The 115,343-nt window shown below is 50.2% G+C and carries 91 protein-coding genes, 1 other RNA gene and 1 pseudogene (2 of these 93 cut by a window edge); 57 read left to right on the forward strand and 36 right to left on the reverse strand.

Going from position 1 to position 115,343, the window contains the following annotated elements:
* The 7 genes and pseudogenes from VN23_RS15885 to VN23_RS15910 form a co-directional block, all read right to left on the reverse strand.
* Positions 1-9, reverse strand: partial view of a hypothetical protein gene (locus VN23_RS15885; protein WP_046351506.1) — the 5' end (the start) only. 282 nt of this gene lie to the left of the window's left edge; only the first 9 of its 291 coding nucleotides appear in the window; its start codon is at positions 7-9; the stop codon falls past the left edge of the window.
* 23 nt (positions 10-32) lie between these two features.
* Positions 33-2,360, reverse strand: coding sequence for an RHS repeat domain-containing protein (locus VN23_RS15890; protein ID WP_046351505.1), 2,328 nt, complete (start codon positions 2,358-2,360; stop codon positions 33-35).
* Positions 2,361-2,378: 18 nt separating this feature from the next.
* Positions 2,379-3,938 (reverse strand): RHS repeat protein, encoded by a 1,560-nt coding sequence (locus VN23_RS15895; RefSeq protein ID WP_197432935.1) that lies wholly within the window; start codon positions 3,936-3,938, stop codon positions 2,379-2,381.
* Between the two features lie 3 nt (positions 3,939-3,941).
* Positions 3,942-4,637: pseudogene (locus tag VN23_RS22485) on the reverse strand (DUF6531 domain-containing protein); the annotation flags it as partial.
* 530 nt (positions 4,638-5,167) lie between these two features.
* A complete protein-coding gene (fba, locus tag VN23_RS15900; protein ID WP_046351503.1) occupies positions 5,168-6,211 on the reverse strand; it encodes a class II fructose-bisphosphate aldolase in 1,044 nt (347 codons plus the stop codon).
* Positions 6,212-6,577: 366 nt separating this feature from the next.
* Positions 6,578-7,093: a cupin domain-containing protein gene (locus VN23_RS15905; protein WP_046351502.1), complete on the reverse strand. Its 516-nt coding sequence runs from the start codon at positions 7,091-7,093 to the stop codon at positions 6,578-6,580.
* 209 nt (positions 7,094-7,302) lie between these two features.
* Entirely contained in the window at positions 7,303-8,475 is a 1,173-nt protein-coding gene (locus VN23_RS15910) for a phosphoglycerate kinase (protein ID WP_046351501.1), read from the reverse strand.
* 124 nt (positions 8,476-8,599) lie between these two features.
* Between VN23_RS15910 and VN23_RS15915 the strand changes: the two genes are divergently transcribed.
* Complete coding sequence (locus VN23_RS15915; RefSeq protein WP_046351500.1) at positions 8,600-9,814, forward strand: MFS transporter; 1,215 nt, start codon at positions 8,600-8,602, stop codon at positions 9,812-9,814.
* A gap of 53 nt (positions 9,815-9,867) precedes the next feature.
* On the opposite strand, the gene VN23_RS15920 is transcribed toward VN23_RS15915, so the two are convergent.
* Positions 9,868-10,401 carry a YfaZ family outer membrane protein gene (locus VN23_RS15920; RefSeq protein ID WP_046351499.1) on the reverse strand — a complete coding sequence of 178 codons (534 nt, stop codon included), beginning with the start codon at positions 10,399-10,401 and terminating at the stop codon, positions 9,868-9,870.
* Between the two features lie 615 nt (positions 10,402-11,016).
* Between VN23_RS15920 and VN23_RS15925 the strand changes: the two genes are divergently transcribed.
* Complete coding sequence (locus tag VN23_RS15925) at positions 11,017-22,350, forward strand: beta strand repeat-containing protein (RefSeq protein WP_062654921.1); 11,334 nt, start codon at positions 11,017-11,019, stop codon at positions 22,348-22,350.
* An 85-nt stretch (positions 22,351-22,435) separates the two neighbouring features.
* On the opposite strand, the gene VN23_RS15930 is transcribed toward VN23_RS15925, so the two are convergent.
* The 6 genes from VN23_RS15930 to cysK all read right to left on the reverse strand — a co-directional run bounded on the left by VN23_RS15930 (position 22,436) and on the right by cysK (position 29,136).
* Positions 22,436-23,536 (reverse strand): alkene reductase, encoded by a 1,101-nt coding sequence (locus tag VN23_RS15930; RefSeq protein WP_046352575.1) that lies wholly within the window; start codon positions 23,534-23,536, stop codon positions 22,436-22,438.
* Between the two features lie 198 nt (positions 23,537-23,734).
* Positions 23,735-24,757 carry an NADP-dependent oxidoreductase gene (locus VN23_RS15935; protein WP_046352574.1) on the reverse strand — a complete coding sequence of 341 codons (1,023 nt, stop codon included), beginning with the start codon at positions 24,755-24,757 and terminating at the stop codon, positions 23,735-23,737.
* A gap of 84 nt (positions 24,758-24,841) precedes the next feature.
* Entirely contained in the window at positions 24,842-25,753 is a 912-nt protein-coding gene (locus VN23_RS15940; protein ID WP_046352573.1) for a glutathione S-transferase, read from the reverse strand.
* A gap of 1 nt (position 25,754) precedes the next feature.
* Positions 25,755-26,912, reverse strand: coding sequence for an iron-containing alcohol dehydrogenase (locus tag VN23_RS15945; protein ID WP_046352572.1), 1,158 nt, complete (start codon positions 26,910-26,912; stop codon positions 25,755-25,757).
* A 230-nt stretch (positions 26,913-27,142) separates the two neighbouring features.
* Positions 27,143-27,739: a TetR/AcrR family transcriptional regulator gene (locus tag VN23_RS15950; protein ID WP_046352571.1), complete on the reverse strand. Its 597-nt coding sequence runs from the start codon at positions 27,737-27,739 to the stop codon at positions 27,143-27,145.
* Between the two features lie 464 nt (positions 27,740-28,203).
* Positions 28,204-29,136: a cysteine synthase A gene (gene cysK / locus VN23_RS15955; RefSeq protein ID WP_046352570.1), complete on the reverse strand. Its 933-nt coding sequence runs from the start codon at positions 29,134-29,136 to the stop codon at positions 28,204-28,206.
* 94 nt (positions 29,137-29,230) lie between these two features.
* On the opposite strand from cysK, the gene VN23_RS15960 reads away from it, so the two are divergent.
* On the forward strand, positions 29,231-30,454 hold the full coding sequence (locus VN23_RS15960) for a multifunctional CCA addition/repair protein (protein ID WP_046352569.1): 1,224 nt from the start codon (positions 29,231-29,233) through the stop codon (positions 30,452-30,454).
* A 203-nt stretch (positions 30,455-30,657) separates the two neighbouring features.
* Here the strand turns inward: VN23_RS15960 and amt are convergent, their stop codons facing one another.
* Both amt and glnK read right to left on the reverse strand, forming a co-directional pair.
* Positions 30,658-32,064: an ammonium transporter gene (gene amt / locus VN23_RS15965; protein WP_046352568.1), complete on the reverse strand. Its 1,407-nt coding sequence runs from the start codon at positions 32,062-32,064 to the stop codon at positions 30,658-30,660.
* Positions 32,065-32,088: 24 nt separating this feature from the next.
* Positions 32,089-32,427 carry a P-II family nitrogen regulator gene (gene glnK, locus VN23_RS15970; RefSeq protein ID WP_046352567.1) on the reverse strand — a complete coding sequence of 113 codons (339 nt, stop codon included), beginning with the start codon at positions 32,425-32,427 and terminating at the stop codon, positions 32,089-32,091.
* A 328-nt stretch (positions 32,428-32,755) separates the two neighbouring features.
* Here glnK and VN23_RS15975 point away from each other — a divergent pair, with 328 nt between their 5' ends.
* From VN23_RS15975 to VN23_RS15990, 4 genes are all read left to right on the forward strand, one after another.
* Positions 32,756-33,016 (forward strand): accessory factor UbiK family protein, encoded by a 261-nt coding sequence (locus VN23_RS15975; RefSeq protein WP_046352566.1) that lies wholly within the window; start codon positions 32,756-32,758, stop codon positions 33,014-33,016.
* Entirely contained in the window at positions 33,013-33,585 is a 573-nt protein-coding gene (rimJ, locus tag VN23_RS15980; RefSeq protein ID WP_046352565.1) for a ribosomal protein S5-alanine N-acetyltransferase, read from the forward strand. Before VN23_RS15975 ends, rimJ begins: the two co-directional genes overlap by 4 nt.
* A 123-nt stretch (positions 33,586-33,708) precedes the next feature.
* A complete protein-coding gene (aqpZ, locus tag VN23_RS15985) occupies positions 33,709-34,410 on the forward strand; it encodes an aquaporin Z (protein WP_046352564.1) in 702 nt (233 codons plus the stop codon).
* Positions 34,411-34,532: 122 nt separating this feature from the next.
* Positions 34,533-34,988: a VOC family protein gene (locus tag VN23_RS15990; protein WP_046352563.1), complete on the forward strand. Its 456-nt coding sequence runs from the start codon at positions 34,533-34,535 to the stop codon at positions 34,986-34,988.
* A 63-nt stretch (positions 34,989-35,051) separates the two neighbouring features.
* Here VN23_RS15990 and rnpB read toward each other — a convergent pair.
* The 4 genes from rnpB to VN23_RS16010 form a co-directional block, all read right to left on the reverse strand.
* Positions 35,052-35,486, reverse strand: an RNA gene (rnpB, locus tag VN23_RS15995) — RNase P RNA component class A.
* 14 nt (positions 35,487-35,500) lie between these two features.
* Complete coding sequence (locus VN23_RS16000) at positions 35,501-35,992, reverse strand: hypothetical protein (RefSeq protein ID WP_046352562.1); 492 nt, start codon at positions 35,990-35,992, stop codon at positions 35,501-35,503.
* A complete protein-coding gene (pyrC, locus tag VN23_RS16005) occupies positions 35,989-37,023 on the reverse strand; it encodes a dihydroorotase (protein WP_046352561.1) in 1,035 nt (344 codons plus the stop codon). The genes VN23_RS16000 and pyrC overlap by 4 nt, the downstream gene beginning before the upstream one ends.
* A 252-nt stretch (positions 37,024-37,275) precedes the next feature.
* Positions 37,276-37,515 carry a sulfurtransferase TusA family protein gene (locus tag VN23_RS16010; RefSeq protein ID WP_046352560.1) on the reverse strand — a complete coding sequence of 80 codons (240 nt, stop codon included), beginning with the start codon at positions 37,513-37,515 and terminating at the stop codon, positions 37,276-37,278.
* A 209-nt stretch (positions 37,516-37,724) separates the two neighbouring features.
* Between VN23_RS16010 and VN23_RS16015 the strand changes: the two genes are divergently transcribed.
* The 5 genes from VN23_RS16015 to VN23_RS16035 all read left to right on the forward strand — a co-directional run bounded on the left by VN23_RS16015 (position 37,725) and on the right by VN23_RS16035 (position 41,663).
* On the forward strand, positions 37,725-37,997 hold the full coding sequence (locus VN23_RS16015; protein WP_046352559.1) for a PepSY domain-containing protein: 273 nt from the start codon (positions 37,725-37,727) through the stop codon (positions 37,995-37,997).
* A gap of 40 nt (positions 37,998-38,037) precedes the next feature.
* A complete protein-coding gene (locus tag VN23_RS16020) occupies positions 38,038-38,697 on the forward strand; it encodes a response regulator (protein ID WP_046352558.1) in 660 nt (219 codons plus the stop codon).
* On the forward strand, positions 38,694-40,016 hold the full coding sequence (locus VN23_RS16025; RefSeq protein ID WP_052746663.1) for an ATP-binding protein: 1,323 nt from the start codon (positions 38,694-38,696) through the stop codon (positions 40,014-40,016). The genes VN23_RS16020 and VN23_RS16025 overlap by 4 nt, the downstream gene beginning before the upstream one ends.
* A gap of 90 nt (positions 40,017-40,106) precedes the next feature.
* Positions 40,107-41,084, forward strand: coding sequence for a cation diffusion facilitator family transporter (locus VN23_RS16030; protein WP_046352557.1), 978 nt, complete (start codon positions 40,107-40,109; stop codon positions 41,082-41,084).
* 24 nt (positions 41,085-41,108) lie between these two features.
* Positions 41,109-41,663, forward strand: a complete 555-nt coding sequence (locus VN23_RS16035; protein ID WP_052746662.1) for a CNP1-like family protein — start codon at positions 41,109-41,111, stop codon at positions 41,661-41,663.
* A gap of 47 nt (positions 41,664-41,710) precedes the next feature.
* Here VN23_RS16035 and proB read toward each other — a convergent pair whose 3' ends face one another.
* On the reverse strand, positions 41,711-42,838 hold the full coding sequence (proB, locus tag VN23_RS16040) for a glutamate 5-kinase (protein ID WP_046352556.1): 1,128 nt from the start codon (positions 42,836-42,838) through the stop codon (positions 41,711-41,713).
* 107 nt (positions 42,839-42,945) lie between these two features.
* Here proB and VN23_RS16045 point away from each other — a divergent pair, with 107 nt between their 5' ends.
* Positions 42,946-43,533: a sulfite oxidase heme-binding subunit YedZ gene (locus VN23_RS16045; RefSeq protein ID WP_046352555.1), complete on the forward strand. Its 588-nt coding sequence runs from the start codon at positions 42,946-42,948 to the stop codon at positions 43,531-43,533.
* Between the two features lie 108 nt (positions 43,534-43,641).
* Here VN23_RS16045 and VN23_RS16050 read toward each other — a convergent pair whose 3' ends face one another.
* Positions 43,642-44,865 carry an HD-GYP domain-containing protein gene (locus tag VN23_RS16050; RefSeq protein WP_046352554.1) on the reverse strand — a complete coding sequence of 408 codons (1,224 nt, stop codon included), beginning with the start codon at positions 44,863-44,865 and terminating at the stop codon, positions 43,642-43,644.
* A 57-nt stretch (positions 44,866-44,922) separates the two neighbouring features.
* Between VN23_RS16050 and VN23_RS21580 the strand changes: the two genes are divergently transcribed.
* Entirely contained in the window at positions 44,923-45,261 is a 339-nt protein-coding gene (locus VN23_RS21580; RefSeq protein WP_082752806.1) for a 2Fe-2S iron-sulfur cluster-binding protein, read from the forward strand.
* 153 nt (positions 45,262-45,414) lie between these two features.
* On the opposite strand, the gene VN23_RS16055 is transcribed toward VN23_RS21580, so the two are convergent.
* Positions 45,415-46,173 (reverse strand): IclR family transcriptional regulator, encoded by a 759-nt coding sequence (locus VN23_RS16055; RefSeq protein ID WP_046352553.1) that lies wholly within the window; start codon positions 46,171-46,173, stop codon positions 45,415-45,417.
* A gap of 110 nt (positions 46,174-46,283) precedes the next feature.
* On the opposite strand from VN23_RS16055, the gene hmgA reads away from it, so the two are divergent.
* The 15 genes from hmgA (at position 46,284) to VN23_RS16130 (ending at position 65,465) form a co-directional block, all read left to right on the forward strand.
* On the forward strand, positions 46,284-47,570 hold the full coding sequence (gene hmgA, locus VN23_RS16060; RefSeq protein WP_046352552.1) for a homogentisate 1,2-dioxygenase: 1,287 nt from the start codon (positions 46,284-46,286) through the stop codon (positions 47,568-47,570).
* Positions 47,571-47,925: 355 nt separating this feature from the next.
* Positions 47,926-49,230 carry a fumarylacetoacetase gene (gene fahA, locus VN23_RS16065; protein WP_046352551.1) on the forward strand — a complete coding sequence of 435 codons (1,305 nt, stop codon included), beginning with the start codon at positions 47,926-47,928 and terminating at the stop codon, positions 49,228-49,230.
* A gap of 83 nt (positions 49,231-49,313) precedes the next feature.
* Positions 49,314-49,943 carry a maleylacetoacetate isomerase gene (maiA, locus tag VN23_RS16070; RefSeq protein WP_046352550.1) on the forward strand — a complete coding sequence of 210 codons (630 nt, stop codon included), beginning with the start codon at positions 49,314-49,316 and terminating at the stop codon, positions 49,941-49,943.
* A gap of 173 nt (positions 49,944-50,116) precedes the next feature.
* Complete coding sequence (locus VN23_RS16075) at positions 50,117-52,075, forward strand: acetoacetate--CoA ligase (protein WP_046352549.1); 1,959 nt, start codon at positions 50,117-50,119, stop codon at positions 52,073-52,075.
* Positions 52,076-52,333: 258 nt separating this feature from the next.
* Positions 52,334-53,962, forward strand: coding sequence for a methyl-accepting chemotaxis protein (locus VN23_RS16080; RefSeq protein ID WP_046352548.1), 1,629 nt, complete (start codon positions 52,334-52,336; stop codon positions 53,960-53,962).
* 154 nt (positions 53,963-54,116) lie between these two features.
* Positions 54,117-54,626 (forward strand): DUF1993 domain-containing protein, encoded by a 510-nt coding sequence (locus VN23_RS16085; protein WP_046352547.1) that lies wholly within the window; start codon positions 54,117-54,119, stop codon positions 54,624-54,626.
* 523 nt (positions 54,627-55,149) lie between these two features.
* A complete protein-coding gene (locus VN23_RS16090) occupies positions 55,150-56,004 on the forward strand; it encodes an EAL domain-containing protein (protein ID WP_052746661.1) in 855 nt (284 codons plus the stop codon).
* A gap of 94 nt (positions 56,005-56,098) precedes the next feature.
* A complete protein-coding gene (locus VN23_RS16095; RefSeq protein ID WP_046352546.1) occupies positions 56,099-57,091 on the forward strand; it encodes a sulfate ABC transporter substrate-binding protein in 993 nt (330 codons plus the stop codon).
* 215 nt (positions 57,092-57,306) lie between these two features.
* Positions 57,307-58,125: an EAL domain-containing protein gene (locus tag VN23_RS16100; protein WP_052746660.1), complete on the forward strand. Its 819-nt coding sequence runs from the start codon at positions 57,307-57,309 to the stop codon at positions 58,123-58,125.
* Positions 58,126-58,210: 85 nt separating this feature from the next.
* Positions 58,211-59,212: a sulfate ABC transporter substrate-binding protein gene (locus tag VN23_RS16105; protein ID WP_082752807.1), complete on the forward strand. Its 1,002-nt coding sequence runs from the start codon at positions 58,211-58,213 to the stop codon at positions 59,210-59,212.
* 158 nt (positions 59,213-59,370) lie between these two features.
* On the forward strand, positions 59,371-60,204 hold the full coding sequence (gene cysT / locus VN23_RS16110) for a sulfate ABC transporter permease subunit CysT (protein ID WP_046352545.1): 834 nt from the start codon (positions 59,371-59,373) through the stop codon (positions 60,202-60,204).
* 76 nt (positions 60,205-60,280) lie between these two features.
* Positions 60,281-61,150 carry a sulfate ABC transporter permease subunit CysW gene (cysW, locus tag VN23_RS16115; protein WP_046352544.1) on the forward strand — a complete coding sequence of 290 codons (870 nt, stop codon included), beginning with the start codon at positions 60,281-60,283 and terminating at the stop codon, positions 61,148-61,150.
* Between the two features lie 130 nt (positions 61,151-61,280).
* Positions 61,281-62,330 carry a sulfate/molybdate ABC transporter ATP-binding protein gene (locus tag VN23_RS16120; RefSeq protein WP_046352543.1) on the forward strand — a complete coding sequence of 350 codons (1,050 nt, stop codon included), beginning with the start codon at positions 61,281-61,283 and terminating at the stop codon, positions 62,328-62,330.
* 112 nt (positions 62,331-62,442) lie between these two features.
* The gene (locus VN23_RS16125) at positions 62,443-63,438 is read left to right on the forward strand and encodes an HDOD domain-containing protein (RefSeq protein WP_052746659.1); all 996 of its coding nucleotides are present in this window, start codon (positions 62,443-62,445) and stop codon (positions 63,436-63,438) included.
* Positions 63,435-65,465, forward strand: a complete 2,031-nt coding sequence (locus tag VN23_RS16130; RefSeq protein ID WP_052746658.1) for a putative bifunctional diguanylate cyclase/phosphodiesterase — start codon at positions 63,435-63,437, stop codon at positions 65,463-65,465. The genes VN23_RS16125 and VN23_RS16130 overlap by 4 nt, the downstream gene beginning before the upstream one ends.
* 150 nt (positions 65,466-65,615) lie before the next feature.
* Here the strand turns inward: VN23_RS16130 and rsmD are convergent, their stop codons facing one another.
* A complete protein-coding gene (gene rsmD, locus VN23_RS16135) occupies positions 65,616-66,170 on the reverse strand; it encodes a 16S rRNA (guanine(966)-N(2))-methyltransferase RsmD (protein ID WP_046352542.1) in 555 nt (184 codons plus the stop codon).
* Between the two features lie 131 nt (positions 66,171-66,301).
* Here rsmD and ftsY point away from each other — a divergent pair, with 131 nt between their 5' ends.
* From ftsY to rpoH, 5 genes are all read left to right on the forward strand, one after another.
* Positions 66,302-67,531, forward strand: a complete 1,230-nt coding sequence (gene ftsY / locus VN23_RS16140) for a signal recognition particle-docking protein FtsY (protein WP_062654923.1) — start codon at positions 66,302-66,304, stop codon at positions 67,529-67,531.
* Between the two features lie 219 nt (positions 67,532-67,750).
* Entirely contained in the window at positions 67,751-68,254 is a 504-nt protein-coding gene (locus VN23_RS16145) for a GNAT family N-acetyltransferase (RefSeq protein WP_046352540.1), read from the forward strand.
* A gap of 237 nt (positions 68,255-68,491) precedes the next feature.
* The gene (gene ftsE / locus VN23_RS16150) at positions 68,492-69,145 is read left to right on the forward strand and encodes a cell division ATP-binding protein FtsE (protein WP_046352539.1); all 654 of its coding nucleotides are present in this window, start codon (positions 68,492-68,494) and stop codon (positions 69,143-69,145) included.
* Between the two features lie 6 nt (positions 69,146-69,151).
* A complete protein-coding gene (gene ftsX, locus VN23_RS16155; RefSeq protein WP_046352538.1) occupies positions 69,152-70,054 on the forward strand; it encodes a permease-like cell division protein FtsX in 903 nt (300 codons plus the stop codon).
* A gap of 212 nt (positions 70,055-70,266) precedes the next feature.
* On the forward strand, positions 70,267-71,118 hold the full coding sequence (gene rpoH, locus VN23_RS16160; protein WP_046352537.1) for an RNA polymerase sigma factor RpoH: 852 nt from the start codon (positions 70,267-70,269) through the stop codon (positions 71,116-71,118).
* Positions 71,119-71,325: 207 nt separating this feature from the next.
* Here rpoH and msrP read toward each other — a convergent pair whose 3' ends face one another.
* Entirely contained in the window at positions 71,326-72,249 is a 924-nt protein-coding gene (gene msrP, locus VN23_RS16165) for a protein-methionine-sulfoxide reductase catalytic subunit MsrP (RefSeq protein ID WP_046352536.1), read from the reverse strand.
* A 166-nt stretch (positions 72,250-72,415) separates the two neighbouring features.
* Positions 72,416-72,580 carry a protein MIGRI gene (locus VN23_RS22490; RefSeq protein WP_442905405.1) on the reverse strand — a complete coding sequence of 55 codons (165 nt, stop codon included), beginning with the start codon at positions 72,578-72,580 and terminating at the stop codon, positions 72,416-72,418.
* A 269-nt stretch (positions 72,581-72,849) separates the two neighbouring features.
* On the opposite strand from VN23_RS22490, the gene mraZ reads away from it, so the two are divergent.
* The 17 genes from mraZ to VN23_RS16250 all read left to right on the forward strand — a co-directional run bounded on the left by mraZ (position 72,850) and on the right by VN23_RS16250 (position 91,568).
* Positions 72,850-73,287 carry a division/cell wall cluster transcriptional repressor MraZ gene (mraZ, locus tag VN23_RS16170; protein ID WP_046352535.1) on the forward strand — a complete coding sequence of 146 codons (438 nt, stop codon included), beginning with the start codon at positions 72,850-72,852 and terminating at the stop codon, positions 73,285-73,287.
* 79 nt (positions 73,288-73,366) lie between these two features.
* Complete coding sequence (gene rsmH, locus VN23_RS16175) at positions 73,367-74,299, forward strand: 16S rRNA (cytosine(1402)-N(4))-methyltransferase RsmH (protein WP_046352534.1); 933 nt, start codon at positions 73,367-73,369, stop codon at positions 74,297-74,299.
* Positions 74,296-74,589, forward strand: coding sequence for a cell division protein FtsL (gene ftsL, locus VN23_RS16180; RefSeq protein WP_046352533.1), 294 nt, complete (start codon positions 74,296-74,298; stop codon positions 74,587-74,589). The genes rsmH and ftsL overlap by 4 nt, the downstream gene beginning before the upstream one ends.
* Complete coding sequence (locus VN23_RS16185; protein ID WP_046352532.1) at positions 74,586-76,457, forward strand: peptidoglycan D,D-transpeptidase FtsI family protein; 1,872 nt, start codon at positions 74,586-74,588, stop codon at positions 76,455-76,457. The genes ftsL and VN23_RS16185 overlap by 4 nt, the downstream gene beginning before the upstream one ends.
* A 124-nt stretch (positions 76,458-76,581) precedes the next feature.
* Entirely contained in the window at positions 76,582-78,063 is a 1,482-nt protein-coding gene (locus tag VN23_RS16190; protein ID WP_046352531.1) for a UDP-N-acetylmuramoyl-L-alanyl-D-glutamate--2,6-diaminopimelate ligase, read from the forward strand.
* The gene (locus tag VN23_RS16195; protein ID WP_046352530.1) at positions 78,063-79,427 is read left to right on the forward strand and encodes a UDP-N-acetylmuramoyl-tripeptide--D-alanyl-D-alanine ligase; all 1,365 of its coding nucleotides are present in this window, start codon (positions 78,063-78,065) and stop codon (positions 79,425-79,427) included. Before VN23_RS16190 ends, VN23_RS16195 begins: the two co-directional genes overlap by 1 nt.
* Positions 79,428-80,516 carry a phospho-N-acetylmuramoyl-pentapeptide-transferase gene (gene mraY, locus VN23_RS16200; protein ID WP_046352529.1) on the forward strand — a complete coding sequence of 363 codons (1,089 nt, stop codon included), beginning with the start codon at positions 79,428-79,430 and terminating at the stop codon, positions 80,514-80,516.
* Positions 80,517-80,705: 189 nt separating this feature from the next.
* Positions 80,706-82,091, forward strand: coding sequence for a UDP-N-acetylmuramoyl-L-alanine--D-glutamate ligase (murD, locus tag VN23_RS16205; RefSeq protein ID WP_046352528.1), 1,386 nt, complete (start codon positions 80,706-80,708; stop codon positions 82,089-82,091).
* A gap of 1 nt (position 82,092) precedes the next feature.
* Positions 82,093-83,280, forward strand: coding sequence for a putative lipid II flippase FtsW (gene ftsW, locus VN23_RS16210; RefSeq protein ID WP_231743279.1), 1,188 nt, complete (start codon positions 82,093-82,095; stop codon positions 83,278-83,280).
* Positions 83,277-84,344 carry an undecaprenyldiphospho-muramoylpentapeptide beta-N-acetylglucosaminyltransferase gene (gene murG / locus VN23_RS16215; protein WP_197432937.1) on the forward strand — a complete coding sequence of 356 codons (1,068 nt, stop codon included), beginning with the start codon at positions 83,277-83,279 and terminating at the stop codon, positions 84,342-84,344. Before ftsW ends, murG begins: the two co-directional genes overlap by 4 nt.
* 78 nt (positions 84,345-84,422) lie before the next feature.
* Positions 84,423-85,811 (forward strand): UDP-N-acetylmuramate--L-alanine ligase, encoded by a 1,389-nt coding sequence (murC, locus tag VN23_RS16220; RefSeq protein WP_046352527.1) that lies wholly within the window; start codon positions 84,423-84,425, stop codon positions 85,809-85,811.
* Positions 85,812-85,978: 167 nt separating this feature from the next.
* Positions 85,979-86,887 (forward strand): D-alanine--D-alanine ligase, encoded by a 909-nt coding sequence (locus tag VN23_RS16225; RefSeq protein ID WP_046352526.1) that lies wholly within the window; start codon positions 85,979-85,981, stop codon positions 86,885-86,887.
* A gap of 64 nt (positions 86,888-86,951) precedes the next feature.
* The gene (locus VN23_RS16230) at positions 86,952-87,719 is read left to right on the forward strand and encodes a cell division protein FtsQ/DivIB (protein ID WP_046352525.1); all 768 of its coding nucleotides are present in this window, start codon (positions 86,952-86,954) and stop codon (positions 87,717-87,719) included.
* A gap of 121 nt (positions 87,720-87,840) precedes the next feature.
* Positions 87,841-89,073 (forward strand): cell division protein FtsA, encoded by a 1,233-nt coding sequence (ftsA, locus tag VN23_RS16235; protein WP_046352524.1) that lies wholly within the window; start codon positions 87,841-87,843, stop codon positions 89,071-89,073.
* A gap of 46 nt (positions 89,074-89,119) precedes the next feature.
* A complete protein-coding gene (ftsZ, locus tag VN23_RS16240; RefSeq protein ID WP_046352523.1) occupies positions 89,120-90,295 on the forward strand; it encodes a cell division protein FtsZ in 1,176 nt (391 codons plus the stop codon).
* Positions 90,296-90,468: 173 nt separating this feature from the next.
* Positions 90,469-91,383, forward strand: a complete 915-nt coding sequence (gene lpxC / locus VN23_RS16245; protein ID WP_046352522.1) for a UDP-3-O-acyl-N-acetylglucosamine deacetylase — start codon at positions 90,469-90,471, stop codon at positions 91,381-91,383.
* The gene (locus tag VN23_RS16250) at positions 91,383-91,568 is read left to right on the forward strand and encodes a hypothetical protein (protein WP_046352521.1); all 186 of its coding nucleotides are present in this window, start codon (positions 91,383-91,385) and stop codon (positions 91,566-91,568) included. Before lpxC ends, VN23_RS16250 begins: the two co-directional genes overlap by 1 nt.
* A gap of 204 nt (positions 91,569-91,772) precedes the next feature.
* Here VN23_RS16250 and VN23_RS16255 read toward each other — a convergent pair whose 3' ends face one another.
* Positions 91,773-92,273: a MarR family winged helix-turn-helix transcriptional regulator gene (locus VN23_RS16255; RefSeq protein WP_046352520.1), complete on the reverse strand. Its 501-nt coding sequence runs from the start codon at positions 92,271-92,273 to the stop codon at positions 91,773-91,775.
* Between the two features lie 206 nt (positions 92,274-92,479).
* Between VN23_RS16255 and VN23_RS16260 the strand changes: the two genes are divergently transcribed.
* Both VN23_RS16260 and VN23_RS16265 read left to right on the forward strand, forming a co-directional pair.
* Positions 92,480-93,382, forward strand: a complete 903-nt coding sequence (locus VN23_RS16260; RefSeq protein ID WP_046352519.1) for an EamA family transporter — start codon at positions 92,480-92,482, stop codon at positions 93,380-93,382.
* Positions 93,379-93,990: a nitroreductase family protein gene (locus tag VN23_RS16265; RefSeq protein ID WP_046352518.1), complete on the forward strand. Its 612-nt coding sequence runs from the start codon at positions 93,379-93,381 to the stop codon at positions 93,988-93,990. Before VN23_RS16260 ends, VN23_RS16265 begins: the two co-directional genes overlap by 4 nt.
* Before the next feature lie 32 nt (positions 93,991-94,022).
* On the opposite strand, the gene VN23_RS16270 is transcribed toward VN23_RS16265, so the two are convergent.
* On the reverse strand, positions 94,023-94,787 hold the full coding sequence (locus tag VN23_RS16270) for an AraC family transcriptional regulator (protein ID WP_046352517.1): 765 nt from the start codon (positions 94,785-94,787) through the stop codon (positions 94,023-94,025).
* A gap of 98 nt (positions 94,788-94,885) precedes the next feature.
* On the opposite strand from VN23_RS16270, the gene VN23_RS16275 reads away from it, so the two are divergent.
* The gene (locus VN23_RS16275) at positions 94,886-96,016 is read left to right on the forward strand and encodes a multidrug effflux MFS transporter (RefSeq protein ID WP_046352516.1); all 1,131 of its coding nucleotides are present in this window, start codon (positions 94,886-94,888) and stop codon (positions 96,014-96,016) included.
* Between the two features lie 39 nt (positions 96,017-96,055).
* Here VN23_RS16275 and VN23_RS16280 read toward each other — a convergent pair whose 3' ends face one another.
* The 3 genes from VN23_RS16280 to VN23_RS16290 all read right to left on the reverse strand — a co-directional run bounded on the left by VN23_RS16280 (position 96,056) and on the right by VN23_RS16290 (position 99,879).
* A complete protein-coding gene (locus tag VN23_RS16280; RefSeq protein ID WP_046352515.1) occupies positions 96,056-97,219 on the reverse strand; it encodes an ABC transporter permease in 1,164 nt (387 codons plus the stop codon).
* 357 nt (positions 97,220-97,576) lie between these two features.
* Positions 97,577-98,335, reverse strand: coding sequence for an ABC transporter ATP-binding protein (locus VN23_RS16285; protein WP_046352514.1), 759 nt, complete (start codon positions 98,333-98,335; stop codon positions 97,577-97,579).
* A 158-nt stretch (positions 98,336-98,493) separates the two neighbouring features.
* Positions 98,494-99,879, reverse strand: a complete 1,386-nt coding sequence (locus tag VN23_RS16290) for an alpha/beta hydrolase (RefSeq protein WP_046352513.1) — start codon at positions 99,877-99,879, stop codon at positions 98,494-98,496.
* A gap of 628 nt (positions 99,880-100,507) precedes the next feature.
* On the opposite strand from VN23_RS16290, the gene VN23_RS16295 reads away from it, so the two are divergent.
* A complete protein-coding gene (locus tag VN23_RS16295; protein ID WP_046352639.1) occupies positions 100,508-100,711 on the forward strand; it encodes a CsbD family protein in 204 nt (67 codons plus the stop codon).
* Positions 100,712-101,500: 789 nt separating this feature from the next.
* Entirely contained in the window at positions 101,501-110,323 is an 8,823-nt protein-coding gene (locus tag VN23_RS16300) for a GH36-type glycosyl hydrolase domain-containing protein (protein ID WP_082752808.1), read from the forward strand.
* 592 nt (positions 110,324-110,915) lie between these two features.
* On the opposite strand, the gene VN23_RS16305 is transcribed toward VN23_RS16300, so the two are convergent.
* Entirely contained in the window at positions 110,916-111,497 is a 582-nt protein-coding gene (locus tag VN23_RS16305; RefSeq protein WP_046352512.1) for a hypothetical protein, read from the reverse strand.
* 67 nt (positions 111,498-111,564) lie between these two features.
* A complete protein-coding gene (locus tag VN23_RS21875; RefSeq protein WP_156455214.1) occupies positions 111,565-111,705 on the reverse strand; it encodes a hypothetical protein in 141 nt (46 codons plus the stop codon).
* 407 nt (positions 111,706-112,112) lie between these two features.
* Here VN23_RS21875 and VN23_RS16310 point away from each other — a divergent pair, with 407 nt between their 5' ends.
* Positions 112,113-112,688, forward strand: coding sequence for a chemotaxis protein CheB (locus tag VN23_RS16310; RefSeq protein WP_231743280.1), 576 nt, complete (start codon positions 112,113-112,115; stop codon positions 112,686-112,688).
* Between the two features lie 329 nt (positions 112,689-113,017).
* On the opposite strand, the gene VN23_RS16315 is transcribed toward VN23_RS16310, so the two are convergent.
* The 3 genes from VN23_RS16315 to VN23_RS22195 form a co-directional block, all read right to left on the reverse strand.
* Entirely contained in the window at positions 113,018-114,322 is a 1,305-nt protein-coding gene (locus VN23_RS16315) for a hemolysin family protein (protein WP_046352510.1), read from the reverse strand.
* A 129-nt stretch (positions 114,323-114,451) separates the two neighbouring features.
* The gene (locus VN23_RS16320; protein WP_231743282.1) at positions 114,452-115,162 is read right to left on the reverse strand and encodes a patatin-like phospholipase family protein; all 711 of its coding nucleotides are present in this window, start codon (positions 115,160-115,162) and stop codon (positions 114,452-114,454) included.
* Between the two features lie 29 nt (positions 115,163-115,191).
* Positions 115,192-115,343: the 3' portion of a patatin-like phospholipase family protein gene (locus VN23_RS22195; protein WP_231743285.1), read on the reverse strand. The gene runs 94 nt beyond the window's last position; the window shows 152 of its 246 coding nt (coding positions 95-246); its start codon lies beyond the right edge, outside the window; the stop codon is at positions 115,192-115,194.

Raw genomic sequence — 115,343 nt, forward strand, 5'->3', positions numbered from 1 at the left:
TTTTCTCATGAGTAGCTCCAAATATTTTCAATTCAATTTTTGTAAGTAAAAAGTCGTTCCACACCCATCGTGTTTCGAGCGTGGAAGTGTGCACAATTATGATGGGCGGGTCCTGGCTGATCAGGATGAGCAAACGGATGCTCCACCACTGATGCCCCATCAGGAGTGCCATGACCATAAGGTGGAGCATTATTTTTTCGCATAAAATCCCCAAAAGGCCGCCCCCCCTTACTCATGCCCGCCGGAAAATTAAAGTTACTCCAAGGAATGGGATTAGCATCATCACCGGAAGATGAAATTCCTGCCCAGCTATATGCCGCAGCCATTGCTTCAGCTCGCGACATAGTTGCGTTGCAATTATCGTCATCATTCTTTTTGCAAAGATCAGCAATATTTTTAGCAAAATCTTTAAGTACTTTCTGCCCCGGTGGAGACATAAGGATCAACGAACCAACCCCAGCAGCACATCCCCATGGCCCTCCCAAACACCAAGTTAATGTAGCAGCTTCACCTGTCGGGTCCGTAGAACTCAGTGGATTCCCGCCCACATACCCATAAGTATTAATCCCCCCCGCTAAACCAATCGGGTCAGATTCAATATACCTGCCTGTTGCCGGGTCGTAATCCCGGAAGTAGTTGTAGTGTTTGCCGGTTTCTTTATCAAGATACTGGCCAGGAAAGCGCAGGTTGTAGCTGAACTTTTTACCGGTTTTACTTGGGTCTTCATCAGCCAGGCTATTGCCAAATGGCTCGCCATCCCAGCGCCAGAGGATTTGCTTGCTGGCGGGATCAGTAATTTGGCGAGGCGTGCCCAGGTGGTCGGCCCAGATATAGCTGATGTTAGCACTTGCTCCCGTTGTACTGACTACGGCTACCGGCGTATCACCCAGCCAAATTGTTTCCTGCACAGGCTTGCCATCTGCCTGATATTCACCTAGTAAATGGCCCTGAGTATCATAAACAAACAAGGTAGTGCCGGTTGCTGATGCTTTTTGTACTCTTTGCCCCAGCGCGTTGTAACTATAGCTGACAGCTACCGTGCCTTTGCTGGATTTAACTAAGCGGCCAGCGTTGTTGTACGTCAGCACCCAGCCATTATCGTTAGCGCGATTCCCTGCCGCATCGTAAGTGTAAGTGGCTTGATTTGCACCGCTGGATGACAGCAGGCGGTTGCTATTGTCAGCGTGCTTATAATTTGTACTCGCCGCTCCAACGGTTTGGTCGCTGCGGTTGCCATTGAAATCGTAAAAATAGTTAAACGAGCTGTTATTACTGACGGCCAGATTTAGCCGGTCGAGCAGATCGTAACTATATTCCTGGCTGCGTTGCGGGGCGTTAATGTCGTCGATGCGGCGTAAATTACTGACGGCGTCAAAGGTATAAACGCGGTTGCCATCGGCAAGGCTTTGCCCAGCAAGCAGGCCTGTATTGGCTGCAACCCTTGCCCAAATCTGACCATTACTCCAGCGCCAGCTTTGTGCACCAATGTGCCCGGACCAAGCTAGCTGATCCAGCAAGGGCTTGCCGTTAATTTGCACACCACTGATTTGCCCCGCTGCATTACGCAAGTAGCTGATGATGATGCCACTAGGGTAGTTGATGGTTTCTACTTGACCGAGGAGGTTAGAGGTATAGCCAATTTTTGCAAGCGTCTTGCCAATTTGGTGCTGCGCTTGAGCAAGATTGCCCTGTGCATCATAACGGTAGCTGGTGCTGCCACTTGGATTAGTGATGCTGGCGACTTTCCCCACCAAGCTTGTGTCATAAGTAAAAGCATTGATGCCATCACCAAAATCAACACTCCGCACACGACCCAGATCGTCGTAGGTATAGGTGGCGGTCTTTTTTCTGGCGTCGGTATAGGTTTGAATCTGCCCGCTGGCCGTGCGGGTATAGCTGCTGGTGCCTGTATCCGGGCTGACTAATTTAATCAGATCATCAAAGCCGTTGTAGCTGTAGCTGGTTTTGAAGCCCTCGGGGTCAGTAACCTGCACCAGGTTATCGCGGGCATCATAAGACATCAGTGTGGCTTTGCCAGCTGCATCGGTGCTTTTGCTTAAGCGGTTTAAAGCATCATATTCATAGCGGGTAACCCGGCCCAGCGGATCGGTGCTGGTTTGGCGATTGCCATTGGCATCATAGCTGTAGCTATAGACCTGGCCTTTTGCATCCCATTCTTTTTCCAGACGGCCTAAAGCATCGTAACGCTTAAAACGGCTGACCACCGTGGCGTGAGTGGGTAAGGCACTGACTGATGATGCCGCAGCAGAAGGGGCAATAGGCGCTGCAAAAGCAGCCTGGCTCAAAAGAAGAATACTGCCCAGCAACACTTTGCCAGGCAGAGCTGTAGATATAAACATAGGTAACTCTCTGAAAGGTTATTTGGCAGGTTTTACTGACTGGGCTTGTTGCACTTGCAACAGGCCATTAGCGAGCGTGCTGTCAGGATCGTAACGATCGACTTGCTCCTGTAAACCTGCCTTATTCAGGGTGTAAACCTCACGATGGCCTTGGTTATCGGTGATTTCGCTCAGGCGATGCGCTGTGTCATAGAGATAATTAATCACTAAGCCATCAGGCAGCGTGGCCTGCTTTAATAAGCCCGTTGGCCAATACTCAAAACGGCTCAGTGCTGCGCCGGCTTGCCTGCTTATTAAGCGATTGCGGGCATCGTAAGTGAGCGTTGATTTAATTCCATCTGGCGAAAGGATTTCTAATGGATTGCCATTAGCGTCATAGCGGGTGAACTGAGTAATTTGCTGAGCAGCATTAGTCTGCGCCGCTAAATTACCTTGGGCATCGTATTGATAGCTGCTGGTTTTACCATCTGGATCAGTGCTGGTTTTAACTTGCCCAAAATCGGCATAAGTCCAGCTCCAGCGGCGGGTTTTCCCGTCGGCGGTGATGGTTTTATTCAGCAGATTGGCGTTAGCGTCGTACACAAAGCTAGTCACACGGCCAGGCTCGGTCACTTTAAGCGGCAAGCGCCAAGTAGCATGCCATTCGGTGCTGATGGTACGGGCAAGCGGCGTGCCAGCGGCTTCGGTGCGGCTGGTTTCTAAATTACGGGCCAAATCGTAAACGTAGGTGGTTTTGTTGCCATTAAAGTCTGTACGGCTGGTCACATTGCCGTTGGCGTCATAGAGCAGATTATTACTTGCAGCACTGCAGCCTGCGCCGCCTGGTTGATCCTTGCCATGCAAACGCCATGTTCCCGCGACCAATTTGAACTGATAGCGCCTTACTGATCCCAATGGATCCGTTTCTTCTGTCCAGCGCGTACCGCTGGCAGGATCACCGCCAAAATTAAGCGTAAATTTATCCACGCCACCAGCATGCTCGGACGAAATCGCCTGACCTTGCTCGTTGTAAGTCCATGAAGCAAAGCGCTGACCACTTTCATCAATCAGCCCAGTGAGTAAAGTTGGATTACGGCTGTCTTCGTAGAGGTACTGGCGGCTGGTATTGTCGACATAAGTTACGTTGCTTAACAGGCCTTTGTTATAGCTATAGCTGACAATTAAAGCGCCATTAAGGCTGATATGTTTTAAATAAACAGAGTCCGCATAATCAAAGGTGAGCTGTTGTCCGTAATTATTTTTTACTTGTGTAAGTTGTTTCTGAGCGTTATAGATAAATGCATCAATCATTCCATTGGCGTAAACAATAGAAAGTAATTGACCTAATTTATCGTAATTCTCAATTGCAGTTCCATTTTTAACCGTAAAGCCATTATCTGAAACAGTAAGCTGATAAGGGTTACTTTCCGAAGGGTTTTTAGGCTGGCCATTGAGATCAAAAACAAAACCTAAGCCATTTTCACGCTCAAGCAAATAATGGCTGATATTATCCGCCGAGGATTGCATTTCTTTATACATTAACCAATCAGGGTCTACATCTGAATAAGGCGGTGGAGCAAACGTTGTTTTTTCTCTCATGATCCGGCGCATAAAATTATGGCGCCAGCCTGTTCCCAGCCCTTGCTCTGTACTGCCATTGCCATTATATGTACGTGTGAAAGTAAGCCCATTGCCCCAAATAAAATCTGGCTCTGATTGGAATTTATTCCCCGTCGCTGTATTGATGGGGTTACCCGTACTTGGGCAACTCGGGCCTTGCTCAGGCCTTTTGCACTCCCCCTCCAGGCAAGGAATAAGTGGCTTGCAAGTACTATCACTGGCCAGATACTGATTCAGAGCACACTTTGGACGGCAACGCTGTGAAGCAGGGCCTAAAAATGAATGAACAGAATCTGAACACGTGTGCGCAGATGAAATACAAACACCAGATGTATTAATCTTGGCTTCTTTATCAGGAGACCCTTCAAAATTACATCGCATATAATCAGAATAGAGTGGTGAAATTCCACCACCTGTTAGATGTCCATAACAAATAAAAATAGCAACCTGATTCCAAGCATGGCTGCTATAGTAAAGGGAGCTTGAGGTAGTAGTGCCGGGGGGATAGATTTTATTCGTTTCGCATGCAGCTACCCTATCTGAAAAAGTAGAGGTAGTATCCCCCCCAGAAGGACGATATTCACTCGACGATAATCTAGAGCCAAAATCAGCCAATGCATTAGAACTCAAAAAGATAAAAAATATAAATATCTTACACAAATAAAAAATATAATTCATTTAATGCTCGCTACATAATTTAATTAATAAAAGATACAAATAAACTATAGCATGATATATAAATAAAAAATAAAAATATCAATTGAAAAAACAATAAAAACAACATCAAACATTCTATATTAAATACAATACCTTATACGGATTGAGCCGCCATACCCATATAGCATTAAAAACATATTATTGATTATGCAAACATCCGCCCCATACCCATTCAAAAAACAAAGCCTACTCATGGGTTTGATTATGGCGATCAACAGAATTCAGATACAAAAACGGCTGACCTTAGACGACTTCTTACTGCAATGCGGCATAGAAACATAATGAAAATCAACTTTACTGCAAGGCTGATGACCAAATAGCTGCTGCATTTGTCATGCATGAACAGACACTGAACTGCCCCGTGGCAAAGCCTGTAAACATCAAACCAGCCTCACTGCGGGCAGTGAGGCGGCATCAAAGCCAAAATAAAAAGGGTGAATACGATTTCTCGTATTCACCCTTTTTTATTAATGCCTAATTTTTAATACTACTTAAGCCTTGTTATACCGCTGCGCCATTTTCTCTAGCGATACCGGCTTCATTTTCTCTGCCATCCCTGCTGCGCCAAAGGCGTCGTAGCGGGCTTCGCATATTTCGCGCATGGCGATGATGGCGGGTTTTAGGTAGGCGCGGGGGTCGAAGTCTGCGGGGTGCATGGCCAGATGGCGGCGGATGGCGGCGGTCATGGCTAGGCGTAAATCGGTGTCGATATTAATTTTGCGCACGCCGTATTGGATGGCGCGGCGGATTTCTTCTACGGGAACTCCCCATGTAGGTTTCAACTCACCGCCGTATTTGCGCATTTCTTCGAGTAATTCTTGCGGCACGCTGGATGAGCCGTGCATCACCAGATGCACATCGGGGATGGCGGCGTTAATGGCGCGCACGCGATCAATTGCCAATACTTCGCCACATGGTGGCTTGGTGAATTTATACGCACCGTGGCTGGTGCCGATGGCGATGGCCAGAGCATCTACGCCAGTGGCTTTCACAAAAGCCAACGCTTCTTGCGGATCAGTCAGCATTTCGGCGTGGCTTAATACGCGGTTTGCGCCTACGCCGTCTTCTTCTTCTCCCATGCCGGTTTCTAAGCTACCCAAACAGCCCAGCTCGCCTTCTACCGATACGCCACAAGAGTGCGCCATGCGTACCACTTCGGCCGTCACCGCAGCATTGTAGGCGTAGTCTGATGGTGTCTTGCCGTCTTGCAATAAGGAGCCATCCATCATCACGCTAGTAAAGCCCATCTTGATTGCAGTTAAGCAAACAGCAGGGCTAACACCATGATCCTGGTGCATCACGATAGGCAGATGCGGGTAGCTGGCTACTGCGCCTTCGATCAGCGTTTTTAAAAACTGCTCGCCTGCGTATTTACGCGCACCGGCACTGGCCTGCAGGATCACTGGGCTGGATGTGGCATCGGCGGCTTGCAAAATAGCCTGAACTTGTTCGAGGTTATTCACGTTGAATGCGGGTACGCCATAGCCGTGTTCGGCGGCGTGATCGAGAACTTGGCGAAGGGATACGAGTGACATGGCTAAGATCCAGAATATTGTTGCTGCGATGCAACACATATTAGTATTCAACGCTGCCCTATCCAATCGGGAGTAACGCCATTCGGGAAAACGCTAAAACCACTTTGCTGCAGTTTCAATCGTGATTTAACAACTATTCAGCTAAAAAAATATAAATATTGAGCCACAAAAGCTACTCAATACCGAATGCATAAAAGGCAATCCCGAAGCAATGATACTTTGCAAATATCTCTTTTCAAAAATGCAGAGAGGGCAGGTTTTGATGCCCACCCTGCAATTTTCTTTAATAAAATATGCAGGAAAACAATGCAATCCATCCGGATCAACAAAGTCTTAAAAGTGCTTGCTTCAGCAGGCGGCAGTGGCTTAAAAAGGCCCGTTTGATTCGCGTAGCTGATCTGGCAAGCCATCGTGATTGCCCAACTCATGCTTAGGAGCGTCGTGCCAGTGAAAATCGCCGATGGCGATGTTTTTCTTTGCGTCTAGCGGGTAATCCACTTTATTGTCGGCACGATTTGTGTCGCCCACTACCAGCAAGCGCACATCACTATCGGTGTTATTGATAAACACATGGGCAATGCCGGTGCCTGGTATGAAGCCCACTGCGTCTCCTGCCTCTAAGCGATGCAACACGCCATCCAGCCAGCAATCAGGATTGCCTTCGATGACGTAAACAAACTCTTCTTCGGTTTTTTCAGAATGCGGCCAAGAGGTGCGACGTCCGGGTGTCAATAGCTCGTGATGGATGCCAAGGCGCGTCAAGCCAAACGTGCGGCCAAAGGGCGAGCCTATGGATAGTTTTTCTAGGCTATTGGGATAACAGGCATTATCTTCCGCTTGGATTTCTTGCCAATGTTTGATAAAGGGTGGCCGAGTAGTCATTGCTTGTCCTCTCTGATATTGCATAAAAAAACGCCCGCAGGATGGCTGGCGTTGATCTTACTGATAGAGCACAAGCGCCGTCTATTAAAAGACGTACACAATCTCAAGTCTTTTAATAAAGCAGTTATGTAGGGTGGGTGCAACCCGCGAGCAATACTGAAAAATACGCGGGTTGCACCCGCCCTACACGAAACAAACCCCGCCTAAGCTTAAGCGCCGCGCTGTTCCAGAATCTCTACAGCGGGCAATACTTTACCTTCGAGGAATTCAAGAAATGCGCCGCCGCCGGTTGAGATATAGCTAACATCATTCGCAATATCGTACTTAGCCACAGCGGCCAGTGTGTCGCCACCACCAGCAATCGAGAATGCAGGCGATGCTGCAATCGCGCGGGCTAGCACTTCGGTGCCTTTGCCAAACTGATCAAATTCAAACACGCCAACCGGGCCATTCCAAACGATGGTGCCAGCGGTTTTTAATACTTCAGCCAGCCTTGCTGCGGTATCCGGGCCGATATCAAAAATCATATCGTCGGCGGCCACATCGGCAATCGCTTTAATCACAGCAGGCTCGGTTGGGGAGAATTGCTTACCAATCACTACATCTGTTGGCAAAGGCACATCGCCGCCACGGGCGCGGATTTTAGCGATTACGCGCTTGGCGTTGTCGACCAGATCGGCTTCGGCTAAAGACTTACCAATTTCATGGCCTTCGGCCAGCAAGAAGGTATTGGCAATCCCGCCACCTACGATCAGGTAATCCACTTTATCTGCTAAAGATTCAAGAATGGTCAGCTTGGTCGATACCTTAGAGCCAGCCACAATCGCGACCAGCGGTGAAGCTGGTGCTTTCAGCGCTTTGCCCAAAGCATCCAGCTCGCCCGCCATCAACAGGCCCGCTGCCGCGATAGGGGCAAATTTAGCCACCGCATGGGTAGACGCTTCGGCACGGTGCGCCGTACCAAAAGCATCATTTACAAATACATCGCAAAGCGCAGCGTAGGCTTGGCCCAACTCGTCAGCGTTTTTCTTTTCGCCCTTATTGCAGCGCACATTTTGCAGCAGCACCAGCTCGCCCGCTTTGACTACAAAACCGTTGAAATCATTCACAACGCTTACATGGCGATCCATCAACTCACCCAGACGCTTCGCCACAGGGGCAAGATCGTCTGCAGGCTGGAACTCGCCTTCAGTTGGGCGGCCCAAATGGCTCATGACAATCACGCCAGCGCCCGCTTGCAGCGCAGCCTCAATCGTAGGAATCGACGCGCGAATACGGGTGTCATCACCAATCACGCCGTCTTTCAATGGCACATTCAGGTCTGCACGGATCAGTACTTTTTTGCCCGCTAATTCAAGCTCGGTCATCTTGCGAAAAGCCATGGTGGATTCCTTTGGAAAGGTGAGAGATCAGAACTCAGTACAAATACGCAAGCAGAGCATAACGCCCCAGCCCCACCTGCGCTTAAGATGTTTGACGCATTTTAACATACTGATTCTGAGATCTATGAAGCCAGCACCTGCACTATTGCGCAATCGCAATTTCCTTTTACTTTGGCTCGCCAGCCTGATTAGCAACTTTGCACTCGCCATCGCCATGCTGGCCGAAACGTGGCTGGTGATCAAAACCCTAGGAGCAAAAGAGCAATTGGGGCTGGTGATGATCGCCGGATCTGTGCCACGCATTATGTTGATGGCGATAGGCGGCGTGCTGGCCGACCGAATGAAACGCAGCCATATTATTCTGGCCTCGGTGGGCTTGCGGGTGCTGTTGCTGCTTGTGCTGGTGGGGATTGTTGCCAACGATCAACTCAGCATTGGCGTGATGGTGGGCTTTGCGCTGATTTATGGCGCGCTGGATGCTTTTTTCTGGCCTGCACGCGATGCGCTCGTCCCCAATATTGTGGCAGATAGCGATTTAACCCGCGCCAACTCCATCATGCTAACAACTAATCAAGTAGGTCTGGTTTTTGGCCCCGTGCTGGGTGGCACCATGCTGGCTTTATTTAGCTATGAAACGGTATTTTCACTCACCGCCATGATGCTAGCCGCCGGGCTGCTAGCTATGGCGCTGATCCGCGAACCTGAATTATTGGCAAATCGCAAGCGATTCAGCATGCTCAGCGAGCTAAAAGAAGGCATGCAGTACATGATTCAAACGCCCGTGCTGCGGGCCTTGATGCTGGTTTATGCTGCGGCTAATTTACTCTTTATGGGCCCCTTAGGATTAGGCGTGCCGCTGGTCGTGACCGATCTATTGCAAGGCAGCGCCAGTACACTTTCCTTTATGCAAAGCGCTTTTGCTGCTGGCATGGTGCTCGGCGGGCTGCTGCTTACCCTCTACCCGCCTACCCAAAAACGCCTGCTGATGATTACCGTGGTGATTGCTATCGAAGGCCTGCTGCTAGCCTCCTTAGCACTCGCCACTTGGCTGCCCGTAGCCTTAGGGGTGCAAGTCTTAATCGGGCTGGGCGTTGCCGCCAATAATGTACCAATGATGTCGCTTATCCAGCATTACGCCGATAGACAAAAATTAGGGCGGATTATGAGCCTGAATTCAATGGTCTCCATGGGCCTCACCCCGCTCTCCTACGCTCTAGTGACCGCCTTATTTTCTATGCATATCAGCATTCAGTGGGTGCTATCGGCCTTTGGCCTGCTACTGGCGCTGCTGATGATGGGGATGACCATGAAGATGCGGGTGATTAGAGAAGTTGATTAGCTAGCAGCCATAAAAAAACGCAGCCACCGCTGCGTTTTGTTTGTAAAACACGATTAGAAATTAAGCTGTGCGCCTACATACAGGCCATCGGCCATGCTTACCGAGCGGTTGCCGTCTTCGCCCTTCACATGGCTATATTGGTAACCTGCATCCAGCGATACCATTTTGGTCATATCCCAGCGAACACCTGCACGCATTTCTTTGTAATTTTCAACGCCACCGGATGCAAACCCAGATGGTGCCAAATAACCTTGGCCATAAATAGTAAACGCGCCAACAGGAATATCTACACCACCGCCTACAGCCGCGGCGTAATGATTATCCTGATGTTTTAAATCCATATAAACCAGCTTAGCGCCCGCTTTTAGCTTGGCAATACCCAGCGGCGCTTGCACGCCAAGGCCCAAAGAGCCCACATTACCCCGGCCATCATTCGTCAGCCAATCTGCACTGGTGGTCATCAAAAGCAGGCTGCCTTCATAGGATGCGCCAAAAAAACCATCGCCCACTCTGGCGGTTAAATCACCCGCCTGTGCGGCCATAGGTAAAGACAAAGCCAAAATTGCGCCTAGTAGTGTTTTTTTCATGCCAGCTCCAGCAGCGTTAAAACAAGGATATCCGTCAAATAGTAAGCTGTTGAAATAGCAATTGGGTAGGCTATTAATTCCGTTTTAATGATGCTTTTGTACAAGGCCTGTCAACCCCCTTGCCGCGCCCTAAATCAAACGCCCCTGATCGCAGATTTAAACGATTACATTGTCATTACGCATTTAAATAAACACCCCTGCGGGATTGATGACGATCCCCCATATTAAAAATCCATTTGCTCATCAAATAAAAAATCAATTTTAATCTATATTAAAAACCATTTCTAATTCTTACAAAAAGCACCGGTAGCTATCCTTCAAGTTTTCTAATTCATAACCGATAAATACACAGACAGCGGGCCTTTATGCCTTCCTGCCTTGGATAAGCATCCTGTCGGACTCAAGCCTTATTTATAAGAAACAGCAGTAGAATAGACTAAGCCTTTGCACTGCAGCTCACTGCCATATATAAATTGTAAGTTTTATTGCAAGAAATCCTTGACCGCGTTTAATCAATTTAATCATCCGCTTTTTAAGCATTAAATATATTTATTCTGAAAGCAATCCAGTAAGTATTTAAGTACGCCACTTTAAAACTCGCAATTGGATAGCAAGATGAGCATCTTTACCGGCATGTCTACCAGTCAAATCCTTGCTTTGACGACGGCACAAATCGCCAGTATTGATACCGCCAGCCTTGCATCTCTCTCTACCCTTCAATTAGCCACGCTAAGCACTCGTCAAATTGCAGCATTCAACACTCGGCAAATCAGCCAGTTAAGCAGCAGCCACATCATCGCCCTTAGCTCTAGTCAAGCCGCGGCGCTCAGCACCTCGCAAATTGCCGCACTCTCTAGCGCTCAGATTGCCGTATTGGAAAGCAGTGATTTTGCTGCGCTTAATACGGCGGCCATTGCCAACTTAAATACCCAGCAAATCAGCGGCCTGAGTAGCAGCCATATTGCGGCGCTTTCATCTGTTCAAATTGAAGCATTCAGCGTTGCACAGGTCAGCTCATTATCGAGCACCCAGCTGGCCGGGCTTGAAACAGCCGATATTGCCGCACTCAAAACCAGCGCCGTTGCTGCCTTATCCACCAGCCAGATCAGCACACTCAGCAGCAGCCAGATTGCAGCGCTTAGCTCAAACCAAGCCGCAGCGATCACCTCAACACAAATCACCGCCCTATCAAGCACCCAAATTGCAGCCTTTGAAAGTGCCGATTTTTCGGTGCTTAAAACCAGCGCCATCGCCGCTTTATCCAGCGATCAAATCAATGCCTTAAGCACTCTGCAAATTAATGTGCTGAGCACCAACCAAGCCACAGCACTCAGCTCCACCCAAATTACGGCCTTCTCAAGCACCCAGCTGCTCGCAATGGAAACAGCAGACTTTGCGGTGCTTAAAACCTCTGCTATTGCTGCCCTGTCTAGCCAGCAGCTTAATGCGCTCACGACTCTGCAAATTGCCAGCATGAGTAGCAATCAAATTAGCGCCTTAAGCACGGGCAATATGGCTAATGGCTTAAATAGCAATCAAATCAGCGCGCTGACCACACAACAAGCTGCGGCTTTAAGTGCGGCACAGCTAGCAGCGCTGACAACGACTAACTTTTCAGCACTGGAAAGCGCGGATATCGCCGTACTTAAAACCAGCGCCATTGCAGCCTTAAGCAGCAGCCAGATCAATATACTCAGCAGCAGCCAGACCATTGCGCTTACATCCAACCAAGCGGCAGCACTCACATCACTGCAAGCAGCGGCACTCTCGACCACCAGCATTGCCGCGCTAGAAACGATTGATTTAGCCGCGCTAAAAACCAGTGCCATTGCCGCATTAAATACCGCTCAAGCCAGCGTACTCGGCAGCAGCCAGATTGCTGCGCTAAGCACCAGCCAGATCACCGCCATCAGCACAGATAACTTTAGCGCCGGGCTAAACAGCGTTCAGATTGCCGCCCTCACTACCCAGCAAGCTGCCGTGCTTAGCTCATCGCAAGTAGCGGCACTATCGACCAGTAATATTGCTGCACTGGAAACCGCTGATTTAGCAGTGATCAGAACCGCAGCCATTGCAGCCATCAGTAGCCAGCAGCTCAATGCGCTGAGCACCCAGCAGGTGGCGAGCTTAAATACCAGCCAGATCACGGCGATTAGCACCGCAAATATCGCAAGCGGCTTAAGCAGCAATCAGGTTGTAGCACTCACTACCCAACAAGCTGCGGCACTTAGCTCATCGCAAGTAGCAGCACTATCGACCAGTAATATTGCTGCGCTGGAAACCGCTGATTTAGCCGTGATTAGAACCGCAGCCATTGCGGCCATCAGTAGCCAGCAGCTCAATGCACTGAGCACCCAGCAGGTGGCGAGCTTAAGCACCAGCCAGATCACTGCGATTAGCACCGCAAATATCGCAAGCGGCTTAAACAGCAATCAGGTTGTAGCACTCACTACCCAACAAGCTGCGGCACTTAGCTCATCGCAAGTGGCTGCATTATCGACCAGCAATATTGCTGCGCTAGAAACTGCCGATTTAGCCGTGATCAGAACCGCAGCCATTGCCGCCATCAGTAGCCAGCAGCTCAATGCATTAAGCACCCAGCAAGTAGCAAGCTTAAGCACCAGCCAGATCACAGCGATTAGCACCGCTAATATCGCAAGCGGCCTGAACAGTAATCAAGTTGTAGCACTCACCACCCTACAAGCGGCAGTGCTTAGCTCATCACAAGTAGCTGCGCTATCAACCAGTAGTATTGCTGCGCTAGAAACCGTTGATTTAGCCGTGATCAGAACTGCAGCGATTGCCGTTTTATCCAGCCAGCAAATGAATGCTTTAACAACCAATCAAGTTGATGCGCTCACCAGCAATCAGGCCATTGCGCTGACCACAAGCCAAGTTGCCACCTTATCGACTTTAAATCTGACGGCGCTGGAAACCGCCAACCTCACCGTGCTCAGAACAAATACCATCGGGGCCTTATCCAGTAATCAAATAAACGCGCTAAGCTCCGATCAAACGGCCAGCTTAACGAGCAGCCAGATCAGTGCGTTAAACACGACGCAAATTGCCAGCGGCCTAAGCAGTAGCCAGATTGTATCGCTCTCATCAAGCCAAATTGCCGCACTAAGCTCCACCCAGGCGGCGGCGCTTTCAACGACCAATCTAGCAGCGATGGAGACCCGAGATTTAATCGCGCTAAAAACCAGCGCCATTGCGGCCTTAAATACGGCGCAAATTTATGCGCTTAGCACCGATCAAATAGCCAACTTAAGCAGCAATCAGATACTGGCAATCAATACAGCGGCAATGAGCAGCCTTAGTAGCAATCAAATCGTTGCCCTTACCAGCCAACAAGCCGCCGCACTTAGCACAGCCCAAGTGCTAGCCCTTACAACAACAAATCTGGCCGCAATGGAAACGCGTGATTTAGTGGCACTCAAAACCAGCGCTATTGCGGCTTTAAATACGGCGCAAGCCAATGCACTCAGCACCGATCAAATCGCCAGCTTAAGCACAAATCAAATACAGGCCTTCAGCACGGCGACAATGGCCAAGCTAAATAGCAATCAAATTGTGGCACTCACTAGCCATCAGGCCGCCACACTCAGTTCAGCCCAAGTAGCCGCCCTTACAACGACCAATCTGGCGGCGATGGAAACACGCGATTTAGTGGCACTCAAAACCAGCGCCATCGCGGCTTTAAGCACTTTGCAAATTAGCGCACTGACCACGGATCAGATCGCCAACTTAACAACCAATCAAATTGCATCCTTAAGCACCACAGATATTGCCTACGGCCTAAGCACCAGCCAAATTGCCGCGTTTACCTCTAACCAAGCCGCAGCGCTCAGTAGTAGCCAAGTTGCCGTGTTATCAAGCAGCAATCTGGCAGCCATGGAAACCGTTGATTTTGCGGCGCTTAAAACCAGCGCCATTGCCGCGCTCTCCAGCACTCAAATCAATGCGCTAAGCAGCAATCAGGCGATGGCACTGACTTCTGCTCAGGCTGCGGTGTTGTCTTCCAAACAAATCGCCGCGCTGTCTACCCTTCATATTGCTGCACTAGAAAGCAGCGATTTAATCGCATTACAAACCAGTGCAATTGCGGTGCTCAATAGCGCCCAAGTGGCCGCAATGAGCAGCAGCCAAATCGCCAGTCTGAGCACGGCGCAAATTGCGGTATTAAATACCGCAGCCCTAGGCAGTGGGCTAAATAGCGATCAAGTTGTTGCCTTAAACACCAGCCAAGCCGCCACCTTAAGCAGCGCCCAAGTAGCAGCCCTTACAACGACCAATCTGGCGGCAATGGAAACGCGCGATTTAGTAGCGCTCAAAACCAGCGCCATCGCTGCGCTTTCCAGCAATCAGCTCAAAACGCTGACTACCGATCAGATTGCCAACTTAACAAGCAGCCAGATCGCTGCGATCACCACCGCCAATGGCCTGACGAGCAATCAGATTGTGGCGCTCAACACCAGCCAAGCCGCTACTTTAAGCAGCGCCCAAGTAGCAGCTTTATCCACCGCCAATCTAGCGGCGATGGAGACCCGCGATTTAACACTGCTCAAAACCAGCGCCATTGCGGCTTTGAATACTGCGCAAGTGAATGCTTTAACGACTGATCAAATTGCCAATCTGACCAGCAATCAAATTGTGGCTTTAAGCACGGCCAACCTTGCCTCTGGCCTGAACAGCAGCCAGATTGTGGCGCTCACATCCAGCCAGGCTGCTGCGCTAACAACTGCCCAAGTGGCGGCGCTTTCAACGACTAATCTTGCCGCAATGGAAACCGCTGATTTTGCGGCGCTCAAAACATCGGCCATTGCCGCTCTTTCTACACATCAAATTCAAGCGCTGACCTCAGATCAAGCCCTTGCCCTGAGCACCGCTCAAGCAGCAGCGCTCTCTTCAAAACAAGTGGCCGCCTTATCTACCGCCAGCATTGCGGCGCTAGAAACCAGCGATCTGATTGCCCTAAAAACCAGCGCTATTGCGGCTTTAACATCGGCCCAAGTGGCGGCCCTCAGCACCGGCCAAATCGCCAGCTTGTTGACCAGCCAGATCGTTGCGCTCAATACAGCGGATATCGCCAATGGGCTAAATAGCAGCCAAATTGTGGCGCTCAGCACCAGCCAGGCAGCGGCGCTCAGCTCCGCCCAAGTCGCGGCTTTATCGACCGCTAATCTGGCAGCGATGGAAACGCGTGATTTAGCTCTGCTGAAAACCAGCGCCATTGCGGCTTTAAATACTGCGCAAGTGAATGCTTTAACGACTGATCAAATTGCCAATCTGACCAGCAATCAAATTGTGGCTTTAAGCACGGCCAACCTTACCTCTGGCCTGAACAGCAGCCAGATTGTGGCGCTCACATCCAGCCAGGCCGCTGCGCTAACAACAGCCCAAATGGCGGCACTTTCAACGACTAATCTTGCCGCAATGGAAACCGCTGATTTTGCGGCGCTCAAAACATCGGCCATTGCCGCTCTTTCTACGCATCAAATTCAAGCGCTGACCTCAGATCAAGCCCTTGCCCTGAGCACCGCTCAAGCAGCAGCGCTCTCTTCAAAACAAGTGGCCGCCTTGTCTACCGCCAGCATTGCCGCGCTGGAAACCGTCGATCTGGCTGTCTTAAAAACCAGTGTCATTGCAGCACTGAGCAGCGCCCAAGTAGCCGTACTAAGCGCTAGCCAGATTGCCAGCCTAAGCAGCAATCAAATTGCTGCTGTAAGCACCGCCAATATAGCGAGCGCTCTTAATAGCAATCAGATTGTGGCGCTCACAACAAGCCAAGCTGCGGGGCTTAGCTCCGCCCAGATTGCCGCGCTATCGACCAGTAATCTGGCCGCGATGGAAACCCGTGATTTAGCCCTGCTTAAAGTAGGCAGCATTGCGGCGCTATCGAGCAATCAGGTGAATGCGCTTACGAGCGAGCAATTTGCCAGCTTGAGCACCAGCCAGATTGCGGCGCTGAACACCACGGCCATTGCTGGCGGCTTAAGAACCGATCAAATTGTGGCGATGAGCAGCAGCCAAGCCGCAGCTTTAAGCGCCACCCAAATGGCGGCTCTTTCCACCAGTAATCTGGCCGCGATGGAGACCAGCGATTTTGCAGCGCTAAGCGCAGCTGCCATTGCCAGCTTATCTAGCACTCAAGCAGGAGCGCTGAGCACCGATCAAATCATTGCGCTGACCACCACTCAAGCCGCAGCGCTGAATACTCGCCAAGCTGCGGCGCTCTCTAGCGCCCAGCTGGCAGCGCTTGAAACCAGCGATTTAGCAGTTATTCAGGCGGCATCGATTGCCGTTTTATCCAGCACCCAGATCAGCGGGCTGAGCAGTACACAGCAAAGCAGCTTAAGCACCAGCCAGATTGCCGCGCTGAACACCACGGCAATCGCCAGCCTCAGCACAGAAAAAGTAGCTGCCTTAACGTCAACGCAAGCCAGCGCACTCAATACCGCGCAAATTGCGGCACTATCGACAACGCAAATTGCGGCAATTGAAACGAGCGACTTTACCGTGCTGAGCAATGCGGCCATTGCTGCGCTTTTAACAACGCAAATCAGCGTGCTCAATACAGCCCAAATTGTTGCACTTAACTCCAGCCAAGCCAGCGTACTGACTACGTGGCAAGTTTCAGTATTATCAAGCACGCAACTTCAGGCGATGGAAACCAGCGACCTAGCCGTGCTAACCAGCACTGGCATCGCCGTTTTATCCAGCAGCCAAGCAACTGCACTGAGCACAGATCAACTGACCAACCTGAGCAGCAAGCAAATTGTGGCTTTAAATACCAGCGCATTAACAGGGCTAAGCACAGCACAAATTGCGGCGCTCAACTCTAATCAAAGCGCCGTTCTGAGTAGCAGCCAAATTGCCGTGCTATCGACCAGCCAAATCGCCGCCTTTGAAACCAGTGATTTGGCCGAGCTAAAAACCAGCGTGATTGCAGCGCTCAGCAGCAGCCAGCTGCAAGCGCTTAGCACAGAGCAAATCAGTAGCCTGACCACTAAGCAAATTGCCGCCTTTAATACTGCCGAAATGGCGAATTTAACCAGCACTCAGCTTGCGGCCTTAAACACTAAGCAAGCAGCAGTTTTAAGCAGCACACAAGCGGCCGCACTTTCTACCTTACAAATTATCGCTCTAGAAACCAGCGATGTGGCGGCGCTCAGCACCACGGTGATCGCCGCCTTATCCAGCAATCAGCTCACCGCGCTCACTACCGAGCAAATAGGCGCTTTACACACTGCAGAAATCGCCAGCTTAAGCAGCAGCCAAATTGTGGCGCTTACTTCAAACCAAGCCGCAGTATTAAGCTCTACCCAAGCAGCCGCATTATCCAGCCTGCAAATGGCTGCGCTTGAAACCACCGATTTGGCCGTGCTCAGCAGCACATCCATCGCGGTGCTTGCCAGTGCCCAAATCAACGCCCTCAACACCCAGCAATTTGCTAGCCTTGTCACCAGCCAGATCGCCAGCTTAAATACACAGGCCCTAGCTAGCTTGGGCAGCGATAAAGTGATTGCCCTGACCACCAGCCAAGCCGCAGCACTCACGGGCGTGCAAGCCGCAGCACTCACGACCAGCAATATCGCCGCGCTGGAAACCACAGATTTAGCCGTACTCAGCAGCAGCGCCATTGCCGCATTATCGACCAGCCAAATCACGGCACTCACAACCAAACAAATCGCGGCGCTAAGCACCGACTCCATCACCAATGGCTTAACCATTAATCAAGTTATGGCGCTCACATCCAGCCAAGTTGCTGCGTTTTCCATTGCCCAAATTGCCGCACTGTCTGAAAACACCATAGGCGGGCTTGAAACGTCTTACCTCACCTTAATCAGCACCAGCGCCATTGCGGCATTATCGAGCACGCAAGTCGGCTCGCTGACGGCGGCACAAATTGCCAAACTCAGCACCACGCAAATTGCCGTGCTAAACACCAATGCCGTCGCCAATTTAAGCGCCGATCAAGTGATTGCGCTCACGACCAATCAGGCATCCGCACTGACTACCAACCAAGTTGCCGTGCTTTCAAGCACCGCGATTGCTGCCATGGAAACCAGCGATTTAGCCACTTTTAAAACCACGGCCATCGCGGTGCTCAATAGCAATCAGATCAGCGCGCTGACTGTGGAGCAAATTACCAGCCTAAGCACCAAACAAATTGCCGTACTCAGCAGCAGTGGCATCGCGCGCTTAAGCGCCGATCAGGTGATTGCCCTCACCTCTAGCCAAGCCGCAGCACTGAGCACTAGCCAGATAGCAGCGCTGAGCACCACCGGCATCGAGGCAATGGAAGTTGACGATTTTGCGGCGCTTAAAACCAATGCCATAGCCGCGCTCACAACAAATCAAATCAGCGCACTGACCGCGGATCAAACCATTACCCTGACCACACAACAAGCCGCCGCGCTCAGCAGTAGCCAAGTTGCAGCGCTCAGCGCCAGTAATGTTGCGGCACTGGAAAGCCGCGATCTGATCGTACTCAAAACCACCGCCATCGCCGTATTAAATACCGCCCAAGTTGCAGCACTGAGCGGCGAGCAAATTGCCAGCCTGACGACCAATCAGGTCTTTGCCTTGAGCACAACAGCCATTGCCAACGGCTTAACAGCCGATCAAATGGTGGCGTTAACTTCGAAGCAGCTTGCAGCCCTCAGCACCGCTCAAATTACCGCGCTCACCACCACAAATATTGCAGCGATAGAGGCCGTTGATTTTGCTGCGCTGAAAACCAACGCAATTGCCGCCTTATCCAGCAGCCAGATCAATGCACTTAATGCAGATCAAACCGCTGCCCTCACCACACAACAAGCAGTAACGCTAAGCTCTAGTCAGCTGGCGGCGCTCACGGCCAGCAATATGGCGGCAATGGAAACCAGCGATCTGGCCGCTCTGAATACCACCGCCGTAGCCGTATTGAATACCGCCCAGGTAGCCGCTTTAAGCGGCGAGCAAATCGCCAGCCTGAGCACGCATCAAATTGTGGCTTTAAGCACGGCGGTCATTGCCAGCGGCTTAAGTGCAGATCAAATTGTTGCGCTCACATCCAAACAAACCGCTGCGCTGACCACAGCGCAAATCACGGCACTCACCACTGCTAGCATTGCAGCCATGGAAGCCACTGATTTTGCTGCGCTTAAAACCAATGCAATTGCCGCCTTATCCAGCAGCCAGATCAATGCTCTTAATGCAGATCAAACCGCTGCCCTCACCACACAACAAGCAGTAACGCTAAGCTCTAGCCAGCTAGCGGCACTCACAGCCAGCAATATGGCGGTGATGGAAACCAGCGATCTGGCCGCTCTGAATACCACCGCCGTGGCTATCTTAAATACCGCCCAAGTAGCCGCCTTAAGCGGCGAGCAAATTGCCAGCCTGAGCAGCAATCAAATTGCGGTATTAAGCACCTCGGCCATTGCCAGCGGGCTGAATGCCGATCAAGTTATTGCGCTGACCACCAAGCAAACCGCAGCGCTGACCACCGCCCAGGTGGCCGCGCTTTCCAACAGTAATATTGCGGCACTGGAAGGAGTGGATTTAGCAGCCATTAAAACCAGCGCAATTGCCATTTTATCCAGCGAGCAAGTGGCCGCCCTCAGCCCCGAGCAAATCGCCAGCCTGAACACCAAGCAAATTGCGGCTCTCAATACCACGGCGATGGCTAATTTAAGCGCCGATCAAGTCATCGCGCTCACTTCAAGCCAAGCCGCTGCGCTGACCACAAGCCAAGCCGTAGTACTCAGCACTAATAGCATTGCCGCACTGGAAGCCGCCGATTTTGCTGCACTCAAAAGCACCGTGATTGCCGCTCTTTCTAGCGATCAAATCGGCGCACTTACTGCCGAGCAAACCACGGCACTCACCACATCGCAGGCCGCCAGCCTGAGCAGCAACCAGATTAGCGGGCTATCGGCCAGCAATATATCATCGCTTGAAACCAGTGATTTACTAGCGCTTAAAACCAATACCGTTGCGGCATTAAACACGGCACAGGTGGCCGCATTAAGCGTTGAGCATATTGCCAGCATGAGCAGCAGCCAGATTGCTGCACTTAATACTGCTGCCATTGCCAACGGCTTTAGCGCAGAGCAAATCGTGGCGCTAACGACCAAACAAGCGGCAGCGCTCACCACGGCTCAGGTGTCCGTGCTATCCACCAGCCATATTGCTGCGCTAGAAACCGCAGATTTAGCCGCCATCAAAACAGCGGGCATTGCGGTCTTGTCTTCTGCGCAAGTAGCAGCACTGACAGAAGATCAAGCTGCCGCGCTAAGCTCCAGCCAGATTGCTGCGCTCGCTCCCAATAGCCTTGCGGCCATGAGCGTGGCAGATATTGCAGTATTAAAAACCAGCGGCATCGCGGCATTAAGCTCCGCCCAGGTCACGGCAATGAGCAGCTCGCAAATTGCCAGTCTGAGCACCAATCAGATTGTGGCTTTAAGCGTCGCAAGCATGGCAACAGGCTTTACCACCGAGCAAATTATTGCGCTGACCTCGATTCAAGCGGTGTCGCTCAGTGCCAACCAGCTAGCGGCTCTTTCTACCCAGCAAATTGCTGCGTTTGAGACCAGTGATCTTTCGGTGATCAATACAGCAGCGATTGCGGTTTTATCCAGCAATCAACTCAACGCCCTGAGTACCAGTCAAGTGGCCAGCTTAAATACCAATCAAGTTGTGGCGCTGAATTCGGCCAGCCTTGCCACGGGCTTTACTACCTCGCAAATTATTGCCCTGACGGCAGTTCAATCGGTGGTGATCACATCCAGCCAGCTGGCCGCGCTATCCACCAGTCATATCGCTGCGCTAGAAACCACTGATTTTGCCGTGCTTAACACCAGCGCCATCGCGGCCTTGTCGGAAAGCCAAGTCGTTGCCATCACCACCTCGCAAGCCGCCGTGCTGACCAATAGCCAGCTGCAAGCCTTCTCAGTGGGCAATTTAGCTGCGCTAGAAACCAGCGATCTGGCCGTGATCAGAAGCAGCGCCATTGCATCGTTAAGTACGTTACAGATTACAAGCCTGAGCACCAACCAGCTACAAGCCTTAACGACCACACAAAAAATGGGGCTGACCGGCGCTCAGCAGGCCGCCTTTAGCTCCGAACAAAATAGCGCCTTAGGTGCCCTTAGCCCAATCATTCTGGATCTTAATGACAATGGCATCAGCACAAGCAGCCTAGAGAGCGGGACTCAATTTGATTTACTCGCCAACGGCAGCAAAATCAAAACCGGCTGGGTAGGCCAAGGCGATGGCTTGCTGGTCATGGACAGAAGCCATGATGGCGTGATTAACGATGGGAAAGAATTATTCGGCACTTCCACCCTGCTAAGCGACGGAAGCAAAGCCGCCAATGGCTATGCTGCCTTGGCCGAGCTGGATAGTAATCACGATGGTGTGATTGATAGTTACGATAGCGACTTTGAAGAGCTGCGTGTCTGGCTGGATGCCAATCAGGACGGCATTAGCGACGCCAGCGAGTTAAAACGCTTGATCTCACTGGATATCAGCAAACTTAATCTGGATGTGCGCCAGGCGGCCGAAAAAGACAACGGCAATTTCATTGGGCTTAAATCGACATTTGAAACCACCGACGGCCAAATCCATACTGCCGCCGATGTTTGGTTTACCACCGAAAAACCCGCTGCAGCCACCGATCTGCGTACACAAGTGGTCAATATGGTGCAAACCATTGCAGCCTTTAACGAAGCCAGCACAAACGCATGGCAAGCCCCGGAAAAACTGCCTGTTTCCATCAGCAGCGATGCGATGCTCGCCTCACCAACGCTCAGCAAAGCCAGCCATATGGCGTCCCTGCTGAAAAACTTCGACGCCAACGGCCGCCTCATCGGCGGCACAGAAGCCCTCGTCTCAAGCGATCAAACTCTAAGGCTCAATGGCCTAGCCAATACACAGGCAGCAGGGATATTGGCATCGTAGGGTGGGCACTCCCTTGTGCCCACGCGTACCGTAAATGTGACAATCCACCGCGTGGGCAAGATAAATCGCCTTGCCCACCCTACCGTTACCCCAACACTGGGTAATCGGTATAACCCACTTCATCACCACCATAGAATGTCGCCTGATCTGGCGTATTCAATGCGCTGCCTTGCTGATAGCGCACCACCAAATCTGGGTTGGCAATAAACGGACGTCCAAAGGCGATTGCGTCTGCGGTGCCAGTGGCTAAGCGTGCTTCTGCTGTTTGTGCATCGTAGCCACCACAAGTGATAATCACACCCCGGTATTGCTGGCGTAAATCAGCGCGGAAGGTTTCGCTTAAAGGCTGACCGCCGGCCCAATCTGGCTCGGCGATATGTAAGTAAGCGACGCCAGCGCGGTTAAATTCCTCAGCCAGATACATTGTCATCGCTTCTGATTCGTCATCCACAATATCGTGAGCTACAAAGTTAGGCGATAAGCGTACCCCTACTTTATCTGCACCGACTTTTGCGACCACAGCATTAATCACTTCCAGCAAAAGACGAGCGCGGTTTTCCATATTGCCGCCGTATTGATCGGTGCGCTTATTGCTGCCCGTAGCTAAGAATTGCTGTAGCAAATAGCCATTGGCCGAGTGGATTTCTACAAAATCAAACCCTGCCCGCATCGCACGCTCTGCCGCGGCTACATAATCGGCCACAATGCCCGGCAGCTCTGCGGTTTCTAGAGCGCGCGGCGCATCGCAAGGCGCTCGGGTCGGTGTGCCATCTGGCAGAATCACAAAGCTGGTTGATTTCACCGCCTGAATAGCCGAAGGGGCCACGGGCGCTGCGCCGTTTTCCTGCAAATGGCGATTAGAAATCCGGCCCACATGCCAAAGCTGCATAGACATCTTGCCGCCCTTGGCGTGCACAGCATCCACTACCTGCTTCCAGCCCGCTTCTTGGGCATCGGTATACATGCCAGGGGTGAGCGAATAGCCCTGGCCCTGACGGGAAATTTGTGTGGCTTCGGTAATAATTAAACCGGCGCTGGCACGTTGTGCGTAATAGATGGCATTCATTTCAGTCGGCACATCGCCCGGCTGGCTAGCACGTGATCGAGTCAGCGGCGCCATAATCATGCGATTAGCGAGCGTGGTTTTGCCAATGATGATGGGGGTAAATAATTTATCTGCAGACATAAGATTTCCTTTATTGAATTGACTTTATAGTGCCTTCGGCACGTTAATTTTGGTGCGGGATCCCCGCGGGGACTCACTTTCTTGAACGGCCAAGAAAGTAAGCAAAGAAGGCCGCCCCGACCAGCACGAAGGCCCCTCATCTGCGGACAATCGAGCGGCGATAAAATTACAGTGAAAAATCCGGAGCAAAAATCAAACTTACTCAGCGACCTTCACCACTAACTTCCCTGCGTTCTTTCCTTCCAACAGGCCAATAAAAGCTTGTGGAGCGTTTTCCAAACCTTGTACTACGTCTTCGCGGTACTTGATTTTGCCCTCAGCAATCCACTGGCTCATGGCGGCGAAGAATTCACCGTAGCGATGGCCGAAATCGTCCCAGATAATAAAGCCTTGCATGCGAATGCGTTTTCTCAGCAGCGTACCCATCAGCATGGATAAGCGATCAGGGCCATCGGGCAGGCTGGTGGCGTTGTATTGCGAGATCAGGCCGCAAAGCGGTACACGCGCTGCAGGATTGAGCAGAGGCAGAACCGCATCAAATACCGCGCCGCCTACATTTTCGTAGTACACATCGATGCCTTTAGCGCAGGCCGCAGCCAGCTGCTCAGCAAAATCGCTGGCGCGGTGATCGATACAGGCATCAAAGCCCAGCTCTTTCACGGCGTAAGCGCATTTATCCGCACCACCGGCAATCCCAACCACGCGGCAGCCTTTGATTTTGGCAATTTGCCCGACAATGGCACCTACCGCGCCAGTGGCAGCAGCCACCACCACGGTTTCACCCGCCTTAGGCTGACCAATTTCCAGCAGGCCCATATAAGCGGTAAAGCCCGGCATGCCCAATACACCGAGTGCGTGTGATGGAGACGCCAAAGCGCCCAGCTTTTGCAGGCCAGTGCCATCCGAGATGCTGTAATCCTGCCAGCCACCAAAGTTCACAACTAAATCGCCCACGGCATAATCACCATTTTGCGATGCTTCAACGCGGCTAACCGTACCGCCGACCATTACAGCACCCACTTCAACCGGTGCGGCATAAGAAGGTGCATCGCTCATCCGGCCACGCATATAGGGATCGAGCGATAGATACAAGGCGCTCAGTAAGACTTCCCCACTGCCAATTGCAGGGAGCGCGTGCTCTTCTAAGCGAAAATCAGCAGGCGTAGGTGCGCCATGCGGACGGCGGGCTAAAACGATGCTGCGATTCAGTGTTGATGTCATGAGTAAGCTCCAGAGTGTTTGATCCTCAAACCTGAGGAAAACGATAGGAAACAAGGAAAAACCTTTTGCTTCCTATGAAATTAATTAAACAGCGCGAATTTCGTAATCCATACGTGGGAAATGAACGTGCAGCAGGCCACAAGCGGTGCTTTGACGAGCAATCACTATTTTTTGCTCATCCAAGTAAACCAGCTCGCCCGCGATGCGTTCCTGAGGGTAGCCTTCTGGCTGAATAGCCACTTTCTGACCTGCTTTAAATAGAAAATCTTGCATTTCACCAAGAGCGACAGGCTGGGCATGCTTTGCCACAGCAAACGCATCGCTCGCCGTGATGCTGCTCATTTCGCCATGGCCAAATGCCGCTATTCTGGCCATCCACGGCAATATAACCTTGGTGTTTGGGGCCAGCGCCTCTAAGGCATGTGCGCCCTGCAAAAACCACAGGGTGTGAAACACCGCAAAATCACCCGCGCAGGGATTGATGCCGCCCAGAAAATGAGCACCGCTTAAAGCTTGATCGAGCTGATCAATCAAGGCGCGTAGCTGAATAGTTAATTGCGCCTGATCGGCCAGCAATTGCGATTTTTGTAAAGGCAATTGGGGGTGCATGGCAATACGATCATCGAGCAAGGCTTGTGGAATATGCTCCACACGGCTTGCCATCAAATAACGTGCAGCACGCCAAAAGATATCCACATCAAATAAGCGGCCCAGCAAATTGGCTTGCGCCGCCTGTGGCCCTGAGGCTAAAGCAGGCAGAAGGGAGCGCTGTTCCAGCTCCGCAATAATCAACGCCGAATCACAATAAATATCTGCGCCAATTTGCAATACAGGCGCACGCCGGTATCCACCGGTGAGCTCCATTAAATCGGGTTTAGGCAGTACCGGCGGCATCAGGAGGGATTGCCACGCCAGCTGTTTAAACCCCAGATAGCATCGCACTTTTTCTGAATAGGGCGAGGCTAGGTAATGATGCAAAATCAGCGCAGTATTCATATCAGTAGCTGCCTTCTAAAACGAGCTTGCTAGTCGCTAAATCGACATCGCCGTTTTCACCCAAGGCCACCATGCCGTGAGCTTTTAGCTGCTCGAGCACGGCATTAATGGCGCTGACTTCCAGACCATAATCACGCATGCGGGTTTTAACACCCATGGCTTCAAAGAAATCGCGGGTTTTGGCAATCGCGGCATCAATACGCGCGTCATCTGAGCCTTCTTTAATGCCCCATACACGATCGGCGTATTGCAGCAGTTTTTCACGCTTGGCGGCGCGGCGTACATTCAGCATGGATGGCAAGATAATCGCCAGTGTTTGCGCATGATCGATATTGTATAAAGCAGTCAGCTCATGCCCAACCATATGCGTCGCCCAATCTTGCGGCACACCGGCACCGATCAAGCCATTGAGCGCCATCGTGGCGGCCCACATTAAATTAGAGCGCACGGTGTAATCATGCGGAGTTGCCAGTGCTTGCGGGCCAACTTCGATCAGGGTTTGCAATAGGCTTTCGGCAAAGCGGTCTTGCACCGGCGCATTGGCTGGATAAGTTAAATATTGCTCGACCACATGCACAAAGGCATCCACCGCGCCGTTGCCAATTTGCCGCGCTGGCAAGCTATAGGTTTTAGTAGGATCAAGGATGGCAAACTGAGGAAATACATGGCGATTCATAAAGGGCAGCTTGGTCTTGGTTTCGCTGCGAGTAATCACCGAGCCATTATTCATTTCCGAGCCGGTAGCGGGCAGAGTCAGCACCGCGCCCATCGGCAAGGCAGCTTTAATATGCTGGCCGTGTGAGGTCAAAATATCCCAAGGCTCGCCTTCATACAGGGCCGCAGCGGCGGCAAACTTAGTGCCATCAATCACCGAACCACCGCCCACAGCCAGCAGGAAATCAATTTTCTCTGCTTTAATCTGCGCCACGGCTTTCATCATGGTTTCATAAGTTGGATTAGCTTCAATGCCAGAGAACTCAGCAACGCTATGGTTTTTTAAAGCTTCCATCACTTCGGTGTAAGTGCCATTTTTTTTAATACTGCCACCGCCATAAAGTACGAGGACACGGGCTTTTTCAGGTACGAGAGTGGCCAACTTAGCAATCTGGCCTTCGCCAAAAACGATTTGAACGGGGTTGTAAAATTCGAATTGCTGCATGGGAAATCCTTTGAAGTTAACGATAAATAGACCAGTCGTCTAGAATGCATATCAAAAAAATCGGCAACGCTGCCGAAGTGTTTATTACAAATATTGTACTCAGGAAAAGCTGAGCCCTAATTCGCTTTGGGCGGTACAAGCCGCCGTTTTTTTAAGCCTTGGCAAAGTTATTCTCCGCCTTGGCCATTAATAACAATAAACCTGCGCGTAAGCACAAAGGCGTGCCCACCCTACAAATCTTTCACACCCAAAAGGTAACAAGTGGTTTGCATGGCGGTATCTAGCGCACTGCTATCCTGACGTATTTTGGTCAGCAGGCTGGCCCCCAACCACATCTGATACAGCATCAAGGCCACGGACTGTGCATCCATATCTGGCGACAAAGCCCCATCACAGCGTGGTTCATCCAGCCACTTAGCTAGACGATCGATTACATCATTAGTTCCCTGCTTAAAAACTTGCCGCATGGGTTCAGATAAATCAGCCACTTCTGCGGAAAGCTTGACCACCATGCACTGATTCGCTTGGCTACATGCGCCTTGGGACATCAGCCAAGTACGCCAGTAGTGCATCAGCCGCTCGCTACCGCAATCGTATTGCGTCTCTAAAGATTGCATAAGCAGCTGATAATTAACAAAATAACGCTCTAAAAGTGCACAACCAAAGTGCTCTTTTGAAGGGAAGTAATGATAAAACGAACCTTTAGGCACTTCTGCTGCCGTTAAAATCTCGGCCAGCCCCACGGCGGAAAAACCCTTACCCCTGAGGATGGATTCGCCCACTGCCAATAAATGTTCGCGTGTATCTTCGTGTTTTTTCTTTGCCATGGACGCAGTCTCTCACAAGAATAGACCGGTCGTATAGTTTTAATTTACCGAGATCATGATTATGCAACGGAAACCCAAGTCTTGAACCACGGAGGGCACAGAGAACACAGAGTTTCACGGAGGAAACCATTTTTTAAAGCCATTTGCTGTGCATTTTTGAGCATTTTAAAACACAGGAACCTAGATTTATATCACGGCTCGAGGCACGGGGCTTAAATCTCCCCTTGAAGCCGCAACACAAGGAACAAGCGGGTCGGGGGAGCGCTTGGGAGCGAGGAACGCCGCCGACTCGATTGCCCGCAGCTGAGGGGCCTTCGTGCTGGTCGGGGCGGCCTCTTTGCGTACTATGATTTCTTGCCGTTCAGAAATTAAATACTTCGCGGGGATGCCGCACCTAAATCAAAGTGCCGAAGGCACTAAAAATAGCCTTTTTGAATTTACTTAACCCGAACGCCCACTCAACATTAATCCAACAAACCTTCAAACAAAGGCGTCGATAAATAACGCTCGCCAAAGGAAGGAATAATCACTGCAATCAGTTTACCTGCGTTTTCAGGCCGTTTGCCCAGCTCGATGGCGGCCCAGGTTGCGGCTCCTGCGGAAATCCCTGCCAGAATGCCTTCTTGCGTGGCAAGGGCACGCGCCGTTGCAAAAGCGTCTTCATTTTTTACCCGAATCACTTCATCGTAGCTTTTAGTATTGAGTACATCGGGAACAAAACCTGCGCCAATCCCTTGAATAGGGTGCGCTCCTTTCTGCCCGCCACTCAGCACAGGGCTAGCATCGGGCTCAACCGCTACTGCTTTAAATGAGGGTTTGCGCGCTTTTAATACTTCCGAGACCCCCGTGATTGTTCCGCCTGTACCCACACCTGCCACCAGAATATCGATCTGGCCATCGGTATCATTCCATAGCTCTTCAGCGGTTGTGCGGCGGTGAATTTCCGGGTTGGCTGGGTTTTCAAACTGCTGTGGCAAAAAGTAATTGCTGTGCTCAATCACCAAGGCTTTTGCTGTAGCAATCGCACCGCCCATTCCTTCTGCGGCAGGCGTCAGAACCAAAGTAGCGCCATAGCCGCGTAATAATGCACGGCGCTCTTTAGACATACTTTCTGGCATAGTGAGCACTAGTTTATAGCCCCGCGCCGCGCAAACCATCGCCAAGCCAATACCGGTATTACCGGAAGTTGGCTCCACAATCACCGTGTCCGGCCCGATCAGGCCAGCGGCCTCAGCAGCATCGATCATCGCCACAGCAATGCGATCTTTCACCGAGTGTGAAGGATTAAAGAACTCCAGCTTTGCTACAATCGTTGCCCCGCTTGCTTGTGCAACACGATTTAACTTCACTAAAGGCGTATTGCCGATCAGATCGGTAATACTATTGGCGATTTTCATACAGCATCCTTGTCGTCTGTTCAATAAAATATAGTTGATTGTAGCGGCAATATAATTAACAGATAAAGTGACTAAAAAATCTAAGGAAAGATCAATGAAGGTTTATCGCGTTGGCGGTGCTGTAAGGGATAAATTGCTAGGCCTGCCGGTAAGAGATATCGATTGGGTGGTGGTTGGCAGCACGGCAGAGGCGATGCAAGCATTAGGCTACACGCCTGTTGGCAAAGACTTTCCGGTATTTTTACATCCCAAGACGCACCAGGAATATGCCCTTGCCCGCACCGAACGCAAATCCGGCCACGGTTACAAAGGCTTTACCGTGTTCGCAAGCGAAGAGGTTAGCTTAGAAGAAGACTTGCTCCGCCGCGACCTTACCATCAATGCAATCGCCGAAGACGACGCCGGCCAGATCACAGATCCATTTAATGGCCAGGCCGATCTACGTGCCAAACTATTACGTCATGTGTCCCCCGCTTTTAGCGAAGACCCCGTGCGTATTTTGCGCCTCGCCCGCTTTGCTGCCCGCTTTGGGTTTGATGTGGCGCCAGAAACGCTCGCCCTGATGCAGGAAATGGTAAATAGCGGTGAAGTCGATCATCTGGTGGCAGAAAGAGTGTGGCAGGAATTGGCCAAGGGGCTGATGGAAGACACGCCATCCCTGATGTTTGAAATGCTCCGCCGCTGCGGAGCGCTGGCCCGCATTGCGCCAGAAATCGACGCACTGTGGGGCGTGCCGCAGCGTGCCGACTATCATCCGGAAATCGATACCGGCGTGCATGTGATGATGGTGCTGGACTACACCGCCAGCCAAAACTGGCCGCTTGTCACTCGCTTTGCTGCGCTTTGCCATGATTTGGGCAAGGCCATCACCCCTACTGATATTTTGCCAAGGCATATCGGCCATGAAGCACGCGGTGTGGCCCTCGTTGAGGCTTTATGTGAAAGATTGCGCGTGCCCAGCGATTGCAGAGATTTGGCTCGCATGGTGTGCCGTGAGCACACGCATGTCCACACCGCAGAACAACTCCGCCCCGCCACCGTGCTGGAGGTTTTTCAGCGCTGTGATGCATTCAGAAAGCCCGAGCGCTTTAAGCAAATGCTCGACGCCTGCCTCGCCGACGCGCGCGGGCGCACAACTTTTGAAAACTGCGAATACCCGCAAGCTGCCTATTTATTACAACTGCTGGCCGCAGCCAATACCGTAAACAGCGGCGAGATTGCCCAAAGCTGTGAAGATAAAACGCAAATCCCAGAGAGGATCAGACAAGCCAGAATTGCTGCGATTCGTGACACGAGCGCTGGCAAACCCAAACTTTAAAACACAAATGAGAAAGTCTGCTCATCCCAAAAAGAAAAGCCCGCCAGTTGCCTGGCGGGCTCCACAATACGCTACACATCCATCAGACAAGCAGTAAACCGATACCTTTTAGAGAGAGAATTGGAGGACACCTGTCTAATTTGCTTGCAGCGAACTGCTCATGCTCTAAGGCCACGGAGGCCTTAGAGTTTTATCTATATTAGTTATATATTATATGCCTTTTCACCGTGGCTCGTCACATCCAAGCCTTCGCGCTCTTCTTCTTCCGGTACACGCAGGCCAATCAACAGATCAACCAGCTTAAAGGCAATAATTGAAACCACAGCCGACCATAGCAAAGTTGTACCTACGCCGATAGCTTGAATTTTTACTTGTGCAAGAATCGAATAATCTGCGGCCACTTTATTGCCCACATAATCCCAGATGCCTGTGCCGCCCAAATCTGGTGAAGCAAAAATACCGGTTAAGATCGCCCCCAGAATACCGCCCACGCCATGCACACCAAACACATCCAGCGCATCATCCGCGCCTAGTAAGCGCTTCAGACCATGCACGCCCCACAGGCAAATCATCCCAGCCAGCAAACCAATCACCAAAGCGCCGCCTACACCCACAAAGCCGCAAGCAGGCGTAATGGCTACCAAGCCTGCTACCGCTCCAGATGCCGCGCCTAGCAATGAAGGCTTGCCTTTAAGCATCCACTCTGCCAGCAGCCAAGACATGGTTGCTGCTGCAGTCGCCAGCCAGGTATTAATAAATGCCAGCGCCGCAATGCCATTGGCTTCAAGCGCAGATCCGGCATTAAAACCAAACCAGCCAAACCACAATAACGATGCGCCAATCATGGTCATAGGCAAGCTATGTGGCGTCATGGCTTCACGACCAAAACCAATCCGCTTGCCCACCATAAACGCGCCCACCAAACCCGCTACCGCCGCGTTGATATGCACCACCGTACCGCCTGCAAAATCAAGTGCGCCTTTTTGGAATAAGAAACCGGCAGTGGCAGTGGCGGCATCAGCAGCAGCCTGTGTGAGGTAAGCATCCGGGCCTGTCCAGTACCAAACCATATGTGCCATCGGCAGGTAGGAGAAAGTAAACCAAAGCACGCAGAAAGCCATCACCGCAGCAAACTTAACCCGCTCGGCAAATGCCCCCACAATCAAGCCGCAGGTGATCGCCGCAAATGCACCTTGAAAGACGACATAAATCAGCTCAGAGATGCCCACGCCTTTGGTAAAGGTTGCAGCAATTGAATCCGGAGTCACACCTTGAAGCATCACTTTACTAAAAGAGCCAAAGAAAGCATTGCCTTCAGTAAACGCCAGCGAATAACCGTACACCACCCACAGCACTGAAATCATCGCAAATACAGAAAACACCTGCATTAGCACCGACAGCATGTTTTTAGAGCGAACCAAGCCACCGTAAAACAGAGCAAGGCCGGGGATAGACATCAAAATCACCAAGGCGGTGGAGATAAACATCCACGCGTTATCCCCCTTATTAATGGTATCCACGATGGCGACGGGGGCGGACGCGGCCACTTCAACCGCAAACCCCTGTGCCGCTAATCCGCCGAGGGCGAGTGCTGCAAACAATTTGTTCATCGTCTCTCTCCTGCGATTTTTTAATTAGATGGCATCTTGACCAGTTTCACCGGTACGGATCCGCACCACATGTTGCAGATCAAATACAAAAATTTTGCCATCGCCAATTTTGCCGGTATTGGCCGCTTTTTCGATGACTTCCAGTGTTTGTTCCAACTGATCATCCCCAATGGCGACTTCTACTTTTACCTTAGGCAGAAAATCCACCACATATTCAGCACCACGATAAAGCTCGGTATGCCCTTTTTGACGACCAAAGCCCTTCACTTCAGTCACGGTTAAGCCCTGAACGCCAATTTCCGACAAAGCTTCGCGAACTTCATCGAGCTTGAACGGCTTAATAATCGCAGACACGAATTTCATGGGGTGCTCCTTTTAAAAGGTGGGGTACGATCAGAGATCAGCACAAAGCATGCCAAGCAAGAAAAAGCTCTGTTTTCATGGGCTTAAAAATCATGTGGGCAGGTGATGCACCAACAATAGACGTTCCATGGTGCACTGCAACTTAAATTTGCACCAGAGTGGTGCAATCTAAAAATGGCAAGCTTCTGCTAAACTTAAATGCCAAACCAACACCGTTGCGGTGCCGGCACAAAAAGCACAACATTGAGAGCTGTTGCTTTAGCCCTGAAACGCGATAAAAACAAACCACCCCACAAACAGTGCCGCAACAATACAAAGGATATTCAAGATGCTTAAAGATAAATTTTTTGATGAAATCGCCAGCAAAATCACCGAAGCGATTGCAGCCAGCCCAGCCAAAGATATGGAAAAAAACGCCCGCGCCATGATGGCATCGGCTTTTACCAAAATGGATTTAGTCACCCGCGAAGAATTCGAAATCCAGCAAGAAGTGCTCGCCCGCACCCGTGAAAAACTGCATGAGCTGGAAGCCCGCATCAACGAATTAGAAACCAAACTTCACGCTAACAACCCGCAAGACGCACTATGATTTTTGGCCGAAAAACGCCAGAAGCATTACACATCAACACAGAGCGCTTAAAGCTTGTGCTGGCCGAGCCTGCACAAGCCGTGGTTTGGGCAAAATTCCAGCAAGAAAACCGCCACCACCTTGCTCCTTGGGACCCACAAAGGGATGAAGACTTTTTCACTCCTTTTGCATGGCAGCTCAGGCTAGAAAATGCTCGGCTACAATATCAGCAAGGCACAGCCATTCACTGGGCTTTGCTCGATCAGCACAGTACTGAAATGCTGGGGCAATGTAGTTTCAGTAATATCGTGCAAGGGCCATTTATGGCTTGTCATCTTGGGTATTCTTTAGCAGCAGCGGCAGAAGGCCGGGGGCTGATGAAAGAGGCACTTGATGCAACGATTCATCATCTGTTCAGCACCCGGGATTTACACCGGATTATGGCAAACCATCTGCCGCAGAATCTACGCAGTGCCAGACTCTTACAAAGCCTAGGGTTTGAAAAAGAAGGTTATGCTCGTTCTTACTTAAAAATTGCAGGGCAATGGCAAGATCATGTTTTAAATTCGCTGATTAATCCGGCACATTAAGGAGAGGAGCGGCTTGCAGCTGCGAAGCAACCAGAGTGACCTTACACACTGTACCAAGCCATATTGCAGCCTGTACCATGCGCCACTTTTAAAGATGAAAGTTTATCGAAAGGAAGCATAATAATGAATAAATATGCAGCAGAGTTTATAGGCACATTTTGGTTAGTGCTCGGTGGTTGCGGCAGTGCCGTATTAGCAGCCGCCTTCCCCGCCCTGGGGATTGGCTTTGTAGGTGTTTCTTTAGCTTTTGGTCTTACCGTACTAACCATGGCCTACGCGATAGGCCATATTTCTGGCTGCCACCTTAACCCCGCCGTTTCTATCGGCCTCTGGGCGGCCAAGCGCTTCCCCGCCAATCAACTTATCCCTTATATCGTTGCCCAAGTTTTAGGCGGGATTGTGGCAGCAACCGTGCTGTATTTTATTGTGACCGGCAAAGCAGACTTTACGACCCTAGGTGGCTTTGCTTCAAATGGCTACGGTGACTACTCACCGGGCAAGTTTTCAATGGCTGCCGCGCTGATCACGGAAGTGGTGATGACCATGATGTTTCTGATCATCATCTTGGGCGCTACAGACAAACGTGCTCCACAGGGCTTTGCACCGATCGCCATTGGTCTGGGACTCACACTGATTCACCTGATCAGTATTCCTGTGACCAACACCTCGGTCAATCCGGCACGTAGTACCGCAGTTGCGCTATTTGCGGGTGACTTTGCTATCGGCCAACTCTGGCTATTTTGGCTGGCCCCAATTGCCGGAGCCATCTTAGGTGCCGTGATTTACCGCTTTATTGGTAGTGAAGATCACAGTCTGCTTAATTAAAGCGGGTCGTGCAGCCTGTCGGATTTAAGCGATGTCCGCTAGAAAATGTCCGGCAGGCTAATAAAGGCGCGGCTTAATCCCGAGCGCGCTATGTTGAGTTACTTTTGAACAAGGATGCAGCAATGAAAGCTATACCAGACGGCTATCACACAGCAACGCCTTACTTAATAGTCAACGATGCAGTTAGCGCCATTGCGTTTTATAAAAGCGCCTTTAATGCCATAGAAGTGATGCGCTTAGCCGACCCAAGCGGCAAAATCGCTCACGCCGAAGTTAAAATTGGCGATTCATCCATTATGCTGGCCGACGAGCATCCAGAAATGGGCTATATAAGCGCAGCCACTTTGGGTAATTCACCAGTGAGCATCATGCTGTATATAGCAAATGTAGACGCTGCTTTTGAGCAAGCCATTAAACACGGTGCTGTTGAGCTACGCGCAGTCAGCGATCAGTTTTATGGCGATAGAATGGGCACATTAAAAGACCCGTTTGGCCATATCTGGAGCCTTGCTACACATATTGAAGATGTTTCCCCAGAAGAAATCGACAAGCGCTTTGCAGCGTTTTTTACTCAGTAAAACGAATCCCATAAGCGCAAAAAAGCCGATCTATACGTAGATCGGCTTTTTTACTTATTGGGGTTGCGGAGCCGGCCGATAAGCCGGGTTTTGTAGCCTTGAGTTACCCCAAGGTGACAGTCATTCCTCTAGGCCCAGCATTGCTACTGGGCTCGTGCAACCTACCCGTAGACTCGGCGGGCCACCTCAACGTCTACTGCTTGGTCTTGCTCCGGATGGGGTTTACCCTGCCGTCCGTGTTACCACGTCCGCGGTGCGCTCTTACCGACAAACCTTGCGGCCTGCATCCCTGACGGGAACACCTTTTCACCCTTACCTGATCCCAATCCGGCCTTGTATCAATAAAGGCTTTTAACTTGGGCCATCGGCGGTTCAGCTCTCTGTTGCACTTTCCGTCGCCTTGCAACGCCCGGTCGTTAACCGGCATCCTGCCCTATGGAGCCCGGACTTTCCTCCCCCATACCCTAAAAGTATGGCAGCGACTGTCTAGCCTGCTCCGCAGCGGCGGATTATCACACCTCTGGGGCTGCTTGTGCAAATGGCAAACCGCTTATTTGTGATAAATCACCGGCCATTTGCTGTGCTTTAGCGATTCCCCGTTGGCTGGCAGGGAAATATGCGAACACAAAGCGACGAGTGGTTTCGCCATCTTCGCGATTAATCAGGCTAAGCCACACGCTATCCTTGCCAAAAACATTAGGCTCTTGCGTGAGCTCTACCCGCTCAAAACCACTCACGGGCTCGCTTTTCCTCCATACCGGCACAAGCCCCAGCAACATGGTACGACGCTCCAGAATAGTGCCGTCGGTATATTGCTCGCCCGGCAGCGCCCAGAACATCAAGCCCAAGACAACCATGGAATACCAGAACACGCCAAAGAAATGATTTTCAAAGTGCACCGAATCGATCAAGGGCTGGCCCCACCAAGCGACGGCAATCATCGCCACGCCAAACATCCACCAGCCGGGTTTTGACACGGCACGGCTAACTAAAATCGTTTTCAAACCAGCTTCCAATGGATTTCTTCCCCGGCGCGTAAAGGCACAACATTGTGCTCACCAAATGGATAGCTGGCTGGCACTTGCCAGCTTTCTTTAAGCAAAGTGACTGTATCCGTGTTTTCTGGCAGGCCATAAAAAGCCGGGCCATTTTTAGAGGCAAAGGCTTCGAGTAAATCAAGCGCTCCGACCGACTCAAACGCTTCGGCATATAAAGCCAGCGCAGCATGGGCAGAATAAATACCCGCGCAGCCACAGGCCGCCTCCTTGGTGTGCTTAGCGTGAGGTGCACTATCCGTGCCTAGGAAGAATTTTTTGCTACCAGATGTCACCGCCGCCAGAAGCGCACGACGATGCTCTTCACGCTTCAGTACCGGCAGGCAATAATGATGCGGACGAATTCCGCCAGTAAACAAGGCATTTCGATTCATCAATAAATGCTGTGGTGTAACCGTAGCTGCAATATTTGGCCCAGCCTTTAAGACATATTCAGCCGCCTGCCTGGTGGTGATATGTTCAAACACAATTTTTAATTTAGGCAGCCGCTGCTGCAATACCATCAGCACGCTATCGATAAACGCCGCTTCACGATCAAACACGTCCACCTGCGGATCGGTCACTTCACCGTGCACCAAAAATGGCAGGCCCAGCTCGGCCATTTTTTCTAAGGCAGGCATGACTTTATCGAAGTTAGTCACGCCGGAATCCGAATTAGTCGTCGCTCCAGCAGGATAAAGCTTCACTGCTTTTACAAAACCACTTTGCTTAGCTTTCACCACTTCTTCAGGGATTAAGTGATCGGTTAAATACAGCACCATCATCGGATCAAACTGCACGCCTGCAGGCAGGGCTTCCAAAATCCGCTGGCGATAGGCAAATGCCGCATCTACGGTGGTCACTGGCGGCTTCAGATTAGGCATAACAATTGCCCGTGCGAACTCCTTAGCGGTATGCGGCAAGACGGCAGCCATTAAATCGCCATCGCGTAAATGCAGATGCCAGTCGTCGGGGCGGATAATGGTGATTGATTTGCTCATATTTTGATTCTCAGTATTTGTGAATGAGTAACTGATGTTTCGCAGAAAAAAACCTTAAACCACAGAGTAAAACGAGGACACAGAGTGCCACAGAGAAAATCATCTAACCGTTGTTTTTCTCGGTGAAACTCTGTGCTCTCTGCCTTCTCTGCGGTTTAAGGTTTAGCACTCTCTCCTCTTCATCAAAGGTTTTTAGTTCGCGATTTCCAAAAGCTACGCAACATCAGCAGGTAAACATATTTGGCCTGACTCTTAGCGTTTACGAATCAAAAACAAAAATTTATCGTCTTGCGGCCAGGTCTCGATAAGCTCGTGCCCTGTTTGGCGGCAAAAGGCGGTGAAATCGGTTGGCGTCGCCGGATCGGTACAGATCACATGCAGCACTTCACCACTTTGCATCGTGGCAAGCGCCTTTTTAGTGCGCAGGATAGGCAGCGGGCAATTGAGGCCACTTAAATCGGCGGCTTGCTGGTGCTCTGGGCGGCTGGACATGGATGTCTCCGAGCGAAAAAGATCTATTGTAGCAAGCTCGTCAAGCCCTGCCGTTATTGCATGACTAAGAACAAGGCAACTTCAACCTTTAAAATCATACTTAAATGAAAAAATCACCATCAGGGCTCAATTTAAGACGCGCTTAAGTTTCACTTCATAGTGCTGTGGTGAAATGGCATCACTTATTCATCTTCCTCAAGGAAAACACTATGAAAATCGCTACTTTACTTGCCATCACCACGCTTGCTGCTTCTTCTTTCAGTATGGCTGATAACTACTACTGCGCCACCCACCCAAAATCGGAATGGCTAGCTGGCAGCGTGGCTCATACCAAAATTGTAGCGATGGGCTACAAGGTGAAAGAGTTTAAAGAATCTGGCAATTGTTACAAAATTGAAGGCTGGAATAAGGAAGGCCAAAAAGTAGACGTTTATTTCGATCCAAAAACCTTAGACTTAGTAAAATCTAAATTAGACGATTAATCCTCTGGCTCAAGCCAGCGGAAGGCCATCAAGGATAAATATGCGCTTACTACTGGTTGAAGACGATGCCCTCTTAGGCGATGGCATTGCCGAGGGTTTAAGCGATGCTGGCTTTGTGGTCGATTGGCTAAAAGACGGCGAATCGGCCAGGCTAGCCTTGATGACGGAGCATAGCTTTGATGGTGTAGTGCTGGATATTGGCCTGCCGCGTATGGATGGCTTGCAGCTTTTGGCGTGGATACGCCGCGAGCGCGGCCATTTGCCAGTACTCTTACTCACGGCCAGAGACAGTATTGAAGATCGCATCAAGGGGCTGGATGCGGGGGCAGATGATTATCTGATCAAGCCCTTTGCCTTAGGTGAGCTTTGCGCAAGGGTACGGGCTTTAGTACGCCGTGGTCTGGGCAAACATGATGGCGAGCTATGCTGGCAGGATCTGGTGCTCGATCCGGCACATCAATCGGTGCAACAAGCAGGCCAGATACTCAATCTCACGGCGATGGAATACCGACTATTGCATCTTTTAATGGCGAATCATCCGCATTATTTATCACGCCCCCAGTTTGAAGAAAAGCTCTATGGCTGGCAGCAGGATATTGAAAGCAACACCCTCGATGTACATCTCTCGCATTTACGCAAAAAGCTAAATAAAGTAGTCATACGCAATGCTCGGAATCTGGGCTGGCGATTAGAAACATGAAAAATTGGCTGAAAAGCGCCTCGCTTGCCACACGGCTTACCCTACTGGTGCTGCTACTCACCTCACTCACCTGGGCCGCATTCAGCGCCGTTTTGCTCTATGAAACCCACGATGAAGTCAACGAGCTGCTGGATAAACAGCTTTATGTTTATACCGAGCTGCTTTGGCAAAGCCTGGACGACAGCGACGATTTAAAAATCTTAATCAGTGGCAAACCCGATCACTTACCCCGTGTAGTTTTTAGCCTCTACAGCAGTGAAGGCAAGCTTTTGCTCTCCAGCAGTGAGTATGTTTTGCCGTTTCAAACCGAATACGAGAAAAAAACCCGCACCATCACAATGGATGATCACCGCTGGGAAATCGCCGTTCGCCAAAATGATGAGCGACAACTTATCGTGGGCGAGCCACACCAAAAGCGCGAGCAGTTGATTGATGAAATCATTGAATATCTAGGGATCACCGCCATGATTGCCTTGGCCATTCTATTGCCGCTGCTGCTCTTGGCTATTCGGCAAGGATTACTGCCACTGCGTGCCGTCGATGCCGAACTTGCCCGCCGTGCCCCCGATAATCTGGAAGCACTCACCCTCGCCGTGCCGCGTGAAATTGCACCGCTACGCAACCGGCTCAATACACTCTTTGCCCAAGTGAGCGCCACCTTAGAAAAAGAGCGGCGATTTACTGCCGATGCGGCCCACGAGCTACGCACGCCTCTGGCCGGATTACGCGTACAAATCGAGCTGGCCCAAGGCAGCCCGCGCCCCGAAGCGCGTGAAAAAGCGTTAAAACAAGCTCTGCTGGGCGTGGATCGCAGCACCCATCTGGTCGGACAATTGCTTGAACTCGCCCGCTTAGATTTTGCTGCCATTCAAACAGATCAAAAAGTAGATATCGTGCAACTAGCCGAGTACGCATTACAAGATGCAGGGCTAGCCCCGGAATACTTACATACAGAAAATACCGGCACTTGGTATGGGCACGCGGGATTACTGGCGCTGCTACTGCGCAATTTGCTCGATAATGCCAAGCGCTACGCCGGAGAAAACACGGCCATCACGATCCAGATCAATCAAAACTCCATATGCATTAGCGATAATGGCCCCGGCGTTGCGCCCGAGGTATTGGCCCGCCTAGGTGAGCGCTTTTATCGACCGCCCGGCCAAAGCCAAACCGGTGCAGGGCTAGGATTATCGATTGTGCATCGCATTGCCGAGCTGCACCGTGCCCACGTTACCCTTGCCAGTAATCATGGTTTTCAAGTCACAATCCGTCAGGAACGTATTGGCCCGCCTAGCAAAGCAAAACCAGTACAGAGCTAGGTTTATCTATCGTGTAGAGAGTTGCCGAATTACATCAAGCATCTGGCATGCTCACAAGCGATCAAGTCATCTATTTATCAGGAAAAATAAATGCCGCATCAACACGAGCACCCGCACGATCAGCCCGGCGGGCATAACGAACACCACGATCACACCTTTGATCATGCCCATCATCACCATAATCACGGCAAGCCTAGCTCGCAAAAAAGGCTGTTGGTGGCGCTGATTATCACGGGTGGCTTCGGCCTTGTTGAACTGATTGGTGGCGTAATGACCGGCTCGCTGGCACTGATTTCAGATGCAGGCCATATGTTTACCGATGCCGCCGCGCTACTGCTGGCCCTGATCGCCAATCTCATCGGCCAGCGCCCCGCCAATGCCGCCAACTCCTACGGCTACGCGCGGGCCGAGGTTATCGGAGCACTCATCAATAGCCTGGCGATGATTGCCTTAGTGGTATGGATCGTGGTGGAAGCCGTTAGCCGCTTGCTCGATCCTCATCCCGTAAACGGCATGGGCGTCATGATTATTGCCGTGATTGGCCTGCTGGTGAATATCATTTCGGCTTGGCAGCTGTCGCATGATCACGACAATCTAAATAGCCGTGCGGCGATGATTCATGTGCTGGGCGATTTGCTGGGATCCGTGGCCGCGATTACCGCAGGCGCTGTGATTTACTTTACCGGCTGGCAAGCGATTGATCCGATTTTATCGGTTGTGGTTTCGATGCTGATTTTGCGCTCAACGTGGAACCTGCTACGCCAAGCCACGCATGTCCTTATGGAAGGCGTGCCGCAACATTTAAATCTGGAAGAAATCGGTGCAGCTTTGGCATCCGAAAAAGGCGTGGTAGAAGTCAATGATTTGCATATCTGGAATATATCGGGCGGCAAAGTGGCGCTATCGGCGCATATTGTGATCGAAAAACCGGAAACCTGGCCCTTGCAGCTGCAACACATCAACCATATGCTAGGCGAGCGTTACGGTATCCAACATATTACCTTGCAGGCCACATGGTTTAGTATTCGTCCCACGCGTAGTATTCCTATTCACAGAATCCGGCATTAATTTGAATCATTTTTAAGGATAAACATGCAACGCTTTTTGCTCTTGGCCCTGCTTGCCATCCCTCTCTTGGCCAACGCCGCTGAATACAATACAAGTCGCCCAGCAGGAATAGAGAGCGATGGCACGACGATCTCCCGCCTGCTCAAAGACACACCACCTCCCAAGCCGGAAGAAAAGGCGTTTAGCAAACCTGACCCTACAAAACTCCAGAAATGGCAAGAATTCACCGCCAATTACGATTCCAGAATGAATAAATTTGAAGTTGCGCTGGATGGCATTATGGTGGGGGAAGATGAAATTATTCGCTACGCTGTAGCCGTGACCAGCAAGGGCAGCAAGGTAAGAAATGTCAGTTTTGAGGGCATTGATTGCAAAACCAAACAGTATCGCAGCTATGCCTACTTAAGCGGCGATCAATGGCAAGACCTCAACCGCCCATGGGAGCTTATCTTTAAAGATAAGCGCAATGGCTATCAATTCAAATTGGCTAAAGAATTCTGCTGGGGAGGCGCACCGGCTTCGGTAGAAAAAATCGTCGATTCAATGACCTCGAACGAACCACTCAAGATTGTTCGATAAAAACTGCGGCCAGCAAGGCAGAGGGCAATCTTTGCCCTCTGCACGAACTACACGCCCATCAACACCATATTATCGCGATGAATCAGCTCTGATTCGTCGATATAGCCCAAGGCCGCTTCGATCTGCCCTGTGGGTAAACACATAATCCGGCGGGTTTCAGCAGCGCTGTAGTTCGCCAGGCCGCGAGCAATTTCTACTCCACTCGCATCCACGCAGCTCACCACATCCCCGCGCAAGAAATCGCCAAGCGCTTCTTTTACGCCAATAGGCAGCAGGCTGGAGCCTTGTAAACGCAGCGCCCGTACCGCGCCAGCATCCAAAACAACCGACCCTTTCAGTTGCAAATGATCAGCAATCCATTGCTTTTTAGCGGCGAGTGGCGTTGATTGTGCCGTTAGCTGAGTGCCAATCCGCTCACCTCGGGCGAGGCGCGCTAATACCTCGTGCTCTCGGCCACTGGCAATCACGGTCGATGCGCCGCTTCTGGCTGCGCGTTTGGCGGCAATAATCTTGGTATACATACCACCCGTGCCCACGCTAGAGCCTGCGCCGCCAGCCATTTCTTCCAGAGTGGAGTCCCCTGCTTGAGCATCTTCAACCAGCTTGGCATTGGGATTAGAGCGAGGATCGGCCGTATAAAGACCGGTTTGATCGGTCAGGATAATCAGCGCATCACCTTCGATCAGATTAGTCACCAAAGCGCCCAAGGTATCGTTATCGCCAAATTTAATTTCGGCAGTCACCACCGTATCGTTTTCATTAATGATGGGAATCACGCCCAGATTGAGCAGCGTCATCAAGGTTGAGCGGGCATTTAAATAGCGGGTGCGATCGGCCAGATCTTCGTGCGTAAGCAGAATTTGCGCAGTTTTTAAGCCATAAGCGCGAAAAGCGCTCTCATAAGCCTGACATAGCCCCATCTGCCCAACAGCAGCGGCAGCCTGTTTTTCATGTACCGAAGTCGGCTTTTGCGACCAGCCCAAGCGCGCCACGCCCTCGGCAATTGCGCCAGATGAGACCAGCACCACCTGTTTGCCCATTTTTGAGACTTCGGCAATTTCCTGCGCCCAGCGCAAAAGAGCGGCGTGATCTAAACCACGGCCTTCATTGGTAACCAAGCTAGAGCCAACTTTCACCACAATACGGTGCGCGACGTGAATAATGCTCTGCGACATAGCCATTTCCTTATGCGAGGATTGGCATTATACCGATATGACCGGATGTCAGATTAAGCAGTATCAAACGACTAAACCGCTAACCCTTATTTAATGAGCTTGCCGCGATGCGTTTTAGTAAACCTCTACTCTTTATCGCCTGTCTCTTGCCGCTGGCTTGGATTATATTTTCAACAGGGCAAGCCATTAACCCGATTGAGTTTTTAACTCGGCAAACCGGCACATGGACGCTGAATTTTCTGCTGATCACCCTCGCCGTTACACCGCTACGCCGGCTTAGTGCTTATGGAAAGCTACTGCTTTACCGCCGCATGCTGGGGCTTTATGTGTTTTTTTACGCCTTTATTCATGCGCTTACCTTCTTTGTATTCGATCATGGCCTAGACCCCGCAGCCATCTGGCACGACGTGATCAAACGCCCTTTTGTAACCGTTGGATTTTTGGCTTTTGTCTTGCTGATTCCGCTGGCGGCCACATCGAATCAAGCCGCGATACGCAAACTAAAACGCCAATGGCAACGCCTGCATAAGCTGGTTTATCTGATTGCTAGCTTGGGAGTGCTGCATTATCTGTGGCTGGTAAAACGAGATTTAACAACCCCGCTTATCTATGCGGCCATCTTGGGGCTATTGTTTTTGATGCGCACGCCAATGGCGCGGCGATTGGATGGGATCTTGAAGCAAAAAGGTCTGTAGTAAACACACGCAAACCCTAAGTTCTGTAGACGCAGAGCACACAGAGATGAAAAGCAGAATACTCTGTGTTCTTCCCGCTCTCTGTGTCTACAGACCTTTTTTGCCTTTTTACCCTGGAGGAATCAAGAATCGGGTGATGTCGATTCCCCATTTATCTGGCGATTCATGGCCCGTGATACGGTCCGCCCCGCCTAGGCCCATGGGTTTAGATAAATCGATTTCTACAGGGGGGATATAAGTATTGGCCTTGGTGCTAAAAATAGCTTTTACCCTTGGCATTAATAAATTGCCCTCATTTTGCTCCAGCACCACGGCTAAACGGCCTGATTCTAACTTCACCAGAGAGCCCACCGGATAAATACCGACGGTACGCATAAAAGCTTGAACCAGCGTTGGATTAAAGTGGAATTTGCTCCATTCCCATAATTTTTTTAATCCTTCCGATGCAGGCATGCCTTTGTGATAGCAGCGATCCGAAGTAATGGCATCGTATACATCCACCACCGAAGCCATTTGCGTTAACTGGGTAATGTTTTCGCCGGGCAATTTATGCGGATAACCACTGCCATCCATACGCTCGTGATGATGCAAAGTAATTTCCAGGGGAATATCGCCAATTGAATCAATTTTCGCCAATATTTTAAAACCTTCCATAGGATGCGAGCGCATCACTTCAAACTCTGCCTCTGTTAATCGCCCCGGTTTATTCAGTATTTCATTCGGCACCATCGTTTTACCCGTATCGTGCAATAAGCCGCCAATACCTGCCTGGCGAATTAATTCCGCCGGAAAATTCATACTTTTAGTAAAAGTCACCATCAGCGTGCAAACGCTCACCGAATGCAGAAAAGTATATTCGTCTTTATCTTTAATCCCGGATAAGCCCATTAATGCGCTGCCATTACGCAAAATAGAATCAGTAATCGCCTCGACCACTTCTTCTACATCATCCATTTGAATCGCTTTACCCATGCGGGCATCTTGCATCACTGTGCGCACCAAATTATGCGCCTGCTTATGAATGCGCTTGGCACGGGTCATTTCTTCTGTGCTTGATACCTGAATAACCGGCGCTGGTGCGGTGGCAATTCTCACCATCTCCTCCTCAATAGACGCATTGACTTCGTCTACCGTAGGCGCATGCGCATAATCAAGACCACGATCGGTATCGATATACACTTCATGCGTGCCTGAGGCTATGATCTTCTGCAGATCTTCATCCGTTTTAACCACAAACTGCTTGCGCAAAAAGGGATGATCCATCCAGTCCACATTCAGATCATGGATGTACATACCGATCTTTAGCACTTCAATGGGGATTTTCTTGATCATGGCCAGTTACAATATGAGTTGTTCCTTCATCTTAGGACTAAGCTTAGCTGGCCGCACATGTACAAATTAACTTTCATCAACATACAGGATTCCACCCGTCTGGAATGCGACGCTGAAGCAGACAGCATACTCATTTCTGCCGTCAGATCATTGGTAAGCGATGGAAAATTACAACTCGCATGGCGCTGCGGTCAGGGAACATGTGGGGCATGTAAAGTACGTTTAGAACACGCAGGCAGCGGAGGGATGGTGACGCTGGGAGGCAAAGAAAGAAATGTCATGGCCCGCCATGCAGGGCTGGCTGCCGATTCCCCTCTCACGGTTCCCGATACACCCGAGCTAGTCCGGCTGGCTTGCCATATTCAAATTAAAAGTGATTTAACGATATATGTTTAGCTGATTTTGCTAAATATTGAACCACAGAGAACACAGAGAAACCCAATAAAACGCTCCACAGCCATGCCTCGTTTACAAGATGCTTTTCTCTGTGAAACTCTGTGCCCTCAGTGTTCTCTGTGGCTTAAGACTTAACCATCTTTCAAAACCACCTCAAACCGCGCCCATCCTGCGGCTAATGGCTTGAGTGGCCTCCAGTAGCCTTTGCACCAGCTCACTCTCTGCCTCTGGTTGCAAAGCAGAAGAGGATGAACCGACCACGGTAGCGACCCCGATAATTTGCTTGCGGGCATTAAATACCGGGGCGGAGATGGCATCGACGCCGCTAATTAACAGGCCTTGAATGCTATGCCAGCCCTGACTGCGTATATTGGCCAACAGGGAATTGATTTGCTGAGCTTCTACCTCAGAAATAACCGCTTCTTGCAGTAAAAGTTTGAGCTCCTGTTCAGGCAAATACGCGCTAAAAACTAAGCCAGTGGCCGATTTAAACGGAGGCAATACCGATCCCACCTGGGTAATCAGACTGATTGATCTAAGCGCCTGCTCAACTTGCACAACAGTTGCGCCCTTATTGCTCCATACCGCAAAAAACACCGTTTCATTCAGTTGATCGCGCAAATTTAAAAGATAAGGCGTGGCGACTTTCAATACGTCCATCTTGCCCAGCGCAATCAGGCCTACACGTAAGGCCTCATGACCGAGGGCGTAATGATTGCTGGCTGAATCTTGCTCAGCAAAACCCGTGGCAATCAGCGCCTGTAAATAGCGATGTACTTTGCTGGCGGGCATACCGGCGTATTCGGCCAAATGGGTTAGAGATGTCGCGGGAGCCAGATCGGCCAGTGCTTTTAAAATATGCGCAGCCACTTCTGCTGAGCCCACACTTTGCCGTCTATCGTTTTCTGCCATGCGTTTTTACCACTGAAATACGGGGATAGGCGTTTATAGCTTGACGAGTATTTAAAATCAAATTATGTTTTGCGTAAACTAATTACGCATAACGTAAAAAGGACGATGCCATGTCACACGCTACTTTGTCTTACCTATCAGGGTTTGGAAATGAATTTGCCAGTGAGGCATTGGCAGGTGCTTTACCGGAAGGGCAAAATTCACCACAAAAAGCCCCTTATGGCTTATACCCGGAGCAGTTTTCTACCAGCGCCTTTACCGTGCCGCGTGCCGAGCTGCGCCGTACCTGGATGTATCGCATCCTGCCATCGGCGGCCCACGGCAAATTTGAGCGTTTAGAAAAACAACGCCCCAGCAGCCAGCTAGGCGCCATCACCCCTAACCGCCTGCGCTGGGATCCGCTGCCGATTCCTGATGCGCCGACTGATTTTATCGACGGCCTAATCACCATGGCCGCCAATAGCGACGCACCAGAAGGCATCACCATCCACCTTTACCGTGCTAACTGTTCGATGCAGCGGGCGTTTTTTAATGCCGACGGTGAGATGCTGCTGGTGCCGGAACTTGGCCGTTTACGCTTAGTCACTGAGCTAGGCGTATTAGAAATCGAGCCTGAAGAAATTGCCGTAATTCCACGCGGGATGAAATTCCGTGTGGAGCTGCTGGGCGCCAGCGCCAGCGGCTATATCAGCGAAAACCACGGCTCGCCTTTCCGTATTCCCGATCTGGGGCCCATCGGCAGCAACGGCCTTGCCAACCCACGCGATTTCTTAACACCGGTTGCAGCCTATGAAGATGTGGATCAGAGCACACAGTTGGTACAAAAATTCTTAGGTGAATTCTGGGCCACCACGCTGAGCCATTCGCCCTTTAATGTAGTAGCGTGGCACGGCAATAGCGTGCCGTATAAATATGATTTGCGCCGCTTTAATACTATAGGTACGGTGAGTTACGACCATCCCGATCCTTCAATCTTTACCGTGCTGACCTCGCCATCCGCCGTGACTGGGCAGGCCAATTGCGACTTTGTGATTTTCCCACCACGCTGGATGGTTGCTGAAAACACCTTCCGCCCACCTTGGTTTCATCGTAATCTAATGAACGAATTTATGGGTTTGGTACGCGGTGAGTATGATGCCAAGGCCGGTGGTTTTGTGCCGGGAGGCTGCTCCTTGCATAACGTGATGAGTGCTCACGGGCCAGATGCCAGAACTTTTATCAATGCCAGCAGCGCTGAATTAAAACCGCAAAAAATCGAGCGCACTATGGCATTTATGTTTGAAACCCACGGCGTGATTCGCCCAACGCAATACGCACTGGAATGCGCACAGTTTCAGACAAACTACGACGACTGCTGGGCAGACATGCCCAAAACATTTAATAAAAACCAGATTTAAATCAAAAACCTAAAATCTGTAGGTACAGAGAACACCAGAAAGGCCGAGTTAAAACCCTAAAGTCTGTAGACAAAGAGAACACAGAGTTTAAAAAGCAGCACACTGAGAAAACCTTAAGGATCTGGCGCGAAATAACATCCCGAAGTGATGCCCCGTCATCCCCGAGAGTTTTTATCGGGGATCCAGAATGGCGAAAGAGGGGAAGTTAATCCGAGCCATGTCCTAAATAGACTTAGTTTTTCTCTGTGTGCCCTGTGTTCTCCCTGATCTCTGTGTCTACAGAACTTTTATGACCTGTGTTCTCACCGCTCTCTGTGTCTACAGAACTTTTTAATAAAACCCAACGGAGCCCCTCATGACTTCCACTACATATCGCCTCAGCTGGGTTACTTCTGCTAATGATCACCGTGATTTCCCGCTGCAAAACCTGCCTTTCGGGATTTTTAGCCCGGAAGGCTTGCCGCCGCGCGGTGGGGTAGCGATTGGTGATTTTATTTTTGATTTGCAAACCGCAGTCGAAAACAGCTTATTTACCGGCGAAGCTCTGAGTGCTGCGCAAGCGGCCAGTGGCAAATCGCTGAATGCTTTTTTTGCCCTGCCAAGTAGCGCAAGGCTGGCGCTGCGTGAGCGCCTATTAGAGCTGCTCGATGCCGATTACACCCAACTTAAAAGCCTGCAAGCACAAGGCGAAACCCTGCTGCGCCCAGCCAGCGTTTGCAAAATGCACTTGCCTGCAAAAATCGGCGATTACACCGATTTCTATACCGGCATTCATCACGCAGTAAACGTCGGTAAATTATTCCGCCCAGATAATCCACTCCTACCTAATTACAAATACGTGCCGATTGGCTACCACGGCCGCTCCTCGACAATTTACCCAAGCGGCTTTGCCGTGCGCCGCCCAATGGGCCAAACGCTCAAACCCGGCCAGGAAGTGCCCGCGCTCACTCCATCGGCCCGTTTAGATTACGAGCTGGAGCTAGGCATCTGGGTAGCAGGCAGCAATCCGCAAGGCGAGGCGATTAGCATTGCCCATGCCCACGAACATATCGCAGGATTTTGCTTACTCAACGATTGGTCGGCACGCGATTTACAAGCTTGGGAATACCAGCCGCTCGGACCATTTCTGGCGAAAAACTTTGCCACCACCGTATCGCCTTGGGTAGTGACAGCCGAAGCGCTTGCGCCTTATCGCACCGCTCAACCTGCTCGCCCTGAGGGAGACCCACAGCCGCTGCCTTATCTTTATGATGCAGCCGATCAGGCCAATGGCGCTTTTGATATCGAGCTGGAAGTGCTGCTGCACACCGCAGCACAAAAAACCCAAGGCCTGCCGCCACACCGTCTGGGCTTGTCCAACACGCTGAATATGTACTGGACCGTGGCACAGCTGATTACCCATCACACCGTCAATGGCTGCAGCTTGCGCTCTGGCGATTTGCTCGGCACCGGCACCTTATCCGGTCCAAGCGCTGATGCACTCGGCAGCCTGCTGGAGCTGAGCAATGGCGGCAAACAAGCGATCAAGCTGGATTCCGGTGAAGAGCGCTGTTTTCTGGCCGACGGCGACGAAATCATTATGCGAGCCCGTTGCAAAAAAGACGGCCACCCAAGCATCGGCTTCGGCGAATGCCGTGGCGTGATTTTAGCTGCGAAATAAAGAACCAAAGGTTTCGTAGGGTGGGTTAGCCCAGTTTTTTGGGCGTAACCCACCATGATGCGTCAAATAAATAAGGTTTAAGCATGGAACTCTACGGCTACTACCGCTCCACCTCGTCCTACCGTGTACGGATTGTGCTGGCGCTCAAAGGGCTGGCTTATGAAGCGGTGCCGGTCAACTTGCTCAAGGGCGAGCAAAAAGATGCGGCTTATCTCAGCGTAAATCCCCAAGCGCGTGTCCCCGCTTTGCTCGATCAAGCTCAGGAAGCGATTATCCAGTCGCCAGCGATTATCGAATATCTGGAAGAGCGCTACCCGGAAACCCCACTGCTACCCAAAGATCTGTTTGAACGCGCAAAGATTCGCGGCATGGCGGCACTGATCGCTTGTGATGTGCATCCGCTGCATAACATCAGCGTGCTCAACTATCTGCGCCAGAACTATCAATGCAAAGAAGGCGATATTACGGCGTGGATTAATGAATGGATTAGCCAAGGGCTGGCTGCGGTTGAGCAGCTTATTGGTGAGAGCGGCTATTGCTTTGGCGAAATCAGCATGGCCGATGCCTACCTGATCCCCCAAATCTATGCCGCCCGCCGCTTTAATGTGCCACTCGATGCTTACCCAAAAATCCTAAGAGTAGAAACCCTAGCCAACGCGCACCCAGCCTTTATAGCGGCCCACCCAAAAAATCAGGCAGATAGCCCAGATTAAGTCAAAAACCAGAAAACCCAAATCTTGAAACACGGAGAACACAGAGTTACACGGAGAAAAACAACTACATCGCGAGCATATTTGAATTTGCTTTTCTCCGTGATCCTCCGTGTTCTCCTTCCCTCCGTGGTTAAAGGTGTGGGTTTTATGTAAGTTAACATAAAGGAATCGACATGCAAGAAGCGCTTTGGACTCCCTCACCTGAGCAGGTTGCTGCTACGCAGATGGATGCGTTTCGCCGCCATATTAATCAGGCGCATAGCCTTGAGCTGGCCGATTACGCACAGCTACACGCTTGGAGCGTGGCGCATCGGGTGGCATTCTGGCTGGCGATTGTCGATTTCTTTGCGATCAAATTCAGCCAGCCTGCCAGCGAAGTGCTGACTGAAGGCTCGGAAATGCCGAGCGCTAATTGGTACAACCAAACCAAGCTCAACTTTGCCGAACATCTGCTGCGCCGCCGCGATGCGCATCCAGCACTGATTTCTATTGCGGAAGATGGCTCGCGCGAAGTGCTTAGCTATCAGGAACTCGCCGCCCATGTGGCCGGTTTGCAAAAAAGCCTGAGCGCAGCGGGTGTAGGCTATGGCGACCGGGTGGCCGCGATGATGCCCAATACTTGGCAAACCATTGTCGGCTCATTGGCTACAGCCAGCTTGGGTGCAATATGGTCTTCTTGCTCGCCCGATTTTGGCACGCAAGGCGTGACTGATCGGTTCGGCCAGATAGAGCCCAGAGTCTTGATTGCCTGTGCAGCCTATCGCTACGCGGGTAAAACACTGCAACTGGCAGAGAAGATAAAAGAAATCGTAAGTCGGCTTCCTTCGGTAGAGCAGTTGATTATTGTTCCCTACGCCAATGCAGAGGCGCAAGCGGCCAGCTTTCAGGTAAGCAATGCCAAGGTCACACTCTGGCAGGATTTCTATCAGGCCGGTGGCGAGCCAGAATTCACCCCCACCGACTTTGCTCACCCGCTCTACATCATGTATTCCAGCGGCACCACTGGCGTTCCCAAGTGCATCGTGCACGGCGCTGGCGGCACGCTGCTACAACATGTCAAAGAGCTGGGCCTGCATACCGATCTCACCATGAGCGACACGCTTTGCTACTACACCACCTGCGGCTGGATGATGTGGAACTGGATGGTGTCTGGCCTCGCCTTGGGTGCAAGTATTGTGCTGTATGACGGCTCGCCGTTTCACCCCAAGGCCGACCGGCTGATTGATCTGATCGATGCCGAGGGCATCAGCGTCTTTGGCACCAGCGCCAAATATCTGGCCGCGCTAGAAAAAGCCGATTCCAAACCGATTAACACCCACCGCTTAGATAAGCTTAAAGCGATTCTTTCAACCGGATCGCCGCTATCGCATGAAAGCTTTGAATACGTTTACCGCGATATCAAACAAGACCTCTGCCTGTCTTCTATCTCTGGCGGCACCGATATTATTTCCTGCTTTGCCCTTGGCAACCCTGCCCTGCCAGTCTGGAGTGGTGAGCTGCAATGCAAGGGCCTAGGCATGGCGGTGGAAGTCTGGAACGACGCGGGCCTGCCTGTGGTCGGCGAAAAAGGCGAGCTGGTTTGCACCCGCCACTTTATCGCCATGCCCATCCACTTCTGGAATGATCCAGAGGGTGAGAAGCTAAAATCGGCTTACTTTAGTCAATACCCCGGTGTATGGGCACAGGGCGATTACGCCGAAGAAACCATCCACGGCGGGATTATTATTCATGGCCGCTCTGACGCCGTGCTCAACCCCGGCGGCGTGCGTATTGGCACCGCCGAGATTTATCGCCAGGTAGAAAAACTGCCCGAGATTTTAGAATCCATCGCCATCGGCCAGGATTGGGATAACGACGTACGCGTAGTGCTGTTTGTGCGCTTACGGACAGGCGCAGAGCTTTCTGATGATTTGCAAAACAGCATCCGCCAGGTAATACGCAGCAACACCACACCACGCCATGTACCCGCAAAAATCATTCAGGTCAGGGATATTCCCCGCACCATCAGCGGCAAGATCGTCGAGCTGGCCGTGCGCAATGTAGTACACGGCAGGCCGGTAAAAAACACAGATGCACTGGCCAACCCGGAGGCTTTGGAAGAATTCAGAAACCGGGCAGAGCTGACTACTTAAAATAAGCCACTCCGAACACGGCGGCGCAATGTGCGCCGCCTTTTTTATTTTGAGCACCATTTTATGGATAGCCACACTCAAACGCTTTTTAAAATTACTTACAATGTAAAAAAATAAAAGTAATTATCCCTATAAAAGCTGACCAAGCGTATGGAGTAAACATTAAGCAGACCGCTAAGCTATTTTCTGCACGATTACCTCAAGCATAACTAAACTGACTTAAACCCAAGTATTTGGATATTTAAGGCGAAATAGAAAATGCCTCTTAAAAATATGACCGTCAAACAACAGCTAGGCATTTTGCTGGGCAGCATACTACTTTGTATTCTTGTATTAGCCACCCACTCCTACCAATCACTGATCACCGTCATGATTAACGGACATCTTTATAAGCAAATCACTGAAACCAATAATTTAACGGCAGACATTCTGCCGCCACCCCAATATATTATTGAATCGTTTTTGATTATCAACCAATTGAGCAGCTCCCCAGATCAGGCACAAGCACCACTACTTAAGCGCTTACAAGAAACTAAACAAGCGTTCTATCAAGGGCAGGAGAGCTGGAAAACCAAAACACTCCCTACTCTGCTGTTACAAGGGCTCACGCAAACGGTATTTAAAACCGCCCATGCTTTTTACCAAGAAACCGACAAAAACTTCCTACCCGCACTGCAAGCAGGCAATCAGGATGAAGTCGCTAAAACAAAGAAAAAACTGGATGAGCTCTATCAAGCTCACCGCCTTGCGATTGATGAATTGGTTCCGCTAGTAAGCGCCCAGCAAAAACAACTTGAATCCGAAGCGAGTGCCATCGTAGATCAGGCACTCGCTTGGCTGATTGGCGTTACCATCGCTTTGATTTGCACCATGACACCCCTCGTCATTTGGGTCATTCGCTCAATCTACCGCAACCTTGGCGGAGAGCCCGCTTATGCCGCCGAAATAGTTCAGAATATTGCAAATGGCAATATGCTCGTCTCCATCCGGCTCTCACCCAACGATCAATCCAGCGTGCTATTTCATGTGCAGCAAATGAATAACAATCTGTCACAGGTTTTAAGCCAAGTGAGCAGTGTGGCCAGCACGCTGGCCTCCACCTCAGTAGAGCTATCCGCATCAGCCCACTCCATGAGTAGAAATGCCATAGAGCAAGCCAGCAGCGTTGAAGAAACCAGCGCCTCAGTAGAAGAAATCACCGCCATCGTTGCACAAAGTGCAGACAACTCCCGGATATGCGATGGAATCGCCAGCAAATCATCCATAGATACAATAGAAGGTGCAAAAGCCGTCAAACTAACCGCGACGGCCATGTACCAAATTGCTAAGAAAATCAGCATCATCGACGACATCGCCTACCAGACCAATCTATTAGCACTGAATGCTGCAATTGAGGCCGCCAGGGCTGGCGAATATGGCAAGGGCTTTGCGGTAGTCGCATCCGAGGTACGCAAGCTGGCTGAACGCAGCCAGGTAGCGGCACAAGAAATTAGTGAAATTGCGGACAATAGCGTGCTTTTATCTGAAAGAGCGGGCTGCTTACTTGATCAAATGTTGCCTGCTATCGCCCACACGGCCAATCTGGTACAAGAAATCAGCGTGGCCACAAATGAGCAGACGATGGGGCTGGATCAAATCAATCAGGCAATCAGCCAGTTAGCTAAGTCAACACAACTCAATGCAGAGGCATCAGAAGAGCTCTCTTTTGCCTCTGAGGAAATGAGCACGAAGGCAAATCAGCTCGAAGAAATGATTAGCTTCTTTCAGCTCGATCACACGAAAACCAGCACCACACTTAAACGTATCTTTATAAGCAAAGACACTCATTCAAACTTTCTTGACCCAGCCTCTTTAGCCTTAAGCAGCTATGAGCGCGCGGTAAAGTAAGACACGGCAATAAATAAAATACGAATTACGCAGCCATACCCAACCGCTTGCTTGCAACTTAGGGTTTATGCAAGGGGGTTGCCATTGATTAATCTCCCCTCGCCCCCATCTATGGCTTCGCGGATCTGCCGCCCAAACTTGATCAAGGAACATCATGTCCATTTCAATGTACACCGCCAGCGTTCCCGTTTTTAAGCAATTACTCACCGCTCTTGCTGATGTATTAGCGAAAGCCGAAGCTCATGCTGAAGCTCGTAAAATAGACCCGGCCGTCCTGCTGCAAACCCGCTTATATCCAGATATGTTTCCATTGGTGCGCCAAGTGCAGATCGCTTGTGATTTTGCCAAAAGCGTTCCGGCACGCTTAGCAGGTGTTGATGTACCGGCTTATGAAGACAATGAGCAAACATTTGCCGAGCTGCAAGCCCGCATCGCAAAGACACTAAACCTGATCAGCGAGCTAAGTGCGGAGCAAATTGATGGCAGCGCCGCACTGGAAATCGTGTTGCGCCCCGGTACCCCCAAAGAGAAAAAACTCGATGGCCAAACCTACCTGCTCTCTTACGGCCTGCCCCAGTTTTTCTTCCATGTCACCACCACCTATGCGCTACTGCGCCACAACGGTGTAGATATTGGTAAACGCGATTTTATGGGCGCTTACTAACTAAAAAATGCCCAGCTTGCTGCAAGTAAGCTGGGCTTTACACCCACTCCAGACGCCCTGCCTTAATACCAGCCGCCTTCTGCATAAATACCATATTGCCAATCATCTTTTAGTCATATTTCTCGACTAATATGCCGCTGATTGATAAAAGAAAATATGTTTTGCTAAATAAGACACTAGTTTGTTTAGCAAAAAAATCAGCTTGTTTTTAATCATTGTAATAATGCCACTATTAATAAAAAAACCAATCAGGCAGGAACTTTTATTCTGTTGGACACACTAATGCTGTGTTCAGATAAAAATGAAATATTACTTACTCTAAGCACATAAAAAACAATCCATTCAAGAGGCAGATCAAACATATCACTTAATTATTACAGCGATAAATCAATTGCTTTTAATACCTGCTGTAAGAATAAACACAAACACTGAAAATATTTAAATATCATAATTTAATTTATTAAATAATTAAACTCATAAAAATAGCGATTCGCTGTGAAAATTTTCACAATGGAGAATAAACATGCCTCCTTTAGTTGCAATAAAACATCATGATGGAATGATTAGCGTGCCACAAGGCACGTTAAATGACTGGCCTATGGCGCAATTCGCCAGTACAAAAGACCGAGGCATTGTTGTTAAGGCTTTAGGCTTGGAATTAACCAGCGCATTTCTGGCGGTGTTTGACGCCAGCACCCACCAGATTATTGGCGAAGAGGCATTATTACGGGCCAGTATTCGTCGCAAAGCACTCTCTGCTGCCGATGTTTTTAAAAGCGCACAGGGAGGAGACTGCTTAGTTGAATTTGACCGGCTTTGCCGCAGCCTGCATTTAATGAACCATTTAGCGGGCTCTAATAAGCAGCGCACGCTATTTTTAAATGTCTATCCGGAATTACTGATGTCATCCGGCACACAACATATCGAGGCCTTTGAACGCATCTTGCAAGATCAGGGCTTAAGCCCTGCCGATATTGTGCTGGAAATCTTTGAATCGACCATTCCTGCGGGGCAAACGGCCCACTTAGCTCAGGCGATTAAAAACTACCGTGCCAGGGGCTACCGCATTGCGGTGGATGACTATGGCTTCTTAAATAGCAATTTAAGCCGCCTGCTTACACTCAGCCCTGAAATCGTGAAACTTGATCGTGTAGTAATGAGCACTATTAGCAAGGAGCCACCAGCCCAAGCACAACAACTATTGTGCCAGTTTGTGGAGCGCTTACACGATATGGGTAGCAAAGTGGTGATTGAAGGCATCAATAGCGCCGAGCAATTAACCCTCGCACAAGAGAGCGGAGCAGATATGCTACAAGGCTATTTTTTAAGTGAGCCCCGCTATCTAAACAAAGATTCTTTTGTTCACGTCCTCCCATAAGCAAAAATATGGAATATAAAAACAATTATTAATTCTTTTAAAATATATAAAACCCACGATTAAACTGAGCCTTATCCACTACAGGGGCTCACATATGAAACTCATCACCAGCTTAATTTTTAGCCTTGCTACCAGCAGCGTTTTCGCCGCTTCAGTTGAAATCCTGAATGTCTCTTACGACCCTACGCGTGAGCTTTATCAGGATTACAACAAGGCCTTTGCCAGCTACTGGAAGAAAAAAACCGGTGATGATGTCACCGTGCGGCAATCGCACGGTGGCTCGGGCAAGCAAGCCCGCTCAGTGCTGGATGGCTTGCAAGCAGATGTGGTGACGCTGGCCTTGGCTTACGATATTGACGAGCTAGCCACCCCGGCCAAATTACTCGATGCTGACTGGCAAAAAAAGCTGCCAGACAACGCTTCGCCTTATACCTCGACCATTGTCTTTCTGGTTAAAAAAGGCAATCCCAAAGCAATTAAAGACTGGGGCGATCTGATCAAGAGCGATGTCAAAGTGATCACCCCTAATCCTAAAACCAGTGGCGGTGCACGCTGGAATTACCTAGCCGCTTGGGGCTGGGCCAAGAAAACCTACGGCTCGGACGATAAAGCCCGCGACTATGTACAAAAACTCTTCAAAAACGTCCCCGTACTCGATACCGGTGCACGCGGATCAACCACCACCTTCACCCAGCGCGGCATTGGCGATGTACTGCTAGCTTGGGAAAACGAAGCCGAATTAGTGGTGAAAGAAATTGGTAAAGATAAATTTGAAATCATCGCCCCAAGCTACTCAATCAAGGCCGAGCCGCCAGTGGCCGTAGTCGATAAAGTGGTCGATAAAAAAGGCACGCGCAAAGTAGCCGAGGAATATCTGAAATATCTGTATTCCAAAGAAGGCCAGGAAATCATCGCGCAAAACTACTATCGCCCGATCGATGCAACAACTGCAGCTAAATACGCCCATCAATTCCCAAAAGTAACCCAGTTTGATATCGACGACGTATTCGGCGGCTGGGCCAAAGCGCAAAAAACCCACTTTAGCGACGGTGGTACGTTCGATCAGATTTATCAGCCAAGTAAGTAAGCACAAGCACGCTAGGTGCATGCGTATGCAAGTTAAGCCAACATCCGGTGCATGTTCTGGTGGGCGGGTTTCACCCGCTCTACGATAACTCAATATTTGCAAACGTGTGGCAACCCTATGACTAATGCCTAACTTGATTCATATGGGCACAAAGATTTACTGCCGCGCTCACGCCATCATGCAAGTGAGCACGGCCCTCATTAAAAGAGCCCACCATGTCAGCCACTATCCATCATGCCAGCGGCACTTTGCATGTGCCCGAAGATACCCTTGCCGATTGGCCTAGTGCCCAGTTTGCCTATACCAAAGAGCGCGGCATCGTGGTGAAGGCACTGGGGCTGGAGCTCACCAGCGTGTTTCAAGCTATTTTTGCAGCAGATGCACAAACCATCATCGGCGAAGAAGGCCTGCTGCGCGCCAGCATTCGCCGTAAAGCCATTTCACCCGAAGAAGTTTTTAAAAGTGCCTCCCGTGGCGAATGCCTCGTGGCCTTTGATCGCCTGTGCCGCAGCCTGCATTTAATGAACCACCTTGCGGGGCCACAAAAAGGCAAAACACTGTTTCTCAATGTGCACCCTGAGCTGCTGATTGCCGTTGAAAAACAACATGGCGAAACGTTCGAGCGCATTTTGCAAGATCAGGGCTTAAAACCAAGCAATGTGGTACTAGAAATCATTGAGGCGGCGATTCCGGATGCGCAAGAAGCAGACCTAATCCGCGCGGTGCGTAATTATCGGCAGCGCGGCTACCGGATTGCGCTTGATGATTATGGCCACGCCAATCTTAGCCGCCTGCTTTCTTTAGCTCCGGAAATTGTAAAACTAGATAAAGCGCTCATCCACGCGGCAGAGGGCAATAGTAAGGCGCAGCGATTACTGGATCAGCTGGTAGAAATGCTACACGGCATCGAAAGCCAAATCGTGATCGAAGGTATAGAAAGCGCCGGGCAACTGGCAATCGCTAAAGAAAGTGGTGCAGATTTCTTACAAGGATACTTCCTTGCGGAACCAAAATACTTAAACAAACACCTTTAGTTATTTAAATAACACTCAATAGTCTTTGTTAAATACACGCAAGCTGCGTGAAAATCACGCCTATTGCCCTTAGCTAGGAATCATCATGCGTCTTAAATGCCTGCTCGCTGCCATCGCCCTCAGCACCACCCTGCCCGCTTTTGCCGACAGCACCTTGCTGAATGTGTCTTACGATGTCATGCGTGATTTCTATAAAGATTACAACCCAGCCTTCGCCAAATACTGGAAAACCAAATCAGGCGAAGACATCACCCTGCAAATGTCACACGGCGGCTCCAGCAAGCAAGCGCGCTCGGTAATCGATGGCCTACAGGCGGATGTGGTGACCATGAATCAGCACAACGATATCGACGCCATCGCGGATAAAGCCAAGCTATTGCCTGCCGACTGGGCCAAACGTCTACCGAATGACGCAGCGCCTTTTACCAGCTTGCAAGTGCTGATCGTGCGCAAGGGCAACCCGAAAGGCATTAAAGACTGGAATGATTTAACAAAACCCGGCGTTGGCGTGATCGTGCCCAACCCAAAAACTTCGGGCAATGGCCGCTACACCTATCTGGCAGCATGGGGCTATGCCGCAAAATTGCCGGGTGGCAACGATACTAAAGCGCGTGAATTTGTAGCCAGCGTATTTAAAAACATCCCCGTACTGGATGCAGGTGGCCGCGCCGCCACCACCACCTTTATGCAGCGCCAGATTGGCGATGTTTTGGTGACCTTTGAAAACGAAGCCGAAATGATCGCCAAAGAATTTGGCCGTGGCAATTTTGAAGTGGTTTACCCCAGCGTATCCATCGAAGCCGAGCCACCAGTCGCCATCGTCGATAAAGTGGTCGACAAAAAAGGCACACGCAAACAGGCCGAGGAATATCTGAAATACCTGTGGAGCCCCGCAGGCCAGGAAATCGCCGCGCAAAACTATCTGCGCCCAAGAGACAAAGCCATTGCCGCCAAATACGCCAAGCAATTCCCGGCGATTAAATTATTCGCCATCGAAGAATTCGGCGGCTGGCAAAAAGCCCAAAAAACCCATTTTGACGACGGCGCAATTTACGACCAGATCGCAGCAAGCATTGCTAAGCGCTAAGTAGTCCGTATTCAAAAAGATCTGTAGACACAGAGAACAGAAAGAACACAGAGCACACGGAGAAAAACAATAAAAGGTTTTCTCTGTGTTCTTTATGTTTTCGTTTAGCTCTGTGTCTACAGAACTTTTTCCCCGACCCAACCCCCATCGGATTCACCATGCGCTTCAAACAGCCAAGCGTGTTGCCCGGTTTTAATTTAAGCCTTGGCTACACGCTGTTTTATTTATCGATCATCGTCCTGCTGCCGCTCTCTGCCCTGTTAATCAAAACCAGTTCGCTCAGTTGGGAGCAGTTCTGGCTGATTATCAGCGAGCCGCGTGTGGTGGCTTCTTATAAGCTGACTTTTGGCGCGTCCCTGCTCGCCGCGCTGATTAACCTGTTTACCGGCCTCTTGGTGGCGTGGGTGCTGGTGCGCTATCAGTTTTATGGCAAACGCTTTATCGATGCCATGGTCGATCTACCTTTTGCCCTACCCACCGCCGTGGCGGGGATTGCGCTGGCGACCATCTACGCGCCTAACGGCTGGATCGGCCAATATCTGGAGCCACTGGGTTTCAAAATTGCCTTCACCCCCATCGGCATCGTGATTGCACTAACCTTTGTCACCCTGCCTTTTGTGGTGCGCACCGTGCAGCCCGTCCTGCAAGATTTGGAACACGAGCTGGAAGAAGCCGCCTGCAGCTTGGGTGCGACGCGTTGGCAGATCTTTTACAAAGTCATCTTCCCCACCATCTTGCCTGCACTGTTAACCGGCTTTGCGCTGGCCTTTGCCCGGGCGATTGGCGAATATGGCTCGGTGATTTTTATTGCTGGCAATATGCCCTTTGTTTCAGAAATCACCCCGTTGATGATTATTTCCAAGCTGGAGCAATACGATTATCTGGGCGCAACCGCCATTGCCGTAGTGATGCTGGTGGTGTCCTTTGCCCTGCTGCTGCTAATTAATGGCTTGCAGTGGTGGGCCGCCAAAAGACTGGGGAGACGTAAATAATGGCTTCAATACACCACATCTCCACCACAATAAAGATTGCAAGACGGCTTAGGCCCAGCACAGAGGGGCATAGATAATGGCTTCAACAATTCAACGCTCCATTGTCACCACCGAAAGCCGCACCGTGCGCTATCTGCTCACCAGCCTTGCCCTGCTATTTATTGGTGTTTTTCTGGTAATTCCACTGGCTTCGGTGTTTATCGAAGCTTTTCGTCAGGGCTGGCGGCTTTATCTGGCGGCCCTTGTTGAGCCAGATGCGCTGCAAGCCATCAAGCTCACACTGATCGTTGCGGCGATTTCGCTGCCTGCCAATCTGATTTTTGGTATTGCCGCAGCATGGTCGATTGCCCGCTTTGATTTTCGTGGCAAAAGCTTTTTAACCACGCTGATTGATCTGCCGTTTTCGGTGTCCCCTGTTGTAGCGGGCCTGATTTATGTGCTGATGTTTGGTGCACAAGGCTGGTGGGGCCCTTGGCTGATTGAAAACGATTACAAAATCATTTTTGCTGTGCCGGGCATTGTGCTGGCGACTATTTTTGTCACCTTTCCCTTTGTTGCCCGCGAGCTAATTCCGCTAATGGAAGCGCAAGGCTCGGACGAAGAACAAGCCGCCATCGTGCTGGGCGCATCCAGCTGGCAAATGTTTTGGCGGGTAACGCTGCCCAATATCAAGTGGGGCCTGCTCTATGGCGTGATTCTGGCCAACGCTCGCGCCATGGGCGAATTTGGTGCGGTATCGGTGGTATCCGGCCATATTCGCGGCATGACCAATACCGTGCCGTTACATGTAGAGATTCTTTACAACGAATACAACTTTATCGGCGCATTCGCCTGCGCCTCGATCCTAGCGCTGCTTGCCCTGTTAACCCTTGCCGCAAAAAGCTATGTGGAATGGCGGGGGGAGCAACAGGCCGCAGCAGATCGACGACATGCGGTTGAGGAGTAAATCGGGATGTTGAGGAAGTTGGGAGTCGCTTAGCTCCCTGCACCACCAACTGAGGTTTTCTCTGTGAAACTCCGTGTCCTCTGTGTTTCAAGATTTGGGTTTTGCTACGCAATATCAAAAGGCATTCAATATGAGTATCGAAGTCAAAAACATCGCCAAGCGTTTCGGTGCTTTTACCGCGCTGGATAATCTGAATTTAGAAGTGAACTCAGGCGAGCTGCTGGCGCTGCTTGGGCCGTCTGGCTGCGGAAAAACAACGCTGCTGCGGGTAATTGCGGGCCTTGAAACGCCAGATCAGGGGCAGATTTTATTTCATGGTGAAGATGCAACCGATACCCATGTCAGAGAGCGGCAAGTCGGCTTTGTATTCCAGCACTACGCGCTGTTTCGCCATATGACAGTATTTGAAAATGTCGCCTTTGGCTTGCGCGTTCGCCCCAAGAAAACTCGCCCCTCAGAAGCTGTGATTAAAGAAAAAGTCCATGCTCTGCTCAATATGGTGCAGCTCGATTGGCTGGCAGATCGCTTCCCGGCTCAGCTGTCAGGCGGGCAAAGACAGCGGATTGCCTTAGCCCGAGCGCTGGCGGTAGAACCTAAAGTCTTGCTGCTGGACGAGCCTTTTGGCGCGCTCGATACCAAGGTTAGAAAAGAGCTGCGCCGCTGGTTGCGCCGCCTGCACGATGAAATGCATATCACCAGCGTTTTTGTGACCCACGATCAGGAAGAAGCGCTGGAAGTGGCCGATCGCGTGGTAGTGATGAATAAAGGCCAGATCGAACAGATTGGCACACCAGAGCAGGTTTACGACACCCCTGCCACACCGTTTGTGTATCAGTTTTTAGGCGATGTAAATCTTTTCCATAGCCGTGTGCACGAAGGCTGGGCAGAAGTCGGCGGCACTCGCTTTGCGGCGCCCGATGCAAACAGCTCGGCAGCTACTGTTTATGTACGCCCGCATGAAATTGATCTATCCCGCGTGGCGAATGAAAAAGCCATCGAAGGCCAGATTATCCATGTACGGCTTTTGGGTGCAACGGTTAGGCTGGAAGTAGAAACAGCTAATAGCGATATCGTAGAAATAGAGCTCACCCGCGAGCGCCAGCAAGAAGGACAATGGAAAACAGGTGAAACGGTATTTCTTACGCCAAGAGAAGCCAGAGTCTATACAGAAGCCAAGTAATTCAAGAGGGCAATGGAAAGGTAAGCCACTAATGAGTTTGACAAAGTAATGACTCCTTGCCCCAAGCTTCGGGCAGAGCTAGGGTGAAGAGTCATCATGCCGTGTTCATATCATGCTACTCGAGCCCGTTTGGAATACAGAATGCCAATGGATTGCTGTGCGCGCCCACGCAGAAGCCGCACAGCTTATCTTGCTCTCTCCCATGCTAACTGACTCTGCACTGGCAAAGCTCCCCTGTTTATGGGAAAGCCTAGATGGTACGCTGCCCGCAGATTTACCCGAGCCGCATCCCTTTGTGATGCTGCTCAATAATAATGAGCTGGCGCTGCCTCACCCCCAAACCGCGCGCAGATTGCTAACCGCCCCCAGCGAAGACCCCGGCCTGATTGCTGGAATCACCACCCTGCCCAGTCAGCTCCCTCCTAAAGTATGGCTAAGCGGCACTTGGCTCTTAGCGCCACAAAAACCCGATAGCCGCCCCAACCCCAGCAAGCCGGTATTACTTGAATTATTAGGGCTGATCACCAGTGATGCAGATACGCCAGCCATCGAAAACGTCATCGCCAAAGCGCCCCAACTGGTCTTTAGTTTATTAAGGCTAGTGAATTCGGTAGCAGTCGGTGGCGGCGCACATGCCGAAAGCTTGCGGCAGGCCATTGCCATTTTAGGCCGACGCCAATTACAACGCTGGCTGCAGCTTTTACTCTATGCCGAGCAATTTGGCGCAGATAGTGGCACACCACCGCTGCTTCTGCTGGCGGCACTACGCGCCAAACGTTTAGAAGCTTGGGCCGGTAGTGATGCGCTGCCCGACATAAAACCTGATGCTGCTTTTATGGCGGGCATGCTGTCTTTACTTGATCGGCTTTTTGGCCAGCCGCTGGCCGAAATCCTTGGCCCTCTACCGCTTAGCCCGGAGCTCAGCACGGGGCTGCTCGCAGGGGAAGGGCCGCTAGGCAATGCCATCCGTGCCCTCGCCGCAATAGAAGCAGGCGACAATACACTGCTTGCCAGCCTGTTGCCTGATACCTGCTCTGCCACGTGGTTACAAACAGAAGTGAACGCCTGCCACTGGGTCAGAAAATTACTGGCATCAGGTGGCGCATGAATAACGAGCTAAACAGCGACTCCGGCATTTACGCGGCACTTGAAGCGTCGCTGATTACCATGGATTTAGAAGGCTATATCACCGGCTGGAATCGTGGTGCCGAATTGCTGTTTGGTTATGCCGCAGATGAATTGCTAGGCAAACATATCCTGCTTTTATACGCCGATGCCGAAGGCCAAGGCGAAGAAGACTTTTTTAATGAAGTAATCAGCCATGGCCATGCCGAAATGGATGTGAAGCGGCGGCGCAAAGACGGCAGCGATTTCTGGGCCCATTTACACCTCACCCTCGTGCGCAATAAAGCCGGCCTACCCACAAGGCTCATTGCTTATGTGCGGGATATCAGCAAGCAACTTGCCAATGAAGAACGCAGCCGGCTTTATACCCGTATTTTTGAACATGCCCGCGAAGCCATTGTGATTACAGATCATAAACGGCTGATTGTGAGCGTGAATCATGCTTATTTAAAAATAACGGGGCGCACAGCTCAAGAAGTGCAGGGCACCGTTCCTAGCTTTTTAAGCAAGAAATATAATTCCAGAACAATAAAAGACACACTTAAAGCCATGGGCCATTGGGAAGGCGAATTATGGGACAGCCGCTCAGATGGCGAAGCATTTCTGGCATGGCTAAGCATTAGCGCAGTACAAACAAACAACGGCAGCCCCAGCCACTATTTTGCAATGTTTTCTGATCTCACTGAAAAACGTCAGGCCGAAGAAAAAATTCATAAGCTAGCCTATTACGACACGCTCACTAATCTACCCAACCGGGCAATGTTGTTTTCATTACTGACACAATCTTTAGCAGAGGCCAAACGCAAAAAAAAACATGGCTCTTTGCTTTGTTTTAATATCAATGGCTTCAAAAATATTAATGATTCTTTTGGCCATGCAGCGGCAGACACCTTGCTTGCAGAATTAGCCCAGCGTATCCGGATGGCATTACGCGAAGAAGATGTGGTTTCGCGTTTTAGCGGCGATGAATTTTATATTGCACTATTTGAGATCGAGCAAAGAGAAGATGCAATCTTAGTAGCCCGTCGCATATTACAATCAACCGCAGCGCCTTTTTATTTAAAGAATCAAGAAATCGTGTTACTAAGCCATATTGGTATCAGCATTTATCCAGACGATGGCTATGATGCCGAAATACTGATTAATAATGCCACCGTTGCCATGCATCGGGCAAAGAAAGGCAATCAAAATTACCTTTTTTATTCCAGCGAAATGAATCGCCGCTCCTTAGACCGGATCAAACTCGAAGCCGAGCTGCATCACGCCTTAGATCGCAATCAATTCGAATTATTCTTTCAACCACAAATTGATCTGCCCAGCAAAAAAGTAATGGGAGCCGAAGCATTGATACGCTGGCGTCACCCACAAAAAGGCATGATCCCCCCTTCAAACTTCATTCCATTTGCCGAAGAAACCGGGCTGATTGTGGCCATTGGCAGCTGGGTACTGAATGAAGCAATTAGCCAAATTGCCGAATGGAAAAAAGCAGGCTTAAAATTAAACAGACTAGCGATTAATTTATCTGCCTTGCAATTTAAGCCTCAGCTTCCTGATGAGCTGGGTGCTATTTTAAGCTATCACAAAATCCCTGCTGAATTAGTTGAGCTAGAGCTCACCGAAAGCTTGCTTATGGGAAACGGACAATCCACCCTGCTTAACCAATTACATAATAGTGGCTTTAGCTTGGCACTCGATGACTTTGGCACAGGTTATTCTAATCTGGCTTATTTACAGCACTACCCAATTGATTATTTAAAAATTGATCAATCTTTTGTGCAAGCCCTGCCTGATAACCAGCACTCTGCGGCGATTGTCCGATCCATTATTGATATCGCTACTAATCTAGGCTTAAAGCTGATTGCCGAAGGCGTAGAAACCAAAGCCCAAGCCGATTACCTGGCGCAATTAGGCTGTCACTTAATTCAAGGCTATTACTGCTACAAACCCATGAGCGCAGAAAGCTTTACCCAGCTGCTGATTGAGCAGCAGAGTAAAGAAAACCAAGCTTAGGCTTATAGAAACACCCAAATTTTAAACCGCGGAGAAAAAGGAAAACACAGAGAGCCACGGAGAAAAACCTACGCAAGGTTTCTCCGTGAAACGCCGTGTTCTCAGTGAGCTCCGTGGTTCAAGATTTGGGTTTTGATATGGGAGTAAGATTTAGTTCTGCACCACCGCACGCAGCAAGGCATATTTTACTTGCCCTGCCCGGCCTTCTTTGACGATTTCCCAACCTTCCCGATCCGGCCAGTTGGCTGTCTCTGCATAAATCACAGCCCCTGCATTTAAGATGCGTGGTAGTTTTGGTAATACTTGTGCTAAAAAATCTGAAGCAAAAGGTGGGTCTAAAAACACCACGTCAAATCGCTCAGCAGTCGTGTCTAAAAAGCGCAGTGCATCGCCCCAAATCACTTCGATGTTGCTTGCACCCAGCAAAGTTTGATTTTCTTTTAAGCTCATTGCCACGTTTTTAGCGCGCTCTACCATCACTACACGCTTGGCATTCCTTGATGCTGCCTCAAAACCCAGCGCGCCGCTGCCAGAAAAAAGATCGAGGCAAGTGAGATTAGTGCACTCTTGGCCCAGCCAGTTAAAGAGCGTTTCACGTACCCTGTCAGGCGTTGGGCGCAAGCCTTCTGCGTCAGGAAACTTCAATAAACGGCGTTTATAGTCACCGCCAATAATACGAACCTGGTTTTTGAACTGTGCGGCCATGTTAAAATCCTAGCAATCTGTAATTAAATAGCTCGGCAGCCTGTTAAAAAAGCCTAATAAGGTTTTTTTAACGCAGACTTATCGACAAGCTGCCCGCATTTTCCGCCATCTTTCGGAATACCCGCAAACTCATGTTCAGTTTTTTTCGCAAAAAAAAGCCGGTTGCACCGGTCACCCCAGAAACACCGCTGGTGGTAGAGCCTGTCCAAATCGACACGGCACCCATTCATCACGCAGCTACGCCTATTGTTGACGTAGCTGAAATTGCCATTGAAGCGGCAAGCGCTGAGCCGCTGATTGTTGAAGAAGCAGCGCTGGCCGAGGCCATTGCTCCTGCTCCTGCTCCTGCTCCTGCTCCTGCTCCTGCTCCTGCTCCTGCTCCTGCTCCTGCTCCTGCTCCTGCTCCTGCTCCTGCTCCTGCTGCCATTATTGAAGTCGCGCAGCCACAAGCCAAGCAATCTTGGGCAGAGCGGCTAAAAGCGGGTCTCTCTAAAACACGAGATCGCTTGGGCAAAAGCTTGGCGGGGCTGTTTGGCGGCGGGCAGATTGATGAAGATCTGTACGAAGAGCTAGAATCCGTGCTGCTGACCGCCGATATGGGCGTCGATGCAACACAGCATTTGCTCAGCGATGTGCGAAATCGCGTAAGCCTTGCCGGGCTTAAAAATGGCTCAGAGCTGAAAGGTGCATTACAAAGCTCCCTCACCGATTTAATCAGCCCCTTGCAAAAACCGCTGGATGTTAGCACGCATAAGCCCTTTATCTTGATGGTAGCGGGTGTAAATGGTGCGGGTAAAACCACTAGCATCGGCAAGCTGGCTAAATATTTCCAAGGCCAGGGGCTGAGCGTACTCCTCGCCGCTGGGGACACTTTCCGTGCTGCCGCGCGTGAACAATTGGTGGTATGGGGTGAGCGCAATGGCGTGCAAGTGATTGCCCAGGATGGCGGCGATTCTGCGGCTGTTGCCTTTGATGCGGTCAACGCCGCCAAAGCGCGTGGCATTGATGTCGTGATTGTCGACACTGCCGGCCGCCTGCCTACGCAACTGCATTTGATGGAAGAAATCAAAAAAGTAAAACGCGTAGTACAAAAAGCCGATCCAACAGGCCCGCACGAAATCATGCTGGTGCTGGATGCCAATAACGGCCAGAACGCGCTCAGCCAGGTGAAATCATTCGACGATGCACTGGGCCTAACCGGTTTAATTTTGACCAAGCTCGATGGCACAGCCAAGGGCGGAATTATCGCGGCAATTGCCAAACAGCGCCCGATTCCACTGCGCTTTGTGGGCGTGGGCGAAAGCATCGACGATTTACGCCCCTTTATTGCCAAAGATTATGTGGATGCGTTGTTTGATTAAAAACCATAAATCTTGGGACACAGAAGACACGGAGATCATAAAAGCGAGAACACCGATGAAAAACAAATAAATTTGTAGGGTGTGGAACGGCAGCTTGTTCCGCATCGCCTCGCTGCCTAAGCAAATAACAAGAACATCCAGCGGGAGTCATCTTGTTTGTGTGCTCCGTGTGCTCTTCCTAGCTCTGTGTCTACAGATCTTTTTGATTGTAGGAAGTTAATGGATCACTCCCTTGTTTTACGCTGTGCTACGGCCTCTGATGCGCAAAACTTGGCGGCGCTGGCGATTCAGGTTTGGTTGCATACCTATGCGACTGAGGGCATTCGGCAGGATATTTCGGCTTATGTGCTGAGTGAATTTACACCCGCCAAATTCACTGACTTAATCAGCAATCCTCAGTATCAAATATTGGTCGCTGAAATCAATCATCATCTGGTGGCTTTCGCTCAAATCGATTTTGCATCCGAACAACATCCCGTGCTTGGCTCCATTGAGCTGCAAACGCTGTATGTTCAAGAAGTCTTTACCAGCCAAGGCTTAGGCAGCAAGCTGCTGGCTTATTGCGAAGAAATCATCGCCTCTCGTACTTACTGGCTAAGTAGCAATAGTAACAATCACCGTGCAATTGCTTTTTATGCCCGCCAAGGTTTTGTTCAGCATGGTGTAACATACTTCGAGTTCGGCGGTAATCGGTACGAAAACAAAGTGCTGGTGAAAGCGTAAATTTAAAAGAATCTTAAGACACAGAGAACACAGAGTTTTAAAGCAGCACACTGAGAAACAATAAACAGAGCTTTGATCAATGGCTTTGTGATGTTCATATATACCTTGGTTTTCTCCGTGTAACTCCGTGTTCTCTGGGACCGAAGTGGTTCAAGATTTAGTTTTTTTTCACCACAGTTTTTACAGATTCAAAACCTATAGCTTGGCGTATTCGTGGAAAACAAAGACAGGGCTTCTATGATCCAATTCCAGCAAGTCAGTAAGCGTTATCCTGGCGGCTTTGATGCCGTTAAGAATTTAAGCTTTGAGATTCCAAGTGGCGAGCTGGTTTTTTTGGCTGGCCATTCTGGCGCGGGCAAATCGACGCTGCTCAAACTGATTGCGGGCATAGAAAAGCCCAGCGGCGGAGCGGTGGTTGTCAACGGGCAGAATATGGCGAAAATGAATCGCAGCTCGCTACCCTATATTCGCCGCCATCTGGGGCTGATTTTTCAGGATCATAAAATTCTGTTTGATCGCACCGTTCTGGATAACGTCAGCCTGCCACTGGATATCGTTGGCTTTGATCATAGAGAAGGCCGCCGCCGCGTTTTGGCCGCGCTTGATAAAGTAGGCCTAGCTGGCAAAGAAAAACTCAACCCGATCTCGCTATCAGGTGGTGAGCAGCAGCGGCTGTGTATTGCCCGTGCGGTAGTGCATCGGCCCGCTATTTTGCTGGCAGACGAGCCAACAGCTAATTTAGATCGCGATTACGCCCACGATATTCTGGAGCTGTTTAAATCCTTTCATCAAGTTGGCGTCACCATCGTAATTTCTGCTCACGATGAAACCCTGATGGCAGATTACGGCCGCCGTATTCTGCGCCTGAAAAATGGTCAATTTACTGCTTGAGGCGCTATGAAACACTGGTTCAGACTTCATCTACTCTCCTTAGCACGCACCTTGGGTGCTTTGGTTCGCCACCCTTTCTCCAGCGCACTCAATCTCTTGGTGATTGGCATTACCGCCGCACTGCCCTTGGCGCTGTGGCTGATTATTAGCAGCCTGAGCAGTGTGGCGAGCCAGATCCATGTAGAGCCGCAAATTTCTATCTTTATGCGCGATACCGCCACGGCAGAAGATCTTGCCATGCTTAAAACGCAATTAAAGAAAGACCCTCGCATCGCCAGCAGCCGCTTTATCAGTAAAGACGATGCACTTAAAGAAATGCAGATTTCATCTGGCGCGACCAATCTGTTAGCAGGGTTGAGCGAAAATCCGCTACCCGATGCCTTTGTACTAAGCAGCAAAGACAGCCAAGCCAGCACCTTAGAAGCCTTGCAAAAAGATCTGATCAGCCGCCCCGGCGTAGAGGAAGTTCAGCTCGATTCGGCTTGGGCACATCGCTTGGAAAGATTGCTCGCGCTAGGCCAGACTTTATTTGAAGTGATTGCCGTGCTACTGGCCGCAGCACTGGCGCTGATTACCGGCAACGCGATCCGTATGCAAATTTTAACGCGCAAAGAAGAAATCGAAGTGGCAAGGCTGATCGGCGCAACCGATGCCTTTATCCGCCGCCCTTTTGTCTACTTTGCCATGGTGCAGGGCTTGCTGGGCGGCTTAGTTGCCTGCGCTATTGTTGGTGGCATGTTATCGCACCTCAACCCTGCGGTAAGCGATTTGGCAACGGCTTATGGACAAAAATTTACCCTGCTATCACCTGATCTCATCACCATTGCCATCGTATGTGGCCTATGTATTCTCCTGACGTTTATCGGCGCATGGCTGGCGGTATGGCGGCATTTAAGGCAATTTACATAGCCTTGGCAAAATGATTTAAAAATAGCTCAAGCCGCATTTTTATTAGCATTAGTACCGATTAATTCACGCTATTGAGCAGATAGGAAAAATTGCCGTGCCTTGTCCCCCCATAGTGTGATTGAATCAAAAGTCTGAATATTTGCTTTTTCTTAGCACTCTCTCAAGTCAAGTGCTAGAATCAGCAAGCGTTTTTTGCTAGGAGAGATTTAAACATGGCGTCTGCACTTACACTTCCCGTTCTGTCCGGTGGCGACAGCATCGAGAGCTATATCCAGCGTGTAAATACTGTACCCATGCTCTCGCAAGAAGAGGAAATCAGCCTTGCCGAGCGCTACCACCAAGACAACGACTTGGAGGCCGCCAAGCAACTGGTTATGTCCCATCTGCGAGTCGTGGTATCGATTGCACGCGGTTACTCTGGCTACGGCCTGCCTCAGGCAGACTTAATCCAAGAGGGCAATATCGGCCTGATGAAAGCGGTAAAACGCTTTGAGCCCGGCCGTGGCGTACGCCTATTTTCCTTCGCTGTGCATTGGATCAAAGCCGAAATCCACGAATACGTACTGCGCAACTGGCGCTTGGTTCGTGTTGCCACGACCAAAGCTCAGCGTAAATTATTTTTTAATCTGCGCTCCATGAAGCCCGGCTTTGCCGCACTCACCACTTCTGAAGCGCAAAAAATTGCCGACGATTTAGGTGTAAAGCGCGAAGAAGTACTGGAAATGGAAACACGGATGAGCGGCCAGGATATCTCCCTGATCGCCGACGACAACGATGACGAAGGCTACGCGCCTATAGATTGGCTAGCGGATCACGACAGCGCACCGGATGCCACCTTGGCACGCCGTGCTACAGACAAGCTGCATACCGAAGGCCTGCAAATGGCACTTGCAAGTCTTGATGAGCGCAGCCGCAGAATCGTGGAAACACGCTGGCTAGCGGACGAAGGCACATCCTTAACACTGCATGATTTAGCCGCAGAATTTAATGTCTCGGCCGAACGGATCCGCCAAATCGAGGCCAAAGCCCTCAGCAAAATGAAGCAGGCATTATTGCCAGCATAAAAAAACGGAGCCAGCGGCTCCGTTTTTTTATATCTAAAAATCTTAAAAAGATCTGTAGACACAGAGAGCGGTGAGAACACGGAGCACACCGAGAAAACCTTTTAGGGTAAGTGTGCTGTTATCTACACTTATGCCTAGTTTTTTCTCCGTGTCCTGCTTTTTAACTCTGTGCTCTCTGTGTCTACAGACCTTTTGACTTTCAATCCATCAAAACAACTTCTTCAAATCCATTCCCTTGTACATTCCCGCCACTTGGTCGCCGTAGCCATTAAACATTAAGGTTTTGCGTTTAAAGAATTCGCCAATGCGCCGCTCGGTGGCCTGGCTCCAGCGGGGATGGTCTACTTCCGGGTTTACATTGGAATAAAAGCCGTATTCATTTGGCCCTGCTTTATTCCATGAAGTTTGCGGTTGTTTTTCGGTAAGGCGGATTTTTACAATCGATTTAGCGCTTTTAAAGCCATATTTCCACGGCACAACCAAACGAATCGGTGCGCCATTTTGATTAGGTAATACTTTGCCATAAAGGCCCACCGCCATAATCGCCAAAGGATGCATAGCTTCATCCATGCGTAATCCTTCGGTATAAGGCCAATCCAATACCGAGCGGCCAACGCCGGGCATCTGTGCTTTGTCGGCTAGCGAAATAAATTCAACGTATTTGGCTTTAGACGTGGGATTAACCCGTTTAATTAATTCAGAAAGTGGGAAACCCACCCAAGGAATCACCATCGACCAGCCTTCTACACAGCGCAGGCGATAAATTCGCTCTTCCAAAGGCGCAATCTTTAGCAATTCTTCTATTGAGAAAGTACGCGGCTTTTCGCATTCTCCCTCAATCACAATATTCCAAGGCCGGGTTTTTAAAGTATGTGCGGCTTTAGCCGGATCATCTTTTCCCGTACCAAATTCGTAGTAATTATTATATTGAGTGATTTGCTCAAACGTATTTTTATCGTCTTTAGCAGAAAGAGGGCTACTGCGGTAAACCAACTCGCCCGCAGCCTGTGCAGGTAAAGCAGCGGCCAGCCCCAAGGCAGCAGCGCCAGTCATGATTTGACGCCGATTAAGCCAAATACTTTCAGGGGTAATTTCGGAAGGTAATATTTCTGTCGATGAACGGATCAGCATGATGTTCTCCAGTGGCAATAGGAATTAGTCGAATAGAACAGCAGCTGCTGACAGCGACTTTCACATTTTATCTGCAATGAGACGGATTACCCAGCAAGAGAAGTTGCTTCTGCCAAACACTTTACTCCGAATGCATGCGAATCCATCCACACAGAGAAAACGAACATCAATATATGTGCAAAAACAAGGCACTAACGGCTGCCATCAACAAAACAATCGACGCAATCTTCATTGTACGGTCTATTTCTAAGCGCACAGCAGGGCTAATTCGCCGCCAAAGTGCCCAAACCAGCAAGCCTAGTAAACAGATATTTAGTAATTTTTCTGTCATGAGGCGTAATCAGTCGTCAAAGAAGGGGAAAAGCGCATTATTCTCTAATTAAGTTAAAGTTTTACTTTAACTTAATTGGTTTACTGCTTGCTTATACAAGATAAAACAAGTGAAAAATGTACGTTACATATTTTGCAGCTAAGTGATTGTATCAAAAGAACAATTAAAAAACGGGCGCTTGTGCGCTCTTTTTTTTTACTCTATAGTGGGAAGTAGTGGGTGAAAGTGGGTAAAAGTGTCGTTTTAACCCTTACAAAGAGTAAATCATCATGTTTGGCGGTGTGGCATCTTTAAATCTCGACAGCAAAGGACGATTGGCAATTCCTGCCAGGCATCGTGACGTGCTGGGGATTCACTGTGCTAACCAATTAGTCATTACGGCTGAGCCATCGGGTTGCTTACTTCTTTATCCTTCACCTGATTGGTTGCCGGTGCGCGATCAACTTAACCGTCTTTCTGGCGCTCAGATGCCTATTCGCCGTTTTATCGTCGGCCATGCCGAAGAGATCGAACCCGATAGCGCTGGGCGCATTTTAATTCCGCCTCGTTTACGCCAGCTGGCAGGCCTCGATAAAGAAGTTGCCTTGGTAGGAATGGGCAATAAATTCGAGCTATGGGATGAAGCCCGCTGGGCTGCCCAAGTTCAAGCCGTTATGGAGATCAGTCCAGACGACTTGGCAAAACAAATGCAGGACATTGTACTTTGACCCTGATTCATACAATTCGCCTTGAAGAGGCCGTGCGGGGCATCAACGGCCACATTAACTTTTTACAAGGCATCGTGCTTTGACGCTTATTCACACCACCGTTTTGCTTGACGAGGCCGTGCACGCACTGGCGATCAAGCCAAATGGCATTTATGTCGATTGCACTTTTGGCCGTGGCGGCCACTCGCGCCTTATTCTTTCCAAGCTAGGTCCCGACGGGCGTTTGATTGCTTTTGATAAAGATCCAATGGCGATTGCTGAGGCAGCCACCATTAACGATCCGCGCTTCACCATCGTGCACGAAGGCTTTGTTAATTTGCAGAAAGAATTAAACCTACGTGGTATCGAGTATGTAGATGGCGTGCTGATGGATTTAGGTGTGTCATCCCCACAGCTGGATGACGCTAGCCGTGGCTTTAGTTTTCGCTTTGATGCTCCGCTCGATATGCGCATGGATACAACGCGTGGCATGACAGCGGCCGAATGGCTGAACTTAGCCGATGAGAAAGACATTGCAGAGGTGGTAAAAGACTATGGCGAAGAGCGGTTTGCTAAACAGGTTGCAGCAGCGATTGTTGCGAGTAGAACGGGAGAACCGATTTGCACCACCGGCCAGCTTTCCCAGATTGTCGCAACAGCCGTCCGTAGCCGCGAGCCGGGGCAGAACCCGGCGACACGTACCTTCCAGGCTATACGGATTTACATCAATCGCGAGCTTGAGGAGCTTGCGCTAACCCTGCCGCAGGCTTTGCAAATGCTGAATCAGGGCGGGCGCTTCTCGGTGATTGCGTTTCATTCCCTAGAAGATCGCATCGTAAAACGCTTTCTGCAAGATGCAGCGCAAGGCGACAAGCTGCCTTCCCGCTTGCCTGTGCGTGCGGCTGATATTGCCGAGCCACCGGTCAAAATTATTGGCAAGCCAATCCGCGCCAGTGAAAAAGAAGTCGATGAGAATCCGCGTGCCCGTAGTGCCATCTTGCGCACGGCGGAGCGAACAGGAATAGCTCTGTGACTCGTTTAAACCTTTTTTTGCTCGTTATCTTAATTGCATGCGCGCTGGCTTTGATTACCAGCCAGCATAAAGCCCGCAAGTTTTATGGCGAACTGCAAAAAGAAGAAGTGTTAAGCCGCAAACTCGATGTTGAGTGGGGGCAATTACAGCTAGAGCAAAGTACTTGGGCTATGCATTCGCGTATTGAAGCAGAAGCAACACAAAAATTAGGCATGCAAGTGCCGGGGCCAAACCGCACGCAAGTGATCTTGCCGCACGGTGAACGCGTAGCCAAACCGGTGACAGAATGAAATTAGCAAGGCCGCCCAGACAAGCAGGCGGGCAATCTCGGCATCAGCGTTTTGCAACACCCGCTCCCACACTAGAGCGCTGGCGGGTATGGGTGGTAGTCGGTTTCTTGCTATCCCTGTTTGCCGTACTACTTGGCCGTGGCCTGTATTTGCAAGCGTGGAACGAGGGCTTTTTGCAGGAGCAAGGCGACGCACGTTATATGCGCAACCTGAAGCAAGCTTCCAACCGCGGCATGATTACCGATCGCAATGGTGAGCCACTGGCTATCTCAACACCTGTGCAGTCGATCTGGGCCAGTCCACGCGGGATGACTCTGTTGCCAGCAGGCCAGGAGCGCCCAACAGATTGGGAGCCGAAATCAGATAAAGACCCTGTGCCGGTTTCACGTAGTGAAATCAAAAAACTAGCAGGCGCATTACAGCTAAGCGAAGACGAGATTACCAAGAAGTTAAGTATCTCTCGCAAGAACACCAAAGGCGATATCATCCGCCCCGATTTTCTCTGGCTACGCCGGCATATGTCGCCAAACGATGCCAAGACCGTGATGGCGCTCAATGTACCGGGTGTTTACACGCAAACTGAATACCGCCGCTATTACCCGGCGGGCGATGTGATGGCGCATATCGTGGGCTTTACCGATATCGATGGCAAAGGGCAGGAAGGCTTTGAATTAACCCGTGAAGCGATGCTGGCGGGAAAACCCGGCAGCCGCACCGTGATTCGTGATCGACGCGGCTACATCGTTGAAGACGTTTCAACCATTGTTCCGGCTAAAGACGGCGAAACATTGCAATTATCGATCGACCGCAAGATTCAGTATCTGGTTTACAGGGAACTGAAAAAAGGCATCGAAGCCGCAGGTGCCATAGCTGGTGCTGCCGTTGTACTCGATGCAAAAACCGGTGAAGTACTGGCCTTGGCCAATTTGCCCTCATACAACCCAAACAGCCGTGAACGCGTCGATTTAGCCAGAAAACGCAATCGGGTACTGACTGATATTTACGAGCCGGGCTCGACCATGAAGCCCTTTATTGTGGCGGCAGGTTTAGAGCAGGGGCTGATTAAGCCAACAACCATTATCCAAACCTCGCCGGGGCGGATGACGATAGGGCCAGCCACTTTTAAAGATACAAGAGATTACGGCGCATTAAACCCCGAGGGCGTACTGAAGCATTCAAGCAATGTGGGGGCAGCCAAGATTGGCCTGATGATGGGGCGTGAAGAATTATGGGGATACTTTAATAACTACGGCTTTGGTGCATCAACACATAGTGGTTTTCCGGGAGAGGCATTTGGCCGGGTTCGGCCCTGGAAAACCTGGCGACCGATTGAGCAGGCCACCATGTCTTTTGGTCACGGTCTTTCAGTAAGCCTGATGCAAATGGCGCGGGGCTACACCGTATTTACCAATCATGGCGAAATGAAGCCGATCACCTTTACCAAGATGGTGGCTCCAAGCCCGGGTAAGCAAGTGGTCTCGGCCCAAACTGCAGATTTAGTAAAAAACATGCTGGAAAGCGTAACCCAGGCAGGTGGTACAGCGGCAAGAGCCCAAATTGTAGGCTTTCGGGTAGGCGGTAAAACAGGGACAGCACGCAAGATTGTGAACGGCCAGTATTCCAGAGAAAAGTACGAAGTATCGTTTATTGGTTTTGCCCCCGTATCCAACCCGCGTTTGATTGTGGCGGTCTTGATTGATGAGCCTTCCACAGTAGGGAATCGTTATTACGGCGGAACCGTTTCAGCCCCGGTGTTTCAGGAAATTATGTCGGGCAGTTTGCGTATGTTAGGCGTACCACCCGATGCACCGATTACCAATATTTTGTTGCCGGGGCTTGATGCGCCGGAGTTGAAAGAAGAAACGTAATTGATTGCGAGTGAAGGCTTTGCAGTGCGGGTAAGCCCTGCCAAAACAGACCGACCTTTGTAAACAACGACAAATTATCCACTCCACATTCCGTGACCCACATCCCGGAGCTGAAGGAAGAAATATGAAAGCTGTGAGCTGGAACCTCCCTACTCTCGACCTTCCTGCGATTGACGCCATCGCGGCGAACGCGCGCCTTGTGGTCGATAGCCGCAACATTCAGCCCGGCGATGTATTCCTCGCTTTTGAGGGCGAATATGCCGATGGCCGTAGCTATATCGCTGACGCCATCGCCGCTGGTGCTGCAGCTGTCTTGTGGGAAGCCGAAGAATTTGTATGGAATCCGGCATGGCAAACACCCAATCTGGCGATTCCGCAATTACGCGCTCAAGCGGGTATTGTGGCCGCACATTTATTAGCTAATCCATCCCGCTCGATGTTTGTGACCGGTATTACCGGCACCAATGGCAAAACATCGATTGCCAATTGGCTGGCACAGGCGTTTAACCTGCTTGGCCATAAAACCGGCGTACTGGGCACGCTGGGCAATGGCTTTATTGATAAATTAGAAAGCTCCACCCATACCACACTCGATCCTGTCACCCTGCAAGGCTGGTTGTCCCGTCTGCATAGTGAAGGGGCCAGCCATATCGCAATGGAAGTCTCCTCGCATGGTTTGGAGCAAGGGCGTGTGCACGGCACAGACTTTGATGTAGCCGTGTTTACCAATCTGACCCGTGATCATCTCGATTACCACGGTGATATGGCGAGCTACGGCGCTGCCAAAGCTAAATTATTTGCGTGGGAAGACTTAAAAGCTGCTGTCATCAATACCGATGATGCTTTTGGGCGCGAATTAGCATCGCAGTGTAAAGCCCCACGCGTACTGACTTATGGCTTGGAAAACGGCGGAATTCGCGCCACCAGCGTTGAGCTCACCCTTTCCGGCCTAGAAATGGAAGTCGCCACGCCCTATGGCCTGTGCAATATCAGCTCACCGATGCTGGGCCGCTTTAATGCCAGCAATCTGCTGGCCTGCTTGTCTGTATTGCTGGCTGCCGATGTGCCGCTCGCTAAAGCCGCCCATATTCTGGGGCAAATTCAGCCTGCGGCCGGCCGGATGCAAAAACTGGGGGGTGACGAGCGCCCTCTGGTCGTGGTGGATTACGCCCACACACCGGATGCCTTAGAAAAAGCGCTGGCTACCCTGCGCGAATCCATGCCAGAGAAAAGCCGCCTTTACTGCATCTTTGGCTGCGGTGGGGATAGAGACAAAGGCAAGCGTCCGCTTATGGGCGAAATCGCCTGCCGCCTGGCCGATGCGGTAATTATCACCAGCGACAACCCACGCAGCGAAACACCACAAGCCATTATCCAAGACATCGTGCGCGGTGTTTCCGGCGTACCCGGCACCGGCCATGCCAATTACAGCATTGATTCAGACCGCGCCTCAGCGATTGTAGATGCCATTGATGTGGCAAGCGCCAAAGACGTTGTGCTGATCGCAGGCAAAGGCCATGAAACCTATCAGGAAATCGCAGGCATTCGTCATCCTTTCGATGATGTCGCCATTGCCAACCGTGCATTAGCAAGGAAGAAAAAATAATGTTGTCGCTGCAAGAAACCGCACAGGCCTTAAAAAGCCCTCTCACCGGCAATGGCGAAGCGCGCTTTACGCGTGTCACCACCGATAGCCGTGATATCCGTGCGGGTGATTTATTTATTGCTTTGCGTGGGGAGAAATTCGATGCCCACCAGTTTGCCAATGCGGCAATTGCAGCGGGTGCAGTGGCTGCCATCGTCGATACGCCTATTGCTGGCCCACATATTTTAGTGCCGGACACACTGGCTGCACTAGGGCAGCTCGCTGCATTCTGGCGAGAGCTGCTGGCAAAAACAGGACAAATCGTCATTGGTGTAACCGGCAGCAATGGCAAAACCACGGTCAAAGAAATGATTTCAGCCGTGCTGGGCCATTACAGTGGCAGCGATACGGTGCACGCCACCTACGGCAATCTAAACAACCATATCGGCCTGCCGCTTACCCTTTTGGCCGCCCGTGCAAGCCATCGCTATGTGGTTGCCGAAATGGGTATGAATCATTTTGATGAAATCAGCTACCTCACCCATATTGCCAAGCCCAATATTGCCATCATTACCAATGCTGGCCGCTGCCATTTAGAAGCGCTCGGCAGCGTGGCTGGTGTAGCGCAAGCCAAGGGCGAGATTTTTGCGGGTTTAGTGGCTGGTGGCTACGCCATTATTAATGCCGACGATGACTACGCACCGCTCTGGCGCGAGCTGGCAAAAGATCACCCGCAAGTCAGCTTTAGCCTGAACAATGCCGATGTTTTTGCGCGCAATGTATGCGCCCATTTGCACGGCGCGCAATTTACCCTCTGCACTCCCGATGATTCGGCTCAGGTCGATTTGCAACTACCGGGTTTGCACAATGTACTCAATGCCTTAGGCGCAGCCGCCGTGGGCCACGCTTTAAGTATTGGTGCCGAAGATATCGCCAGCGGGCTAGCCAGCTACCAAGGCACCAAAGGCCGCCTGCAAAGCAAGACCGCATTTAACGGTGCAAAAGTACTTGATGATACCTACAACGCCAATCCCGATTCAATGAAGGTAGCCATTGATGTTCTGGCAGGCTTTGGCCCGGAAACACTGCTGATACTCGGTGATATGGGCGAAATTGGCCCTGACGCACCAGAGCGGCACCAAGAAATTGGCGCGTATGCCCGCAGCAAAGGCATACGCAGGCTTTACACTCTAGGCGAGCAAATGCAGCGAGCCAGCACAGCATTTAGCGATGCTGCACAACATTTTGCTGACATAAGCGATTTGATTGCAGCGGTGCGCGCTGATTTAACGCCAACGACCACAGTGTTGGTCAAAGGCTCGCGTTTTATGCACATGGAACGAGTCGTGGACGGCTTGAATACAAACGACTTGGAGACGAAGTAAATGTTGTTGCTGTTAACCCAATGGCTTGGCGAATCAGTTCGCGCCTTTAATGTTTTTAACTACCTCACCCTGAGAGCCGTGCTGGCAACGATGACCGCACTGGGCATCTCATGGACGATGGGCCCTTGGGTCATTAAAAAACTAACCGATTTAAAAGTTGGCCAGGTTGTTCGTACTGATGGCGTACAAACCCATCTGATTAAAGCAGGCACGCCAACGATGGGCGGCACGCTGATCCTGCTGGCAATTGGCTTAACCACCCTGCTGTGGGGCGATTTACGCAATAAATATGTCTGGCTGGCCCTCACAGTAACAATGGCAACGGGCGTGATTGGCTTTATCGATGATTACCGCAAAATTGCCCTGAAAGACCCTAAGGGCATGTCGGCCAAAGCCAAATTGTTCTGGCAATCCTTGATCGCCATTGGTGCAGGGGTATTTCTGGTGCATGCCGGCGGTAGCCTGCCTGCAAACACCGGCTTTGTCGTGCCGTTTTTCAAGCAGATTCTCTATCCATTTGGCGCAGTGGGCTTCTGCGTACTGACTTACTTTGTAATTGTAGGTACGAGTAATGCCGTCAACTTAACCGATGGTCTGGATGGCCTGGCGATTATGCCAACCGTGCTGATTTCCTTTGCTTTCTGCGTTTTTGCCTATGTAGCCGGCAATGTGGTGTTTTCCAAATACCTTGGTGTGCCCCATGTGCCCGGCGCAGGCGAGCTAGTGATTTTCTGCGCGGCAATGGCCGGTGCAGGGCTTGGGTTTTTATGGTTTAACGCCTACCCCGCTGAAGTCTTTATGGGCGATGTAGGCGCACTCGCCCTCGGCGCAGGCCTTGGCATTGTGGCGGTGATTGTTCGTCAGGAAATCGTTTTGCTGATTATGGGTGGTGTATTTGTGATGGAAGCGCTGTCGGTGATGATTCAAGTCGCCAGCTTTAAGCTGCGCGGTAAACGGGTATTTAGAATGGCCCCGATTCACCATCATTACGAATTAAAAGGCTGGAAAGAAACGCAAGTGGTTGTGCGCTTCTGGATTATCACCATGCTGTTGGTATTAGCCGGTTTAGCAACGTTGAAGCTGCGTTAATTATTGAAAGACAAACCTAGGTCTTGAACCACGGAGGAAAAGGAGAGCACAGAGGGGCACGGAGAAATGCAAAGAGAATCACACGCGCATTTACCCGTTCTGAAGGTTTTCTCTGTGTAACTCCGTGTTCTCTGTGCCCTCCGTGGTTCAAGATTTGGGTTTTAGCTTGTAGACATTGAAGAGAAAAAAATGAATTACCAAGGCAAACATTGCATCGTTGTGGGTTTAGGCGAATCGGGCTTTTCTGCTGCTAAGTGGCTGGCCGCTCAGGGTGCGCGCGTGACTGTGGCCGACAGCCGCAGCGCTCCGCCGAATGTAGAGCAACTCCATGCCGCTCATGCCGATATCGAATTGCGCTTAGGCGCGTTCAGCGATGCCACGTTTGTTGATGCCGATGCGCTGATTGTTAGCCCCGGCGTGCCGCTTGCCACGCCAGCCATTACTGCGGCTGTCGCCCGTGGTGTGCCTGCCTTAGGTGATGTGGAGTTATTCGCCCAGGCGATTTCCGGCTCTGCCGCTAAAGTGATTGCGATTACCGGCTCCAACGGCAAATCAACCGTTACCAGCATGGTTGGCCAGATGTGCGACGCCGCGGGCTTAAAAACAGTAATGGCTGGCAATATCGGCCTGCCAGTGCTTGATGCACTCACAGCCAGACCGGATGCCGATGTGTTTGTGCTGGAGCTTTCCAGCTTTCAGCTCGAGACCACCACCTCGCTCAATGCAGATGCGGCAACGGTACTCAATATCAGCGAAGACCATTTAGACCGTTATAAAAATCTGGCGCATTACGCTGCCACCAAGGCCGCCATCTTTGCAGGCACAGGCGTCGTGGTTCTAAACCGTGAAGACACGCATTGCCTTGCTATGGCAACTAAGCTGGAATCCCGCCACATCGTCTGGTTTGGTGCTGATGAGCCGCGCGCAGCAAATGAGTACGGCCTGAAAGGAAGTGAATTCACTTTAAGCTACGGTAGCGAAGCATTCTTTAATGCGGCCGATCTGCCTGTAGCTGGCTTACACAATGCAGTCAATGCACTTTCCGCCATCGCGCTTTGCCGTGCCATTGGCTTAGAAACCGCCCCGCTGCTCGCCGCACTGAAATCATTCACGGGCCTTGCGCACCGGGTTGAGTTTGTTGCCACGGTTCAAGGCGTTGATTACTTTGATGATTCCAAAGGCACCAATGTAGGCGCCACCGAAGCGGCACTCAAAGGCATGACTCGCCCTGTGGTGTTGATTGCCGGAGGGGACGGCAAGGGGCAGGATTTTCGCCCGCTTAAAGCTGCTTGCGAGCGCATTTGCCGTGCGGTGATTCTGATTGGCCGCGACGCGCCGATTCTGGCCGAGGCGCTCAACGAAGCTCAATCGCAGTTTGTAGATTTCGATAACGAACATCTGCTGCCTATTTTGCAACTGCCCACCATGGAAATGGCCGTGCAATTTGCCAGCAACTTTGCCGAAAGCGGTGATGTGGTTCTGCTTTCCCCAGCTTGCGCCAGCCTAGATATGTACCGCAACTATCACCACCGCGCCGAAGTATTTATCGCTGCGGTAAAAGGTCTGGGGGCCTGACGTGCGCCAGCTATTTTCTCAAGCTATCAAGCGGCTTCGCCCCAATATGGCGTCCTATGATCAGGCGCTGTTCTGGTGCATTACCCTGCTGCTGACGATTGGCTTGGTGATGGTGTATTCCTCATCGATTGCGATGGCCGAAGTGGATAAAGACACAGGCTTTCGCTCAAATTACTTCCTGATTCGCCATGTCATTTTCTTAGTAGTGGGGATTGCAGGCGCATTTACTGCTTTTTCAATTTCTACCAAAACATGGCAGCAGTATTCATCCACGCTGTTTTTGATCGGCATGATTTTGCTCGTGATGGTGTTGATTCCCGGCGTGGGACGCGAAGTAAACGGTAGCCGCCGCTGGCTATCACTGGTGGTGATTAACTTGCAGCCTTCCGAGCTAATGAAGCTGTTTGTTGTGCTTTATGCCGCCGATTACACGGTGCGCAAAGCCATCAGCATGACAGGTTCATTTATGGAAAGCGTCAGCAAAGTGCTGTTTCCGATGTTTATGGTAATGGCACTGGTGGGTGCGCTCTTGCTGCTGGAGCCAGACTTTGGCGCCTTTGCCGTGATTACCGCCATTGCGATGGGTACGCTGTTTTTAGGTGGCTTTAATTGGAAGCTCTTTGCCGGACTGTTTATCTTTCTGGGCGTGGCCTTCGTGGGCTTGGTGGTCAGCTCGCCTTACCGTATGCAACGCGTGCTGGGCTTTTTAGACCCCTGGAAAGACCCTTACGGTAAAGGCTATCAGCTCAGCCACTCGCTCATTGCATTTGGCCGTGGTGAATGGAGTGGCGTAGGCCTTGGTGCGAGCGTGGAAAAACTATCCTATCTGCCCGAAGCCCATACCGACTTTTTGATGGCCATCATTGCAGAAGAATTTGGTTTTGTCGGCGTTGCGACCGTGATTTTATTATTTGTATTTCTGATCTTTCGCGCCTTTATGATCGGCGTGCAAGCTGCAAAACTCGAGCGCCACTGGCAGGCACTGACTGCACAAGGCGTAGGGATCTGGATAGGTGTGCAATCGTTTATCAATATTGGCGTGAATATGGGCCTGATGCCCACTAAGGGTCTTACTCTGCCCCTGCTGTCTTTTGGCGGCTCGGGCATCGTGGCCAATTTGATTGCACTAGGTGTGTTAATGCGGATCGATTATGAAAATCGCCAAATGATCAGGGGGTATCGGGCATGAGTCAACGTACCCTGATGGTGATGGCAGGTGGCACAGGCGGGCATATTTTTCCTGCGCTAGCGGTAGCCAATGAATTAAAAGAGCGTGGCTGGAAAATCATCTGGCTGGGCGCTGCTGGGCGTATGGAAACACGCATCGTGCCAGAGCATGGAATTGATTTAATCACGCTGCAAATTGATGGTGTGCGCGGCAAGGGCCTCTTAAAAAAACTCAGCCAACCTTGGGTACAGCTAAAAGCACTCTGCGGCGCATTCAAAGTGATTTTTGAGCATCGCCCGGATATAGCGATTGGCTTTGGCGGCTTTACGGGGTTTCCAGGAGGCATCGCTATGCGCATGCTGTGGCTGCCGCTGGTGATTCATGAGCAAAACTCGGTAGCAGGGCTCACTAATAAAGTGCTGTCCAAAATCGCCAACCGTGTGCTGTTTGCTTTCCCAAGTGCTTTTCCGGCTAAAGACGGCTGCATCGGCAATCCGGTCAGGGCAGAAATTCAAGATTTACCGATACCAGCAACGCGTTTTGCTGGCCGCACTGGCCCGCTCAAGCTTTTAGTTGTTGGCGGCAGCTTGGGTGCTCAGGTCTTTAACGAAGAAGTACCTAAAGCACTGGCTCTGCTCGCAGCAGACCAACGCCCAGAGGTAATTCATCAGGCGGGTGAAAAACATATCGATGCTTTGCGCGCCAATTATGCCGCCGCGGGAGTCAGCGCAGAGTGCGTGGCCTTTATCGGTGATATGGCTCACGCCTACTCTGAGGCTGATCTGATACTGTGCCGCGCCGGAGCGCTTACGGTGGCCGAGCTAGCTTGTGTTGGCGTTGCCTCCGTGCTCGTACCCTTCCCACATGCCGTAGATGATCACCAAACCGGCAATGCCCGCTATTTAAGCGAAAACGGTGCAGGCCTCTTATTACCACAAAAAGAATTTAATGCCGCTACCTTTGCCCAATTACTAACCCAAACCAACCGTGAGCAATGTTTGGCAATCGCCACGCTAGCACGCGGCTTGGCAAAACCGGATGCCACGATGCAAGTGGTATCGGTGATTGAAGAATTAGCTTTGTAAGGTGTACAAGAACCTTGTTCACCGAACTTGTAAATGTAAATGCTCAAAATTTAAAGAAAGAACCAATCAGAGTCGATGATGAAACACAAAGTTAAACGTATCCATTTTGTAGGCATAGGCGGCGTCGGCATGAGCGGCATCGCTGAAGTCTTGCTCAACCTTGGTTTTGAGATCAGTGGCTCAGACCTTGGCAGCAGCGCAACAACCCAGCGCCTGAGCGCTGCGGGTGCAGATGTGCACCTTGGCCACGCGGCAGACTATGTAGCCAATGCAGATGTAGTGGTGATTTCCAGCGCAGTAAAAGATGATAACCCTGAGGTGATCGAAGCACGCAGCCGCAAGATTCCGGTGGTACCACGGGCACAAATGCTGGCCGAGCTGATGCGTTTAAAGCAAGGCATCGCCATTGCTGGCACGCACGGCAAGACCACCACCACCAGCCTTACTGCTTCAATTTTAGAAGCAGCAGGGCTTGACCCTACTTTTGTGATTGGGGGCAAATTACACGCCGCAGGCAGCAATGCCCGCTTAGGCCATGGCGACTTTTTAGTGGCTGAAGCCGATGAAAGCGATGCGTCTTTTTTGCTGCTCACACCGGTGATTTCGGTAGTGACCAATATCGATCAAGACCATATGGATACCTATGGTCACGATTTTAATAATTTAAAGAAGGCGTTTATCACCTTCTTGCAGCATCTGCCCTTCTATGGCCGTGCCGTGTTGTGCATTGATGATCCTTATGTGCGCGAGATTTTGCCACAGGTCACCAGCCCGATTACCAGCTATGGCGTCAGCCCGGATGCCATGCTGCGCGCTGAGAATATCGTAGCGCTCGATGGCCGTATGCAATTTGATGCGGTATGGGAAAACGGCGAATCACGCCGCCTGCCGATCACGCTGAATATGCCTGGCATGCACAATGTACTCAATGCCCTCGCCGCGATTGCAGTGGGGATTGAAGTAGGCGCAGATGAAGCCGCCATTCAAGCGGCGCTTGCCGGTTTCCAAGGGGTAGGCCGACGCTTTCAGCGCTATGGCGAAATCGCACTTGAAACAGGCGGCAGCTTTACGCTGGTGGACGATTACGGCCATCACCCTGTTGAAATGGCCGCCACTATTGCTGCTGCGCGTGGCGCATTTCCGGGGCGACGTCTAGTGCTGGCTTTTCAGCCGCACCGCTATACCCGCACCCGCGATTGCTTTGAAGATTTTGTACAGGTTCTATCCACGGTTGATGGCTTATTGCTCGGCGAAGTGTATGCCGCCGGCGAAGCTCCAATTGTGGCAGCAGACAGCCGCAGCCTGGCCCGCGCCGTGCGCGTGGTGGGCAAGGTAGAGCCGCAGTTTGTAGCCGACATCAATGAAATGCCAGCCACCATCATGGCTGCAGCCAAAGACGGCGATGTCATCATCACCATGGGCGCAGGCACGATAGGCGGCGTTCCGGGCAAGGTTGCTGCATTGTAAAAACAAAAGATCTGTAGACACAAAGGAAGAGCACAGAGCACACAAACCTTAAGAATTAAACGATCTTTAACTCGTTTTTCCTCTTCTTTTAATCTCTGTGTTCTCTGTGTCTACAGAATTTTTTAATAATGTTTAATTGCCTCTTGATTGAGGGCTGAGTAAGCAAAATGAATAAATACGGAAAAGTAGCGGTCGTGATGGGTGGCACTTCGGCAGAGCGTGAAGTGTCATTAATGAGCGGCAAAGGTGTTCTGGAGGCCCTGCAAGCACGTGGCGTGGATGCGTACGCTTTTGATCCTGCGAGCAAGCCACTTGAAGCATTAAAAACCGAAGGTTTTGATCGTGCTTTTCTGATTTTGCACGGCCCGTTTGGCGAAGATGGCACTTTGCAAGGCGCGCTCGAAGTGATGGGCATACCTTACACGGGTTGTGGTGTATTGGCCTCCGCGCTCGGTATGGATAAGCTGCGTAGCAAACTTATTTGGCAAGCCTTGGGCCTGCCGATTCCGGCATTTGAAATTCTGACTGAAAGCAGCGATTTTGCTGCAATTGAACAAAAACTTGGCCTGCCCTTATTTGTAAAACCAGCATGTGAAGGCTCGAGTATTGGCGTGAGCAAAGTAAAAAATACGGGCGAGCTAGCCGCCGCTTTTACAGAAGCTTACAAATACGACAAGATTGTGATTGCGGAGCAGTTCATTGGTGGGGGAGAATACACCGCTGCTGTACTTGGGGATCAAGTCCTCTCGTTTGTAAAGATTGAGCCTGCTACCGAATTCTACGATTACGAAGCCAAATATATCCGTGATGACACGGTTTACCGTTGTCCTGCGGGTTTGTCAGATGATCTCAATGAACAAATTGCTGGCTACGTCAAGCAAGCCTTCTGGGCGCTTGGCGGCCGTGGTTGGGCGCGTATTGATTTCTTAATGGATGAGGCAGGTAAGCCTTATTTATTAGAAGCCAATACCGCACCGGGTATGACCAGCCATAGCTTATTTCCTATGGCTGCACGAGAAGCGGGATTAAGTTACGAGGATTTAGTTTTGCAAGTATTAAACAGCACGCTGGAATAAGAAATAGTGACGTTATTTAGCCATTTCAGCCTATTGATGCCAGCCATTGCAACGAGGTTCGCCCATGTGGGATAAGCCTCAGCTGTTAATGTGGTTTGCCAATTTGCTGACCGCATTAGCATTGTTGCTTTTGTTTTATGCCGTACTTTTTTTGACCGTGCATTCGCCCTTATTTCCAATTAAGCGAATTAAAGTCGATGGCGATTTAGTCCATGTCACACGCGAGCAATTGCAGTACGTCATTAAGCATGAGTTAACCGGAACATTTTTTACTCTGGATTTAGATAAAACACGGCAAGCCTTTGAAAAGCTACCGTGGGTAAGGCAAGTCACGGTGCGCAGGCACTGGCCAGACCGGGTAGAAGTGCGAATAGAAGAGCACAAAGCGGTAGCGCGCTGGGGCTCGGTGGCTTTACTCAATAGCTATGGTGAGCGTTTTGATGCCGCATCCAATGATCAATTACCGATTCTGGAGGGCCCGGAAGGCACAGAAAAAGTAATGATTGATGGCTTTGCAGAGCTGCATAAAACGCTGCAGCCCTTAGGTAAAAAAGCCACCCATGTTTGGCTTTCTGAACGAAGGGCCTGGCGTTTTGAGCTGGATCATCAGCTGATTATTGAAGTAGGCAGAGATGAAGCCGTCGCTAGAACAGCGCGATTTGTAACGGCCTACCCCAACTCGCTGGCTTTGCTAAAGCAGCCTTTTGAATATGTAGATTTACGTTATCCCAATGGCTTTGCAGTCAGATTGCCAGAGTACAAGCCAGTAGAAAGTAAGCCCGTGGTGAAGCCAGCCGTACCGGCCAAACCTGCAGTAGCAAAACCGGCATAACCATGTCGTTTTTGAAAAATGGTAAGGCGGGTAAAACCTGCCACACACAGAAAATTCAGCGATACGATTTTCATATCAGATCGTTTTTAAAAAGTAAGACATTGAGTAAAGAGGTTGTCAGGTGACCAGAGATAGCAAAAACATCATTGTCGGGCTGGACATTGGCACATCCAAAGTGGTGGCTGTTGTCGCCGAAATCAAAGAAGACGGCGCACTCAATGTGATTGGTCTGGGCTCGGCTGCATCACGCGGTTTGAAACGCGGTGTGGTCGTTGATATTGAAAAAACCGTCGCAGCCATCCAGTCCGCACTGGGCGAAGCCGAGCTGATGGCCGATTGCAAAATCAGCCAGGTCTTTACCGGTATTGCAGGCAGCCACATCAAGAGCATTAACTCCGATGGCATGGTGGCCATTAAGGATAAGGAAGTCACCTCGGCCGATGTAGACCGGGTGATTGAAACAGCCAGCGCAGTCAATATCCCCACCGACCATCAGGTACTGCACATCTTGGCGCAGGAATACATGATAGACGGCCAGGAAGGCGTGAAAGAGCCGATGGGGATGTCGGGTGTGCGTTTACATGTAAACGTACATATCGTTAGCGGGGCCGTAAGTGCGGTGCAAAACATCACCAAATGCGTGCGTCGTTGCGGTTTAGAAATCGAAGAAGTGGTGTTGCAGCCACTGGCGTCCTCTTATTCGGTACTCACTGAAGACGAAAAAGATCTGGGCGTTTGCCTAGTTGATATTGGTGGCGGTACCACCGATCTGGCGATCTTTATTGGCGGTGCAATCCGCCATACCGCGGTGATTCCGATTGCTGGCGACCAAGTGACCAACGATATCGCGATGGCGCTGCGTACGCCGACATCAGAAGCAGAAACGATTAAGTTGCAGCATGGCGTAGCGCTGCGCCATATGAGCGATCCAGCGCAAATGATTGAAGTACCGGGTGTGGGTGAGCGCGGTGCCAGACAAATGAGCCGTCATACCTTGGCGGAAGTCATTGAGCCACGTGTTGAAGAGTTATATGGCTTGGTTCAACAAGAACTTCGCCGCTCTGGTTTTGAAGGCCGCCTATCCAGCGGCATCGTCATCACCGGTGGTGCCGCAATGATGCCTGGCATGGTTGAGCTTGGGGAGGAGATTTTCCATATGCCGCTCCGAATGGGCACACCAAAGTATGTAGGTGGCCTTGCTGAAGTGGTGAAAAATCCACGTTATTCCACCGCCGTGGGTTTGCTATTAATTGCACGTGAACAACTACTAAAGAACCCTGTAAACCGGGGCAAAGATGGCTCTATGGGGGATATTTTTGGTCGTATGAAATCTTGGTTTCAGAATACATTCTGACCTTTCGGGTAAGTGTTAAAAATCGGGTAATGCAAGGAGAGTAATCATGGCTTTAACTTTCGAAGTGCAAGAAGTTGCACATCACGTCAACATTAAAGTGATCGGTGTGGGTGGCGCAGGCTGCAACGCGATCAATAATATGATTGAGCACGCATTGAATGGGGTGCAGTTTATTGCTGCCAACACCGATGCACAGGTGCTGAAATTATCCAAAGCCACCGATGTGGTGCAATTGGGTAGCACGGGCTTTGGCGCGGGTTGCGATCCTGAAGTCGCTCGCGAAGCGGCCGAAGCCGATCGCGAACGCATCGGCGAGCTGATCAGTGGCGCAAATCTGTTGTTTATCACCGCCGGTATGGGTGGCGGTACCGGTACAGGCGCATCCCCTGTGATCGCACAAATTGCCCGTGAAAAAGGCATTTTCACCGTGGGCGTGGTCACCAAGCCCGGCCTTGACGAAGGCTCGCGCCAGAAAGTGGCTCAAGCTGGGATTGACGAGCTTTCACGCGCGGTTGATTCGCTGATTATCGTTTCCAACCAAAAACTGGAAGAAGTACTCGGCGAAGACGTAACCGTCGATGAAGCCTTCCGTGCTGCTGACGATGTACTGCGTAATGCCGTGGCATCGATTGTAGAAATCATCCAGTATCCGGGCTTGATTAACGTTGACTTTGCTGACGTTAAAACCGTGATGCAGGAAAAAGGCATGGCGATGATGGGCTCGGCTTTCGCTGCTGGCGAAAACCGCGCTATCCGCGCAACCGAAGAAGCCATCAGCTGCCCATTGCTGGATAACATCAACTTCAAGGGTGCGCGCGGTGTATTGCTCAATATCAGCGCCAGCCGTGCCAGCCTGAAGAAAAGCGAAATCACCCGCGCACGCGAAATCATCCAATCACACGTTAGCGACGACGCCATGGTTAAACACGGCGTGGTTTACGACGAAACCTTGGGTGAGCAAATCCGCATTACGATTATCGCTACCGGTATGGGCAGTAATGCCAACAAACCACAGCTTTCTGTAGTGCAAACTCCGCAGCTTAAAACCGGCACAGACAACCACTCTGGCGAGCCAGATTGGGGCGCTTACGATTTACCTCCGGGCTTTCGCCCAAGCAATCGCAGCGCACGCACAGGCGGTGATGTAGCAACGGCAACGCGCGGGGCCACATCCAATGTTGATATGGATATTCCGGCATTCTTACGTCGTCAGGCAGATTAAGCATGAAAAACATCCTGTAGGGTGGGCACAACACATCGAGCCCGCTCTACAAGCTGTAAACGATTGTAAGTAGATGGAGATAAAGGCATTGCCTATTGGCAAGATTGCAAAGATCAATCCAGCACACTACCCGGTGCTGGTAAGATTGAGGTCTGTTGATTAACGAGACCAGCATGTTCCAACAACGCACTCTAAAAACGACTATCCGCGCCGTTGGCGTGGGCCTGCATTCTGGCGAGCGGGTTACCCTCGTCTTAAAACCGGCCCCGGTTAATAGTGGGATCGTGTTTCAACGTGTCGATTTGCCCGAGTCGACACCATTTAGAGTGACGCCATCGCTTGTCAACGACACGCGGCTCTCCTCCACGCTCGTCAAAGACGGCGTACGTGTCGGTACGATTGAGCACATCATGTCGGCATTTGCAGGGCTAGGCATCGACAATGTCATTGTTGAAGTTGACGCCCCGGAAATGCCGATCATGGATGGATCGGCAGCGCCTTTTATCTATCTGCTGCAATCAGCAGGTATTGTGGATCAGCAGGCGGCCAAGCAATTTGTCCGCGTGCTGAAACCCATCGAAGTCATCGACGGCGATAAATGGGTTAGATTACTGCCGCATGATGGTTATAAAGTGGCACTCACCATCGACTTTGCCCACCCTGCTTTCAAAAAATCAGCCCAAACGATCAAGCTCGATTTTGCTAACACCAATTATGTAAGCGAAATCGCCCGTGCCCGCACCTTTGGCTTTATCCATGAAGTGGAATACCTGCGCATGAACGGCTTAGCCCGCGGTGGCAGTATGGATAATGCCATTGTGATTGACGAATACCGCGTACTTAACGACGGTGGTTTGCGCTTTGAAGACGAATTTGTACGCCACAAAGTGCTCGATCTGATTGGCGATTTATATATCCTTGGCCGCCCACTCATTGCCGCTTTCGAAGGCTATAAATCGGGTCATGCCATGAATAACAAGCTGCTGCGCGCCCTGCTCGACGACGAATCGTCCTACGAGATTGTCAGCTTTGAAAACCGGGATGACGTGCCCAGCTCATTCCACGATCTGCCTGCCTTAGGAATCTGATGTTTATTGTCTTGCGCCTGCTATTTGTCATCGCCGTCCTGGGCATCGCCTACTGCGCATTCAAATACCAGCGCAGCAAAGACCCCAGCTGGCTACGCATCATTAAATGGATTCTGTATTCCACGCTGGGTTTGCTGGTGATCTTTTTTGTAGGGCTAGTGGTGGAGCGGCTGTGGGTAGGTTAGTGCCGTAGGCTAGGCTTCACCCCCAACCCTATAAAAACTTAAAGGTAAATCGTCGCTTGAATTAGCAGTCTGCATGTGAGGTTTGCCTCACTCAGCGATATATTACGTAACCCAACCTACAAATACCTTCTTTCCCGAGTTTCTCCATGAAGCTCCGTATTCTCTGGCCCCGTGGCTCAAAAATGGGTTTCACACAGCTTAACATCACTCCTCCAAAGCCCTCAGCAGCTCTGCCATTCTGGCGTCTAATTCTTTAAGTTGTACTGCATCAATCGCAGCCAATATCCTGTGCTCATTGGCGACGTGTGCCTCTACCGCTTTATCAATCAACTGAAGCCCTGTGCTACTTAGCTGAACCAACATGCTGCGGGCATCGCTAGTGCTGGGCAGCCGCTCTATCCAGCCACTCGCCTCTAATCCCTTTAGCCTGTGTGTCATCGTGCCAGAAGTAATCATCAGCGATGAAAACAGCGCGGTTGGCGCGAGGCAATAAGGTGCGCCAGATCGCCTGAGTGTCGCCAGCACATCAAACTCCCAGCTTGTCATTCCAAACTCTGCAAAAGTAACGTCCATCTTGCGTTGCAGCAACACTGCACATCGCCTGATACGCCCAATCGGCCCCATCGGGCTTACATCCAGATCGGGGCGCTCTTTATGCCATTGCCCAAGAATGATATCTACCGCATCGGCCTGTTGCGTGCTCATGTACAACTCCATCTATCTTCAATTAAAGATTAATTGCCTTGAAATCAAGACATATGTTATCTTCAATTCAAGGCATTTTGCTAAGCCTGCAGTTTGCCAGATTTCGGCAAGGTAGGTTGGGCTAAAGGTTTATCAGCCCAACAATCACCTGCAGCAATGTATTGGGCCGATAGCCCTATGCCCTTATTTCTATTGAAGGAATCGCAATGAACGCCTCAAAAACCTGGATTGATAGCCTAATCACCGCCTTGGCCCCCGCCATTTGGGGCTCTACCTATATTGTCACCACCCAGCTACTTCCGCCTGATCGGCCCTTTACTGCCGCATTACTGCGCACCTTACCTGCAGGCTTGCTCTTGATTCTATTCAGCCGTGTGCTTCCCCCCAAAGCCATGTGGGGCCGCTTACTCATCCTATCTGCGCTCAATATTGGTGCATTTCAAGCCCTGCTTTTTATTGCCGCATACCGGCTGCCGGGAGGGCTGGCCGCTGTGGTGGGTGCAACGCAGCCCTTAATAATCATGGGGCTGGTATGGATGCTAGAGCGCCGCCAACCTGCACGCCTTGCTCTTTGGGCCAGCCTATTTGGCATTCTGGGCATGGCCGCCCTGCTCTTAGCGCCGGGTGCAAAATGGGATTCAATCGGCATGGCTGCGGCCTTAGCAGGAGCGATCTGCATGGCGCTGGGCACTTATCTGGCAAGGCAATGGAAATCACAAATCCCTTTGCTGGCCTTTACCGGTTGGCAGCTCTTACTCGGCGGCCTGCTCTTGCTACCTGTGGCCTTGATGCTTGATGCGCCTTTGCCTGTGCTCAATACCACGCAAATCCTTGGCTATGCCTATCTGTCTATTGTTGGGGCGTTGATCGCTTATGTACTTTGGTTTCGCGGCATTGCGCGGCTATCCCCTGTTGCCGCTTCGTCTTTAGGCTTACTCAGCCCCATTACAGCGGTGGCACTAGGCTGGATTTTGCTCGGCCAAAACATGACACCATTATCCCTGGCAGGTTTTGTCACCGTACTGGCCAGCGTGCTGGCCGTGCAATGGAGCGTGCTTCGCCAGCCAATGACGCTTTCCTCATTTTTCTCCAAGAAGAGTCCAGCATGAATCTCAACACCTTAATTGAACAACGCAGCTCAACCAGCCACTACGATGCCAGCAAGCGATTAACAGACAGCCAAATTACCGAGCTGATGCGTTTAGCCACCCTTGCCCCATCGGCCTATCATTTTCAAAACTGGAAGCTGATCGCCGTGCGCTCAAGTACAGCCAAGGCACGCTTAAAAGACATTGCTATGGGACAAACTCAGGTTGAGGATGCAGCGGTTACCTTTATTATTTGCGGCACCTTAATGCCACATCAGCAATTAACCACAGCACTTCGCCCATCACTCGATGCAGGGGCTTTAGCCCAGGAAATTGCAGATAGCTGGGTGACCTCTGCCAATGCATCCTACGCAGACAACCCACAGCTGCAACGTGACGAAGCCATACGCTCAGCATCCTTAGCCGCCATGACGCTCATTCTTGCGGCCGAAGGTATGGGCTTATCCACGGGGACAATAGGTGGCTTTGATACACCAGCCATGATTGAAGCATTTGCACTTAATGCCGAGGAAATACCGGTGATTTTGGTGACCGCAGGCTATGCAGCAGCAGAGAAAAGGCCTCAAAAACCACGACGACCACTTAGCGAGGTAGTTGAGCTGGTATAAGTTAGCAGCAACAACTCAGCTGGCCAGCACAATTAGCTAAAATAAGCCCTCGGAGTTTTGCCGGTCCGGCTTTTGAAAAATGCAATAAACGCACTATCACTGGCAAAACCCAAGGCGCTGGCGGTCTCTGATAATTTTCCCTTTTCTGCCAGCATTTCTACGGCACGTAATAAGCGCCATTGCTGCCGCCAATCTTGATAACTCATCCCCGTTTCACGTTGAAATATACGGCTCACGGTTTTTTCACTGGCTCCGATCTGCTGCGCAAACAGATTGAGCGGTAAAGGCAATTGCTCTAAGTTTTCCCACAAACAAGACACACGCCGGTCCAGCGGAAAAACCAGCAATAAAGGCTCTTGCCTGGCCTGATTCATCTCTTCAATACATACAGAGAGCAAATTGGCATAACGCACCTGCTGCCAATCGGTATCAAAATCCGCCATAGCCAGCCGCTCCAGCACGGCTCTTAATAGGGCATTAACCTCGATCACCTTCACTTCACTCGGCAATGCGGGGAACTGGCCTAGATCAAAATAGAGAGAGCGGTAATCCACCACCTGCCGCATTTCTGCCCGATGCTTTATCCCCGGCGGAATCCACGCCGCCCTTGATGAGGGCAATAAACAAAGTAAGCCATCCAAAGAGATGCGAATACACCCCTTCTTCGCAAACAATAATTGCCCCATTTGATGTTGATGCAGGCCCGAATCATGATTGCCCAGCAAAGAAGCAATCCCCACCATGGCAGCCCCAAGCTCGTCAGGGTTAAAAGTATCGTTCGGGGCTAAATAAGCCATATTTGTCCGATTTTAGATATTTATTGTTCTTATCATTGTAATGCGTCATTTGAATTTTTTATAACATCGCAGCAAGTTTAAGAACAAGGAAGAAAAAAATGTCTCGCCCATTTAGTTTAATACTCACCACCCTGCTGATGATGTTTCCGCAAATTGCAGAAACTATCTACAGCCCAGCATTATCAGATATTAGCCACCATTTTGCAGTGAGCCCCGAGCTTGCTGCGCAGACACTCTCTCTCTATTTTTTAGCATTTGCTGTAGGTGTGGTTGTTTGGGGAAGGATGTGTGACATCTATGGCAGACGCCCGACCATGATGGCTGGCCTGCTCATTTATGCCATCGCCTCTTTGATCGCGCTTTGCGTAAGCAACTTTAGTTATGTTTTATTAGCGAGGATGCTCTCTGCCTTTGGCGCGGCAGTTGGTTCTGTGGTCACACAGACCATGCTCAGGGATCTATTTAAAGGTAAGCAACTTGCCCATGTGTTTTCATTAATGGGTATTGCACTAGCAATCAGCCCTGCCATTGGGATGTATAGCGGCTCTCTACTCAGCAGCCATTTTGGATATAAAGGCGTATTTACAGGCTTATTTGCTTTAGCACTCGTATTGCTTATCTGGGCTTTTCTAGCTTTACCAGAGACAAAGCAAGCAAAAGAAATTGCAGCGGCTCCGCTGCTAGCAACAGCAAAGATCATGCTTAAAGATCTGCAAATTTGGCAAGTTGCATTCTTGGTGGCCTCATTCAATATCTGCCTGTTTGTTTATTACAGCTTAGCGCCATTTATATTTGAGCAACTTGGCCTCAGTACCCGTTTATTCGGTTATACAGGGCTGATTTTGGCCTTGGGTGCAGGTGCAGGTTCGCTCTTAAATAAGCAACTGCTCCAGAGTGGAGCCCACTCACCTAAGCTGGTACTGCTGGCATCTGTGCTGACTATCTTAGGCGGCATCGGGGTATTGCTATTACAACACAGCGCCCTCTTTGTCTTGCCTATGCTCTTGGTCGTTACCGGTTTTGGAATCGCTATTCCAAACATTCTTAGCTCAGCGCTACATACCTATAAAGACCGAACCGGCACCGCAGGGGCACTCCTGGGGCTGCTGTATTACATACTGATTGGGTGTGGCTTAATGCTGGCAGGGTGGAGCCAGAACCTGGGCGGAGTAATTTTGATCTGCGGATCACTTGCTACGTTGATATCTATGCAAAGGAGTTCAACTTAGATTTTATTCACGAGCAGCAAAGGCAACCTTGCTGCCCTCTTACTGCATCACCACCCGCCGCATTTTCTGCGCGGTGTAGCTCAGGCTTGCCAGCAGAATCACCACACAAACCAATACGGGAGTGAGCACTTCTGCAGCGCTCAAGGTTTCCCCATTCAGGATCTTGATAATCAGCTGGTTTTGCGCCAGGAGTGGCGTCCAGGAAAACCATACTGGATCTGCCCCCTGTTTTAGCATGCCAATCACCAAAGCCAATGGTGCAAGCAGCATCAGCATAGAGTTTCTGGCCTGCGCTTCCTTATGACTTTTACCATTAATCGCCACGGCGATTTGCAGGGCGGCAATGGCTAGCGCCAACGGGCATAGCACGGCCAAAAACACAAAGGCGTCTTTAATTGAAAATTGAAAAGCAATTTTTAATACTTCGTTTTTAATTAAAAATAGCGATGGGAAAATACTCATTACATTAAAAAACAATACACAAACGGTGAGCGTACCCACCGCCGCCCATTTGCCCAAAGCAAAATGCCAGCTCGATACAGGATTCATCATTAAGGGCTCTAAAGAGCCGCGTTCGCGTTCGCCTGCCGAAGTATCAATCGCCGCATACATGCCCACGCCTAATAGCGTCATGATAAACATAAAGGGCAGCATTTCTTTAAGCCCTGCGCCTTGCTGATTTTGCGCCCGGCTTAAATGGCGCTCTTCTACTTTTAACACGCTGAGTATTTCGGCAGAAACACCACGCAAGCTTAGATTTAAACCTGCCTGCTCCTGCATAAAGCCTTGCAATAAAGCCCTAATTGGCCGCACGCCCATTTGCGTATCTTTATTCGCTAGGTCACTGACAATCTCTACCCTAGGCGCAATCCCTGCTGCATATTGGCTGGCAAAATTTTGCGGCAATAGCAGCACCGGTTCGGTATATTCTTTGCTATGTAATTTATTTGCATAATCTGCCCCTGCAGTTTTAATCTCAAAACCTTGCCGGGCAATATAATTGATTAACTCTGGCGCGTATTGAGCCCCAACGACGCGAATAAAACGCTTCTCATTTTGCTCATCCATTCTGGAATAAGCTTCAGAGCTGATAAATAAAAAAAAGGGCATGCCCATTAAAGAAGACAAAATCACCACCAGCATCGTGCGCTTGTCTCTTAAAGAATCGACCCATTCTTTTTTAAATATTTCCCAAATCATCATGCGCTCATTTCCAGTTTATTTTGCATTTAAAACCCAAGTCTTAAACCACGGAGTTTGGGAGAACACGGAGGGTCACGGAGAAAAACAAAACATAGAATAATTTTCTTCATAAAAATCAGCATGTTAAGACTTTGGTTTCGTGTCTGCGATGAGCACAAAAACGTGCCCACCCTGCATATTTGCTAACTACACAGGAACACAAAAAACAAAGCAGGTACCTATGAAAAACACGAAAGACATAAAAAAACTAATCATTCCTCTTTGTTTTCTCCGTGTAACTCTGTGTCCTCCGTGTTCTCTGTGGTTCAAGATTTGGGTTTTGCTCGCGCACCTAAGTAGTCACCATTTTTGAATGTTTCAAGCAAAGGCCAGTTTCACAAAAGCGTCTTCAAAGTTGCTTTCTGCTGCCTGATCCAATAGCCCAGCTACCGTTCCCTGTGCGACGGTTTCGCCACCCGCCACGATCACCACATGGTCGCAAAGCCGCTCTACTTCTTGCATGATATGGGTCGAGAACAGAATGCATTTGTTGCCGCCGGCAGGCGATTTTAGCCATGCCAAAAACTCGCGTAGCGCTCGGGTAGCCAGCACATCGAGGCCGTTGGTGGGCTCGTCCAGAATGATATTTTGCGGATCGTGCACCAGCGCCCTTGCCAGTGCCGTTTTCATTTTTTCGCCCTGACTAAAGCCCTCGCAGCGCCGCTCCATTAAGGCACGCATATCTAGCGCATCGGCCAGCGCCGTCGCTCGCTCATTAGCCTCATCCCTACTCATGCCGTGCAGCACGCCGTAGTAAGCAATGTTTTCACGGGCGCTCAGCCTTGGATACAAACCCCGCGCATCGGACAACACGCCCATCCGCGCTTGCGTGACCTGCTTGCCTGCTTCAACCTGCACACCATCAACCAACACCCGCCCCGAATCCGCAGGCAGCAACGCGGCAATCATGCGCAACGTGGTGGTCTTACCCGCGCCATTCGCACCCAATAAGCCCGTCACCACACCATCTGCCGCGCTAAAGTGAATATTCTTCACCGCCTGCACCACGCTTTTAGAACGACGCGGCCAGGCGGCCTCACGAACAAATTGCTTAGATAATTGCTCGACAATAATCATGGCGCTATCACAAACATTGAATCATTCCTTTAAGAACCCAAATCTTGAACCACGGAGTTAAAAAGAACATGGAGGATCACGGAGAAAACCTTGAATTGCTTTTCTCCGTGTAACTCTGTGTTCTCTGTGCCCTCCGTGGTTCAAGATTTGGGTTTGGCTTAACCCTTAGGCAAGACCCACACCATAGGCCTTGGGATGGGTTTTACGCAGCTTAGGTCTGTTTTTTGTGCGTCTTCTGCATTTATAAAGCGGTACACCAGATCATCCACGCAGCTCTGCATCAGCATGCCGTGGCCGGATTTGCCCAGCACCACGTGCCTCGCCTTAGCTCCCAACGCTTTGGCGACGTGTGTCGCGTGCTGAGGCGGCGTAACCGGATCAAGCCCGCCACTCAGTAGCAATACAGGCGCAGCGCTTTTAGTCAGGGAATAGAAAGCCTCAGGCACGGTGCCACGTGGCCAATGGGCGCAGACTTTGCGGTAGGTTTCGCTGCGAAAGCGGCCAAAATCATCATCCACAACCGGCAAGCGGCCTGCTTCCTCGGCGCACCATACCGAGTAATGCATGCCTGCAAAAATCTTGCCCGCATTGGGCAAGACGGTCTGCCCGCTAAGCGCCAACAGCGGATTAAACCGCCCTGCCTTGGCCTCTGTAATGGCAAACGGTAGGCCTGCGCTATTCACTGGCGAATACAGCACGGCCGACACCATGCCCAGCACACTGTCGCGGCTAATGGTCACATTGGCTTCGGTATTTAAACGCGGGTGTTTTAAAACGGTGGTTTTAGGTGTGCTCGCCAGCAAATCGCGCCAGCTCTGAGCCAGATTGGGATAAGCGCTTTGGCAACGCGCATCGCTTTTGCAATCGGCAAACAGGCTATCGAGCGCCTTTTGTATATCGCTGCCCGATATAGCGTAATCAGGTGGCAATACACCATCAAGCACCACACGCCGCACCGCTTGCGGATATTGGCGCAAATACTCCAGCCCCACACGTGTGCCATAAGAAACGCCCAACAGATTAATCGCCGGATAGCCCTCGCTTTTGCGTACCGCTTCTAAATCTTGCACAGCAATAGGCGAGCTAAAAAAGCGCAGATCGCCATAGGGGAGTTTTTGCAGCTGAGCCTTGCAGTTTTTAAGCTCAGCAATACCCCAATCAGCATCGGCAATCTTGTTTAAGTCCTGCGTTTCTGGGCACTCCAGCGGTGCAGAGCGCCCCGTGCCACGCTGATCTACAAACACTAAATCACGGCGGCGCTGCAATTTATTTAATGGCCCTTGCGCCCAGCTAGCGATATTAATTGCGCTTTGGCCTGGGCCACCCGCCAGCATAAACACGGGATCGGCGAGTTTATTGCGGTCTTGAGCCCGCAAAACCATATAGTGAATCTGAATTTTTTTGCCGGAAGGCTGATTGGGATTAAGCGGGCGTTCAATCTGCCCGCACTGTACTTCGCTAACAAAGCCATCAATACGGCAAGGCTTAGTTGCCGCATGGGCAGAAAAGCTGAATAAGAGGAGGGCGAAGATTAATACCTGCATCGCTATCTTTCTATTAATAAGATTGGTGCAAGTATAACCTAAGGCTTGCCAAACACGTGACGAGCCGAAACTGAAAAGCCCCTGCGCACATAGTGATCAGGGGCTTAGTATTTTTGCTTGCGGGGACAGGGCTCGAGCCTGTGTAGCCACCAGCGCCAGCCTTAAATCATAAACCTTTCAAGCAGCGGGCAATTTGTCCCACACACGAAATTAAATCCGCAATCGTATCGAGCCGTTTAATACCCAATATGGCATTGCCCCAATTTAGCCTGCTAAATGAGAGCCTCGCTTGCCCCCAAAGCACACCATTAGATTTTATATTTGCCACCCTACTCCCAGACTAGATTCAGCCAATAGCAGTGAGGCTAGGATCTGTTGGCGTTTCATTCACAATTGCGCTGAGCCGCAAAACGGCCATGCACAAGGCATGCGACGCAGGTAATAAAGAGTTATGAACGAGGACCATAACGCAACAAATGGCATGGCAGTGTTCGCTAACGCACAGACCTTACTGAGAGAGTCATACATCCTAAGTCCCATCATCGTGATAAATACTCGCCAAGTAGCCGATGAGGTTGCTGAATTGACAATATCGTCAATGGTGGCCGAAGACACAAGGAATATTGCTATGAACTGGGATATCGCCGCCGGCAACTGGAAGCAATTTAAGGGCAAAGTCAAAGAGCAATGGGAAAACCTAGCCGCTGATCCCCAAGATGTCCTCGCTGGCAAACGAGACACGCTGTCAGGCCAATTACAAGAGCCCTATGGCGTGGGAAAAAACAATGCGGAAGAGCAAATCAAGCGTTTTGAAGCATCGCATCGAGTTTAAAAAGGGTACTTTCCACGATTAAGGGGGGCGCCGTAATGACCTCATCTCAGTGACGCTGCTGATCAACCTTAGGAGCAATTACTGTGAATAAAATTTGCATCACTTTATCAACTTTTTTTATTCCTTTTTCATTATTGTCATTAGCCACTTACGCATCTGACGCCAAGCAAGAAGGTTCCAGCCAATACATGAGCGATAGCTGAATGACGATAAAAGTGAAAGCAGCTCTTTTGGATGAGAAAAACTTAAAAACAGCAGAAATTAAATTTGAAACGCTTAAATGCATTATGCAATTAAGTGGCTTTATCACATCAAATACCAGTAGTGCAAAAGCAGTGCAAGCTGCCCGCACATGGTGAAAGGTGTTAAATCAATCAAAAATGATATGAACATAAAGTGAATTAATAAAATCGAAACCACGAATTCTTAATTCAGACATGGTTTTGATCTTGCTAAATCAAATTGCTAGCAATATTTATTCGATAAATTCTAAGCATTCTCTAATTGCCATTGGCTCGATCGTTTCTATTTTACGTTCGTAGGCTGCAAACCTCGGACTTGTGCAGCTGAACACGCTAGTCGCCTGCCAGCATTAGGCCGCCGACTAGCAAAAAGCATCATAAACGAAAGCAGATTTCGCCGGATTTACAGACCAAAAATGCGTTACTGGTCAAAAAAGCGAGTCAAATGTGTGCCGTTTAGGTGCTTTTACAGCGGCCCGAGGCTTAGCCGAACGAGCTAGCAGCCATGATGGCTTTTTGAAATGCTTGTGTAAAAGGCACCTTTCAAATGGCAAATGGCAACTTATTGGGCAAATTATGGCAAATGGCTTTTAGCTCTTGGCAGCCTTGGCATCAGAGCAATGCCTCTTCTTCAGACCTAGAATTGCCATTGCGCGACGATTTATACAACGCAGACCAAATGGCACAGCATGGCAAATCTTTGGCCCTCATGCATCAATTAGGCGGAACAAATGCCTCTGAAATTTTATTATCCCGCTTGGATGAAAATAAAAAAACACTCATCAATGTATGCAATCTATTAACAGCAGAGCTTGCTAATCAAAGAGAGATTACGCCAGCGGGCGCATGGCTACTCGACAATTTTTATTTAATTGAAGAGCAAATTCATACCGCCAAACACCATTTACCCAAAAACTATTACCGCCAATTGCCTTATCTCAAAGAGGGCCCATCTGCTGGCTGCCCTCGTGTTTATGATTTGGCTTTGGCGACGATTGCGCACAGTGATGGGCGCATTGATATGGAAACATTAGCGCGCTTTATCAGCGCGTATCAAAGCATCAGCCCGCTCAAGCTGGGCGAACTGTGGGCCATCCCGATCATGCTGCGGCTGGCGATTATTGAGAATTTACGCCGCATTAGTGCACGCGTTGCCATTCGAACGAATGAACGTCACCTCGCATGTGCATGGGCAATGGAGATGACCCAAGTTGCAGAAAAAGATCCAAAAAATCTTATTTTGGCAATTGCCGATATGGCACGCTCCAGCCCACCTATGGTTAGCGCCTTTGTGGCCGAGTTGGCTCGTCGCTTACAAGGGCGCGGCACCGCGCTGGCCTTACCACTAACATGGATAGAGCAACATCTAACCGAGTCTGGCCTCTCCATCGAGCATTTAGTTCAGCTAGAAAACCAACAACAAGCCGCCGACCAAGTATCCGTCAGCAATAGTATTGGCAGCTTGCGTATTTTGGGCGCCGTGGATTGGCGAGACTTTGTTGAACAGATGAGCGTGGCAGAACAAATTTTTCGCCAAGACCCTAGCCAGATTTACTCCAAAATGGATTTTGCTACTCGCGATTGTTATCGCCATGTACTGGAAACTTTGGCTAAACAGAGCCATCGCCAAGAAATCGAAGTAGCACAAGCCGCGCTTCATTTAGCGCAAGCTGCAACAGGGCAAAAAGAGGGGGCTAATCATATTGGCTATTTTTTGATTGGCCAAGGCGTGGATGAATTAGAGCAGGCCATCAATATCCCTTCCTTTTACCTCAAAAAATGGAAAAAACGCATCACCCGCTCACCATTAAGCACCTACTTGCTGGGTGCTGCTCTGATCACGGCCTTATTTTCACTACTGATTTTGCAATCCATTGTGAGTGCTTATACATCGCTAGGTTTAGTGTTATTGATGGGTGTTTTAGTGGCTTTGGCTGCAAGCCAAAGTGCTATTTCCCTTGTGAATTGGTTGGTAACGCTGTGGGTAGCCCCCCATGCTTTGCCCAGAATGAACTTTTCACAGGGTGTACCGCAAAGCGCTTGCACCCTCGTTATCGTGCCAACGATGCTGGTGCACGTCGATGATATAGAAGATTTAATTGAATCAATCGAAGTGGCTTTCCTAGCCAATCGGGATAAGCATATTTACTTTGGGCTACTCACCGATTTTAGCGATTCAGCACAGCAAAATCAGCCTGAAGATGCCGCTTTACAGCAATTGGCACAACAAAGAATTAATCAGCTAAATCAGAAATATGCCGCAGATACGGCGAGTGCTGAAGGAGCACATTTTTATTTATTCCATCGTGCACGCAGCTGGAATAAAAGTGAAAAAACTTGGATGGGCTATGAGCGTAAACGCGGCAAATTAGCCTGCTTGAACGCCTTATTACGCGCTAACTCCCCAAAAATTGATGTGGCCGCTTATGGTTTTTCGCAAGTTGAAGGCGAATTACGCCATTTAGGGCAAGTGAAGTATGTCATTACCCTAGATACGGATACACAGCTGCCACGGGATGCCGCAAAAAAACTGATCGCCACGATGGAGCATCCGCTTAATCGCGCAGTTTATGATGCAAAAAAACAGCGGGTGGTCAGTGGGTATGGCATTTTACAGCCGCGCATTGCGCTCAATTTAAACGCGAGTAATCGTTCACGCTATGCACGCTTGTTAGGCGGGATGGTGGGCATTGATCCCTATACCCGAGCCGTTTCGGATGTTTATCAAGATGCTTTTGGCGAAGGCTCTTATATTGGCAAAGGCATTTATGATCTTGATGCTTTTGAATTGGCGCTGACAAAACGGCTCCCCGACAATTGCATTCTAAGCCATGACCTACTGGAAGGATGTTATGCCCGTTCTGGCCTAGTGAGTGATGTTGATTTCTATGAAGATTACCCAGTCACTTATCGTGCTGATATTTCTAGGCGCTATCGCTGGCTGCGAGGCGATTGGCAACTTGTAGGCTGGCTGCTATCAACAACACCCCATTTAAGCGCTTTAGCGGGTGTTACGCGCGCGCCTAATCCATTGTCCATGCTGTCGCAGTGGAAGCTCATCGATAATCTGCGCCGCAGTCTGGTTCCTATTGCGCTGACCTTAGCCTTTATCTTTGCTTGGCTTTTGTCACCATCGCTATGGCTCTCAAGCGTGGTGCTACTCGGCGTTATCTGCAGCGCAACCATCATCACTACGCTGCACTCCTTGCTGAAAAAGCCCGCGGAAATGAGCTTGAGCTTGCATATTCGGGAGCTTGCAAAAGCCTTATGGCAAAGACTGGGTTTATTAGTTTTTGAACTGGCCTTATTGCCTTTTGAAGCCAAGCAAAGCCTAAGTGCCATTGGTATAACCATCTGGCGCATGAAAGTGAGCCATACTCATTTATTAGAATGGCGCTCTTCACAAGAAACCCAAAGGGACAGCAAAGAGGGCCAAGCGCATCAGTTGGGTATTTACTGCTCACTGATGTGGGCCGGTCCTGCGCTGGCATTGATACTCGGTATGACTCTTGCCAAGTTTAAAGCCGAATCTTTATTAGTGGCTTGGCCCATCCTGCTGCTTTGGCTTATTTCACCCGCAATTGCCTGGTGGATCAGCTTGCCGCAATCCCCCCAGAAAAGTGCTCTATCTGATGATCAGTTGCAGTTTCTAGGTGCACTATCGCGGCGAACTTGGGCCTTTTTTGAGCGTTTTGTTAGCGCTGATGATCATTACTTGCCGCCAGATAATTACCAGCCATACCGTCAGGACACGATTGCTCATCGTACATCACCAACCAATATGGGGCTTGCGCTCTTAGCCAATTTATCGGCCTACGACTTTGCGTATTTGCCGCTCGAAGGATTATTAGTCCGCACCGAAAACACCCTCAAAACGATGAGCCGCTTAGCCCAGTATCAAGGGCATTTTTATAACTGGTACGATACTCAGACTCTGGAAATACTGACGCCTGCTTATATATCAACGGTTGATAGTGGAAATCTAGCCGGGCATTTATTAACACTGAAAGCCGGCTTGCTATTACTGAAAGATGATTGCCTCATCTCGCCGCGTGTCTTTACTGGGCTCAGTGATGTGCTAAGCGTTATCGAGCAAGATTTCGCGCCACAAATTGCGCCTGCTGAAGTCAAAGCATTACGCCAAACACTGCAATTAGTTCTAGCTCAATCCCCCCCAATGCTCAGTCAGCTAAGACAATCATTGCTTGAATTGCAGCGTGGAGGTATTGCCCTAGTGGCAGCACTTGAATCCAAAGAAGCTGAGACAGAGGAAATCGGCGCATGGTGGGCACAAAAATTTGTACAGCAAGCAGACGCTGCGCTTGAAGCTTTAAACTTTATTGCGCCGTGGCTCAGTTTAAGGGCTAGCCCTGAGTCCCTTACACGCTTGAATTCGGCCACTGAAAATCTGACTTTACATGAACTCGCTCAGCTGACTAATGTAGAAGCAAGTGGCCTAACAGGCGGCACCCATACTCAATCTGAATGGATGCCATTACAACGAGCAATTCATGTCGGCGCTAGCCGTGCAAAAGCAATGCTAGATAAGGCGATACGATTGGCATTGCAGGCCGAGCAATTGACGCAAATGGAATACGACTTTTTATTCGATCCCACTCGAAATTTACTTAGCATTGGTTATAACGTCACCGAGCAAAAAGTTGACTCTGGTTGCTATGATTTACTCGCATCCGAAGCGCGCCTTTGTTGTTTTGTGGCTATTGCGCAAGGCCAAATACCGCAAGAAAGCTGGTTTGCATTGGGACGTTTGCTCACCAACTCTGGTGGTGAAAGCGTTTTGATGTCGTGGACAGGCTCAATGTTTGAGTATTTGATGCCCCTGCTGGTGATGCCTAGCTATGAAAACACACTATTAGAGCAAACCTGCCGTGTTGCCGTTGAGCGTCAAATTACATATGGCGCTCAAATGCGGGTCGCTTGGGGTATTTCAGAATCGGGATACAACGCCGTTGATGTCCATCAAAACTATCAATACCGTGCTTTTGGAGTGCCTGGTTTAGGCTTAAAACGAGGGCTTGCAGAAGATTTAGTGATTGCACCCTATGCCTCAGTCATGGCCTTGATGGTCATACCTGAAAAAGCATGTTTGAATTTGATGCGTCTTGCGGATGAGAAACTACTAGGGCAATTCGGTTTATTTGAAGCGGTTGACTACACGCCTGTCCGCCAGCGCCGCTTACAAACATCGGCCATTGTCTACGCCTATATGGCTCATCACCAAGGGATGAGTTTGTTGGCGCTTACTTATCTATTACTTGATCGCCCCATGCAGCGGCGATTTGAATCTGATCGTTTATTTCAGTCTGTGCTGCTTTTACTCCAGGAGCGCATTCCTGTTTCATCCTCTGTTTACTCGCACACGGAGGAGCGCCCGGATATCAGCGATTTATCTTTACGGGCCACAACCCCAATTCGAACGTTTGATAGCCCCGACACCCAAAGCCCAGAAGTGCAGTTGCTATCGAATGGTCGCTACCACGTCATGGTTAACAATGCCGGTAGCGGTTATAGCCGCTGGAAAGACATGGCGATGACCCGTTGGCATGAAGATAGTAGCAGCGATCGCTGGGGTACTTTTTGCTATGTCAGAGACCAAACAAGTGGCGAGTTTTGGTCAAATAGCTCGCAACCCTGCAACAAATCTGCAGAAAGTTTCGAAGCGACGTTCACAGAAGGGCGTGCCGAATTTCGGCGCACAGATGCCCTCAATTCAAGCGAGGCTAGGTTTGAAACGCAGACAGAAATTGTTGTTTCGCCTGAAGACGATATCGAGCTGCGGCGCATCCGTATCACCAATCGCTCCAAACAAGCTCGCCTCATTGACGTAACCAGTTATGCCGAAGTGGTTATTGCACCTGCGGCAGCAGATGCATTGCATCCCGCATTTAGTAATTTATTTGTTCAAACCGAAATATTGCCCGAGCAGCGCGCCATTTTATGCACCAGGCGTCCGCGCTCGCCAACAGAAGCTGCGCCATGTTTATTACATCTGATGATTGTGCACGGTGGCGAGGTCAGTGCAGCGTCTTACGAAACAGATCGATTACGTTTCATTGGCCGCACGAACACCAGCGCTAATCCGCAAGCGATGCAGCAATGGTCTGAATTATCTGGAACACAAGGTTCGGTGCTAGATCCCATTGTGGCGATTCGCTATCGCATTAAGCTGGCACCAGGACAATCGAGTATGCTCAGTATGATTACGGGTGACGCCGATCATCGTGAAGCGGCATTAGGCTTAATTAATAAATATCAGGATTACTATTCAGCGGATCGCGTGTTTGACATGGCTTGGACACATAGCCATGTGGTACTCAGGCAGCTCAATGCCAACGAGGCCGACTCACAACTGTATGCGCAACTTGCAGGAGCAGTCATTTACGCACAGAGCGCTTTACGCGCGGATAAAGCAGAATTAATCAAAAATCGCCGGGGACAATCTGGTTTGTGGGGATATGCTATTTCAGGCGATTTGCCCATCGTGCTATTACAAATAAGCGCTGCTGAAAACATCGAGCTGGTACAGCAATTAATACAAGCGCATGCCTATTGGCGCTTGAAAGGGCTGACTGTCGACTTGGTCATTTGGAATGAAGACCATGCAGGGTATAGACAGCGCTTGCAGGAACAAATCCTCGGTTTAATCGCCTCAGGCATTGAGGCCAGTGTGCTTGATCGGCCAGGCGGTATTTTTGTTCGATCTGCAGAGCATATTTCAAGTGAAGACAGGCTGCTGTTTCAATCGGTCGCTCGTGTTGTGCTCATAGACAGCAAAGGTACTTTGGAGGAGCAACTCACAGAGCTAGGACCGCTGGCATTAAAAATGCCCAAGTTAATTGCAGACAAAATCAATGCGCCACCCGCTGCACGCCTTAATCTGCCTGCCAATCCGAAACAAAATCGATTATTTGACAATGGCGTTGGTGGCTTTTCACAAGATGGCCGCGAATATGTCATCGAATTAAAACCAGAGCAAGTCACGCCAGCCCCTTGGGTGAATATTTTAGCCAATCCTCACTTTGGGAGTGTTATTTCAGAGAGCGGCTCAGCTTATACCTGGAGCGAAAACGCACACGAATATCGGCTTACCCCCTGGAGTAATGACCCCGTTAGCGATAGCAGCGGTGAAGCGATTTATTTGCGCGATGAAGAAACGGGCCATGTTTGGTCGCCCACGCCACTACCTTGCAAGCGCGAAAGCGATTACACGATTCGGCACGGCTTTGGGTATAGCGTGTTTGAGACGCAAGTAGCTGGGGTTCGTTCGCAAATGTGGGTTTACGTTGCGCTCGATGCACCCATTAAATTTATCGTGCTTAAAGTTAGCAATGACACACTCAAACCCAAACAGCTATCTGCAACGGCATATATGGAGTGGGTATTGGGTGACTTACGCAGCAAATCTGCGATGCATATTCACAGCTCGATTGATCCGCATTGCGGCGCCTTATGCGCTCGAAACCCTTACAGCACTGAGTTTTCAGATCGAATCGCTTTTTTAGATTGCGATAATGTTAATCGTTTTGTGACAGGCGATAGAACTGAATTTCTTGGCCGAAATGGCTCCTTAAAAAACCCGGCGGCACTGCAACGGACTCGATTATCTGGCAAAACAGGGGCGGGTTTTGATCCTTGTGGCGCGATGCAAACGCATTTTGAGCTGGCAGCGGGGCAAGAAAAAGAAATCGTCTTTAGGCTAGGGCTTGGGAAATCAGAAGAAGAAGTCAATCAATTGCTCGCGCGGTTTCGCGGGGTTTTAGCGGCCAAAGAGGCTTTGCTGGCCGTGCAAGACTATTGGCAAAAAACATTAACGACGGTTCAGGTGCATACACCCGATCAAGCGCTTAATCTTTTAGCCAATGGTTGGTTAATGTATCAAACCCTAGCATGCCGAATTTGGGCGCGCAGCGGTGCTTATCAATCAGGCGGTGCATTTGGGTTTCGTGACCAATTGCAAGATGTCATGGCATTAGTTCATGCCGAGCCAGCCACCGTTCGAGCGCATTTATTGCTTTGCGCTAGCCGACAATTCAAAGAAGGAGATGTACAGCATTGGTGGCACCCGCCATTAGGCCGTGGGGTAAGAACGCGTTGCTCTGATGATTATTTGTGGCTGGCACTGGCCGTATGCCGTTATGTTGAAAGTAGCGCAGATTTGGCCGTTTTAGCGACCGAAATTCATTTCTTGGATGGACGCTTATTGCATCCAGATGAAGAATCGTATTTCGATTTATCAAGCCCTTCAGAACAACAAGCAACGCTGTATCAGCATTGTGTATTGGCGATCGAGCACGGTTTGCGGTTTGGTGAACACGGCTTGCCTTTGATGGGTTCCGGTGACTGGAACGACGGCATGAATCTGGTCGGCATTGAAGGCAAAGGGGAAAGCATCTGGCTAGGATTCTTCCTGTGCGAAGTGTTGCGGCAATTTAGTAAAATCGCCACAGCCTATGGAGATGCCCCTTTTGCTTTGCGATGCGATGAGCAATATACCAAGCTCCATCAAAACCTAGAGGCTCATGGCTGGGATGGTGAATGGTATCGCCGCGCCTACTTTGACGATGGCACGCCATTGGGCAGCCATACGGCAGACGAATGCAAAATTGATTCAATTGCACAAAGTTGGTCTGTGCTCAGTGGCGCTTACGATGCAAATCGCTCACGAATCGCGATGGCGGCGCTAGATACTCACCTTGTATGTAGTGACATCGGCGTGATTAAGCTGCTCGATCCCCCCTTCAATAGTGGCGAACACAATCCGGGGTATATCCGTGGCTATGTACCGGGTGTGCGGGAAAATGGCGGCCAATACACACATGGTGCAATCTGGGCGGCGATGGCGTTTGCCGAGTTAGGAGAGCGAGATCAAGCCTGGAAGCTACTCAATATTATTAATCCGATTCTTCATGCCACTACACCCGCTGAGGCAAACCGATACAAAGTAGAGCCTTATGTGGTTGCGGCTGATGTATATGCACTGCCAAACGATCAAGGCCGAGGCGGTTGGAGCTGGTACACAGGCTCGGCAGGTTGGCTATATCGTTTGATCACTGAATCACTGCTAGGAATAAAGCTTGAAGGCAATCGGCTTACGCTACAGCCTTGCTTACCGGCTGACTGGCCAAAGATCACCATTGATTACCGCTACATTAATACGGTGTATCACCTACACATCACCCAAACACCCGTTTCGTCTTTGCATGATTCTGAAGTGATCACTTTAAGCATTGATGGGGTTTTACAGGAGGAGGCGGTGATAAGCTTAGTTGATGATCAGCAGCCACATTTATGTGAATTCTCAATCACGATTGATCAAGGTATTACCAAGATTCAACCGCCCCACAATTAAACAAGGCAGGCGATTATTGGGGGATAGAGGGCAGCAAATACGGCTTGATAACTCAGTGCTGCTTAGCGGCGGGTGGGCTTGGCCCATCTGCCGCCCAACCCCAGCGATTTCGCACTTTTAAGGTCTGCAGTCGACTCATTCACAATGACGCTGAGCGAGGAAAAGCCCCGGGCAGCGAGCTGAGCTCAATGTGCGTATCAAGGGGTTAGGTAATGATGAAGAAGCGATCATTACTGGGCGTAGAGGGAGGTGATGCGGGGTTTAACGCGAAGGGGATTTTAGCAGCTTGCGCTAAAGCAGCTTGTAAGTCAGTTGCTAAGAAGTGCTGCGTTTACAAACGACTGGTCGGCACAAATTGTGCCTAAATTAGGCCTACTCAAGCAAAGACGCACACAAGCGCCAAGCGGGAGGAAGAGATCAGAACTTGCGCGATAAGCACAAGTAAATGCAATTTAGCGGCCTTTGACGCGTTGCAGCACGTCAATGTCATCTCGGTTTTCGATGACCTAACCTTTTTACACAAACTACACATCTGATCTCATCACTATTGAAATTAGCCTCCCTAAAAAAGGGAGGCCGTTTCAATTTACGCTCAGGGCTGCCCGTTGATTTTCTTAGCTTCCTTGAGACAATTGGCCTTGGTGTCGCCAGCCAGCGCATCACATTTTTCCTTCGCTGTGGCATAGGCGGCATCTTGTTTGTCGGTTACCGCATCCTTACGGACTTCAGTGCTTTTTTCTCGTGCCGTGGTATTAGCGTCCGAAGTTTTCTCAGCTACTTTTGCGTCTGCTTTAGCGGTAACGTAGGCGCCCTTTGCTTCCTTGCGGCACACGTCTTTGGCATTACCGGAGGCGTCATCGCACTTTTCCTTAGCAACGTCGTATGCAGCATCCGCTTTCGCCATCCGCAAATCGTATCGATGCTTGACGCTAGGGCTGTTTTTCACTTCAAGCTCTGCCTTAGCTACCTTTTCGCGCCCCTTGGCTTCTTCGCTGCACACATCCTTAGCGTTGTCAGTCATTGTCTTGCACGTAGATTGGTCCGACTTATACATCGCCGAAATACCCTCTTTGGCGGCTTTGTAGTCTGGTTTCGACATCTCATCACCGATAGCGCTAGTATTTACGCCAAGAAATAATGCGACCGAAAGTGCGGTCAGATTCAACTTGTTCATGGTTATTCCTTTTTAATATTGCAAAAATAAATTTCAGCTGACTTAGAAAAATTGTGGCGGAAAAGAATCATTCGATCACATCAACCGTAAGCAGCCATACGCGGTCCCCGCAAGAGGGCAAGCCACTTGGGTTGTTCTTAGCCCGCTGATAACCATACAGAGTGCACCGACCCAAACAGGCCACACGATGATTAACAATATGATTCATCGTGATATATCCACACCCTTACACTGCTTTAAAGCGCAGAATTCAAGTGTTGCTCGTAAGCACTTGCAATGTCTGTACGATTCCGCACATACGATAAATTCGCCACGAACGTCCAATACCTATCACAGCCTCGAGCGATCATAGGGAAGCTCGTGCATGAGCGCAGGGTGAGCAGTAGAGAAATCCACTATTTATTTTTGAATCTGAGTAAGTTGCGTTGTAAGAAGATCCAAATCAAAGACTTGTGTACGGCAGCGCACAGATGCCTGGCACGTTTGCTACTACTTTCCCTCTAGTAGAGCTAAGTTTCTACTCAGCTTCCCCTTCCAAAAAATAATGCGAGCCATGAATATAAAAACATGAGGGTGTTGATCACGATTATTTAATTGATGAAAAGGCGTTCCAGAATGAAAGACTTCCCCATCGTTTGCATCGGCGGCTCGGCAGGCGGGCTCGATGCCTATATACGCCTATTGAAGAACCTCCCTGCTAATACGGGCGCGGCCTTTACCATTGTGAATCACATTACAAGGATGCCAACGCGGCTACATGAAGTTCTTCCTTACTACACCGCAATGCCGGTTGAGCTCATCACGGAGCGCTTGTTAATTGAACCCAACCGCCTATATATCATTCCTGAAAATCGAGACTTGCATGTTTGCAATGGCGTGTTTCACCTAAAACCGATCTCAAAGCCACGGGGCTGGCCTGATGTCATCACGGTATTCCTGCGTTCACTCACCTGCTACTGGGATGGCCAGCTCATCGCAGTCATCGTCTCCGGCTATGACGGAGATGGGGCCGAGGCGCTTTGCGGGATTAAAGAAGTAGGCGGCATCACCATTGCACAGAAACTAAGTACGGCAATTCAGCCTGATATGCCGGAAAGTGCGATCGATAGCGGCTGCATTGACTTTGTCCTAGCGCCAGAAGATATCGCTACAGAAATTGCGCGCATTGCGGGCGCATTGAAGTCCAAGTGACGCCTGTGCCAAGCGTCTCGCTGGCGGCCCCCATACTAGGAAGCACAGATGGCTTTTATCCTTAAAAACCAGGATGCAAACTTTAAATTAGAAATGGACAGCACGATGCTTGAGCCGTGGGCTCAATAGCAAGTAGGACAGAATGAGAAACCACCTGAACCGGCGAAGAACAAAAAGGAAAATACGGGGGGCATGACACAACCGGACAATTTAGCGGAAGGTCAAAATAGATCATCCGTAGGTCGGGTTAGCCGTTATATCGCGTAACCCAACCTACAAAAGCACACACCTGCTGGTTTTACTTAAGTGAATAGTATGAAGCCCTACAATCAGCTCACCGTTTCCCTCGGATAAATCCTCACCAGCACAATCCTTGGTCCGTTCATTTTTTTGACTACAGCGTCGAAGTGGTCGAACTGAATCCGCTGGCCTTCCGTAGGCAAATCACCCAGCTGCTGCATAATCAGGCCGCCTACCGAATCCACGTCGGTGTCTTCGATATCAATACCCAAGGCGCGCTCCAGGGTAAAGATGGTTAGGCTACCTTTGCCAATCATAGAGCCGTCATCAAGCTTGGACCATTCATTCTGTGCCTGACGAAATTCGTCACGAATTTCGCCCACCAAAGCACCCAGCAAATTATCCAGAGTGATAAAGCCTAAGGGCTGGCCATCCTGATAAGCCACCACGGCAAAATGCGGCGCACCAAGCTGGAAGCGTTTAAATAGCTCTGATGCAGATAAACGCGGTGATACGGTTTGCACCGGGCGCGCCAATTTATCCAAACGCGCCGGCATCTCACCCTTACGCATAGCAAAGAAAATATCTTTTAGATGGACCACCGATTGCACATGACCGTTTTCATCCAGCAAGGGATAGCGGCTATAACGGTGCTGAACAATTTTATCCAGACTGCTTTCAATATCGGCACTGGCAGATAAAGCCACCGCCTCGCTAAATGGGTGCATTAAATCGGCAACATCCAGATCGCGGAAATCCAGCGCCTGTGCCAATACACGCCAATCGTCTTCAGAATATTGATCATCGGACTGAGAAGTACGCAAGATCAGCTTGAGCTCTTCAGAGGAGTAATGGCTATCGTGGCCAGGAGCTACATCCAAGCCCACTTTACGCAGCACCCAGTTGGCGCTGTGATTAAGCGCCCAGATCGCGGGATACATCAGCCAGTAAAAGCAATACAGCGGCACGGCAGTCCACACACTGACTTTACCCGGCATGCGGATCGCCATGGATTTGGGGGCCAGCTCGCCCACCACAATATGCAAATAGGAAATAATAAAGAAGGCAACGGCAAAGGAAATCGAGTGAACTAACGCTGCATTCACAATACCGATTGCGCCCAGCACGGGCTGCAATAGCTGCACAAAAGCAGGCTCACCAATCCAGCCAAGGCCAAGAGATGAGAGGGTAATACCGAGCTGGCAAGCAGAGAGATAAGCATCTAAATCGCCATGCACTTTAACCAAAATATGCCCGCGCCAGCCCATTGTTTTAGCAATGGCTTTTACTCGAGTGGAGCGTAATTTAACTAAACCAAACTCTGCGGCCACAAAAAAGCCGTTAAGAAGCACAAGCAGAAAAGCGAGAACAATCAATAAGATACTACTACCCATATCCGGAGTTTCAAGAAACTCCTATCCTTTTTTGTTGTTGAGTTAATCCATATTATGCAGCAACAAGACCACTTTCGCCTCATTGCCTTGGTAAATGGCAAAATTATGCGTGCCCTCAGCAGCCATCGTTCAGGCAAACACCTCAGCCAAATCCACGCTGGACGACTTGCCCAACTTTAGATAATTATTTGCCAGCCATTTCTGCCCTGCTTCTCGTCCCATATTTTTGAGTGTGGCAAAGAATTTTAGGTTCACGGTTAATTTAGATTCGGCATCAAATTGTGCTAACTCCGCCTCAATCAAATGAAAATGAGTGCGGGCAATATGCCGCTCCAATTTAGACCAGACAAACAATGGCCGACGTGCTTTTAGCCGGGTAAACATTTGCATTTCACGCAAAAAACCCGATTGAAAAGTGATATCTAAAATTCTGCTCTGAATTTCTCTGGCAGAATCAGGCGTGTCATTTAAATATAATGGCTGTAACAAAATCAGCAAAATATCACAGGCATTGCAGAGATCAAACAATGGAAACACAGCTGGATTAGCCGAATAAGCACCATCCCAATAAGGCTCGTTATCAATTAATACACTGCGGTACATTGTGGGCAGGCAGGCCGAAGCCAGAATCACATCACTACTCATTTCATTATTTTGGAAAATTCTTAACTTGCCCGAATTGGCATGAGTAGTCGCAATAAATAGCTTAACCGGGCTGCTCTTTTGCAAAGCCGCAAAATCAATTTGATGAGTAAGCAAATCACGCAGCGGGTTTAAATCAAAAGGGTTCATCTGGCTGGGGGATAAATAACGCGACCACTGCTGCATCGCTTTTGTCACAGAGCTAACCCCACCCCCGTCACTCTGCCCTAAATCCCCCGGCATACTATTGGCCAGTGCAACCAGAACTGATCCAGAGCCAGCCTTGCCCCATTAGCACCGCCATCCATCAAGCCTTGCGCCAGCACCACGGCATTCATTGCCCCCGCACTGGTGCCACTAACGCCATCAAACTGAATAC

It is taken from the genome of Janthinobacterium sp. B9-8, from assembly GCF_000969645.2.
In the GTDB taxonomy this organism is placed as follows: Bacteria; Pseudomonadota; Gammaproteobacteria; order Burkholderiales; family Chitinibacteraceae; genus Iodobacter.

What these genes read in the sequence shown, in the direction of transcription:
- VN23_RS16230 (WP_046352525.1), top strand. Translation starts at nt 86,952, where the DNA reads ATGTGGGATAAGCCTCAGCTGTTAATGTGGTTTGCCAATTTGCTGACC.
- cysT (WP_046352545.1), top strand. Translation starts at nt 59,371, where the DNA reads ATGCGCTTCAAACAGCCAAGCGTGTTGCCCGGTTTTAATTTAAGCCTT.
- VN23_RS16270 (WP_046352517.1), bottom strand. Translation starts at nt 94,787, where the DNA reads ATGGCTTATTTAGCCCCGAACGATACTTTTAACCCTGACGAGCTTGGG.
- maiA (WP_046352550.1), top strand. Translation starts at nt 49,314, where the DNA reads ATGGAACTCTACGGCTACTACCGCTCCACCTCGTCCTACCGTGTACGG.
- VN23_RS16015 (WP_046352559.1), top strand. Translation starts at nt 37,725, where the DNA reads ATGAAAATCGCTACTTTACTTGCCATCACCACGCTTGCTGCTTCTTCT.
- VN23_RS16145 (WP_046352540.1), top strand. Translation starts at nt 67,751, where the DNA reads ATGGATCACTCCCTTGTTTTACGCTGTGCTACGGCCTCTGATGCGCAA.
- VN23_RS15990 (WP_046352563.1), top strand. Translation starts at nt 34,533, where the DNA reads ATGAAAGCTATACCAGACGGCTATCACACAGCAACGCCTTACTTAATA.
- cysK (WP_046352570.1), bottom strand. Translation starts at nt 29,136, where the DNA reads ATGAAAATCGCCAATAGTATTACCGATCTGATCGGCAATACGCCTTTA.
- VN23_RS16010 (WP_046352560.1), bottom strand. Translation starts at nt 37,515, where the DNA reads ATGTCCAGCCGCCCAGAGCACCAGCAAGCCGCCGATTTAAGTGGCCTC.
- VN23_RS22490 (WP_442905405.1), bottom strand. Translation starts at nt 72,580, where the DNA reads ATGACAGAAAAATTACTAAATATCTGTTTACTAGGCTTGCTGGTTTGG.
- ftsZ (WP_046352523.1), top strand. Translation starts at nt 89,120, where the DNA reads ATGGCTTTAACTTTCGAAGTGCAAGAAGTTGCACATCACGTCAACATT.
- VN23_RS16130 (WP_052746658.1), top strand. Translation starts at nt 63,435, where the DNA reads ATGAATAACGAGCTAAACAGCGACTCCGGCATTTACGCGGCACTTGAA.
- murG (WP_197432937.1), top strand. Translation starts at nt 83,277, where the DNA reads ATGAGTCAACGTACCCTGATGGTGATGGCAGGTGGCACAGGCGGGCAT.
- VN23_RS15915 (WP_046351500.1), top strand. Translation starts at nt 8,600, where the DNA reads ATGAAGCCAGCACCTGCACTATTGCGCAATCGCAATTTCCTTTTACTT.
- murC (WP_046352527.1), top strand. Translation starts at nt 84,423, where the DNA reads ATGAAACACAAAGTTAAACGTATCCATTTTGTAGGCATAGGCGGCGTC.
- VN23_RS16045 (WP_046352555.1), top strand. Translation starts at nt 42,946, where the DNA reads ATGCGTTTTAGTAAACCTCTACTCTTTATCGCCTGTCTCTTGCCGCTG.
- proB (WP_046352556.1), bottom strand. Translation starts at nt 42,838, where the DNA reads ATGTCGCAGAGCATTATTCACGTCGCGCACCGTATTGTGGTGAAAGTT.
- fba (WP_046351503.1), bottom strand. Translation starts at nt 6,211, where the DNA reads ATGTCACTCGTATCCCTTCGCCAAGTTCTCGATCACGCCGCCGAACAC.
- rimJ (WP_046352565.1), top strand. Translation starts at nt 33,013, where the DNA reads ATGATTTTTGGCCGAAAAACGCCAGAAGCATTACACATCAACACAGAG.
- VN23_RS16035 (WP_052746662.1), top strand. Translation starts at nt 41,109, where the DNA reads ATGCAACGCTTTTTGCTCTTGGCCCTGCTTGCCATCCCTCTCTTGGCC.
- aqpZ (WP_046352564.1), top strand. Translation starts at nt 33,709, where the DNA reads ATGAATAAATATGCAGCAGAGTTTATAGGCACATTTTGGTTAGTGCTC.
- VN23_RS16275 (WP_046352516.1), top strand. Translation starts at nt 94,886, where the DNA reads ATGTCTCGCCCATTTAGTTTAATACTCACCACCCTGCTGATGATGTTT.
- ftsY (WP_062654923.1), top strand. Translation starts at nt 66,302, where the DNA reads ATGTTCAGTTTTTTTCGCAAAAAAAAGCCGGTTGCACCGGTCACCCCA.
- murD (WP_046352528.1), top strand. Translation starts at nt 80,706, where the DNA reads ATGAATTACCAAGGCAAACATTGCATCGTTGTGGGTTTAGGCGAATCG.
- VN23_RS15920 (WP_046351499.1), bottom strand. Translation starts at nt 10,401, where the DNA reads ATGAAAAAAACACTACTAGGCGCAATTTTGGCTTTGTCTTTACCTATG.
- VN23_RS16080 (WP_046352548.1), top strand. Translation starts at nt 52,334, where the DNA reads ATGCCTCTTAAAAATATGACCGTCAAACAACAGCTAGGCATTTTGCTG.
- VN23_RS16250 (WP_046352521.1), top strand. Translation starts at nt 91,383, where the DNA reads ATGTTTATTGTCTTGCGCCTGCTATTTGTCATCGCCGTCCTGGGCATC.
- VN23_RS16290 (WP_046352513.1), bottom strand. Translation starts at nt 99,879, where the DNA reads ATGCAGGTATTAATCTTCGCCCTCCTCTTATTCAGCTTTTCTGCCCAT.
- VN23_RS21875 (WP_156455214.1), bottom strand. Translation starts at nt 111,705, where the DNA reads ATGAATCATATTGTTAATCATCGTGTGGCCTGTTTGGGTCGGTGCACT.
- VN23_RS15950 (WP_046352571.1), bottom strand. Translation starts at nt 27,739, where the DNA reads ATGGCAAAGAAAAAACACGAAGATACACGCGAACATTTATTGGCAGTG.
- mraY (WP_046352529.1), top strand. Translation starts at nt 79,428, where the DNA reads ATGTTGTTGCTGTTAACCCAATGGCTTGGCGAATCAGTTCGCGCCTTT.
- msrP (WP_046352536.1), bottom strand. Translation starts at nt 72,249, where the DNA reads ATGCTGATCCGTTCATCGACAGAAATATTACCTTCCGAAATTACCCCT.
- ftsX (WP_046352538.1), top strand. Translation starts at nt 69,152, where the DNA reads ATGAAACACTGGTTCAGACTTCATCTACTCTCCTTAGCACGCACCTTG.
- VN23_RS16090 (WP_052746661.1), top strand. Translation starts at nt 55,150, where the DNA reads ATGCCTCCTTTAGTTGCAATAAAACATCATGATGGAATGATTAGCGTG.
- VN23_RS15930 (WP_046352575.1), bottom strand. Translation starts at nt 23,536, where the DNA reads ATGTCTGCAGATAAATTATTTACCCCCATCATCATTGGCAAAACCACG.
- VN23_RS16085 (WP_046352547.1), top strand. Translation starts at nt 54,117, where the DNA reads ATGTCCATTTCAATGTACACCGCCAGCGTTCCCGTTTTTAAGCAATTA.
- VN23_RS16095 (WP_046352546.1), top strand. Translation starts at nt 56,099, where the DNA reads ATGAAACTCATCACCAGCTTAATTTTTAGCCTTGCTACCAGCAGCGTT.
- cysW (WP_046352544.1), top strand. Translation starts at nt 60,281, where the DNA reads ATGGCTTCAACAATTCAACGCTCCATTGTCACCACCGAAAGCCGCACC.
- VN23_RS16305 (WP_046352512.1), bottom strand. Translation starts at nt 111,497, where the DNA reads ATGAACAAGTTGAATCTGACCGCACTTTCGGTCGCATTATTTCTTGGC.
- VN23_RS16050 (WP_046352554.1), bottom strand. Translation starts at nt 44,865, where the DNA reads ATGATCAAGAAAATCCCCATTGAAGTGCTAAAGATCGGTATGTACATC.
- VN23_RS16280 (WP_046352515.1), bottom strand. Translation starts at nt 97,219, where the DNA reads ATGATGATTTGGGAAATATTTAAAAAAGAATGGGTCGATTCTTTAAGA.
- ftsE (WP_046352539.1), top strand. Translation starts at nt 68,492, where the DNA reads ATGATCCAATTCCAGCAAGTCAGTAAGCGTTATCCTGGCGGCTTTGAT.
- VN23_RS15975 (WP_046352566.1), top strand. Translation starts at nt 32,756, where the DNA reads ATGCTTAAAGATAAATTTTTTGATGAAATCGCCAGCAAAATCACCGAA.
- VN23_RS15945 (WP_046352572.1), bottom strand. Translation starts at nt 26,912, where the DNA reads ATGCAGCAATTCGAATTTTACAACCCCGTTCAAATCGTTTTTGGCGAA.
- VN23_RS15905 (WP_046351502.1), bottom strand. Translation starts at nt 7,093, where the DNA reads ATGACTACTCGGCCACCCTTTATCAAACATTGGCAAGAAATCCAAGCG.
- pyrC (WP_046352561.1), bottom strand. Translation starts at nt 37,023, where the DNA reads ATGAGCAAATCAATCACCATTATCCGCCCCGACGACTGGCATCTGCAT.
- mraZ (WP_046352535.1), top strand. Translation starts at nt 72,850, where the DNA reads ATGTTTGGCGGTGTGGCATCTTTAAATCTCGACAGCAAAGGACGATTG.
- VN23_RS16255 (WP_046352520.1), bottom strand. Translation starts at nt 92,273, where the DNA reads ATGAGCACGCAACAGGCCGATGCGGTAGATATCATTCTTGGGCAATGG.
- VN23_RS16185 (WP_046352532.1), top strand. Translation starts at nt 74,586, where the DNA reads ATGAAATTAGCAAGGCCGCCCAGACAAGCAGGCGGGCAATCTCGGCAT.
- VN23_RS16100 (WP_052746660.1), top strand. Translation starts at nt 57,307, where the DNA reads ATGTCAGCCACTATCCATCATGCCAGCGGCACTTTGCATGTGCCCGAA.
- VN23_RS15895 (WP_197432935.1), bottom strand. Translation starts at nt 3,938, where the DNA reads ATGAGAGAAAAAACAACGTTTGCTCCACCGCCTTATTCAGATGTAGAC.
- VN23_RS16285 (WP_046352514.1), bottom strand. Translation starts at nt 98,335, where the DNA reads ATGATTATTGTCGAGCAATTATCTAAGCAATTTGTTCGTGAGGCCGCC.
- VN23_RS16030 (WP_046352557.1), top strand. Translation starts at nt 40,107, where the DNA reads ATGCCGCATCAACACGAGCACCCGCACGATCAGCCCGGCGGGCATAAC.
- VN23_RS15960 (WP_046352569.1), top strand. Translation starts at nt 29,231, where the DNA reads ATGAAGGTTTATCGCGTTGGCGGTGCTGTAAGGGATAAATTGCTAGGC.
- amt (WP_046352568.1), bottom strand. Translation starts at nt 32,064, where the DNA reads ATGAACAAATTGTTTGCAGCACTCGCCCTCGGCGGATTAGCGGCACAG.
- fahA (WP_046352551.1), top strand. Translation starts at nt 47,926, where the DNA reads ATGACTTCCACTACATATCGCCTCAGCTGGGTTACTTCTGCTAATGAT.
- VN23_RS16020 (WP_046352558.1), top strand. Translation starts at nt 38,038, where the DNA reads ATGCGCTTACTACTGGTTGAAGACGATGCCCTCTTAGGCGATGGCATT.
- VN23_RS15935 (WP_046352574.1), bottom strand. Translation starts at nt 24,757, where the DNA reads ATGACATCAACACTGAATCGCAGCATCGTTTTAGCCCGCCGTCCGCAT.
- VN23_RS16260 (WP_046352519.1), top strand. Translation starts at nt 92,480, where the DNA reads ATGAACGCCTCAAAAACCTGGATTGATAGCCTAATCACCGCCTTGGCC.
- VN23_RS16295 (WP_046352639.1), top strand. Translation starts at nt 100,508, where the DNA reads ATGAACTGGGATATCGCCGCCGGCAACTGGAAGCAATTTAAGGGCAAA.
- hmgA (WP_046352552.1), top strand. Translation starts at nt 46,284, where the DNA reads ATGTCACACGCTACTTTGTCTTACCTATCAGGGTTTGGAAATGAATTT.
- lpxC (WP_046352522.1), top strand. Translation starts at nt 90,469, where the DNA reads ATGTTCCAACAACGCACTCTAAAAACGACTATCCGCGCCGTTGGCGTG.
- VN23_RS16225 (WP_046352526.1), top strand. Translation starts at nt 85,979, where the DNA reads ATGAATAAATACGGAAAAGTAGCGGTCGTGATGGGTGGCACTTCGGCA.
- VN23_RS16075 (WP_046352549.1), top strand. Translation starts at nt 50,117, where the DNA reads ATGCAAGAAGCGCTTTGGACTCCCTCACCTGAGCAGGTTGCTGCTACG.
- VN23_RS16120 (WP_046352543.1), top strand. Translation starts at nt 61,281, where the DNA reads ATGAGTATCGAAGTCAAAAACATCGCCAAGCGTTTCGGTGCTTTTACC.
- VN23_RS16025 (WP_052746663.1), top strand. Translation starts at nt 38,694, where the DNA reads ATGAAAAATTGGCTGAAAAGCGCCTCGCTTGCCACACGGCTTACCCTA.
- VN23_RS16190 (WP_046352531.1), top strand. Translation starts at nt 76,582, where the DNA reads ATGAAAGCTGTGAGCTGGAACCTCCCTACTCTCGACCTTCCTGCGATT.
- glnK (WP_046352567.1), bottom strand. Translation starts at nt 32,427, where the DNA reads ATGAAATTCGTGTCTGCGATTATTAAGCCGTTCAAGCTCGATGAAGTT.
- VN23_RS16055 (WP_046352553.1), bottom strand. Translation starts at nt 46,173, where the DNA reads ATGGCAGAAAACGATAGACGGCAAAGTGTGGGCTCAGCAGAAGTGGCT.
- VN23_RS16105 (WP_082752807.1), top strand. Translation starts at nt 58,211, where the DNA reads ATGCGTCTTAAATGCCTGCTCGCTGCCATCGCCCTCAGCACCACCCTG.
- VN23_RS16310 (WP_231743280.1), top strand. Translation starts at nt 112,113, where the DNA reads ATGAAAGACTTCCCCATCGTTTGCATCGGCGGCTCGGCAGGCGGGCTC.
- VN23_RS15890 (WP_046351505.1), bottom strand. Translation starts at nt 2,360, where the DNA reads ATGTTTATATCTACAGCTCTGCCTGGCAAAGTGTTGCTGGGCAGTATT.
- VN23_RS15910 (WP_046351501.1), bottom strand. Translation starts at nt 8,475, where the DNA reads ATGGCTTTTCGCAAGATGACCGAGCTTGAATTAGCGGGCAAAAAAGTA.
- VN23_RS15940 (WP_046352573.1), bottom strand. Translation starts at nt 25,753, where the DNA reads ATGAATACTGCGCTGATTTTGCATCATTACCTAGCCTCGCCCTATTCA.
- rpoH (WP_046352537.1), top strand. Translation starts at nt 70,267, where the DNA reads ATGGCGTCTGCACTTACACTTCCCGTTCTGTCCGGTGGCGACAGCATC.
- VN23_RS16265 (WP_046352518.1), top strand. Translation starts at nt 93,379, where the DNA reads ATGAATCTCAACACCTTAATTGAACAACGCAGCTCAACCAGCCACTAC.
- VN23_RS16300 (WP_082752808.1), top strand. Translation starts at nt 101,501, where the DNA reads ATGGCAAATGGCAACTTATTGGGCAAATTATGGCAAATGGCTTTTAGC.
- VN23_RS16125 (WP_052746659.1), top strand. Translation starts at nt 62,443, where the DNA reads ATGCTACTCGAGCCCGTTTGGAATACAGAATGCCAATGGATTGCTGTG.
- rsmD (WP_046352542.1), bottom strand. Translation starts at nt 66,170, where the DNA reads ATGGCCGCACAGTTCAAAAACCAGGTTCGTATTATTGGCGGTGACTAT.
- VN23_RS15925 (WP_062654921.1), top strand. Translation starts at nt 11,017, where the DNA reads ATGAGCATCTTTACCGGCATGTCTACCAGTCAAATCCTTGCTTTGACG.
- VN23_RS16195 (WP_046352530.1), top strand. Translation starts at nt 78,063, where the DNA reads ATGTTGTCGCTGCAAGAAACCGCACAGGCCTTAAAAAGCCCTCTCACC.
- VN23_RS21580 (WP_082752806.1), top strand. Translation starts at nt 44,923, where the DNA reads ATGTACAAATTAACTTTCATCAACATACAGGATTCCACCCGTCTGGAA.
- VN23_RS16315 (WP_046352510.1), bottom strand. Translation starts at nt 114,322, where the DNA reads ATGGGTAGTAGTATCTTATTGATTGTTCTCGCTTTTCTGCTTGTGCTT.